Source organism: Streptomyces sp. NPDC007991 (assembly GCF_042958445.1).
Classification (GTDB): Bacteria; Actinomycetota; Actinomycetes; order Streptomycetales; family Streptomycetaceae; genus Streptomyces.
In genome coordinates this window covers 572,718-687,143 of sequence record NZ_JBIBJD010000003.1, presented here as the reverse complement: position 1 = coordinate 687,143, position 114,426 = coordinate 572,718, and the positions used below count along the sequence as shown (strand labels likewise).

Here is a 114,426-nt window from a genome sequence, read left to right as displayed (position 1 = left end):
CCATGAACAGCGACAGCGACCTCCAGATCGCCGGCGACATCCTCGAAGTCCCGCATCTGCTCCAGGCCCCGCGCGAGCACCCGGCGACCGTCGCCGAGTTCGTCGGACTCGCCCGCTCCATCGCCGCCGACCGCTCCCAGTGGGAGCACCTCGTCCGGTACGACGCGACCAGCCGCTGGTACCACCGGCTGCGCACCGGCCCGGGCTACGAGGTGTGGCTGCTGTCCTGGGTGCCCGGGCAGGGCAGCGGGGGGCTGCACGACCACGGCCGCTCCTCCGGTGTGCTGACCGTGCTGGACGGCACCCTGACCGAGCGCACGGAGCGGGGCACGCGCGCGTTGCGGGCAGGCGCGCAGCGCGTTTTCGCGCCGGGGTACGTGCACGAAGTCGTCAACGACGCACTGGAGCCGGCGGTCAGCCTGCACGTCTACTACCCGGGCCTGACGGAGATGCCGATGCACACGGCCCAGCACTGCGAGGCCCGGACCCTGCCGGGTGCCGTGAACGCCTGACGGTTGGTGCGACATAGCTGACCGGTTGCCGCGACATGCCTGACCGGTCGGCGTGAGGGCCTGACCGGTTGCCGCAGCCGCCGACCGGTTGTCACCGGCGCCTGCAAGACTGGCTTCCATGCGCATTGTGGTTCTGGCAGGCGGCATCGGTGGTGCCCGGTTCCTGCGTGGTCTGAAGCGTGCCGTGCCGGACGCGGACATCACGGTCATCGGCAACACCGGGGACGACATCCACCTCTTCGGGCTGAAGGTCTGCCCGGACCTGGACACGGTGATGTACACGCTCGGCGGCGGCATCAACGAGGAGCAGGGCTGGGGGCGCGCCGACGAGACCTTCCACCTCAAGGAGGAACTCGCGGCGTACGGCGTCGGGCCCGAGTGGTTCGGCCTCGGCGACCGGGACTTCGCCACGCACATCGTGCGGACGCAGATGATCGGCGCCGGGTACCCGCTGAGCGCGGTGACCCAGGCGCTGTGCGACCGGTGGCAGCCGGGCGTGCGGCTGATCCCGATGTCCGACGACCGCGTCGAGACCCACGTGGCCGTCGAGGTCGACGGTGAGCGCAAGGCCGTCCACTTCCAGGAGTACTGGGTGCGGCTGCGCGCCTCGGTGCCCGCGGAGGCGATCGTGCCGGTCGGTGCCGACCAGGCGAAGCCCGCGCCGGGTGTGCTGGAGGCGATCGCCGAGGCGGACGTGATCCTCTTCCCGCCGTCCAACCCGGTCGTGTCGATCGGCACGATCCTCGCCGTGCCCGGTATCCGGGAGTCCATCGCCGACGCCGGGGTGCCGGTGGTCGGCCTGTCCCCCATCGTCGGTGACGCGCCCGTGCGGGGCATGGCCGACAAGGTGCTCGCCGCCGTGGGCGTCGAGTCGACCGCGCCGGCGGTGGCCGAGCACTACGGCTCGGGCCTGCTGGACGGCTGGCTGGTCGACACGGTGGACGCCGGCGTGGTGGAGCGGGTCGAGGCCGCCGGGATCCGCTGCCGGGCCGTGCCGCTGATGATGACCGACGCCGAAGCGACCGCGCGGATGGCGCGGGAGGCCCTGGCACTGGCGGAGGAGGTGCGGGGAGCGTGAGCGGCGAGGTCCCGGAGAACCGGCAGGGTGCCGACGGGTACCGGGTGTGGGCCCTGGGCGGGATGCCCGAGGTCACGGCCGGGGACGACCTGGCCAAGCTGATCGCGGCCGCCGAGCCCGGTCTGGCCGACGGGGACGTCCTGCTGGTCACGTCGAAGATCGTGTCCAAGGCGGAGGGCCGGGCGGTCCGGGCGGCCGACCGGGAGGCGGTCATCGACGCCGAGACGGTCCGCGTGGTCGCCCGGCGCGGCAGCCTCCGGATCGTCGAGAACCGGCAGGGCCTCGTCATGGCCGCGGCCGGCGTGGACGCGTCCAACACCCCTGCCGGGACGGTGCTGTTGCTGCCCGAGGATCCGGACGCCTCCGCCCGCGCGATCCGCGACGGGCTGCGGGACATCCTCGGCGTCGACGTCGGTGTCGTCGTCACCGACACGTTCGGGCGGCCCTGGCGCGCGGGGCTCACGGACGTCGCGATCGGCGCCGCCGGGGTGCGCGTACTGGACGATCTGCGCGGGGGCACGGACGCGCACGGCAACCCGCTCAGCGCCACCGTCGTCGCCACCGCCGACGAACTCGCCGCGGCCGGCGACCTGGTCAAGGGCAAGGCGGCCGGGCTGCCCGTCGCCGTGGTGCGCGGCCTGCCGCACGTGCTCGCGCCGGGCGACGGAGAGGGAGCGCGGGCCATGGTCCGCGGCGCGCGCGACGACATGTTCCGGCTCGGCACGTCGGAGGCGGTACGGCTGGCCGTGACCCAGCGGCGCACGGTCCGGGCCTTCACGGACGAGCCCGTCGACCCCGGCGCGGTACGGCGGGCGGTGGCCGCGGCCGTGACGGCGCCGGCGCCGCACCACACCACCCCCTGGCGCTTCGTGCTGCTGGAGTCCGAGGAGTCGCGGACGCGGCTGCTCGACGCCATGCGCGACGCGTGGATCGCCGATCTGCGGCGGGACGGCAAGACGGAGGAGTCCATCGCCAAGCGGGTGCGCCGCGGGGACGTCCTGCGCAACGCGCCGTACCTCGTCGTCCCCTGTCTGGTCATGGACGGCTCGCACACCTACGGCGACGCGCGGCGCGACGGGGCCGAGCGGGAGATGTTCGTGGTCGCCGCCGGTGCCGGCGTGCAGAACTTCCTGGTCGCGCTGGCCGGGGAGCGGCTGGGCTCGGCGTGGGTGTCCTCGACGATGTTCTGCCGGGACGTGGTGCGCGAGGTGCTGGGACTGCCGGACGACTGGGATCCGATGGGCGCGGTGGCGGTCGGGCATCCGGCGCAGGAACCGCGTCCACGGCCGGAGCGGGATGCGGGGGCCTTCATCGAGGTGCGGTGACCGGCGCCGGCCGGCGCCTACGCTCGTAGGGCTCCTCTCGCTTCGCATCGCTTCCCAGGGACTTCACTCATGGCAGGACGGTTCGCTCCCCGGCCCCCTACGCGTACGACGGTGCGCGGCGGGCATGCCGGCGTGGCCGGGGGCGTGCCGCGGCAGACGGCCAGGCCGGCGCAGGCCTCGGGGCCGGGGCGGGTGCGCGACTGGGCGCCGGACGGGCCGCTGGATCTCGGGCTGGTGCTCGGGCCGCTGCGGCGCGGGCCGGGTGATCCGACGTTCCGGGCGATGCCGGACGGGTCCGTGTGGCGGGCCTGCCGTACACCCGCCGGGCCCGGGACGCTACGGGTGTGCGCGTACGGCGGCGGGGTGCGCGGCCAGGCCTGGGGGCCCGGGGCGCAGTGGTTGCTGGACCGGTTGCCGGAGTTGCTCGGGGCCGCCGACGACCCGTCCGTGTTCGTGCCCCGGCACCGGCTGGTGGCGCTGGCCCGGCATCGGCGGCCGGGGCTCAGGCTGACGCGGAGCGGGCTGGTGCTGGAGTCGCTGATCCCGTCGATTCTGGAGCAGAAGGTCACGACCGATGAGGCGTATCGGGCGTGGCGGTTGCTGGTGCGGAAGTTCGGGGAGCCGGCGCCCGGGCCCGCGCCCGGGCGGATGTGTGTGATGCCGGCGCCTCGGGAGTGGGCGTTGATCCCGTCGTGGGAGTGGCATCGGGCCGGGGTCGACAACAAGCGGGCGTCGACGATTCTGCGTGCGGTTCGGGTGGCCGGGCGGCTGGAGGAGGCGGCCGGGATGGAGCCGGGGGCGGCTCGGGCGCGGTTGGAGCTGGTGCCGGGGGTGGGGCCGTGGACGTCGGCGGAGACGGTGCAGCGCAGTCATGGGGCGCCGGACGAGGTGACCGTGGGGGATCTGCATCTGCCCCGGATCGTGGGGTGGGCGCTGGCCGGGGACCGGGATGCGGACGACTCGGTGATGCTGGAGTTGCTTCGGCCGTATGCGGGGCAGCGGCATCGGGCGGCTCGGTTGATTTTGCTGAGCGGGGTGGTGCCGGGGCGGAGGGCGCCGAAGATGCCGCATTGGGATATCGGGGCTTTGTGATGTGCTGCCCGGTTCTGGTGCTGCCCGGTCTCTGGTGCTGCGGCGTGAGGGCCGGGGTCGGGTGGGTCCGCACCCCGGCGGAGCGGGGTGCCGCCGCGCCCACCCGTGCCGCCCCTGGCGGCACGCATGCCCGCAGCCAGGGCCCGCTCGCGCACGTGCCTACTGGTCCGATGAGAAGCGGACCGCTCCTGCGGGGATTTGGGCGTCGCACCAGATGCGGGCGCCGTCGCGGAGTTCGTTGTCGGGGCCGATGACCGCGCCGTCGCCTATGACCGTGCCGGTGAGGACGGAGCGTTCGCCGACGCGGGCCCGGGTGCCTACGAGGGAGTCGGTGATGACCGCACCGGGCTCGATCACGGCGCCCGACAGGATCGTACTGCCGAAGACGCGGGCGCCCTCCGCGACGAACGCGCCCTCGCCGACCACCGTGCCGCCGGACAGCTTCGCGTCGGCCGCGACCGTCGCCGTCGGCAGGACCAGGCGGTCGCCGCAGCGGCCGGGGACCGCCGGGGACGGAGCCCGGCCCAGGACCAGGTCCGCCGAGCCCCGGACGAACGCCGCCGGTGTGCCCAGGTCCAGCCAGTACGTCGAGTCGACCATGCCCTGGAGGTGCGCCCCGGCGCTCAACAGGTCCGGAAACGTCTCGCGTTCCACAGACACCGGCCGGCCCTGCGGGATCGTGTCGATGACCGAGCGGCGGAAGACGTACGCCCCCGCGTTGATCTGGTCGGTGACGATCTCCTCGGGCGTCTGCGGCTTCTCCAGGAACGCCAGGACCCTGCCCGTGTCGTCCGTGGGGACGAGACCGTAGGCGCGCGGGTCCGTGACCTTGGTGAGGTGCAGGGAGATGTCCGCGCCCGTCGACTCGTGGGTGCCGACCAGGGCCCGGATGTCGAGGCCCGTCAGGATGTCGCCGTTGAAGATCAGCACCGGGTCGTCGGGGCCGGAGTGCAGCCGGGAGGCCACGTTGCGGATGGCGCCGCCCGTGCCCAGGGGCTCCTCCTCCGTCACGTACTCCAGGTGCAGCCCCAGCGCGGAACCGTCGCCGAAGTACGGCTCGAAGACCTCGGCCAGATAGGACGTGGCGAGGACGATGTGCTCGACGCCCGCCGCTCTCGCCCTCGCCAGTTGGTGCGTGAGGAAGGGCACCCCGGCCGCCGGCACCATGGGCTTGGGCGTGTGCACCGTGAGCGGGCGCAGCCGGGTGCCCTTGCCGCCGACCAGGAGGATCGCTTCTGTCACGTGTCGTCTCTGCTTCCTGCCGGGACCGGTCGAACTGTCTTTCGGCCGGTCAGTGTATGCAGACCGTTCCGTGGCGCCTTCGCCGGCCGTGCGGCATTTCCGCCCGCTGCCCCCGAGGGCGGTGAACGTGTGTGTCTCAGCGGCCCTGGTACTGAGCCGCCTTCGAGCGGACCGAGCCGAGCTTGCTGTAGAGCTTCCGCCCCGGGCACTCCGTGATGAAGCCGTCCCGGTGCCCGGAGATCACGTTCAGTCGCACCTTCTTGCCTTTTCGGTAGAGATTGCTCCCCCCCGACGTCAGGTAGGTCTTACCCCGCGGGTTGACGCCGTACAGGCCCAGCTTCCACGCGGTGAGCCGGGCGACGGCCCGGATGGAGGCGGACGACGGCTTCTTGGAGCCGTACGACCCGAGGACGGCGATCCCCATGCTGTTGCTGTTGAAACCAAGGGTGTGCGCGCCGAGGACCGGCCTGGCCACGCCACCGGCCCGGCCCTCGTAGATCTTTCCGCACTTGTCGATGAGGAAGTTGTAGCCGATGTCCCGCCAGCCCATGCTCTTGACGTGGTAGCGGTAGATACTGCGGATGAGTGACGGGGACTGCGAGCAGCGGTAGTTGTTGCCGCTGGCCGTGTGGTGCACGAAGGCCGCCTTGACCTTCTTCGTGTACCGGAAACCCCGCTCGCGCAGCCCCTCGTCCGCGCCCCAGCCGCGCCGCGTGACGATGCTCGGGCGCGGGCCGGCGTACGGTTTCGCCCGCTGCTGCTCCGTCAGCTCGCCGGCGTCGAGGGCGAGGGACGCCCGCTCGGTCTCCGTGCGGTTCAGTGCCCGGATCGCGAAAGCCCCGAGGGGCGCCAGGCGGGCGTTGACGGCGGAGGCTTCGGTGGCCACGGAGTTCCCGCCGGCGAGGCCGGCCGCGCGAAGGCCGTCGGCGCGAAGGCCGGCGGCGGAGGCGTCGGGCGGTGGGGCGTCGTCGCCCGGGTCGACGAGTTCGAGGCGGAGGCCGGAGGGGAGCGGGGGCGCGGCGGGCAGGTTGCGGGTGCCCGTGGCGTGGTCCGCGGAGTCGTCTGCCGCGCTCTCGGGTGCGGAGCGGACGCGGAGTTCCACGCCGTCGGAGTCGCCGACCCACAGCGGTGCCGTGGCGCCGCGAACGCCGAAGGCCCTCTCGGGGGTGTCCGGATCGGCCGCGTGGTCGCCGTTGTGCGTCTCGACGTCCTGCCAGCCCGACCAGGTGCCGGTGCCGGCGGCGCGGGTGCGGACCTGGACGCGGCCGTGCAGTTCGGCCGCCGGGTCGTCCCAGACGACGCCGACGAGGGAGAAGTGGCGTACGGCCCGGGGCGTCAGACCCTGCTCGGGGGCGGTGGGGGTGGCGCGGTCGCGGGTGAGGTGTTCGAGGGGGAGGGACTGGGTGCTGCCAGGGGCGTACGGTTCGGCCGCGCGCCGGCTGGTGAGGCTCTTGTCCGGTGTCCCCGCGTGGGGCGCGGGTCTCGCTGCCGTGGCGGCTTCCGTGGTCGGCGCCGGTCTCGCCGTCGCCGCGACGGCGGGCGGAGTGAGCGGAAGGGCCAGAGCGGCCGCACAGGTGACACCGATCGAAGAAGCAAGAAATCCGTGCATGCCCCTGATCTTGGACATAGTCCTATAAGCCTGTCCATTTGGGATTTGACGGGCCGTCGGTCCGGTTCGGCCGAACCGGTGGCGGAATCGCGTCGGGGCGGGGGCCGGAAGCGTTGGGCGGAGGCTGGGGCGCCGCGTACGCTTGCGCGGGTGAACGCCACCGATCGCACCCCTGCCGACCTGCTGAATTCCGCACTCGCCGCGGATCCGGGACGCCCCCTGGTGACCTTCTACGACGACGCCACGGGCGAACGTGTCGAACTGTCCGTGGCCACCTTCTCCAATTGGGTGGCCAAGACCGCCAACCTCCTCCAGGACGAGTTGTCCGTCGAGCCCGGGGACCGGGTGGCGCTGTTGCTGCCCGCGCACTGGCAGACGGCGGTGTGGCTGCTGGCGTGTTCGTCGGTGGGAGTCGTCGCGGACGTGTCGGGGGACGCGCGGGCGGCCGATGTCGTGGTGAGCGGGCCGGACGGGCTTCAGGCGGCGCGGGCGTGTTCCGGGGCGCGGATCGCGATGGCGCTGCGGCCGCTCGGGGGGCGGTTTCCGCAGGCACCCGAGGGGTTTGCCGACTACGCGGTGGAGGTGCCGGGGCAGGGGGACCGGTTCGCGCCGTACGCGCCGGTGGATCCGGACGAGCCCGCGCTGATCGTGGCGGGGCGGGAGTTCAGCGGGGCCGAGGTGGTCGAGCGGGCTCGGGCGGAGGCGGCGGGGCTGGGGCTGACGGGGCCGGGGTCCCGGATTTTGTCGGGGTTGCCGTATGACACGTGGGAGGGGCTGAACGCGGGGTTGTACGCGCCGTTGGCCACGGGGGGTTCTGTGGTGCTGTGCCGGCATCTTGAGCAGGCCGGGGAGGGCGTGCTGGACAAGCGGGTGGAGAGTGAGCGGGTTACGGCTATCGCCCGGTAGGGCCTGTGCCCGAGGCACCGGGGGGGGGAGGCACGACTGCCCGCGGCTGGGCCCGTTGCCCCGTTCAGCCCATCCCCACCCCACCCCCACCCCTCATCCACGCCACAGTCGTAGGAGCAGTGCGCGCGCACGTTCGTACGTCGTGAGGGGTGGTCTCTGTCGTGGGCGACAGCGGGAGGCTTGGGCCGGGGGCGGGAGCCTCCGCCAGTGGGCCGGGGCTGGTGCGGCGGCGTCGGCGGCGGTGGATGCGGATCGGGGCGTTCGGCGTCGCCGGTGTCGTCGTCGCGGCCGCCGGGGCAGGCTGGGCCGTGTACGCGAAGCTCAGCGGGAACATCACGCCCGACGAGGCCGCCGCCGCGGAGCTCGCGCGGTACGAGAAGGAGCGGCCCACCTCGCTGGTCAAGGGCGCGCGGAACATCCTGCTGATCGGATCCGACTCACGCCAAGGGGACAACGCGCGCTACGGGCGTGACTCCGGGACCGAGCGGTCGGACACCACGATCCTGCTGCACCTGTCCGCGGGCCGGGGCAGCGCCACCGCGGTCTCCCTGCCCCGGGACCTGATGGTGAACGTGCCGGGCTGCCGGCGCCCGGACGGGTCGCGCAGCGCGCCCCGGTTCACCATGTTCAACCAGGCGTTCCAGGTGGGCGGCTCGGCCTGCACCATCCGGACCGTCGAGAAGCTCACCGACATCCGCGTCGACAACCACGTCGTCGTCGACTTCCACGGCTTCAAGGAGATGGTCGACGCGGTCGACGGGGTGGAGGTGTGCCTGCGGGAGCCGATCGACGACCGGGCCGCCAAGCTGCGGCTCCCCGCCGGGCGGGTGACCCTCGACGGCGAGCAGGCGCTGGGCTATGTCCGCGCCCGCAAGACGCTCGGTGACGGCAGTGACACGGAGCGGATGGAACGGCAGCAACGATTCCTCGGGGCACTCGTCAACAAAGTACGCAGCAATGACGTCCTGCTGAATCCGGTGAAGCTGTATCCGGTGCTGGACGCCGCCACGTCCTCTCTCACAACCGATCCGGATCTGGCCAGCCTTCGCGGTTTGTACGAACTCGTGCGCGGGCTGCGCGACATCCCCATGAAACGTGTGCAATTCCTGACCGTTCCCCGGGAGTCGTACGCGTACGACGCCAATCGCGACCAACTCGTGGAGCCCGAGGCGGAGAGGTTGTTCGAGCGGTTGCGTACGGACACACCCGTGGTGGTGGCCGGGAAGGTTCCGCGTGGTTCCGCCCCGCTGAGGCCTACCGATGCGCGTGACGGGTCGTACGGGGATTCGCATCCGGGGCCGTTCACCGGGCCTGCCGTCACCGTTTCTCCGCCACCGACGTTCCGGGGGAACACGGCAGCCGAGGACACCTGTGAGTAAAGCGGGCACCAAGGCCACTCCAAAGCAACGGACTCTTCACCCAGGAAATGGGCGAATTGCCCAGGTGTAGGGACGTGCAATGCGTCACCGTCGTCGCTCGGCACTGAACTGGGCCGTTAATGTGAGCGGTCCGGTGCGCCCGGCTCTGAGGACGGTCCTGAGGTCGCGCACTGTGTGACCGAGACCCGGGTGCCTTGGAGGGGGAGGCGCCGCGTGCCCCGACGGAGGAAACAGACGACCGTGGACGCGCAAGGCCGTGGGCGGGCGGACGATATCGATCCCGCAGACCAGTGGGTACTCAATCCGAACACCGGCGATTACGAACTGCGACTGCCCCCTTCCGCACCGCAGTCGGGTGTCCCCAGCCCTCGCAGGCCACCGGCCCCCGCCGGCGCCCCCCCGGCGCGCGGCCGTAGGGATGCCGGCGGCCGTAGGGACGCCGGCAGTCGCACGGACGCACCCGGCCGCCCGCGGCCCGAGACGCCCGGCCGCGGTGCCCCGCCGCGCAGGCGCCGCGGGGCGCCCGAGGAGCCGCTGCCGGGCCGGCGCGGGCGGCGGCCCGCCAAGAAGGCCGCGAAGGGCAAGAAGGTCCTGCTGTGGACCGGCGGCGCGATGGCGTTCGTGCTGGTCGCCGGTGCGGGCGCCGCGTACTTCTACATCGAGCACCTGAACAACAACATCGCGTCCGTCTCCGACGACGGCGCGAGCACCGGTGGCTTCCAGAAGGACAAGGCCATCAACATCCTGCTGATCGGCACGGACAAGCGCACCGGCAAGGGCAACGAGAACTACGGCGACGCGGGCAGTGTCGGGCACGCCGACACCACGATCCTGCTGCACGTCTCCAAGGACCGTTCGAACGCGACCGCGCTCAGCATCCCGCGTGACCTGATCGTCGACGTGCCGGACTGCCCGACCACGCAGGAGGACGGCTCGCAGAAGATCATCCCCGGCACACAGAAGGTCCGCTTCAACACCAGCCTCGGCCAGGACGGCCGTACGCCCAGTTGCACCATGCGGACCGTGACCGAGCTGACCGGGGTCAAGCCGGACAACTTCATGGTGGCCGACTTCAACGCCGTCAAGACGCTGACCAGCGCGGTCGGCGGGGTCGAGGTCTGTCTGGGCAAGGACATCGACGACCCGGACTCACATCTGAAGCTGTCGAAGGGCACGCACACCATCGAGGGCGAGCAGGCACTGGCGTTCGTGCGGACCCGGCATGCCGTCGGCTTCGGCGGCGACCTGAGCCGGATCGGGCTCCAGCAGCAGTTCCTGAGCGCGCTGATGCGCAAGCTGAAGTCCAACGACACGCTCACCAGCCCCTCCAAGATGCTCGACCTGGCCGAGGCGGGCACGAAGGCCCTGACCGTCGACTCGCAGCTGGACAGCATCGGCAAGCTGAAGGACCTCGGTCTGGAGCTGGGCAAGCTCAACACCAAGAACCTGACGTTCACCACGACCCCGGTGATCGACAACCCGGCGGAGAAGGTCAAGAGCACGGTCGTGCTGAACGAGTCGACGGCCCCGCAGGTCTTCGACATGATCAAGAACGACGTCTCCTTCACCGCGGTCAAGGACAAGAAGAAGAAGGAGGCGGCCGCGGTGGCCGCCCGCCTGAAGGGCAGCAAGGCCCCGGCCTCCGAGGTCCGGGTGCGGATCCTCAACGGCGGTGCCGATCCCGGCAGCGCCCAGGAGACGCTCAGCTGGCTCCAGGTCGAGGAGGGCGTGACCAAGTCGGAGAACGCCGGCAACGCGCCCGCCGAACTGGCGAAGACCACGCTGGAGTACGCCCCCGACCAGGCCGACCAGGCACGCCGCCTGGCCGACATCATGGGTCTGTCCGGGTCGGCGATGAAGCCGGGCGAGAGCGTGGAGAACGCCCAGGGGCTGCCGGCGATGACGCTGACCCTGGGCAAGGACTTCAAGGGTGCGGGCGCTTCCCTCACCGCTCCGTCGAAGGCGCCGGAGGGTGTTCAGAAGTCAACGGCGGACAAGGTCGAGTGCGCCGAGTGACCTGACGGGCCTGCCGTACGTCTCACAGGGCGTACGGCAGGCCTTGTCGGGTGACACGGGGGTGGGGAAGAGCAGATGGCACAGAGCAGCAGTGTGTACGGGGAGGGGACGAAGCCTGGGGCCGTCCCGGGCGGTCCGGTCCCGGGCGGCCCTGGTGACCCGGGCGGTCCGGCCGGGCGGGGCGACGGGCATCGCCGGGGAGGCCGGCGGTCCGGCCCCGGTCGCGGGGGCCGCGTCCTGCGCTGGTCGGCGGCGTCCCTCTCCGTGCTGATCCTCGCGACCGCCGGCGCCGGCTACCTCTACTACGAGCACCTCAACGGCAACATCGAGAAGGGCCGGCGCAGCAGCGGCGACTCCAAGGCGACGAAGGCCGCTCCGAACGCGGCCGGGCAGACGCCCCTGAACATCCTGCTGATCGGCTCCGACAGCCGTGCCTCCGACGAGAACGTGAAGCTGGGCGGCGCGCGCAAGGACCGCGGCAATCCGCCGCTGGCCGACGTGCAGATGCTCATCCACCTGGCCGCGGACCGCAAGAGCGCCGCCGTGGTGAGCATTCCACGCGACACCCGGGTCGACATACCCAAGTGCACCGACCCGAAGACCGGACGGACCTACCCGCCGGTCAACACGATCATCAACACCTCGCTGGCCCGGGGCGGAGCGGGCTGCACGCTGGCGACCTGGGAGAACCTCACCGGGGTCTACGTCGACCACTGGATGACGATCGACTTCGCGGGCGTGGTGAAGATGGCCGACGCCATCGGCGGGGTCGAGGTGTGCGTGCGGCAGAACGTGTGGGACCGCCCGCTGCCCGGCGTGCCCGGCGGCTCGGGTCTGAAGCTGACGGCCGGCCGGAAGAAGGTCCAGGGCGAGCAGGCCCTGCAGTGGCTGCGGACCCGGCATGCCTGGGGCAGCGACCCGCTGCGGGCCAGGGCGCAGCACATGTACATGAACTCGATGATCCGCACGCTCAAGGCGCAGAACGTCTTCACCGACACCGGCCGGCTGACGGACCTGGCCGAGGCGGCGACCAAGTCGCTGCACGTGTCCGAGGAGCTCGGCACGGTGAAGAAGCTGTACGACCTGGGGATGCAGCTGAAGACGGTCCCGACGGACCGCATCACCATGACGACACTGCCCACGGTCGAGGACCCGAAGGACCCCAACCACCTGGTCCCGGCCGGCGCCGACGCCGACCGGGTGTGGGACATGATCCGCGACGACGTGCCCTTCGACGGCAAGGGCGGGAAGACGGCCAAGACCGCCAAGACGTCCAAGGCGGCCAAGGCGGCCGAGACGTCCAAGGATCCCGCCGCGGCGGACGACGCGATCGGTGTCCTGGTGCAGAACGCCACGCGTTCGGCCACCCTCGGCCCGGTGACCGGCCGCGCGGGCGCCATCGCGCGGGCACTCGTGGCGAAGGGCTTCACGAAGGCCGCCGCGGACACCTCGGGCGCACTGTCCGAGGAGCGGACCCTGGTGCGCTACCCGAGCGCCGAACTGGCGGGCGACGCCGCGCGGGTCGCCAAGTCGCTGGGGCTCCCGGCGAGTTCGGTACGGCGGTCGACGGACGTCTCCGGCGTCACGGTCGTCGTGGGCGCCGACTGGCGTACGGGTACGGCCTATCCGAAGCAGCCGGCTCCGAAGGCCGGGGACCTGCCCGGCGACGTGGACGCCCTCAACGGCTCGGACACCGGCACGTGCATGGACGTGTACGCGCCCTACCGCTGGTAGCGAAATTGGGCGGGATTGCCCATATGTATGGACGTTGAATTTGTCATTCAGCGCACACGGGCGTTCAACTGGGCGGATAGTGTGAGCGATCCAGTGCTTCTGTGATGACCAGTACCCGTGCGCCTTCCGGGGGGAGAAGGCGCCGCGTGCCCCGACGGAGGAAACAGACAACCGTGGACGCGCAACGCCGTGGCCGGGGGGACCAGATCGACCCCGCAGACCAATGGGTACTCAATCCGAACACCGGCGAATACGAACTGCGACTGAATCCCTCCGGAACGCAGTCGCCGGAGTCCGGAACACGCGGCTCCACTCCCCCGGGGAAAGCGGGCGGATCCGCTCCCCCGGCGAAAGCGAGCGGCACCCGCACCGACGTTCCGCCTCAGCGCCGGCGGCGCGGTGCGCCCGAGGAGCCGCCGCCCGGGCGGCGCGGTGGCCGCCGGCCGGTGCGGCCAAAGCCCAAGAAGGGCAAGAAGGTGCTGATGTGGACCGGCGGCACGATGGCGTTCGTGCTGGTCGGGGCCGGCGGGGCCGGCTACTTGTACCTCCGGCACCTGGAGGGCAACGTCACGACGACCGACATCGGCAGCGCGGGCGCCAGCAACTTCAGCAAGGACGAGGCCTTCAGCATCCTCATCATCGGCACGGACAAACGCACCGGTGAGGGCAACGAGGGCTACGGCGACAAGGGCAGCTCCGGGCACGCCGACACCACGATCCTGCTGCATGTCTCGAAAGACCGCTCCAACGCGACCGCGCTCAGCATCCCCCGGGACCTGATCGTGACCATCCCCGACTGCCCGACGAAACTGGAGGACGGCTCGGAGAAGGTCGTCCCGGGCCAGCGGGGCGTCCGCTTCAACAGGAGCCTCGGGGAGAACGGCCGGGACCCGGGCTGCACCATGCGCACGGTGAAGGAGAACACCGGCATCCAGGTCGACCACTTCATGATGGCCGACTTCAACGCGGTGAAGACACTGACGACGGCGGTGGACGGGGTCGACGTCTGTGTGGAGAAACCGGTCAACGACAAGGACTCCAAACTCGTCCTGCCCGCGGGCGAGTCGAAGGTCGAGGGCGAGCAGGCCCTCGCGTTCGTCCGTACGCGCAAGAGCTTCGGCAACAGCGGTGACCTGGACCGGATCAAGGTGCAGCAGCAGTTCCTGGGCTCGCTCATACGCAAGATGTCCTCCAGTGACACCCTCACCAGCCCCTCGAAGCTGCTGAAGCTGGCCGAGGCCGCGACCAAGGCGCTGACCGTGGACCAGGCCATCGGCAACGTCGGCACGCTCAAGGACATCGCCCTGGAGCTGAAGAAGGTGCCGACGAAGAACATCGCCTTCACGACGGTGCCGGTGGTGGACAACCCGGCGGAAACGGTGAAGGCGACGGTCATCCTCAACCAGTCGAAGGCTCCCCAGCTGTTCGACATGATCAAGAACGATGTCTCGCTCACCGAGGTCAAGCAGCGCAAGAAGAAGGAGAAGGACGCCGAGGCAGCCCGGCTGAAGGGCAGCAAGGCCCCGGCCTCCGAGGTCCGGGTGCGGATCCTCAACGGCGGTGCCGACCCCGGCAGCGCGCAGAAGACCCTCCAGTACCTCCAGGTCGAGGAGGGCGTGACCAAGTCCGAGAACGACGGCAACGCGCCCGCCGAACTGGCGAGGACCACGCTGGAGTACGCCCCCGGCCAGGCCGACCAGGCCCGCCGCCTGGCCGACATCATGGGCCTGTCCGGTTCGGCGATGAAGCCCGGTGAGAGCGTGCGCAACGCCCAGGGGCTGCCCGCCATGACCCTGACCCTCGGCAAGGACTTCAAGGGCGCCGGCGTGAAGCTCGACGCCCCGGTCGAGACGGCGGACGTGGACAAGTCAACCGCCGACAAGGTGAACTGCGCGAGTTGACCCGCTGAGGGCAACTGACAGGCCCGTCATGCGTCTAACAGGAGGCAGGACGGGCCTGTCGCGTGCGCGGGGGGCGGGAAGGACCGGGAAGTGACGCGGAGCGGTGTGCGGGAGAACGAGTCGCGGCAGGGCGTCCGCCGGGAACCGGGCCCGGGTGACACCCCGTCGGCGACGGGCGGCAGGCCCGGCGGCGAGGGGACGCGCCGGCGTCCGAGGCGGCTGCTGAGGTGGTCCGCGGCCGTGCTCGCCGTCCTCATAGCAGGGACGGCCGGCGCCGGATACCTCTACTACCGGCACCTGAACGGCAACATCAAGAAGGACGCCCTGAACCTCGGCGACCACAAGGTCGCCGCGCCGACGCCGAACGCCGCCGGGCAGACCCCGCTGAACATCCTGCTCATCGGCTCGGACGCGCGGGACAGCAAGGAGAACCAGAAACTCGGCGGCGCCCGTGAGACGTTCGGCGCCGCGCCGCTGGCGGACGTGCAGATGCTGCTGCACCTGTCCGCCGACCGCACCAACATGTCGGTCATCAGCATGCCCCGCGACACGCTCGTGAAGATCCCGAAGTGCACCGACCCGGACGACGGGGAGGTGTACCCGGAGTCCCAGGGGCGGAGGATGACCAACCAGAGCCTCGGACACGGCGGCCCGGGCTGCACGGTGGCCACCTGGCAGGAGCTCACCGGCATCCACATCGACCACTTCGTCATGGTGGACTTCGCGGGCGTGGTGGCGATGGCCGACGCCGTCGGCGGGGTCCCCGTGTGCGTCGACGCCAACATCCACTCCCGCACCTCCGACGGCAAGGGCTCGGGCCTGAAGCTGGAGAAGGGCACCTCGTACATCCAGGGCGAGCAGGCCCTGCAGTGGCTGCGCACCCGCTACGGCTTCGAGGACGGCAGCGACCTCGCCCGCGCCAAGGCCCAGCACATGTACATGAACGCGCTGGTCCGCCGGCTGCGCGAGAACGCCACCTTCAGCAGCCCGAACAAGCTCCGCAGACTGGCCGAGGAGGCCACCCGGGCGCTGACGGTCGACCCGGGCCTCGACACCGTCAAGAAGCTCTACGACCTCAGCGACGAGCTGCGCAAGGTCGAGCCGGCGCGCATCACCATGACCACGATGCCCAACCGGTACGTGGGCGCCCGCGTGGAACCCACACAGGACGCCGAGCAGTTGTTCCGGCTGGTGCGGGACGACATCGCGCTGGACGGCAAGGACAAGGACAAGAAGAAGGCGGAGGTGAAGGCCTCCACCGACCCGGCCGCGGCCGACGACGAGATTCCCGTCCAGGTCCGCAACGGCACCCGGACCGACACCCTGGCCGCGGCGCGCGGGCGCGCGAGCACGGTGGCCGGGCTGCTGACGGAGCAGGGCTTCGCCCAGGCCGTCGCCGACACGAACGACTCCTGGAGCGAGGAGCGGACCGTCGTCCGCTACCCGAACGCCGACCTGGAGGGCGACGCGCAGCGCGTCGCCAAGGCCCTGGGAATTCCCCTGAGTTCGGTCAAACGGTCGACCGGCGTCTCAGGTGTCACGCTCGTCGTGGGCGCCGACTGGCGGGAGGGCGCGGACTACAAGGCGCCGAAGCGGGACGACCGGACCCCGAAGTCGGCCGACGCGCTCAACGGCGCGGACGACAAGGCCTGTATGCACGTGAACCCGAACTTCACCTGGTGACGGCAAACGGGCCCCTCCCGCGGAGGAAGGGGCCCGTGAGCGCGCCCGGTCAGCTCGTGGTCGCGTCCGCGTCCGCCCGGACCGCCGGACGCCGGGACGCGATGACCTTCTTCGCCAGAGACCGCGGGCTGGTCAAAAAGCCCCAGCCCCACGACATGTGCATGGTGGCCAGCGCCACGGGGATCTGGAGCCGCGCCTTCAGCGGCAGCCCCCGGCCCGCCGGGACGGAGCCGAGCAGGATCGCCGCGAGATAGCCGCCGGGCACGACGAAGCCCCACGGCGTCAGCAGCGCGCCCACCAGGGTGCCGGCCGCGATCGCGCACACGGCGGTCGGCGGGGCGAGGTAGCGCAGGTTGATCGAGCCCTCGTGGAAGCGGGCGACGACATGCCGCCATCGGCCGTAGTCCTTGTACTGCTTGGCGAGCGCCTTCACGCTCGGCCGCGGCCGGTACGACACCCTCAGCTCCGGCGAGAACCAGATGAGGCCCCCGGCCTCCCTGATCCGGAAGTTCAGCTCCCAGTCCTGGGCGCGGATGAACTCCACGTTGTAGCCGCCCTGCTGTTCCAGCGCCTCGCGCCGGAAGACCCCGAGGTAGACGGTCTCGGCCGGGCCCGCCTCGCCGCCCGTGTGGAAGGAGGCGTTGCCGACACCTATCTTCGAGGTCATCGCGGCGGCGACGGCGCGCTCCCAGTCGTTCTCGCCCTCGGCGTGCATGATGCCGCCGACGTTCTGCGCGCCGGTCTCCTCCAGGAGCCGTACGGCGGTGGCGATGTAGTCGGGCGAGAGCATGCCGTGTCCGTCGACGCGGACGACGATCGGGTGGCGGGAGGCGTTGATCGCCGCGTTCAGCGCCGCGGGCGTACGGCCGGTCGGGTTGGGAACGGTATGCACGCGCGGGTCTTCGGCCACGAGTTCGGCGGCGATCTCGTCCGTGCGGTCCGTGGACGGACCGAGGGCGATCACGACCTCCATCTCGCCGGCGTACTCCTGCGCGAGGATCGCTTGGACTGCTCCCCGCAGATGCCGTTCCTCGTCGAGGACGGGCATGATCACGGAAACGGCGGGGAGCCGCACGTCGGGATTGGCGTTCATAGGGGCCTCACGTTACCGCGAACGGGGGACACCGGTGCGCGCCGCAGGGGCGGTACCGCGGGCCGCAGATCGTATCGGCCTACGGTTTCACGGATCCCACGCACGGCCGTCGTCCGGAGGTGTCCCCTTGCCCACGCCGCGGTCCCCTCGGTCCACCGCCGCCCCGCAGCGCCGCCCGCGGCCCTCCCCCGGGCGCGCCCCGCGCAGGCCCACGCCGCCCGCACGGCGCCGGAAGCCGCGCTGGGGCATGCGGGTGGTCACCACCCTGTCCGTGGTGGTCCTCGCGTCCGCCGGTATCGGGCACGCCGTGATGACCAGCCTCGACGCGGACATCACCCGGGTCGACCCCTTCAAGGACATGAAGAACCGGCCGCGGGCGGGCCACGGCATGAACGTACTGCTGGTCGGCACCGACGGCCGCGAGAAGATCAGCAAGGAGGACCGGCGGAGGTACAGGCTGGGCGGGACACCCTGCCACTGCACCGACACGATCATGATCGTGCACATCTCGGCGGACCGGGAGCGGGCGAGTGTGGTGAGCCTGCCGCGCGACTCGTACGCCGTGACGCCCGCGCACGTCGACCGTACGACGGGCAAGCGGCACCGGGGGCACCCGGTCAAGCTGAACGCGGCGTACGCCGAGGGCGGGCCGCAGCTGACCGTGCGGACGGTCGAGAGCATGACGAAGGTGAAGATCGACCACTATCTGGAGGTCGACTTCACCAGCTTCATGAGGACGGTGGACGTGGTCGGGGGCGTCCGGATCTGCACCCCCGACCCACTGAAGGACAGCTACACCGGCCTGAACCTCCCGGCCGGGCGGCACACACTGGCCGGCGGGCAGGCGCTGCAGTACGTACGCGCCCGGCACGTCGACGGGGCCTCGGACCTGGGCCGGATGAAACGCCAGCAGCACTTCATGGCGGCGCTCGTGGAACGGATCACCTCCTCGGGGATCCTCCTGAACCCGATGAAGTTCCGGGACGTGACGCGGGCCGTGCTCGGCTCGGTGCGGGCCGACAAGGGCTTCGGCACGGACCAGATGCTGGACCTGGGCCGGGCCATGCGGAACTTCTCCCCCTCCTCCTCCGAGTTCACGACCGTCCCGATCGGGCGGATGGGATTCGCCGTGAAGGGCGTCGGCTCGACGCTGAAGTGGGACCCCGTGAAGGCGGAGCGGCTCTTCCGCGCCCTGCGCGAGGACCATCCGCTGTCCGTGCACCGGGCGCGCGACGCGGCCCGGATCGTCTCGGTCGCCCCGCAGCAGATCCGCGTCCAGGTGGAAAACGGCACGCGCACGCCCGGGCTGGGCCGCCGAGTGGACGCGGCCCTGGCCTCCACGGGCTTCAGAACGACCCGGGCCCCGGTGAACGCCGCCGTCCGCGACGTCAGGCGCACGATCGTCGCCCACGACCCGCGCTGGGACCGCTCGGCCAAGTCCCTCGCCATGGCCCTGCCGGGCAGCGAACTCCGCCCGGTCAAGGGCCTGGGCCCGACCCTGAAGGTCATCGCGGGCACGGATTTCGAACGCGTGCGCAAGGTCCGGGCCGAGGACCCGGGGCAGGGCGAGTTCGGGGTGGTACGCGGAGACGAGGTGGCGTGCCGGTAGGGGCCGCGACGCGCACATGGCGGATTGGTTCCTTCCGCCCCGTGGCGGTGGGACCCCGGCAGGCGTAGGACGGAAGAGCACGAGGGCCGATTCCCGGCTCTCGCCGTCCCCCGGGAGGAATCATGACCCAGCAGCCCGCCACCATGACACCGCTGAGCAAGGAGATGCAGGAGTGCGTCCAGGCGTGCATGACCTGCCACAGCGTGTGCGAGGAGACCATGAGCTCCTGCCTGCAGATGGGCGGCCAGGCCCAGATGCAGATCATGCGCGCGGTCATGGACTGCGCCGAGATGACGCGTCTGTGCGCCGACATGATGATGCGCCGCTCGCCGCTGTCGCCCGAGATGTGCGCGATGTGTGCCCGGGCCTGTGACATGTGCGCCGAGGCGTGTATGTCCATGCCGGACGACGCCCAGATGATGCGCTGCGCCGAGGCGTGTCGCCGCTGTGCCGAGACGTGCCGGTCGATGTCGGCCGCCGCGATGTGAGGACCGCCTCACAGCAGTCGGGGGCACCCCCGTGGGTGCCCCCGACGCATGCGGGTGCTCAGTTGCCCGAGACGGTGACCGTCTCGTCGTTCTTCAACTGGCTGACCAGCGTCTTCACCTTCGCGGTGTCCCACTGGAGGTTGCCGTTGGCGGAGTTGCCCGCGATCGGCATGTTCATCGACTTGCCCTCGCCGCCGCTGACGCCCTTCATCGCCCAGAACATCGACGCCAGGTCGAACAGGCCCATGTCCTTGTCGACCACGAGGGAGTCCAGGCCCGCGCCCATGGTGGGGTACAGCTTGAACGGGTTGAGGACCGTGCTCGGGGTGGCGACCTGGTTGGCCAGCGCGGAGAGGAACTTCTGCTGGTTCTTCGTGCGGTCCAGGTCGGAGCCGGCGAGCGCGTACCGGGTGCGGACGAAGGCCAGGGCCTGGTCGCCGTTGAGGGTCTGCTTGCCCTTCTTGAAGTCCGCGCCGGACTTGGTGTCCTTGATGTCCTGCGGGATGTCCATCTCGACGCCGCCGACCGCGTCCACGATGTTCGCGAAGCCGGCGAAGCCGATCTCCACGTAGTGGTCGATGTGCAGGCCCGTGTTGGCCTCGACGGTACGGACCAGCAGCTCGGGGCCGTCCTCCGCGTACGCCGCGTTCAGCTTGGTCTGGCGGCCGGTGGCCGGGTAGAGCTTGCCGGAGTCGGAGCCCTTGTACGACGGGATGGTGACGTTCGAGTCACGCGGCAGCGAGACCAGCGTCGGGCCGTTGCCGCCGGTGTGCAGGATCATCATCGAGTCCGTGCGCTTGCCCTCGGCGGAGCCGGTGTGCAGCTTCTTCTTCTCCTCGGCCGACATGCCCTCACGGCTGTCGGAGCCGACGATCAGGTAGTTCGTGCCCTCGCCCGCCTCCGGCCGGTCGATGACCTTCGACAGGTCGACGTCGCGGTTGAGCTTGGAGTCGGCCCAGAAGTAGGTGCCGACGCTCGTCACGACCAGCAGCGTCACGAGCGTGATGGCCGTCACCTTGATGCGGCGGCGCCAGTTCGGCGCGGGGCGCGGCTCGTACATGCCGTCGCCCGGACCGCCGGGGCCTCTGCCGCCGGGTGAGCCGTAGACCTGGCCGGTGTTGTAGCCGCTGTCGTAGCCGTCGCCGGGGCCGTAGCCGCCGCCGTCGACGTATGACGGCTGCTGCGGCACTCCGCCCTGGTACTGCGGGGCGCCGCCGTAGCCGGCCTGCCCGGGCGATGCCGCCGGACCGCGGCGGACCTGCCGCATGACACGGGCGCTCTCGGGCTGTGCGCTCGAGCTGCCGCGTCCGTAACGGTTGCCGCGGTTGTCACCGGAGAATCCCTCGGGCCAGTCATTCATGCGCCCCAGTGTGCAGGTCCCCGTAGTGAGCCATACAAGAGTCGTCGGAAAATCAGAGCACGGCTGTGGCGAAGCTGACACAAAACCCCCTCATACCGCCTCGGCATAAGGTAGGGGCCATGACAGACCAGGCCCCGGCTGCGGATTCCGGCACTGCGGATATCCCGGGCAAGCCGACTTCGGCGTCCCGCACCACCCTCAGCCACATCATGACCCACAACGACACGAACCTTCTGGGGACGGTGCACGGCGGGGTCATCATGAAGCTGGTGGACGACGCGGCGGGCGCGGTGGCCGGGCGGCACTCCGGCGGGCCGGCGGTGACGGCGTCCATGGACGAGATGGCGTTCCTGGAGCCGGTCCGCGTCGGTGACCTGGTCCACGTCAAGGCACAGGTCAACTGGACCGGCCGCACGTCCATGGAGGTCGGCGTCCGCGTCCTGGCCGAACGCTGGAACGAGTCCACCCCGCCCACGCAGGTCGGCTCCGCCTACCTCGTCTTCGCGGCCGTCGACTCCGACGGCAAGCCGCGCCGGGTCCCCCCGGTCCTCCCGGAGACCGAACGCGACAAGCGCCGCTACCAGGAAGCCCAGATCCGCCGCACCCACCGCCTGGCCCGCCGCCGGGCGATCATGGAGCTGCGGGAGAAGAGGGCGGCGGAGGGGTTCGAGGACTGAGCGAGCCTCCGGCCGGGGCGGGAGGCCCACTCGCTCGTCCCCTGGTCTGTCACGGAAGGTTGCGGGCCATCACGATGCGCTGGACCTGGTTCGTACCTTCGTATATTTGCGTGATCTTGGCGTCGCGCATCATGCGCTCCACCGGGTAGTCGCGGGTGTAGCCGTACCCGCCGAGGAGCTGGACCGCGTCCGTGGTGACCTCCATCGCCGTGTCCGAGGCGAAGCACTTGGCGGCGGCGCCCAGGTAGGTGAGGTCGGCGTCGCCGCGCTCGGAGGCGGCTGCGGCCTGGTAGGTCAGGGCGCGGGCGGCCGAGATCTTCATGGCCATGTCGGCGAGCATGAACTGGATGCCCTGGAAGTCGGCGATCGGCTTGCCGAACTGCTTGCGCTCCTTGACGTAGCCCTTGGCGTAGTCGAGGGCGCCCTGGGCGATGCCGAGGGCCTGGGCGGCGATGGTGATGCGGGTGTGGTCGAGGGTCTTCATCGCCGTGGCGAAGCCGGTGCCCTCCTCGCCGATCATGCGGTCGGCGGGGATGCGGACGTTGTCGAGGTAGACCTCGCGGGTCGGGGAGCCCTTGATGCCGAGCTTCTTCTCCGGGGCGCCGAAGGAGACGCCCTGGTCCGACTTCTCGACGACGAAGGCGGAGATGCCCTTGGAGCGCTTGGCCGGGTCCGTCACCGCCATGACCGTGTAGTACTCGGACTCGCCCGCGTTGGTGATCCAGCGCTTCACGCCGTTGAGGATCCAGTGGTCGCCGTCGCGGACGGCCTTCGTCTTCATGCCGGCGGCATCCGAGCCGGCGTCCGGCTCGGACAGGCAGTACGAGAACATGCCGTCGCCCTTGGCGAGCGGGGCCATGTACTTCTTCTTCAGCTCCTCGGAGCCGGAGAGGATCACCGGGAGCGAGCCCAGCTTGTTCACCGCGGGGATGAGGGAGGAGGAGGCGCAGACACGCGCGACTTCCTCGATCACTATGACGGTCGCCAGGGCGTCGGCGCCCGAGCCGCCGTACTCCTCGGGTACGTGCACGGCGTGCAGGTCGTTCGCGACCAGCGCCTGGAGCGCCTCCTGCGGGAAGCGGGCCTCCTCGTCCACCGCGGCGGCGTACGGCGCGATCTTCGCCTCGGCCAGTGAGCGGACGGCGTCGCGGAGCATGTCGTGCTCCTCGGACGGGCGGTACAGGTCGAAGTCAGCCGATCCGGCCAAGGTCTCTCACGCTCCAAAACGCTGCGATGGTGGCGCTAACTACCGTTAAGTAATCAAAGTTTATGGGGTCACCCACGGGAGGGATACGTGACCTGGACGACAGCGGGAAAGTTGCCCAGTGAAGCGCGCTGCCATGCCCCGGATATGCTCGGGCGCGCACCTGCCGTAGACCCCTGGAGCACCCCATGGCCCTGAAGATCACCGTGATCGGCACCGGTTATCTCGGCGCGACACACGCCGCGGCCATGGCCGAGCTCGGCTTCGAGGTGCTCGCCCTCGACGTCGTGCCCGAGAAGATCGAGAAGCTGGAGCGCGGAGAGGCCCCGATGTACGAGCCGGGGCTCGACGAGTTGCTGCGCAGGCATGTCGCCGGTTTCGAGGGCGCCAGCGGGCGGCTGCGCTTCACTCAGGACTGGGCCGAGGTCGGCGCGTTCGGCGATGTGCACTTCGTCTGCGTGAACACGCCGCAGCGGCACGGCGAGTACGCCTCCGACATGAGTTACGTCGACTCCGCGTTCGCCTCGCTCGCGCCGCATCTGCACGGTCCCGCCCTGGTCGTCGGCAAGTCGACCGTGCCCGTCGGCACCGCCGACCGGCTGGCGGCCTACCTGTCCGCGCACGCGCCGGCCGGCGAGGACGCCGAGCTGGCGTGGAACCCGGAGTTCCTGCGCGAGGGCTTCGCCGTCAACGACACGCTGCACCCCGACCGGATCGTGGTGGGGGTGCGCAGCGAGCGGGCCGAGAAGGTGCTGCGCGAGGTGTACGCCACGCCGATCGCCGAGAGTTCGCCGTTCGTGGTGACGGACTTCCCGACCGCCGAGCTGGTGAAGACCTCCGCGAACTCCTTCCTCGCCACCAAGATCTCCTTCATCAACGCCATGGCCGAGGTGTGCGAGGCCGCGGGCGGTGACGTGGCCAAGCTGGCGGAGGCCATCGGCTACGACGACCGGATCGGCAAGAAGTTCCTGCGGGCCGGGATCGGCTTCGGCGGCGGCTGTCTGCCGAAGGACATCCGGGCGTTCATGGCGCGGGCCGGTGAGCTGGGCGCGGACCAGGCGCTGACCTTCCTGCGGGAGATCGACTCCATCAACATGCGCCAGCGCGGGCAGATGGTCGAGCTGACCCGGCAGGCGCTGGGCGGCGGGCCGTTCCTCGGCAAGCGCGTCGCGGTCCTGGGCGCGACCTTCAAGCCCGACTCGGACGACGTCCGGGACTCCCCCGCGCTGAACGTCGCCGGGCAGATCCACCTCCAGGGCGGCCAGGTCACGGTCTTCGACCCCAAGGGCATGGACAACGCCCGCCGCGTCTTCCCGACCCTCGGCTACGCCGACTCGGCGCTGGAGGCGGTGCGGGGCGCCGACATCGTGCTGCACCTGACGGAGTGGCGGGAGTTCCGCGAGCTGGACGCGGAGGCCCTCGGCGAGGTCGCGGCGGCCCGGGTCATCCTCGACGGCCGCAACGCCCTCGACCCGGAGCTCTGGCGCAAGGCCGGGTGGACGTACCGGGCGATGGGGCGGCCGACCGCCTGAGCCGATGACCCGGGTGCGGTCGGTCTCTCGAATTCGGTCGGGGTTCTGTGAATTCCTGACGGCTTTGCGGGGGATTCGGGAATTCTCGCGGAATCGGTGAAGGACCGCGCCGAGGCTGTGCCCAGGGCGGGCCTCCGGAGGGCCGGAAGTCCCTTCCTGCCTCGGCATACGCCGTCATCCTCCATATCCCCCATATGAGTTCGAATTTTATTCGAGCAGTACGCGGAATCGACCGTTCTCACTGACCGCTCCATCGGGAGAGAGGGGCAGGCAACAATCGATTAACCGACGCGTAGTTGCGCGGAATCCCCCTTCCACTCCACTGGTCGTCATTCGCCACACCTTCCATTTGGTTGACCTGACCATGCCAGGAGTGCCCCATGCCCTTGTTCTCCCGGGCGGAGTGGCCGCGGGATCACCGCGACGAGTTGGTGGCCGGCGCGCTCGTCGGCGCCGTGGTCATCGTGCTGGGTTACGCGTCGGGCATCGGTACCCCCTTCGCCGCCGGCAGCACCCAGACCGCCGCTCCCCCCGCAGCACCGCCCGCGGCCACCGCGCCGGCCGCGCCGGGCGGCCCCGGCGCAGCGGATCCGGGTACCGGTGCGGGCCAAGTCCCCCTTGGTGACGCCCCGATGCCCGGATACGGCGGAATCGGCGCGGGCCCCGGATACGGCACCGGCGGCGCGGGCGGTTTTGGCCACACCGGCCACACGCCCTCCCCGCCCTCCGGCACGAGCCCCGGCACGAGCCCCGGCACCGGTTCCCCCTCCCCCACACCCACGCCCACCCCGTCGGGGTCCGCCCCGGCCGACGGCGACACCTGCGAGGACGGCGAGGTCACCCTCGTCCAACCGCTCCTCGGCGGGCTCACCGAGCCCGCGTTCGGGCTGCTCGACGGCGGAGGCGAGACGCCCGCGCCACAGCCCTCCCCCTGTGTCGGCCTGGCCCCGGCCGGCTCTCTCCTCGGCGGTATCGCGTCCCCCCGGCCGGAGGCGACCCCGTGACCACGACCGTCCGACGCGCCCTGCTGCTGCTCCTGCTCACCCCGCTCCTCTACGTCCTGGCCGGAGCGCCCCAGGCCGCCTTCGCCCACACCGAACTCGTCTCCTCCTCCCCGAAGGACGGGGCGGACCTGAAGAAGAACCCCGGGCACCTCGCCCTCACCTTCGACGAGGCCGTCGACCTCGACGACGTCCGTGTGCTGACGGTGGGCGGCGACCGGCTGCCGGTGTCCCGTACGCCGGGCGGCGGGGCCGCGGCCGTGCGGGTCGCGCTTCCCGCCAAGGAGCACGGTGAACTCGCCGTCATGTGGTCCGTCGTCGACGCGGAGGACGGGCACGCCTCGTCCGGCCGGATCGGCTTCACCGTCGGCACACCGGCCGCCAAGCCGGGCGGCGACGAGGCAGCCGCCCCCACTCCCGCCCCCTCGCTGCGCAAGGCCCTCGTCGCCGCCCGCTGGGCGGGCTATCTCGCGCTGGCCCTGTTCGTCGGCGGTCTCGCCTTCGTCGTGCTGCTGTGGCCGCGCGGCGCGCAGGAGCCGCGGTCCCGGGCGCTGCTCGTGCTCGCCTGGACGGTCGGACTGCTCGCCACCGTCGCGAGCATCGGCCTCCAGGGCGCCTACGGCACGCTCGGCGGACTGCGGGACGCGCTGCGCCCGGCGACCTACGCCGATCTGCTGACCACCGAGCCCGGGGTCGTGCTCGCCGCCCGCGCTCTGGTGTGGGTACTGGCGGCCGTGGTGCTCGGCGCCCTGCTCCAGGGCGGGGCCGGCACCTCCCGCTCCCCGGGCTGGCGGGTGGGCGCCCTCGCGGTGACGTTCGGTCTGCTGCGGACGACCGGCATGACGGGCCACAGCTCCGAGGGCACCGAGCCCGCGTGGGGTGCCGTCGCCGACTTCGTCCACCTGCTCGGCGCCTCGCTGTGGATCGGCGGGCTGGCCGTGCTCGCGCTGGCCGTGCTGCCGCGCCGGCGAGCCCGGGAGCTGGCGGTGGTGGTGCCGGGTTACTCACGGCTCGCGGCGGTGAGTGTCGCCGGGATCGTCGGTGCCGGGCTGGTCCTCGCCTGGCAGGTGGTGGGGTCGTACGACGCCCTGCTGCACACCTCGTACGGGCATCTCCTCCTGCTGAAGACGGGCGTGCTCGCGGCCGTCCTGCTCGCCGCGTTCGCGAGCCGCCAGTGGGTGCGCACCCGCCTCGATCTCGCCGTGCTGCTGCGCGGCGACGCCGCCACCGTGCGGCCCTTCGGTTACTCGGTCGCGGCCGAGACGGGGCTGGTCCTCGTCGTGCTCGCCGTGACGAGTCTGCTGGTCACGGCCGACCCCGGCCGCTGAACTCCCCCAAAAAGCACAAGGAGCAGAAGTGAAACGAAAGAACGAGAGCGACGAGACCGGTCAGGAGCGGCGCAGGCCGCCCGCCGGGAACCGGGGTCTGCTGGTCGCCGGGCTCGGTGCGGCGCTGGCCGCCGTGCTCAGCCTCGGGCTGTTGAGCGCGGTCTCCGGTTCCTCGGCCGACTCGGAGCAGGTCACGGGCGCGGCTCAGGCGCCCGTGGCCGCCGCCGAGGCACGGCCCGCCGCCGCCAAGGCCGACCACCAGGTCGACATCATGGGCAACAAGTTCGGCGACGGGAAGCAGCTCGTCGTCGAGGTCGGCCAGACCGTGCGGTGGACCAACCACGACAGCGTGCCGCACACGGTCACCACCACCAAGGCCCCGGTGAAGTTCGACTCGGGGACGCTGGAGCAGGGCGACTCCTGGTCGTACACCTTCAAAAAGGCCGGGACCTACGAGTACTACTGCGCGGTGCACCCGGACATGACCAGCTCGGTGAAGGTCGTCGAAGCCGGCGGCGGTGGCGGGTCGACGCCCGCCCCGACGACGGCTCCCACGGGCACGCCCACGGCCGGTCCCGCCCCCACGCACGCACCGACCACCGCACCCACCGCCGGCCCGGCCCCCACGGGCGGCACCGGCTCGGGCGGCTCAGGTGGCTCGGGCGGCGGCGACAAGCAGTGCGCCAGCGTGCAGAACGAGCTGCTTCCGATCCTCCAGCACCTCTACACGGCGCACCTGGAGCGGTCGCCGGGGCAGCAGGTGCAGGATGCGCTGGCGCTCGACTCGTACCTCAAGACGCACACGGTGTGGGTCGAGAGCATCCTCAAGCCCGCTGTCGCGGACGGCGGTTCGGTGCTCGACGACACGCTCGGTGTGCTGCTGAACCACATCAACAAGGCGCACCTGGAGGAGTCGCCCGGACAGCAGGTCACCGATCTGCTGAACCCGGACGCTTACGTGAAGACGCACACGGTCTGGGCCGGGCAGCTGCTCAAGCCCACGACGGACTTCCTCACCAGCAACTGCTGACGCCGTCCGCGACAGCAGGAGGACGCCGCTCCGGCCGGGGCTCAGCCGGCCGGAGCGGCGCCCGCTCCATTCTCCACGCCCTCACCATGCTTCGGGAACCGCCTTCCAAGGAGACCGGGATGACGACCGTCACCCTGCCCACCGTCCCTCCCCCGCCACTGTCGCTCGACGGCGCCCGCCGCCGGCTGCCGCTGCCCGGCCGGTACACCGTGTCCCCCGGCCGCTCGCTCACCGAACTCACCGCCTGGTGCGGACCGCTGCCGGTGCTGCGCCGCCGCATCACACTCGGCGAGGCGTCCCTCACCGTGCCGGAGGACGCCGAACACCCCTCGTTCCGCTACGTGTTCGACGACCGCCGGCTCTCCGCCGTGCTCACCTCGGAGCAGGTCGACGAGGTCCACGGCCGTCTCCAGCTCACCGGCGACCTCGACCTGGACGGCGCCGGCTTCCCCGTCCTGATGCGGCTGCGGGTGGTCGAGCGGGCCGACGACCGGCTGCTCGTCGTGGGCCACGCCCGGCTGCCGTACCGGCTGCTGCGCCGCGCCACGGGGTTCCGGCTGCCGTGGCACCGGCCGGCCACCCGGCTGCGGCTGCTGGTCGGGGCGGAGTTCGCGTGAGGGCGGCCCGGCGGACGGCCCGGGGTGCCGCCGTGTCCGCCGTCCTCACGCTCCTCGCACTTTTGCTGCTGCCGGCCGGGCAGGCGTCGGCGGCCTCGTACAGCGTGACGATGAAGGGGTACGCCTTCTCGCCCGCGAGCCTGAGCGTCCCGGCCGGGTCCACCGTGACCTGGACCAACCAGGACACGGCGCCGCACGACGTGAAGACCACCTCGGGCCCGGTCTCGATCCACTCCCCGATGCTCGACAAGGGGCAGAGCTGGAGCTTCACGTTCACCACGGCCGGGTCGTACGGCTACGTCTGCACCGTCCACCCGAACATGACGGCCGGGATCACGGTCCGTGCGGCGGCACCGGCGACCACGGCGGCGGCACCGACGGCGCACGAGCACACCGGCTCCTCCTCGGGACACCGGCCGACCGCGCCGAGCCGCACCACGCCGGGCGGCGGCACGCCGACGACGCGCATGCCGTCCTCGTCGCCGTCTTCCACCACCTCCCCGGCGGCCGCGGGCCAGTCACCGCCGGCACCCCCGTCCCCGGCCGCACAGGCCGCGCAGCAGCCGCAGACCCAGACGGCCGCCTCGTCCACCCGCCCCCTCGACCCGCTGCTCGTACTGACCGGGATCGTGGCCGGTGTGGCGGTGCTGTGCCTGCTCCTGGTCGGCTCCCGGGCGTCGGCGCCCCGGCCGCCTCGGGAGGAGGAAGCGTAATCAGCCCTTCGCCCGGTAGCGGCGCATCTTCGCCCGGGCCCCGCAGACCTGCATCGAGCACCAGCGGCCCCGGCCGGCCGGGCTGCGGTCGTAGTACGCCCAGAGGCAGTCGGCGGCCTCGCAGGCCTTGAGTCTGCTCCAGGTGCCGGCGACGAGCGCCTCGGCGACGGCGGCCGCGACACGGGAGAGCAGGGGGCCCTCGTCGGCCGGGGCGAGGGCCGCCGAGCCGTCCCGCCCGTCGACCTCCACCAGCAGCGGCGCCCCGGCCAGCAGGTCGCCCAGCGGGGTCACCTCGCGGTGCGGCGGGTGGCCCGCGTGGGCGAGCAGGACCACGCGCAGGGACTCACGCAGGGCCCGGGCCTCCTCCACCTCGTCCCGGGTGATCCCGAAGCGGGCCCGGCCCTGCGCCGTGTCCAGCGAGTCGGCGCCCGACTCGATGTCCAGCGTGTTCACCAGGGCCTCGACCAGGGCCAGGCCGCCGGGCGCGGGCGCTCTCTCCGTCATGGCTGGACCGTACCTCTCGCGTTTCCCCTTGCGAGGTTACCGCCAATGCGGGAGCATGCAGTAACGGTTACCGGTTACCCGGTCCATGAAGGTAACAGCCGTGAAGGTACCAGCCGCTTCAAGGAGGAAGTCATGGCTCTGGCCAAGCTGGGTGTCGTCGTCCTGGACTGTCCCGACCCGCGCGCACTGGCCGGTTTCTACGCCGAGGTGCTCGGCGGCACTCCCACGGTGGAGGCCGACGACTCGGGCGAGTGGGTCGACCTGAAGGTGCCGGGCGGAGCGGCCCTGGCCTTCCAGGAGTCCCCCGGGTACGTGCCGCCGACGTGGCCGTCGCCCGACGGCTCGCAGCAGTTCCATCTCGACCTGGTCGTGGAGGACCTGGACACCGCCGAGAAGGGCGTGCTGGCGCTCGGCGCGAAGCCGCTCGACGCCGAGGACCGGACGCGGACGTTCCGGGTTTACGCCGACCCGGCCGGGCACCCGTTCTGCCTCTGCGCCAGCTGACACCGGGAGGCCCCATGCCCGCAGTGGCACGTTTCCGTTCGGTCGTCGTCGACTGCCCCGACCCACGCGCGCTGGCCCGTTTCTACGCGCAGGTCGGGGGCGGCACGCCCGAGGACGACGACCCCGACTGGGTGGTGCTGCGGATCCCCGACGGGCCGCGGCTCGCCTTCCAGCGCTCGCCCGGGTACACCCCGCCGGAGTGGCCCCGGTCCGACCGCAACGCCCAGCAGTTCCACCTGGACTTCGACGGCGGGTCGACCTGGGAGGAGATCGACGCGGCCGAGGAGCGGGTGCTGGCGCTGGGGGCGCGGGTGCTGGACCGGGAGGACTACGAGAAGAAGGAATTCCGGGTGTACGCCGACCCGGTCGGGCATCCCTTCTGCCTGTGCCGGATCGAGCACACCGCCTGAGTCACCCGCCGGGTCACCCGTCCAGCTCGGAGATGGTCGCCCTCGACGGCTCGCGTCGCTGCTGGGCGGCCCGGGCGGTGAAGTCGGCCCCGCGCAGCACCCGCTGGACGTTGCCCCAGGCCAGCAGGGCCACATCGGCCTCGGCCCAGCCGCGTCGCAGCAGCTCGGCGATCAGCCGCGGATAGCAGGAGACGTCCCCGAGCCCCTGCGGGTGGGCGGAGCCCGAGTCGTACGTTCCGGACAGCCCGACGCACTGCGCCCCGGCCACGCCCCGGATGTGGTCGAGGTGGTCGGCGACGTCGCGGACGCTCGGGCCGGTCTGCTCGGCGGTCAGCGGCACCATGCACAGCCCCTTGGCCGCGCCCAGCTCCGCCAGCAGGTCGTCGGGGAGGTTGACCGGGTGGGGGCGCAGCGCCCGGGCGGCGGAGCGGCTGAACAGCACGGGTGCCCGGGAGAGGCTCAGCACCCGGCGGACGGTCGGCTCGGAGGCACCGGAGAGGTCCGCGATCACGCCGATCCGGTTCATCTCGCGCACGACCTCCTCGCCGAACCGCGTCAGCCCCGCGTCGCTCGCCCAGGACACCCCGGTCAGGGTCAGCACGCGCAGGCCGAGGAGGTGCAGCTGGCGCAGGATGCCCAGCGAGTCGCCCACGGCCGGGGCCCCGGCGGGACCGAGGAGCACGGCGACGCGACCGCAGTTGCGGGCGTCCGCGACCTGCCCCGCCGAACAGGCCGGCCGCAGTCCCTCCTCGCAGCTCCGGGCGATGGTCCTGGCCAGGTCCAGCTGCTCCAGGGTGGCGCCGACGGCCCGATCGCCGTCCAGGCCCTCGGGCAGGTGCAGCGACCAGAACAGCGCGCCCACATGCCCGCGGCGCAGGCGCGGCACGTCCGTGCCGACAGTGCTCTCGCCCTCCTCCAGGTCGTAGTAGGGCAGGCGCTTGAGCTCCCAGGGCAGTCCGTTGAAGCCATCGGCGACGGGGTAGGCGGCGAGGATGGCGTGGGCCCGGGTCATCGGCGCGTCGTCCGGGTCGGAGACGGGCTCATAGGGCTCCGCAGGGTCCGCCCTGATGACGGCCTCGTCGGGGTACGGCTCGGACAGGTCGTCGAACTCACCGGCCGCGGCGGTGGGGCGCAGGTCGTCCTGGAGGTCTGCCATAGCGGCTCCGTACGGTCGTTCGTGAGGTACGGTCACCGTCGCACGGAGCGCCGGGGCGTTCCTGGTGGGCGGGGCGTTCGGAGTACGGGCCCCGGCTCGTATCGGCGCTCCCCCTCAGGGCAGCCGGGCCGCCTCGATCACCTGGTCCAGGGTGTCCCGGGAGCGGATCAGGTCGGCGATCATCCGGTCGATGCGGGCGCGCTCGGCCGTGAGCTCGGCGACCAGGCGGGGCGTGGCGCGGAGGGAGGGCCCGCCGTCCGAGTCCCGCATGCACGGCAGCAGCTGGACGATCTTCTCGCTGCACAGCCCCGCCGCGAACAGCTCCTGGATCCGGATGACCCGGTCCACGGCCGCCTCCGGGTACTCCCGGTGCCCGCCGGGCGTCCGCTCGGCCGTGAGCATCCCCTGCTTCTCGTAGTAGCGCAGCGACCGCTCGCTGACATGGGTGCGCCGCGCCAGTTCACCGATCCGCACGTGCCACTCCCGGGCTTGATTCTGACATGGGTGTCAGGTTTTAGCGTACGGGCATGACGCAGCACACGACAGCACTCTTCGCCCCGGCTCGTCTCCCCGGGCTGGACCTGCCCAACCGCCTCGTGATGGCACCCCTGACCCGCAACCGGGCCGAGACCGACGGAACCCCGACCCCGCTCATGGCCACGTACTACGCCCAGCGCGCCTCCGCCGGGCTGATCATCGCCGAGGCCGCGACACCGAACGCGGTCGGGCAGACGTACCCGAACATCACCGCCGCCCACAGCCCGGCGCACGTGGCCGGCTGGCGGCGGGTCACGGACGCCGTGCGGGAGGCGGGCGGACGGATGTTCCTCCAGCTCCAGCACGGCGGCCGGGTCGGCCACCCGGCGACCAGCGGGCTCACCCCGGTCGCCCCCTCGCCCGTCCCGCTCCCCGAGACGATCTTCACGCCGGAGGGGCACCGGCCGGCCCCGGTGCCGCGGGAGATGACCGCCGAGGACATCCGCACCACCGTCGCGGACTTCGCGAAGGCCGCCCGCAACGCGCTGGACGCCGGGTTCGAGGGCGTGGAGGTGCACTCCGCCAACGGCCATCTGCTGCACCAGTTCCTCGCCCGCAACACCAACCTCCGCACCGACGGCTACGGCGGACCGGTCGCCGCCCGGATCCGGTTCACCGCCGAGGTGACCGAGGCCGTGGCCGCCGAGATCGGCGCGCAGCGGGTGGGTCTGAGGGTCTCCCCCGGCAACACCGTCAACGGCATCGAGGAGGGCGAGACGGAGGAGATCTACCCGGCGCTCGCCGAGCGGCTCGGCGGGCTGGGGCTCGCCTATCTGCACCTGGGGTACGCCGACCCGGACACGGCGGTGTACCGCGCGGTCCGCGCCGGCTGGCCCGGGGTGATCGTGGCCAACCCGGTGCTGAAGGAGATCTCCACGGACGGTGTGCTCCGGGCGTCCGAGGAGCTGCTGGCCGCCGGTGCCGATCTGATCGCCCTCGGCCGGCCCTTCCTCGCCAACCCGGACCTGGTGACGCGGCTGCGGCTCGGGGCGCCCCTGAACGCGATGCGCGACCGGTACTTCATGTACGTGGGCGGGGCGACCGGCTACACCGACTACCCCGCCCTCGACGCTCAGCCGTCGAGCGACTCGATCGTCGCGTTGGACGGCGACCGCGTGGCCTGAAGCCCGCGTGCCACCTCCTCCGCCGCGTCCAGCACCCGGACCGCGTTCTTCCAGGTCAGCTTCGCCAGGTCGGCCTTGGACCAGCCGCGGTCCAGGAGCTCCGCGATCAGGTTCGGGTAGCCGGAGACGTCGTCCAGGCCGTCGGGGGTGAAGGCCGTGCCGTCGTAGTCGCCGCCGATGCCGAGGTGGTCGATGCCGGCCGCCTCGCGCATGTGGTCCAGGTGGTCGGCGACCGTGGAGACGGTGGCGACCGGGCGCGGGTGCCGCTCCTCGAAGGCGCGGTGGACCTTCATGGCCTGTGCCGTGGTGTCGAGGTGGTGGAAGCCGTGGGCGCGCATGTTGTCGTCGGCTGCGGCCGTCCAGTCGACGGCGGCCTGGAGCACGAACTTCGGCACGAACGTCACCATGGCCATGCCGCCGTTTCCGGGCAGCCGCTCCAGGACGTCGTCCGGGACGTTGCGCGGGTGGTCGCACACGGCCCGCGCCGAGGAGTGGGAGAAGATCACCGGGGCGGAGCTGGTGTCGAGCGCGTCACGCATGGTCGTCGCGGCCACGTGCGAGAGGTCGACGAGCATGCCGAGCCGGTTCATCTCCCGCACGACCTCCCGGCCGAACGCGGTGAGGCCGCCGGCCCTGGGCTCGTCGGTCGCGGAGTCCGCCCAGTCCACGTTGTCGTTGTGGGTGAGCGTCAGATAGCGCACGCCCAGCCCGTACAGACCCCGCAGGGTGCCCAGGGAGTTGGCGATGGAGTGGCCGCCCTCCGCGCCCATGAGGGAGGCGATCCGGCCCTCCCGGCGCGCGGCCTCCATGTCGGCGGCCGTCAGCGCGGGCCGCAGGTCCTCCGGGTGGCGGTCGATCAACTGCCGTACACAGTCGATCTGTTCGAGCGTGGCGGCGACCGGGTCGGGCAGGTCCGTGCGGACGTACACCGACCAGTACTGCGCGCCGACCCCGCCCGCGCGCAGCCGCGGGATGTCGGTGTGCAGGTGGGCGCTCTGGTCGGCGGCGACATCGCGGGCGTCGAGGTCGTAGCGGACCTGCTCGCGCAGCGCCCAGGGCAGGTCGTTGTGCCCGTCGACGACCGGGAACTCGCCGAGGAGTTCCCGGACCGCCGCCACGGAGGTCATCGGCGTCACTTCCCCGCGCCGAAGCCGAAACCGCCCGAGCCCTCGACCTTGGAGCGCAGGCGCTTGCCCTTCTCGGTGGCCTGGTCGTTGAGCTCCTGCTGGAACTCGCGCATGCGGGCGCGCAGCTCGTCGTCGTGCGCGGCGAGGATGCGGGCCGCGAGCAGACCGGCGTTGCGGGCGCCGGCGACGGAGACCGTGGCGACCGGGACACCGGCCGGCATCTGCACGATCGACAGCAGGGAGTCCATGCCGTCGAGGTACTTCAGCGGCACGGGCACGCCGATGACCGGCAGCGGTGTCACGGAGGCGAGCATGCCGGGCAGGTGGGCGGCGCCGCCGGCCCCGGCGATGATCACCTTGAGCCCGCGCTCGTCGGCCTGCTCGCCGTACGCGACCATCTCGCGCGGCATGCGGTGCGCGGAGACGACGTCGACCTCGTAGGCGATCTCGAACTCGTCGAGGGCCTTGGCGGCGGCCTCCATGACGGGCCAGTCGCTGTCCGACCCCATGACGATGCCAACAACAGGGCTCATTCGGTGATGGTGCCTCTCAGGTAGCCGGCTGCGTGACGGGCGCGCTCCAGCACGTCGTCCAGGTCGTCGCCGTAGGTGTTGACGTGACCGACCTTGCGGCCGGGCTTCACGTCCTTGCCGTACATGTGGATCTTGAGCTGGGGGTCGCGGGCCATGCAGTGCAGGTACGCGGAGTACATGTCCGGGTAGTCGCCGCCGAGGACGTTGACCATGACCGTCCACTTCGCGCGCGGGCGCGGGTCGCCCAGGGGCAGGTCCAGGACCGCCCGGACGTGGTTGGCGAACTGGCTGGTGACGGCGCCGTCCATCGACCAGTGGCCGGAGTTGTGCGGGCGCATCGCCAGCTCGTTGACGAGGATGCGGCCGTCGCGGGTCTGGAACAGCTCGACGGCGAGGTGCCCGACGACGCCGAGCTCCTTGGCGATGTTCAGCGCCATCTCCTCGGCCCGCAGGGCCAGGCCCTCGTCGAGGTCCGGGGCCGGGGCGATGACGGTGTCGCAGACGCCGTTGACCTGGCGGGACTCCACGACCGGGTAGGCGACGGCCTGGCCGTGCGGGGAGCGTACGACGTTGGCGGCGAGCTCGCGGACGAAGTCGACCTTCTCCTCGGCGAGCACCGGGACACCGGCCTTGAACGGGTCGGCGGCCTCCTCGACGGAGTCGACGACCCACACGCCTTTGCCGTCGTAACCGCCGCGGACGGTCTTGAGGACGACGGGGAAGCCTTCGCCCTCCGCCGCGAAGGCGGCCACGTCCTGCGGATCGGAAACGATTCTGTGTCTGGGGCAGGGCACGCCGATCGCGTCGAGCCTCGCGCGCATCACGCCCTTGTCCTGGGCGTGCTGAAGCGCGTCGGGGCCGGGGCGCACGGGGATGCCGTCCGCCTCCAGGGCCCTGAGGTGCTCGGTGGGTACGTGTTCGTGATCGAAGGTGATCACATCGCACCCGCGTGCGAAGGCTCGCAGCGTCTCCAGGTCGCGATAGTCGCCGACGACGACATCGCTCACGACCTGCGCAGCTGAGTCCTGCGGGGTGTCACTGAGGAGCTTGAACCTGATGCCCAGCGGGATGCCTGCCTCGTGTGTCATACGAGCGAGCTGGCCCCCGCCGACCATGCCGACTACCGGAAACGTCACGCCCCCAGGGTATCGGCCGCGCCAAGGTGGCCGGTTTCCTGCCCCACCCCCGCCCGGACCGGACCATCTCCGGCCGTCCACCGCCGCCCACAGGAAGATCGCGCTGGAGGGTGGTTAGCATGGCTGGGTTGACGCCAACCACGGACGGGGGCCTGCACGACCATGGGACATGGTGCCTCGCGGCTCCGACGGGTCGTCCACGAAGTCGCCAAGTTCGGCGCGGTGGGCGGTGCCGGGGTGCTCGTCAACCTCCTCGTGTTCAACCTGGTACGGCATGTCACCGACCTCCAGGTGGTGCGCGCGAGCGTCATCGCGACCGTCGTGGCGATCGTCTTCAACTACGTCGGCTTCCGCTACTTCACCTACCGCGACCGCGACAAGAGCCGCCGTACGCGGGAGATGACGCTGTTCCTGCTGTTCAGCGCGATCGGGCTGGTCATCGAGAACGGCATCCTGTACGCGGCCACCTACGGCTTCGGCTGGGACACCCCGCTGCAGAACAACATCTTCAAGTTCGTCGGCATCGGCGTCGCCACGCTGTTCCGCTTCTGGTCGTACCGCAGCTGGGTGTTCCGCGCCCTTCCGGCCCGTGAGGCGGTGGCGGACGCCGAATCGATCCTGACGGGCGAACCGGCCGGGGAGCGGCGGGCGGCGGGGCAGCGGGTGCCGTAGGCCCCTTCCGCGCTTTCCGGCCGCGCGCGTCAGCGGATCATCGGCTCGTCCTCGTCGCCGAGGGACTTGCGGACGGGCGTGCGGGACAGGAACAGGCCGAACACCGGGGGCTTGGTCTGGAGCATCTCCAGACGCCCGCCGTCCGCTTCCGCCAGGTCGCGGGCCACGGCCAGGCCGATGCCCGTGGAGTTGCGGCCGCTGATGGCCCGCTCGAAGATCCGGGCGCCGAGATCGGCGGGGACCCCGGGGCCCTCGTCCGTGACCTCGATGACGGCCTGGTTGCCGGTGACGCGGGTGCGCAGCGCCACCGTGCCGCCGCCGTGCATCAGGGAGTTCTCGATCAGCGCGGCCAGCACCTGCGCGACCGCTCCCGGTGTGCCGACGGCCTCCAGGTGCCGCTTGCCGGAGCTGACGATCGCCCGGCCCGCGCTGCGGTAGGCGGGGCGCCACTCGGCCAGCTGCTGCTGGATGACCTCGTCGAGGTCGAAGGTGACGGCGGAACCGGTGCGCGGGTCGCGGGAGTTCGTCAGCAGCCGCTCGACGACGTCCGTGAGCCGCTCGACCTGGGTCAGCGCGATCGTCGCCTCTTCCTTCACCGTGTCCGGGTCGTCGGTGAGGGTGATCTCCTCCAGCCGCATGGACAGCGCGGTGAGCGGCGTCCGCAGCTGGTGGGAGGCGTCCGCGGCCAGCCGCCGCTCGGCGGTGAGCATGCGCGCGATGCGCTCGGCCGAACCGTCCAGCACGTCCGCGACCCGGTCCAGCTCGGGCACGCCGTACCGCTTGTGGCGCGGGCGCGGATCGCCCGAGCCGAGCCGCTCGGCCGTCTCCGCGAGGTCGGTCAGCGGCGACGCCAGCCGGTTCGCCTGGCGGACGGCCAGCAGCACCGCGGCCACCACCGCGAGCAGCGCCACGAGCGCGATGATCAGCAGGGTGCGGCCGACCTCGCGGGTCACCGAGGAGCGCGGCTCCTGGACGGTGACCGTCTCGCCCTCCTCGCCGGGCGCGCTCGCGCTGATCACCTCACCGGACGGCTGGGAGCCGACCTCGATGGGCGCCTCCCCGGGGATCCGGATCACCGCGTAGTAGCGGTTCTGCGTGATCTGGTCGCGCAGCACCTCCGCGTCGACCTGCTGCGCCCCGAAGAGCCGGCTGTCGACGATGCTGGCCAGCCGGACCGCCTCGGACTCCACCCGCTCCTGGGCGCTGTTGCTGATCGTCCTGGTCTCGACGATGACGAGGGAGACGCCGAAGACGGCGATCACGACGAGCACCACGGCGAGCGTGGACTGGATCAGTCGACGGCGCATGTCCCGTTACCCGTACCTACCCGTGCCTGTCCCGCGGCTCAGCTCTTCTCGAAACGGAAGCCCACACCGCGCACCGTGGCGATGTACCGGGGGTTGGCCGCGTCGTCGCCGAGCTTCTTGCGCAGCCAGGAGATGTGCATGTCGAGGGTCTTGGTCGAGGACCACCAGGTGGTGTCCCAGACCTCGCGCATCAGCTGGTCGCGGGTGACGACCCGGCCCGCGTCGCGCACCAGCACCCGCAGCAGGTCGAACTCCTTGGCGGTGAGCTGGAGCTCCTCCTCGCCCATCCAGGCGCGGTGCGACTCGACGTCGATCCGCACGCCGTGGGTGGCGGGCGGCTGCTGCGGCTCGGCTGCGCCGCGGCGCAGCAGCGCGCGGACGCGGGCGAGCAGCTCGGCGAGCCGGAAGGGCTTGGTGACGTAGTCGTCGGCGCCCGCGTCGAGCCCGACGACGGTGTCCACCTCGTCGGCGCGCGCGGTCAGGATGAGGATCGGGATGCTGTGGCCTTCGCCACGCAGGCGGCGGGCCACCTCCAGACCGTCCATGCCGGGCAGGCCCAGGTCGAGCACGACCAGGTCGACGCCACCCTGCATTCCGGCGTCGAGCGCGGTGGGTCCGTCCTCACGCACCTCGACCTCGTAGCCCTCCCGGCGCAGAGCACGGGCGAGAGGCTCCGAGATGGACGCGTCGTCCTCGGCGAGCAGTACACGGGTCATGAGGTGATGGTAGACCTGCGGGCCCCTGAGCTGGGGTGTGACCGGAAGCCTTGATTCTTACCCGTGGCACATCCGGTTCTTACGGTGTGCGGGTAGACGCCCAGACCTCTGCCTGTGGGGTGTGATCCTGGTAAAGACCTTGGAAATAGTGCTTACAGTTCCCCCGACACCTGTGATCCGTGTCTCAAGTCCTTCCATATACGGCGGTGTCCTGCCGTATGGTGAATCAACGCCTGTAGCACCATGGCGACCTTCGGAGGCTGTTTGCCCCTGGAGGTCTCTTTTGTGTGCGGGGTCGTGCGCGGGCCGCCTCAGCGGCCCCCCGACCCCAAACGACCTGTGGCCGGGCCTCGTCGTGCGGATACGCGCGTAGAGGCGTGGATCCCGGTGGCGACCGCCCACCGCTCCGTCACCCGGAGCGGACCCCCGTAGGCGTCGGGCGGACGGCCGTACGAACCGGTGCCGGCAGCTCCCCCCGGGCGCACCGACCGCTGTCAGCGGAGCGCGTCCCGACCAGCAAGGAACGACCATGGCGTCCAGCCTGACGAAGGACCCGGCCCGCCCGGGCATCCCCGGCTCCGAGAGGACCTTCTTCGGCCACCCCCGCGGACTGGCCACTTTGTTCATGACCGAGATGTGGGAGCGGTTCAGCTTCTACGGCATGCGAGCCCTGCTCGTCGTGTACCTGCTCTCCGGCGGGCCCGACGCCAAGAAGGGCAGCATGGGCGGCGGTCTCGGCATGGACCTCGCCACGACGACGGCGATCTACTCGGTCTACCTGTCGATGGTGTACCTGCTCGCCATGCCCGGCGGCTGGCTCGGCGACCGGGTCTGGGGTCCGCGCAAGACCGTGGCGATCGCGGCCGTCACGATCATGGCCGGTCACCTGGTGCTGGCCCTGCCCGGCGGCCAGGCGCCCTTCTTCGCCGGCCTGGCCCTGGTGGCACTGGGCTCCGGCCTGCTCAAGGCCAACATCTCCACCATGGTCGGCCACCTCTACGACGGCCCGGACGACCCGCGCCGTGACGGCGGCTTCACGATCTTCTACATGGGCATCAACATGGGTGCCTTCTTCGCGCCGCTGATCATCGGCACGGTCGGCCAGCAGGTGAGCTGGCACCTCGGCTTCGGTCTGGCCGCGGTCGGTATGGGCATCGGCCTCGTCGCCTTCCTCGTCGGCACCCGGAACCTGAGCCCGCGAAGCAACGTCGTGCCCAAGCCGCTGGCGGCCGAGGAGCGCTCGTCCTGGCTGCGCAAGGGCCTGCTCTGGCTGGCCGTCGCGGTCGTCTTCTACGGCGTCGTCGGCCTCACCGGCCACTTCACGCTCAACTGGGCGATGATCCCGCTCACGGTGATCGGCCTGGTCATCCCGGCCGGCGTGCTGATCCGGATCAAGCGGGACAAGGAGCTCAGCGGGGTCGAGCAGTCGAAGATGACCGGCTACATCTGGTTCTTCGTCGCGGCGGCCGCCTTCTGGATGATCTACGACCAGGGTGGCTCCACGGTCCAGGCGTTCGGTGAGACGAAGGCCTCCGGCTCGCTGCTCGGCTTCGACTTCCCGTCGTCCTGGTACCAGTCGCTGAACCCGGTGTTCATCATGGCCCTGGCCCCGGTCTTCGCCTGGTTCTGGCTGTGGCTGAACCGCAAGGGCAAGGAGCCGAGCACGGTCGCCAAGTTCGCCGCGGCGCTGTTCTTCATCGGGGTCTCGTTCTTCTTCTTCCTGCTGCCGCTGGGCACGGCCGGCGGTGACACGCTGGTCAGCCCGATGTGGCTGGTGGGCATCTACCTGATCCAGACGGTCGGTGAGCTGTGCCTTTCGCCGGTCGGCCTGTCGGTGACGACGAAGATGGCCCCGGCCAAGTACGCCAGCCAGATGATGGGCGTCTGGTTCCTCGCGGTCACGGCGGGCGACTCGGTGACGGGTCTGCTGTCCAACCCGGCCGTCGGCGGCGTCGACCTGAGCGGCACGGGCGCGGTCGCGGCGGAGGCGGTCCTCGCCGCGCTGGCGGGCGGCGCGGTGTACATGTACCGCAGGAAGGTCAAGGCGCTGATGGGCGACGTCCACTGAGCCGTCGCACCGGACCCTGACGAACGGGCCGCCGCACCTTTCGGGGTGCGGCGGCCCTTCTTGTCCCAGGTCGTCGCCTCACGTCCTCGTCGAACTCGGCGGTTCGGCGTCCGGGGAGACCCACGGCAGGGCCGGGGACCGGCGTGCGGCGGGCAGGCGCGGGCGCCTGCGCGGGCGGCGGCGGGGCGGGCGGGCCGCGTGGACGGGGTGGCGGGGGCGGACGTGGTCCACGACGGCCAGGCCGGCGCGGAACACCGCCGCCGGGACGACCAGGCAGACCAGGACCCAGAACAGGGTCACGCCCCACGGGCGGCCCACGCCCCAGGGCTGTTCCGCGAGGACCTTGCCGCCGTACTTCAGGGACACCGTGTAGTCGCCGTGCGCCCCGCCCGCGAGCTCCACCGGGAGTTCGACGCGCGCCTTGCCACCGGGCCGGATCGTGCCGCGCCAGCGCTGGTCCTGCCACTGCGGGGCGAACACGCCGTGGGAGGTGCCGACCTGGAAGACGGGGTCCTTCACGGGGGACGTCCCGACGTTCCCGACGGTGACCACGAGGGTCCGGGCGGGCGGGGAGCCGAACCAGGTCAGCAGCCCGCTGGAGCCCCGCAGGCGGGTGTCCGCGAGCAGGGACAGCCGTCCGCCGGCCCGGTCGGCGGGCAGCGGCTCGACCGCGTGCCCGGCGACCCGGAGGGCCGCGTCGGCCTCGGCCCCGGCCCCCGTCACCGTCGCCACGTGCACCACGCAGGGGCACGGCACGGGCGGTTCCACGACGGGCAGTTCGCGGCGGAAGCGCCCGTCGGCGCCGGTGGTGACGGCCCGGCCGTCTGCGTTGGCGCAGGAGTTGGTGCCGCCCCTCACGCCCCGGGACGGCTCCGCCTGCCCGCAGACCAGCAGCGTCAGCAGGGCACGCGGACGCCAGCCGCTGCCGGTGACGGTGACCGAGCCGCCCGTCCCGGCCTGGGCCCTGGACAGCTCGACGACCGGCCGCTCCGCCGCCCCGGCGGGCCCGGCGCCCGCCACGCCCGGCAGGAGAACCAGCAGGAGGGGCAGCAGGAGACGCAGTGGCAGGTACGGAACACGGGCGACGTACGGCATCGGCGGCTCCAGCGGTCGTACGTGCGGGCGGGCCTGGGGGCGTGCGGGCGGGCGCTCAGTGGCTCAGTGGGTCCGTGAAGCCCGTACACCCGCCCCCTGGTGGCGTCGTGTCAGCCACAGCGCGCCCGCCGCACCGGCGAGCAGGACGGTTCCGCCGAGGGTGCCGAGGGCGACGGCCGAGTCCTCCGGGCCGGTCTGCGGGAGCTCGTCGCCGGAGCCGGAGCCCGCGCCCGAGCCGCCGCCCTGGGTGGAGCCGGTGGCGCCGCCGCCGCTCGCAGCCGTGACGTCGAGGGTCAGGGACGGGCCCGGGTCGTTCGTCGGCGTGCAGGTGGTCGTCGTGCCGAGCGCCTTGATGGTGAGCACACCGGCCGTGAAGGTGACCTCGCCGCTCTTCTTCGGCGTGTACGTGCCGCTCAGGTCGTTGATCTTGATCGGCGTGTTGGCGGGGATCGCGGCGTCGTTGGCGGGGCCCGTCACCGTCAGGGTGCCGCTGTCCGCGCCGCCCAGGGCGATGGTGGCGCTCGGGGTCATCGCGCCCTTGCCCAGTTCGACCGGGCTGGAGGAGACGCCCTTCTGCCACGACATGGTGATCCGGTAGCCGGTGCCGCTCTTGACGCCCTTGATGTCGATGGGCGAGACGGCGCTCTTGTCGCCGATCGGCGTCTTGCACTGGTAGTTGACGTCGACGACCTCGGCCCGGGCCATGGGGGCGGCCATCAACACCGCCGAGCCGGCCAGGGCCGCGGCGGACGCGAGTGCGGCGGTTCGATTCCGGTACGACACGGAGCCGCTCCCCTTCCTGTTTCCTGACGGCGCATCAGATCGGGCCGTCAAGGTACGCCCGGGGCGTTGAGGAAGGAAGAGACAGTGCGGGCCGGATCTGTGGCGATCCGGGGTGTGGTGGGTGAGGGGCGGGGGGATGTGCGGCGGGGGTTGCGTGGGGATCGGGGGGCGGGGAGTTCCGTGGGGACCAGGGGCGGTCGGGCGGTGGGCCTGCGAGCGGGGCAGCCGGACAGGGGGGCGGCTGGGCGATTGGGCGGCCGGGCATGGGCCAGCGGGGCGGCCGGGCGGGCGGCCAGCGAGCGGGGCAGCCGGTCACGGGGCCAGCGAGGCGGTCGGGCGCTTGGGCGCTTGGGCGGTCGGGCAGCCGACGAGCGGGGCGGCCGGGCGGCCGGGCAGCGGGGCCAGCGAGGCGGCCGGGCAACGAGGCAGCGGGCAGCGGGGTAACGGGCAGCGGGGTAACGGGGCGGTCGGGCAGCCGATGAGCGGAGCGGCCGGGCGGAGGCCAGCGGGCAGCGGGGCAACGGGGCGGCCGGGCGGAGGCCAGCGCGGCGGCCGGGCAACGAGGCAGCGGGCCACGGGGCAGCCGGGCAGCCGGGCAGCCGGGCAGCCGACGAGCGGAGCGGCCGGGCAGCGCGGCCAGCCGGGCAACGGGCAGTCAGGCAACCGAGCAAGCCGCGCAGTCGCCCCGCGAACTGCCCGATCACGCCCCTTCACCCGAACGGCCGTGCGGAAAGGGTCCGGAGTCCGCCCCCGCACGATCACCCGGGAAACAGCCGAAGTCACGCCCGGCCGATCGCCCTCGGGGAGCGCGCGGAGCCCGCGCCCGGCCAATCGTCCGAGAAGTAGCCGCAGCCGCACGGCCACCCGCGAAACAGCCGAAGCCCCACGTGGACAGGCACCCGAAAACCGCCGAAACCCACCACCCGCACGAGCACCCAAGAAACAGCCCGAGCCCGCCCCCGGACGGGCACCCAAGAAACAGCCCGAGCCCGCCCCCGGACGGGCACTCAGGAAACAGCCGAAGCCGCCACCGGGCGCGCTCTCAGCGCCCCGGATCAGGCAGGAGCCCCCAGTTCGGCCCACACCGTCTTGCCGGCGACTCCCGGTGAGCGGACGACGCCCCAGTCCAGGCACAGCCGCTGGACGATGAACATGCCGTGACCGCCCGGGCGGCCGGCCCGGTGCGGGGTGCGGGGCGACGGCTGGCCGGTGCCCCGGTCGGCGACCTCGATGCGGATCACCTTGTTGTCGCAGGTGATCCACAGCTGGTCCGGCCCCTCGGCGTGCAGACAGGCATTGGTGACCAGCTCGGAGACGACGAGCAGGACGTCCTCGGCGGCGGCCCGCCGGTCCGCGGACGCGGCCGGCAGCCAGCCCCACGCGTACAGCGCCTGGCGGGCGAAGTCGCGGGCGAGCGGGACGACACCGCTCGCCCCGTCGAAGCTCAGCCGGCGCACCTGCCGGCCCCCCGGCGGTGCCGCGGCTCCGGACGGCGCGGCCACGCCCTCGCCGGACGCACCGCCCGCCGGCACGCCACCCTCGGACGCCCCGGAAGCGCCGCTGGGCTCCGGCCCGCGGTCGCCCGGCGAGTAGGGCCGGGTGGTGCTCATCAGCGCTTCACCTCACCGATTCACCAGTTCACGATTCAAAAAATTCATTCCACAGTCAGTCACGCAGTGCGCGGCACGACGGTTTCGCGACGCCCCAGCCGCCCTGGCGGCCGACCGTTCCAGGATGTCTCCTGCCCGGGCGGACCGGGGGAACACCCCCGTATTCGGCGCGAAAGGCATGACGGGGACAGGACACCGGTCACAGGAGGAGTCACAAGAGGATGACCGAGGCTCGGCGCGCCCACGCAACGCCGGTCAGCCCGACTCGTCGGCCAAGGCCGCCTCAAGGGTGTCATGGACGCTGAAGACCGCATCCGCACCAGTAATCTCGAACACGCGTGCCACTACCGGCTGCATCCCGGCGAGTGTCACGCCACCGCCCGCGGCCTCGGCCTTCAGCCGGGCGCCCAGGAGCACGTTGAGCCCCGTGGAGTCGCAGAACTCGAGCCGCGCGCAGTCGATGACCAGGCGCTTGAATCCCTTGGCGAGGCAGTCCTCGAGTGGCTCACGCAACAGATCGGCGGTGTGGTGATCCAGCTCACCCGCCGGGGTCACGACGGCACTAGAGCCCTCTTCCCGCACCTCCACCAGAAGCCGGCCAGACTGTGCGCTGCCGACTGTCCCGCGGTCCATGCCGTCTCTCTCTCCCGACGTCGTGACTGCTGCTGACGCCCTCGAACACTACGCCTTCCCGCCACGCTTCGACACCCGAACAACTACACACAAACGGACATATGCCCACAGAACGCACTTGCGGTGGGCTCGGGAAAGCGGGTAGGCCTAGTAAGGACACGTACCCGACACGGCCGGCTTTGGAGGCGCCGCACACCGCAGTGCACCTTACGGCTCCGGCAGCCTTATGCCGAGAACGATGGAGGACATCATGTCACCCCGGCTCGACGCATCGCGTACCCAGAAAGCGACGTCGACACCCCCTCCGGAACATCTGGATCCCATCGAGCAGGACGAGATGCTCGTCACACAGGACGACCTTCTCGCCGGACTTCCGGACATCCCCCCGTACGAGGAAGTCGACGCGGTCGACGCACGGGCCCTGTCCAAGACCCTCTTCGAGCGCCTCGAGTCGCTGGAGGAAGGCACCCACGAGTACTCGTACGTCCGCAACACGCTCGTCGAACTGAACCTCGCACTGGTCAAGTTCGCCGCCTCCCGGTTCCGCTCCCGCAGCGAGCCGATGGAGGACATCATCCAGGTCGGCACCATCGGCCTGATCAAGGCGATCGACCGCTTCGAGCTGTCTCGGGGTGTCGAGTTCCCCACATTCGCGATGCCGACCATCGTCGGCGAGATCAAGCGCTTCTTCCGCGACACCTCGTGGTCGGTGCGCGTTCCGCGGCGGCTCCAGGAGCTGCGGCTCGACCTGGCCAAGGCCGGTGACGAGCTGGCCCAGAAGCTGGACCGCGCCCCGACGGTGACCGAACTGGCCGAGCGCCTCGGCATCTCCAACGACGAGGTCGTCGAGGGCATGGCCGCGTCGAACGCCTACACCGCCTCCTCGCTGGACGCCCAGCCGGAGGAGGACGACTCCGAGGGCGCGCTCGCGGACCGCATCGGCTACGAGGACCACGGGCTCGAAGGCATCGAGTACGTCGAGTCCTTGAAGCCGCTGATAGCCGAACTTCCGCCGCGTGACCGGAAGATCCTTTCGCTGCGCTTCGTCGCGGGCATGACCCAGTCGGAGATCGGCGAGGAACTGGGCATCTCCCAGATGCACGTCTCGCGGCTGCTCTCGCGCACGCTGGTACGGCTGCGCAAGGGGCTGACCGTCGAGGAGTGATCCCGAGGAGATCCTCCGCGGAGTGATCCTCGCCGCACGACGCTGTGCCCGGTGACGCTGTCTTTCGGGGGCGGACCGAACGGTCCGCCCCCGAGTGCGTTTCCTGCGGGCCTCAGTGCGTCCGCTGCTCCCTCACCAGCCGCTTCGCGCGGTCGCGCCGGGATGTCATGTGCGAAGCAGGTTGATGTGGCGGATCGTCAACTTCGCTTTGGTGCGCCTTCCTCGGTCAGAGCACCCGCTCGCCGCGCCGCCAGACTCCGGTGACCAGCGGGACGCCGGGCCGGTAGGCCAGGTGGACGTGGCTCGGGGCGTCGAGAAGCGTCAGGTCGGCGTACGCGCCCGGGGTGAGGCGGCCGATGTCGGTGCGCCGCAGGGCCGCGGCGCCGCCCGCGGTGGCCGACCAGACGGCCTCGTCCGGGGTCATGCCCATGTCCCGTACGGCGAGCGCGACGCAGAACGGGACGGACGAGGTGAAGGACGAGCCCGGGTTGCAGTCGGTGGACAGGGCCACGGTGACACCCGCGTCGAGGAGACGGCGGGCATCCGGCCACGCGGCGCGGGTGGAGAACTCGGCGCCGGGCAGGAGGGTGGCGACCGTGCTGCTGTTCGCCAGGGCGTCGACGTCATCGTCCGTCAGGTGCGTGCAGTGGTCGGCGCTGGCCGCGTCGAGTTCGACCGCCAGCCGCACGCCCGGGCCGTAGGAGAGCTGGTTGGCGTGGATACGGGGGTGCAGGCCGCGGGCCTGGCCGGCGGTGAGGATCGCGCGGGCCTGGTCGCCGTCGAAGGCGCCCTGCTCGCAGAAGACGTCGATCCAGCGGGCGTGCGGCGCGCAGGCGTCGAGCATCTCGCCCGTGACCAGGGCGACGTAGGCGGCCGGGTCCTCGGCGAACTCGGGGGCGACGATGTGGGCGCCGAGGTAGGTGACCTCGTCGGTGTGGGCGGCGGCGACGCGCAGGGCCCGGGCCTCGTCCTCGACCGTGAGGCCGTAGCCGGACTTCGTCTCGAAGGTGGTCGTGCCCTGGCGGAGGGCCTCGGCGAGGTAACGGGTGACGTTGGCTTCCAGTTCCCCGTCCGTCGCGGCTCGGGTGGCCGCGACGGTCGTGCGGATGCCGCCCGCGCTGTACGGCCGCCCCGACATGCGGGCGTTGAACTCCTGCGTCCGGTCGCCCGCGAAGACGAGGTGGGAGTGGGAGTCGACGAAGCCGGGGAGGACCGCCCGGCCGCCGGCGTCGACCCGATTGTCAGTGGCGGGTGCTTTGCTTTGATCACCGGTCCACGCGATGCGGTCGCCTTCGATGACGACGGCCGCGTCCTGGACCAGTCCGAGGGGGGAATTGTCACCGAGGGAGGGGTCGTTGGTGACCAGGGCTGCGATGTTGGTGATGAGTGTGCTCGCGGTGCTCGCGGAGTGGGCGGGGCTGACGGTCGTCGCGTTGCTCATGGCGTCCTCGGTGGCCTGGTCGGCGGTGGGGTCGGGTGCGGGGGCCGACCGCTCGAAGGGGCGGCTCGGGGTCATCCGCGCAGGGCTTCGACGGCGTCCGCGAGGGCTCGCGGCACATCCGGTACGAGCGAGTGCACCCCGTCCCGTACGACGTGCCGGCCTCCCACGACCGTATGCGACACGTCCGCTGCCGACGCGGCGAATACGGCCGTCTCGGCCCCGAGCCGCGGAAGCGGCCCTGCCGTCCTGACCGAGTCGAGCGCGATCGTCGTGAAGTCGGCGAGCGCGCCGGGCTCCAGGGCGCCCGCGTCCTCCCAGCCGAGCGCCGCGTGCCCGTCCGGCGAGGCGGCCCGCAGGAGGGCTGCCGCCGTCCAGTGGCCTCGGGTTCGGGTGCGCAGGCGCTCGTTCAGCTCCATGGCGCGCGCCTCTTCGAGCAGGTCGATCACGGCGTGGCTGTCGGAGCCGAGCGAGAGCGGCGAGCCCGCCTGCTGAAGGGCGGCGGCGGGTCCGATGCCGTCGGCGAGGTCCCGCTCGGTGGTGGGGCACATGCAGGTGCCGGTGCCGCTGCCGCCGATGAGGCAGATGTCGTCGGCGGTCAGGTGGGTGTTGTGGACGCCGGTGGTGCGCGGGCCGAGGACGCCGTGGTCCGCCAGGAGCCGGGTGGGGGTGCGACCGTGGGCCTCCCGGCAGGCGTCGTTCTCGGCCGTCTGTTCCGACAGGTGCACATGGAGCGGGGCCCGCCGCTCCTCGGCCCACCGCGCGACGGTCGCCAGCTGGTCGGCGGGCACGGCCCGCACGGAGTGGATGGCCGCTCCGATCCGCGCGTGATCTCGTTCCTTGAGAACTGAACAGCGTTCGGCCCAGGCGTCCGCCGTGCCGTCGGAGAAGCGGAGCTGGGGGGTGGTGGGCGGCTGTCCGAAGCCGGAGGAGAGGTAGGCGGTGTCGAGGAGGGTGATGCGGATCCCGGCTTCGGCGGCGGCCGCGATGAGGGCCTCGCCCATCGCGTTGGGGTCGGCGTAGGGGGTGCCGCCGACGGCGTGGTGGACGTAGTGGAACTCGCCGACGGCCGTGATGCCGGCCAGGGCCATCTCGGCGTACACGGCGCGGGCGAGGGCGTGGTAGCTGTCCGGGGTGAGCCCGGCGGCCGTGGCGTACATGACCTCGCGCCAGGTCCAGAAGGTGCCGGAGCCGACCTGGGCGGTGCCGCGCAGGGCGCGGTGGAAGGCGTGGCTGTGGGCGTTGGCGAGGCCGGGGAGGGTGAGGCCGCGCAGGACCTCGGCGCCGGGGGGCGGGGCGGGGGTGCCCGGGCGGACGGCGGCGATGCGGCCGTCCCGGACGTCCAGGGTCACGCCCGGCTCGACGTGGGTGCCGAGCCAGGCGTGCTCCAGCCAGTACGTGCGCGTGGCTGCGGTGGTCACCTGCACGCCAGTCCTTCCAGTACGTCGGCGAGGGCGAGTACCCCGGCCACGCAGTCGTCCTCGGTGGCGGATTCGGCCGGTGAGTGGGAGACACCGGTGGGGTTGCGCACGAACAGCATGGCGGTCGGGATGCTCCCGGACAGGATCCCGGCGTCGTGTCCGGCGCCGGTGCCGAGGACGGGGACGGTGAGGCCGGTGTCCTTGCCGAGGATGCTGGCGAGTTCGTCGCGCAGGGCGTGGTCGAACTCGACGACGGGGGTGAACGACTCGCGCACGACGGCGAGGTCGACACCGTGGGCGGCGGCGTACTCCGCGGCCGCCTTCTCGACGCCGGCGACCACGGCGTCCAGGCTGTCCTGGTCGGCGGCGCGCGAGTCGAGCCAGCCGCGCACCAGGGAGGGGATGGCGTTGACGCCGTTCGGCTCGACGGCGATCTTGCCGAAGGTGGCGACGGCTCCGGCGAGTTCGGCCTCGCGGCGGGCCGCGATGACGGTCTGGGCGTAGGACAGCATGGGGTCGCGCCGGTCGGCGAGCCGGGTGGTGCCGGCGTGGTTGGCCTCGCCGGCGAAGTCGAACCGCCAGCGGCCGTGCGGCCAGATCGCGCTGGCGATGCCGACCCGGTCGCCGGACAGGTCGAGGGCCCGGCCCTGCTCGACGTGCAGTTCGACGAAGGCACCGATGCGGGCGAGCCGCTCGGGGTCGGGTCCGATGGCGTCCGGGTCGTGTCCGGCGGCCTCCATGGCCCGGGGCAGCGTCACGCCCTCGCCGTCGGTGAGCCGGTGCGCCTGCTCGCGGGTGAGCTGCCCGGCGGTGAGCCGGGACCCGACACAGGCGAGCCCGAACCGGGCGCCTTCCTCGTCACCGAAGTTCACGATGCCGAGGGGCCGGGTGAACCGCGCGTCCCGGCCGCGCAGTTCGTCCAGCGCGGCGAAGGCGGACACGACGCCGAGGGGCCCGTCGAAGGCGCCGCCGTCCGGCACGGAGTCCAGATGCGACCCGGTGACGACGGCGTCCCCGGCGGCGGGGTCACCGAGCCAGGCCCACTGGTTCCCGTTGCGGTCGGCCTCGTAGCGCAGTCCTCGGGCAGCGGCTTGCTCTTCGAACCAGGCCCGGCAGTCGCCGTCGGCACCGGTCCAGGCGAATCGGCGGTAGCCGTTGGAGGCGGGGTGGCGGCCGATGGGCAGCAGCTCGCGCCACATCTGGTGGAAGGAGGCGCCGGCAGCACCAGGCTGCGAGCCGCCAGGCGGTACAGGCTGTGGGCCGTCGTTCCGCGGGGCGATGGGGGTCCCCCCTGTTCGAGCGGAGCCGAGAGCTTGGGGGAGGGTGGGCACAGCCGAATCCGCGGACGGCGACGATGCACCAGCCCCTACCGGAGGGTTGCCGTCACGAGTCACGCCGAGTCACCTTCACGCATCGGAACACGGACGCCCTTCTCCTCAGCCACCGTCTCCGCGATGTCGTACCCGGCGTCCACATGCCGGATGACCCCCATGCCCGGGTCGTTCGTCAGCACCCGCCGGATCTTCTCGCCGGCAAGCTTCGTACCGTCGGCCACCGTGACCTGTCCCGCGTGGATCGAGCGCCCCATACCGACCCCGCCCCCGTGGTGCAGGGACACCCAGGACGCCCCGGACGCCACGTTCACCATCGCGTTCAGCAGCGGCCAGTCGGCGATCGCGTCGGACCCGTCGAGCATGGCCTCGGTCTCCCGGTAGGGGGAGGCGACGGAGCCGCAGTCGAGATGGTCGCGGCCGATGACGACCGGCGCGGCCAGCTCCCCGCTCGCGACCATCTCGTTGAACCGCTCACCGGCCTTGTCCCGCTCGCCGTAGCCGAGCCAGCAGATGCGGGCGGGCAGGCCCTGGAAGTGGACGCGTTCACCGGCCATGCGGATCCAGCGGGCCAGGGACTCGTTCTCCGGGAAGAGGTCGAGGATCGCCTTGTCGGTCTTGGCGATGTCGGAGGCCTCGCCGGACAGGGCGGCCCAGCGGAAGGGTCCCTTGCCTTCGCAGAACAGCGGGCGGATGTAGGCGGGGACGAAGCCGGGGAAGGCGAAGGCCCGCTCGTATCCGGCGAGTTGCGCCTCGCCGCGGATGGAGTTGCCGTAGTCGAAGACCTCCGCGCCCGCGTCCATGAAGCCGACCATGGACTCGACGTGCCGGGCCATGGACTCGCGGGCCCGGGCGGTGAAGCCGGCCGGGTCCTTGGCGGCGGCGTCGGCCATGTCCTCGAAGGCGGTGCCGAGGGGCAGATAGGCCAGCGGGTCGTGGGCCGAGGTCTGGTCGGTGACGATGTCGACCGGAGCGCCCATGGCGAGCAGTTGCGGCACCAGCTCGGCGGCGTTGCCGAGGACGCCGATGGACAGCGGGCGGCGGGCGTCACGAGCCTCCACGGCGAGCCGCAGCGCGTGGTCCAGGGAGTCGGCTCGCACATCCAGATAGCGGTGTTCGATGCGCCGTTCGATCGCACGCGGGTCGCAGTCGACACAGATCGCCACACCGTCGTTCATCGTCACGGCGAGCGGCTGGGCGCCGCCCATCCCGCCGAGGCCGGCGGTCAGTGTGATCGTCCCGGCCAGGCTGCCGCCGAACTTCTTCGCGGCGACGGCGGAGAAGGTCTCGTAGGTGCCCTGGAGGATGCCCTGGGTGCCGATGTAGATCCAGGAGCCGGCCGTCATCTGCCCGTACATGGTCAGGCCGAGGGCCTCCAGGCGGCGGAACTCCTCCCAGTTCGCCCAGTCGCCGACGAGGTTGGAGTTGGCGATGAGGACGCGCGGGGCCCACTCGTGGGTCTGCATGACGCCGACGGGCCGGCCGGACTGGACCAGCATGGTCTCGTCCTGCTTCAGCCCCTTGAGCGTGCGCACCATCGCGTCGAAGGAGCGCCAGTCGCGGGCCGCCTTGCCGGTGCCGCCGTAGACGACGAGCTTGTCGGGGTGCTCGGCGACCTCCGGGTCGAGGTTGTTCTGGAGCATGCGCAGGGCGGCTTCCTGCTGCCATCCCAGGGCGCTTCGTTCCGTGCCGCGCGGTGCTCGGACGGGGCGGGGTCCTGACATGGTCGGCCTCCTGGTGGGTGCGTGGTGCTCCCGGCGGGTGTTGCCGCGGGTCATTGTTGCTGCGACTATTCACATCCTGGCCATCTGAATAGAGCTAGTCAATACGTCGAGGCGTCGGCGCGGCGCTGTCGTGGATGTTTGGCTGGATGCATGGGCGCACACATCGAGGCGGAAGAGACGGACCACACCGGGGCCAGGCGCGCGGCGCGGCGGCACGAGGCGGTGCGGGCCGCCGTGGAGCAGGGGCTGCTCGGGCCCGGCAGCCCCCTCGTCGGGCTGCTGGACGTCACCGGCATCCGGGAGTCGGCGGCGGAGCTGCGGGCCGCGTTCGACGCGGTCGTCGCGCCGGGCACGCCCGTGCTGCACGCCTTCGCGGTGAAGGCGACCCCGCTGGTGCCGGTGCTGCGGCTGCTGCGCGAGGAGGGCGTCGGCGCGGAGGTGGCGAGCCCGGGCGAGCTGGCACTGGCGCGGGCGGCGGGGCTGGGCCCGGAGATGACGGTGCTGGACTCGCCGGCCAAGACGCCCGCGGAGCTGCGCGAGGCGCTGGCGCTGGGCATCGCCGTCAACGCGGACAATCCGCAGGAGCTGGAGCGCATCGACGCCCTGATGAGGTCCGCCGCCAGCCGCTCCCCGCTCGGGATCCGGGTGAACCCGCAGATCGGCGGCGGTTCCATCGAGGCGACGTCGACGGCCACGGCGACGTCGAAGTTCGGGGTGGCGCTGCGCGACGAGGGTGCCCGGGAGTGGGTCGTAGGGGCGTATCTGGACCGGCCGTGGCTGACCCGGCTGCACGCGCACACGGGGTCCCAGGGGGTCCCGCTGTCCCTGATGGCGCGGGGCGTGGCGGAGACGTACGAGCTGGCGGAGGAGATCAACCGGCGGGCCGGGCGGCGGCAGATCGACACGCTCGACATCGGCGGCGGGCTGCCGGTGAACTTCGCGTCGGACGCGACGACGCCGACGTACGCGCAGTACGCGCGGATGCTGGCCGAGGAGGTGCCCGGTCTGTTCGACGGGCGGTACGGACTGGTGACGGAGTTCGGGCGGTCACTGCTGGCGAAGCACGGGACGGTCGTGGCGCGGGTCGAATACACCAAGCGCGCGGGCGGCAGGCCGGTGGCGGTCACGCACGCGGGCGTGCAGGTGGCGACGCGGACGGTGTACGCGCCGGGGGCCTGGCCGCTGAGGATCGCCGGGTACGACGCCGAGGGGCGTCCGAAGGAGGGTCCGGCCGTGGTGCAGGACGTGGCCGGACCGGCGTGCTTCTCGGGCGACCTGCTGGCCGAGGGGTGCGCGCTGCCGCTGCTGGAGCAGGGGGACTTCGCGGCGGCGCTGGACACGGGGGCGTACTACTTCGCGCACCACTACGCCTACAACTCGCTTGTACGGCCCGCCGTTTACGGATTCGCGCCGGGTGGGCGGGGACGGGTCTCCTTCGCGGTGGTACGCCGGGCGCAGACGGTCGAGGAGGTGGTGGCGGAGTCCGGTGGGGCGCAGGTCGACGCGCTGGTGGGCGGCCGGGTGCCGTGGGGGCTTCCGTAGCACCCGGCCGCGGGTTCGTCGTGGCGGGTCGCGCCCACGCGGCGGCAGCCGCACCTCGCATGCGGCACCGCGCCCCTGGACCCGGCCTCCCCCGGTCCGGTCAGACGAGCGCCGGCGTCTTCTTCCTCGCCCCGCCCGGTGCCGCGTCACCGGCCGCGATGCCCGTGCTGCGGTAGCTCTTGACCCGCTCGCCCGCGGGGCCGCCCGCACCGCCGCGCAGCCAGTCCACCCGCACCCACAGCAGCACCTCGTCCGCGCGCTCGCGTCGGCCGAGCCATGCGGCCTTCAGCCACAGGCCCGCGCCGCAGCCGGCCAGGAGCAGACCCGCCGCGGCGGGCACGGCGAAGGCGCTGCCCAGGGCGGCGAGGAAGGTGAGCAGGAGCCACCAGCGGTGGGCGCGGCGCCAGTTGCGGGCCGTGACCGCGCGGTCCTGGAGCACGTCGTGCTTGCCGGCGCGGGCCGCGGAGGCGGCCAGGGCGACGTAGCGCTTGCGGCGCCCGTAGGCCACCGCGGCCGTCGCCAGGACGAACAGTGCCGCACCGGCCAGGACGCCGACGCGGCGGCCCGTCACTCCCGTGGGCAACAGGCCGATGCCCGCCGCGAACACACCCAGCCACCACAGCGGGGCCGCCCCCGCCCGTACCACGACGGCCACCCGAGCCAGCCCTTGTCCTCCGCGCGTCACGTTCAGCCTCCGTTCGGTCTCCGAAGCGTCTGAAGGGCGTTTCAGGAGACGCACATTAGCGACACAACGTGAGACGAGTCTGAGAATGACGAGTCCGAGTCCGACGACTCCGGGAACGCGGTGCCCGTGCCGTCAGTCGACGAACAGTCCCCGCGCCGCCGCCTTCACGTCGAACTCCTCCAGGCGGGACTGGGCCTCCGGCAGGTCGTCGCACATCGCCTCCAGCAGCACCCGGCCGAGCAGCATGGGGGCGCAGGCCGTGTCGAAGGCGAGGCCGGTGCCGACGGCGGCGGGCAGCAGCAGGTCGGACACCTTGGCCACCGGTGCGAAGGCGGAGTCGGCGACCGTGACGACGGTCAGCCCGGCCTGTCTCGCGTAGTCGAGGGCGGCCACGACCTCGCGGGGGTGCCGGGGCAGCGCGAAGCACAACAGTGTGGTCGCGCCGGCCCGGACGGCGGCGTCGACGCGGTCGTGGAGCATGGTGCCGCCCTCGTTGAGGAGCCGCACGTCGGGATGGACCTTGGCGGCGAAGTAGGCGAAGCCGTGCGCCTGGGCTGCCGCCGCCCGCAGTCCGAGGACGGGCAGCGGCCGGGAGGCCGCGAGGAGACGCCCCGCGCGCTGCACGGGCCGGGGGTCGGCCAGGACCTCCGCCAGGTGCCGCAGGTTCTCGATCTCGGCCTCGACGGCCTGCTGGTACGCATTGGCGGACCCGGTGTCCGCGGCGGGTTCGGCGGGGGCGACCTCGCGCAGGTGGCGGCGCAGGGCCGGGTAGCCGTCGAATCCGAGGGCGACGGCGAAGCGGGTCACGGACGGCTGGCTGACCCCGGCCAGCTCGGCGAGCTCCACACTCGACAGGAAGGGCACGTCGGCGGCGCGCCGCACCATGCTGTGCGCGATGCGCCGTTGGGTCGGTGTCAGCCGGTGGCCCTCGAAGAGCGCCTGCAACCGCGCGGCAGGGCTGTCGGTCGCGCTCATGTCGTGCTCCCCCTCGCCCATTCAGTAGCTGAGGATTCTGCATGAGCATATGCAGAGCGGCAAGCGGGGCCCGGGCTCCTCGGCGGGTGCCTCGGAGCCCTGGGCGGTCAGCGGGTGATGCGGATCAGAGCCGGTCGAGGATCTTCTCGAACTTGTCGACCTCGGCGGACTGGCTCTTCACGACGTCGGCGGCGAGCTTCTTGGCCTCCGCGTTACGGCCGTTCTTCTGCTCGTCCTGCGCCATGGTGATCGCGCCCTTGTGGTGATCGATCATCATCTCCGCGAACATCCGGTCGAAGTCGGTGCCCTTGGCGGCTTCGAGCTTCTTCATGTCCTCGTCGGACATCATTCCGGGCATCCCGGACCCGTGGTCCATGCCGCCGGATCCGTGGTCCATGCCGGGCATGCCCTCCCCGGCGGACTCCGGCTCGCCCCAGGCCTTCAGCCAGGACTTCATGGTCCGGATCTCGGGGTCCTGGGCCTTCTCGATGTCCGCGACCAGGGACTTGATCTCCGCGTCGGAGGCCCGGCCGTCCGCGAGCCCGGCCATCTCCAGGGCCTGCTCGTGGTGCGGGATCATCATCTGCGCGAACGTCACGTCCGCGTCGTTGAACGAACCGGACGCCGACGTCTCACCCGTCGCCCGGGTTGGCGAGGCGGAGGCGGAGGCGGAGCTGCCGCTCCCGTGGTCCATGCCCTCCGTGTCGTTCCCGCCGCAGGCGGCGAGCAGCAGCCCGCCCGCCGTGATGGCGCCCACCACGGCGAGACGGCGGCTCAGGCGACGGTCGAGACGGTTGAGAGCGTGCTTGTGGGCAGTCATGTGCGAGATACCTCTTGTCGTCAGTTTCTGGCTGTGCGGAGCAGGCGTCTGCGCGGGCAGCACTGTGTGGGCCGCGCCACGGTCCGGCCTATATCCGCAGAACTGACAACTGGGAGAGGAGCGGTCTCGGGGGCGGAGTGCAGGGGCGGGCCAGCGCCATCGACCGGGCGAGAAGGGCGGTCAGCCGCTCAGGCCGGCGGACCACCAGCTCGCGGAGGAACAGCACGACCAGCCACACGGTGAGAACCGCCAGGCACACGGACATCGGGTCCATGCCACCCGGAATCCCGTGCACCGGCGACTTCTCAGCCGACACCGCCCTCCCGTGCTCGGCCGCCGTCATCTCGGGCCCGGCCGGGGCCGCGGCGTTCCGGCCCGTGGCGTCCTGGGCCATGGCGTCGTGGGGCACACCCGCGGCAGCGGGAACAGCACCGCTCATGCCGTGCCCGGACGACTCCTGCGGGTGGCCCATCGTGTGCATGGCGAACACGCCCAGCGCGAGCATGACGACCAGCAGGAGGTACCCGAAGGCCCCGCCTGCCCGCAGCCGCCCGCTCATGCCGACCCGCCTTCCGTACTCGACCCACCGCGATACTACTAAGTCAGTTGGTACACCGTCGCCGCCGCTCAGGGCAGGTGCGACACGTCACAGTGACCGGCGAAAGGGGTGCCCTACGATGCGAGGCACCCCGGTGACGGGGAAGAAGAGGGGGCAGGGTGCGACGGCTGGGTGACCTCGAGGCCGAAATCATGGACCGGCTCTGGCGCTGGGGCCGGCCTGCCACGGTCCGGGAGATCGTCGACGACATCAACCACACCCGTCCCGTCGCCTACACGACGGTGATGACGGTCGCGGACATCCTCCACCGAAAGGGCCTGCTCCGCCGCGAGAAGGCCGGGCGCGCCTGGCTGTACAAACCCGAGCGCAGCCGTGAGGAATACACCGCCGCCCTCATGCAGGACGCGCTCGGCAGCACCGAGGACCGCCGGGCCGCTCTGCAGCGATTCGTGGAGCACATGTCACCGGAGGACGTGTCCGCGCTGGCCGCCGCACTGCGCGCGACGGGCCGCGCTCCCGGCGGCGCCGAGGAACCCGGGGCACCCGCGTGAGGGGACTCCTCGGTCACGCGGGCCCGTTACTCGTCCCCGGCCCTCATGTGCTGCCGCCGCTGACCGTCATCGTGGTGGCCGGGGTGCTGCTGCCGAAGGCGCTCGCCCGCGGCGGCTGGGCGCACCGGACACCCCGGCTGGCTCTCACGGTGTGGACCCTGCTCGGGGTGTCCCTCATCGCCTCCGTGTCCCTGGCGGCCCTGCACCTCCTGCTTCCGGCGGCGAGCAGCCACCACCTGTCCCGCTTCCTCGACTGCTGGGCCGGCCTCCCGAACGGCCTGGCAGGCGGGGACGCCCGCGTGGGTGCGGCCCTCTGGGCGGCGGCCTGCGCGCCCGCCGTCTTCGCGGTCGTCCTCGTACGCGAACTGCTGAGCGCGAGGCGCGTGCGGGCACGTCACGCCGCACTGCTGCGCCTCGTCGGGAGCAGGCGACCGGGGCTGTGTGCCACCGTGCTGGAGCATGACACCCCGGCGGTGTACTGCCTGCCGGGCCGGGCACCTGACATCGTGGTCAGTTCCGGGGCGCTGAAGGTCCTGACCGGGCAGCAGGTGACAGCGGTGCTGGAACACGAGCGGGCGCACATCGCCGGCCGCCACCATCTGCTGGTGGCCGCGGCCAGGGCCTTCGGTGCCGTATTCCGTCCACTGCCCTTGGCGCGGCTCGCTCGCACCGAGGTACCGCTGCTGCTCGAGATGACAGCCGACGACCGGGCGTTGCGCCGGTGTTCGCGGGACGCACTGGCCACCGCTCTGTACGCGGTGGCGTCCGGTCAGACACCCCCCATGGCCTTCGCGGCGGGCGGACCGTCGGCGGTGGTGCGGATGCGCCGCATCCTCACACCGCACGCCCCGTGCTCTCCGGCACCGCGGACCGCGTTCGCGGCACTCGCCGCGGCGGCCGTCCTGACTCCGCTCGTCCTGGCCTGCTGTTCCGTTCCGGGTCTCGCCGGCTGACGGGGGCATCCCCAGCCCGGACAGGGGGGCTAACCCCAGTGCGGCCGGTGCCCCGGCTTTCTACCGTGAGGGGCATGACCGGAATGGACGCGCGGGACACCGACCTGAAGAAGGAACTCGACGCCACCCTGCACGCGCGCAGGGAGCTGGGCGATGAGTACGAGTCCGCCCTGGTCGACTCGTTCCTGGAGAAGGTCGACCAGCGGATCGACGGTGCGGTGGAGCGCCGGGTGCGCCGACAGCTCGCCGAGCAGCAGATGCAGACGGCCCGGGATTCCCGGTCGCCGGGGTCCACGGACTCCTGGGGCGAGCGCTTCGGCTTCGGGATCGTCTCCCTGGTCCTCGCGGTGCCGCTGTCCGCGATCGGCGGGGGCGTGGCCCATCTGCCCGGCCTGCTCACCGCCTGGGCGGGCATCGTCGGCGTCAACGTCGTACAGGCCGCCCGCACCAACCCGGGCCTGTTCGGCGGCCGCCGCACGTCCTCCCAGGACAGCGGCTGGGAGGACTGAGCGGGCGCACGCCGTTCAGACCTGCCGGGTCGGCAGCGCGACGATCTGCCGCAGGTTGACCCGGCGCGGGCGGCTCGTCACGTAGGCGACCAGGTCGGCGAGTTCCCCGGCGGACAGCGCGCCCACCTCGTCCAGCATGCCCTCCACCTGCCGGGAGAGTTCCGCGTCGGCGATGTGCGTGCGCAGCTCGCTCTCGACGAACCCGGGCTCGATGTTGGTGACCCGGACGTCCCGCGGTCCGAACTCGCCGCGCAGGGACTCCGACAGATAGGTGACGGCGGCCTTGGTCGCGCCGTACACCGCGTAGTTCGGGAAGCTGACGTGCGCGGCGATGGACGAGATGTTCACGATGTCGGCGGTACGGCCGTCCGCGGCGGCGCCCACCAGGTCGCCGGTGAAGGCGCCGATCATCCGCAGCACGCCGGCGACGTTGGTGTCGAGCATCCGCTGCCACTCGTCGGCGCGCCGGGCGTCGACGGGGTGCGGCAGCATGACGCCGGCGGCGTTCACGACCAGGTCGACCGTCCCGTACTCGGCGTGGATCCGGTCGGCGGCGTCGGCCACGGACGTCTCGTCGGTGACGTCCGCGGCGACGACCAGGGCCTGCCCGCCGTCGGCACGGATCTTCCCGGCGATCGCCGCGAGCCGTTCCTCACGCCGGGCCAGCAGCGCCACCCGCGCACCCTGGGCGGCCAGCAGCACGGCGACGGCCTCGCCGATCCCGCTCGCGGCTCCGGTGACGACGGCGGTACGGCCGGCCAGGTTCTCGTACGGCATGGGGTGTCCCCTCGGTGGTGGCCGGGGCGTCTCCCCGGCGTCGTCCACCACCCTCGGCCTCTTCGGCGGCCGTACCCAGGGCGGCGCTTTTCCTGGGTCTGGCAGTACCAGGTTCGCCGGCCCCGGGCCGCATAGGCTCAGGGCCATGGACGGAGAACTGGGAGACTTCCTGCGCTCGCGCCGCGCCCGCATCCAGCCGGAGGAGGTGGGGCTGGCCTCGTACGGCCGCCGCCGGGTCCCGGGGCTGCGTCGTGAGGAGGTGGCGCAGCTGGCCGGGGTGAGCGTCGACTACTACATCCGTCTCGAGCAGGGCCGGGGGCCGAGCGTCTCCGACGCCGTGCTGGACGCCGTCGCGCGGGTCCTGCGGCTGGACGAGGCGGAGCACGAGTACCTGCGGGCGGTCGCCCGGCCCCGCCGGCGGGCCGAGGGCCGTCAGGCCGCGGCCCGGGGATCCACGCACCGGGAGGCCGCGGCCGCGTCCCTGGTGCGCCCGGGTGTCCAGCTGATCCTGGACGGCCTGGACCGCAACCCGGCGTACGTCCTGGACCACCGCATGGACGTCCTCGCCTGGAACGCCCTCGGTGACGCCGTGGTCGGTCTCAGCGACCAGGCTCCGGGCGAGCGCAACATGCCCCGCCGCGTCTTCCTCGACCCGAGCGCCCGGGACCTCTACCCGGACTGGGCTGCGATCGCCTCCCAGACGGTCGCCCACCTCCGTCTGCAGGCGGGCCACCACCCGGACGACGCGGCGACGGCCCGGCTCGTCGGTGAACTCTCCCGCGCCAGCGACGACTTCCGCCGCCTGTGGGCCGACCACCTGGTCAAGCCCTGCGACCACGGGGTGAAGCAGCTGCGGCACCCGGTCGCCGGCCTGCTGACCCTCCCGTACGAGACCCTCACGATCCCGGCCGCCCCGGACCAGACGATCGTGGTGTACACGCCCGAACCGGGCTCGGAGACGGCGGAGCGGCTCGCGCTGCTGGGGAGCTGGATGACGAGCCGGGCGGGCTGACCCCGCACAAGGAAAAACGGCAAAGAAAAGCGCGGGGACCGCCGCACCCCCGTGACCGGGGGGCGGGACGACGGCGGTCCCCGCGTACGACGCGGGCCTGGTCAGGCCGGGCCCTCGCGTCTGTGACGTCGGTGGAGGTCCGGGAGCCGCTCCGGAGGTCCTTGACGCCAACGGCGCCGGCCGGGGCGAGGAGCCGCTCCCGCCCTGCCGACACCCCTAATGTGCAGGACTCGTGTTAAGCGGGTGCTGCGCGAACGTGACGCGCTCGTACCACTTCCGCGAAGTCCGCGAAGATCGCGGACGAACGGCAAGTGCACCCGGTTCACGGGTGGTTCACCTGCCGTTCGCCGTCACTTCGCGGAGCGGGCGAGGAAGGACAGCAGGTCCTGCCGGCTGACCACACCGGTCGGCTTGCCCTCGACGAGGACGATCGCCGCGTCCGCCTTGCCGAGGACGGCCATCAGATCGGCGACGGGCTCGCCGGAGCCGACCTGGGGCAGCGGGCCGGACATGTGCTTCTCCAGCGGGTCGTCGAGCGAGGCGCTCTTGCTGAACAGGGCGTCCAGCAGCTCGCGTTCCACGACCGAGCCGACGACCTCGGCGGCCATCACGTCGGGGTGGCCCGCGCCCGGCTTGACGACCGGCATCTGCGAGACGCCGTACTCGCGCAGCACGTCGATGGCCTGACCGACCGTCTCCTCCGGGTGCATGTGGACGAGGGAGGGCATGCGGTCACCCTCCTTGTCGGCGAGCACATCGCCGACGCGGGCGCTCGGGCCCGCGTCCTCCAGGAAGCCGTAGTCGGCCATCCACTCGTCGTTGAAGATCTTGCTGAGGTAGCCGCGGCCGCTGTCCGGCAGCAGCACCACCACGACGTCGTCCGGGCCGAGCCGCTCGGCGACCTCCAGCGCGGCGACGACCGCCATGCCGCAGGAGCCGCCCACCAGCAGGCCCTCCTCCTTGGCCAGGCGGCGGGTCATCTGGAAGGAGTCCTTGTCGGACACGGCGACGATCTCGTCCGCGACGGTCCGGTCGTAGGCGGTCGGCCAGAAGTCCTCGCCGACGCCCTCGACGAGGTACGGCCGCCCGGACCCGCCGGAGTAGACGGACCCCTCGGGGTCGGCGCCGACGACCTGCACCCTGCCGTCACTGACCTCCTTCAGATAACGGCCGGTCCCGGAGATGGTGCCGCCGGTGCCCACGCCCGCCACGAAGTGGGTGATCTTCCCCTCCGTCTGCTCCCACAGCTCGGGGCCGGTGGAGTGGTAGTGGGAGAGGGGGTTGTTCGGGTTGGAGTACTGGTCGGGCTTCCAGGCGCCGGGCGTCTCACGGACCAGCCGGTCGGAGACGTTGTAGTAGGAGTCCGGGTGCTCGGGGTCCACGGCGGTCGGGCACACGACGACCTCGGCGCCGTAGGCGCGCAGCACGTTGATCTTGTCGGTGCTCACCTTGTCGGGGCACACGAAGATGCACTTGTACCCCTTCTGCTGCGCCACGATGGCGAGGCCCACGCCGGTGTTCCCGCTGGTCGGCTCGACGATCGTGCCCCCCGGCTTGAGCGCGCCGCTCTCCTCGGCCGCCTCGATCATGCGCAGCGCGATGCGGTCCTTCACGGACCCGCCGGGGTTGAAGTACTCGACCTTGGCCAGGACGGTCGCCCTGATGCCCTTGGTCACGCTGTTGAGCCTCACCAGCGGGGTGTTGCCGACGAGACTGATCATCGAGTCGTGGAACTGCACCGTTGTCTCCGGTTGCCGCAGAAGTGGTCGTAATTGGTGCCGCCAGCCTATGGCCTGCCAGTCATCCGTGACGGTCGTTCACTCCCCGTTGAGATTGGGCGACGGTCGGTACGGGGCAAGCACTGGGTGTACGGGTTCGAGGAGGTGGCGGCGACGCATGACGAGCATGTCGAGGGCGCGGGTGGCCCGGCGGATCGCGGCGGGCGCGGCGTACGGCGGCGGCGGGATCGGTCTGGCCGGGGCGGCGGCCGCCGGGCTGGTGCTGGCGGAGGTCCAGCTGGCGCGGCGCCGGGTGGGCAACGGCACGTCGCCGCATGTGCCGCACGCGGACGGGACGTACGGCCATACGTACGCCGGTCCCGGTCAGGAGCCGCTGCGGCTGACGATGCTGGGCGACTCCACGGCCGCGGGCCAGGGCGTGCACCGGGCCGGGCAGACGCCGGGCGCGCTGCTGGCCTCGGGCCTGGCGGCCCTGGCGGAACGCCCGGTGGAGCTGCGTACGGTGGCGACGCCCGGGGCCCGCTCGGACGACCTGGACCGTCAGGTGGCCCTGGTGCTGGCCGCTCCCGACCCGGTGCCGGACATCTGCGTGATCATGGTCGGCGCGAACGACGTCACCCACCGCATGTCCCCGACCCGCTCGGTCCGCCACCTGTCCTCGGCGGTACGGCGACTGCGCACGGCCGGCGCGGAGGTCGTGGTCGGCACCTGCCCCGATCTGGGCACGATCGAGCCGGTCCGGCAGCCCTTGCGCTGGCTGGCCCGACGGGCCTCCCGCCAGCTGGCGGCCGCCCAGACGATCGGAGTCGTCGAACAGGGCGGCCGCACCGTGTCCCTGGGTGATCTGCTCGGCCCCGAGTTCGCCGCGAACCCGCGTGAGCTGTTCGGCCCGGACAGCTACCACCCCTCCGCCGAGGGCTACGCGACGGCGGCGATGGCGGTCCTGCCGACCGTCTGCGCCTCGCTCGGCCTGTGGCCGGCCGAGGAGGAGCGCCCGGACGCCTCCCGCCGCGAGGGGTTCCTGCCGGTGGCCCGGGCGGCGGCGGAGGCCGCGTCGGAGGCGGGTACGGAGGTCACGGCCGCGATGCCGAGCGGTCCGAGGGGTCCGTGGGCGCTGCTGAAGCGCCGGCGGCGCCGGCGGGTACCCGAGCAGGAGCCGGCTCCCGCCTCGCCGTCGAACTGACGAAAGCCCCGGGAGGCCGAAAAAGCAAGCGCTTAGAAAACTGCGGCCAGGGTCACACCGCCCCACCCGTGACCCAGCCCATACGTACGGGTAACTTCCCAGACAGCCCAGCCAGACCACCCGGTACGTCAATGGAGCCGTGATGCCCGAAGCCGTGATCGTCTCAGCCGCCCGCTCCCCCATCGGCCGCGCCGTCAAGGGCTCCCTCAAGGACCTCCGCCCCGACGACCTGACCGCCACGATCGTCCAGGCCGCCCTGGCCAAGGTCCCCGAGCTGGACCCGAAGGACATCGACGACCTGATGCTCGGCTGCGGCCTGCCCGGCGGCGAGCAGGGCCACAACCTCGGCCGCATCGTCGCCGTACAGATGGGGATGGACCACCTGCCGGGCTGCACCATCACCCGGTACTGCTCGTCCTCCCTGCAGACCTCCCGCATGGCCCTGCACGCCATCAAGGCGGGCGAGGGCGACGTCTTCATCTCGGCCGGCGTCGAGATGGTCTCCCGGTACGCCAACGGCAGCTCGGACATGCCCGGTACGCACAACCCGCTCTTCGCCGAGGCCGAGGCCCGCACCGAGGCGACCGCCCAGTCCGAGGGCTCCACCTGGCACGACCCGCGCGAGGACGGCCTGCTGCCCGACCCGTACATCGCGATGGGCCAGACCGCCGAGAACCTGGCCCGCGCCAAGGGCGTCACCCGCCAGGACATGGACGAGTTCGGCGTCCGCTCGCAGAACCTCGCCGAAGAGGCCATCAAGAACGGCTTCTGGGAGCGCGAGATCACCCCGGTGACCCTCCCGGACGGCACGGTCGTCTCCAAGGACGACGGCCCCCGCGCCGGCGTCACCCTGGAGGGCGTGCAGGGCCTCAAGCCGGTCTTCCGCCCCGACGGTCTGGTCACGGCCGGCAACTGCTGCCCGCTCAACGACGGCGCCGCCGCGCTCGTGATCATGTCCGACACCAAGGCCCGCGAGCTGGGCCTCACCCCGCTCGCCCGCATCGTGTCCACCGGCGTCTCCGGCCTGTCGCCCGAGATCATGGGCCTCGGCCCGGTCGAGGCGAGCAACCAGGCCCTGAAGCGGGCCGGGCTGACCATCGACGACATCGACCTGGTGGAGATCAACGAGGCGTTCGCCGCCCAGGTGATCCCCTCCTACCGCGACCTGGGCATCCCGCTGGAGAAGCTGAACGTCAACGGCGGTGCCATCGCCGTCGGCCACCCCTTCGGCATGACCGGCGCCCGCATCACCACCACGCTCATCAACTCCCTCCAGTTCCACGACAAGCAGTTCGGCCTGGAGACGATGTGCGTCGGCGGCGGCCAGGGCATGGCGATGGTCATCGAGCGCCTCAGCTGAGCGCCTGACCGTAGCCGCCATAGCACCGACCGTGAGGTCCTGGCCCAGAACCCCGGAAACTCCGGGGTTCTGGGCTGTTTTGTGATCCAATCTCCCTCAGGATGTGACCTATCTCCCTCTGCACGCAGAGAAGCCCAGGTCACAACAGCCCCACCCCCTCCCCCGACACCGAAGCCCTGTCCGTTTCGTGACGTTACGCACTGACAGCTGGTTAGTCCGCCCTTCAAGCTGATGTAGGAAGTCGGGGGTCGACTTTGAACCGGGAGTACGTCAGTGAGCGCCATGCCGATCGCGTTGCTGGTCACCACGGCCGCCACGGGCGCCGTGGGCGTCGCCGTCCTGCGCACCGTCCTCCAGTTGCGCCGACAGGTCGCGGCCCTGCACACCGCGCTGGCCGAGAGCCGCGCCGCCACCACCCGTGCCCTGCTGCCCGCCGCCCGCACGTCCGCCGACACGGACGAGATACGGGCCGCCGTGGCGGCTGCGCTCGCGGAGGAACGCGAGCGGGAGCTCGCCGAGGCGCGGGCGTTCTGGGCCGCCCAGGAGGCCCGTGACGCCTCCGACGCGCCGCCCCTGCTGGGCCTGCCCGACACCGACCTGTTCCTGCCCCGGCAGGCCGATTTCGCGGGTCTGGAGCCGGTGTCCGAGCCGGGCGCGGACGCCGAGGAGCCGGCCGCGGAGTCCCCGGAGCTGGCCGCTGCCCGCCGCCGCCACCCCTCCCACCCGGACTTCGTGCCGGCGCAGTCGCCGGTGGTGAACGACCACGAGCGCACGGTCGCCACGCTGGAGGAGCTGGCCGCCTCACGCGTGGAACTGACGGACGTCCGCCCGGGCCCGCTGGGCACCCTGGACGTCTACGTCTTCGCCGACGGCACGACGCTGTGCATGACCCCGGGCCACCGGGAGACGGCGGAACACCTGTCCGCGGCTCTGCGCGCAGGCCAGACCCCGATCCTCCTCGGCGGCTCCGGCATCTCGGGCGCGTACACCCTGACGTTCGAATGCGGCGAGGAGAACGTCTACATCCTGGCCGACAGGGTCATAGCGTCCTTTTAGGGGCGCCACCCGCGCCCGCCGACGAAACGGGTCACACCCCCGCCCGCTTCTGCGCCTCCTCGACCAACCTCACCGCGTCGTCGACATCCGCATCACTGGGAATCATCACCGCCAGATCATGCGCGGCAACGGTGATCTGATCTGCGGCCGCAAACATCCCCGCATCCGGCATCTCCCGAGGCTCCAGCCCCTCGAGCACCTGCGCCCTCCGGGCCAACTCCCGGGCCAGCCCGAGAGCCTCAGCGGCAGCGCCCCGCTGCAACCGGCTCTGGGGCGCAGCCCTCAAACGATCGGCGAAGTGATCCACCGCACGGGTCAGAGGCGTCGTATCAACCACGCCGCGAGCGTACGCGTCGCACCGGGACTGTTGCCAACGGGCGAACACTCAGGCACGGTGACCTGAAGGACCGGCTTACATCCCAGCGTCCGGAGGCGCCGATGTCCCAAGTCTTCTCCGAAGAGACCCATCGCAACATGCTCGCCCGCATCCCCCACTGCACCGGTCGTGAGATCTCCGACTGGTTGCGCACCGTCGAGGAAGGCCCGGCACTCTTCCGTTTCGAGGAAAAGGTCAGCTGGCTCCGGCACGAACACAACCTCGCGTACGGCCACGCCAAGGCGATCGTCCACGAGTACGACCTGAGGAGGGCCGCGCGCAAACTGCTCTAGGCGCGCACCACGACGAAGGGCCCCGGCACAGCCGGGGCCCTTCGCGCTGCGACCGCAGGAAATCAGTCGCTGCTGTTGAGGATCGAGATGAGCCTCAGGAACTCCATGTAGATCCACACCAGCGTCAGCGTCAGGCCGAAGGCCGCGAGCCACGCCTCCTCACGCGGGGCGCCGTAGGCGACGCCGTCCTCGACCTGCTTGAAGTCCAGGGCGAGGAAGCACGCGCCGAGGATGATGCCGATGACGCCGAAGACGACACCGAGGGCACCGCTGCGGAAGCCGAGGCCGTCACCGCCGCCGAACACCGCGAACAGCAGGTTCACGGTCATCAGCAGGATGAAGCCGAGCGCGGCCGCCATCACGAAGCCGTAGAAACGGCGGTTGACGCGGATCCAGCCGGCCTTGTAGGCGATCAGCACACCGGCGAAGACCGCCATCGTGCCGATCACGGCCTGCATGGCCGCGCCGTCGGCGATGCGGTTGTCGACGATGTTGGACACGACGCCGAGGAAGACACCCTCGAACGCGGCGTACGTCAGGATCAGCGCGGGCGAGGCCTTGCGCTTGAAGGACTGCACGAACGCCAGGACCATGCCGATCAGCGCGGCGCCGATACCGATGCCGTAGCTACGGCTGATGTTGGCGTCGTCGACCGGCAGCAGCGCCCAGGAGAGCGCCGCGGTGAGGATGAGCACACCGAGCGTGCTCGCCGTGCGCAGGACGACGTCGTCGATGGTCATCCGGCCGCTGGTGGCCGGGGCCTGCGGCGGCGCGCCGTACTGCAGGTCCTGCTGGGCGTAGGGGTTCTGAGCGTACGGGTTCTGCGCGTAGGGGTTGCCCGTCGGCTGTGCGTACGGGTTGCCCTGGGTGGCGACAGCGGGACCCCCGGCCTGCGGCGCGGTGTTGAAGCCCGCGTAGCCGTTGTCGCGGCTGAACCCCCGTCGCGAGAAGACCGGGTTTCTGCTCCTCATTTCACTCCTCCATGGCCAACGCTGCGTGGCCTTGGCTCAAGAGTAATAGGTAGGCAAAGGAATGACCCTAGTGCTTGGGGAGGATCTTTCCCTCGTCGTGGTGCGCAACACGCTACGCTGCATCGTGATTCCCCTCACCGGAGGGGGTCACTCATCAGACCTCACCCGAACGGGAAGCCCGTGTACGCCTCGGCCAGATCGGTGTCGGCGGCGCGGGAGGAGGCGATGCGCTCCAGCCGGGCGAGTTGGAGCCGGTCCTCGAAACCGGTCGCGCCGGGGGCGCGGTGCAGCAGGGTCGTCATGTCGTAGGAGAAGCGCTCGGCCTGCCAGACCCGGCGCAGGCAGGTCTGCGAGTAGGCGTCGAGCAGCTCCGGTGAGCCGGTCTCCTGCCGGTGGGTCAGGGCCCGGGCGAACGTCACGACGTCACCGACGGCGAGGTTCAGCCCCTTGGCGCCGGTGGGCGGCACGATGTGCGCCGCGTCACCCGCGAGGAAGAGGCGGCCGTGGCGCATGGGCTCGTGGACGTAGGAGCGCATGGGCGTGACGGACTTCTGGGTGATCGGGCCGCGCTCCAAGTGCCAGTCGTCGGCGGTCTCGAAGCGGCGCTCCAGCTCGTCCCAGATCTCCTGCTCGCTCCAGGCCTCGGCATCGGTGCCGTCGGGCACCTGGAGGTAGAGGCGGGAGACCGACGGGGAGCGCATGGAGAGGAGGGCGAAGCCGCGGTCGTGGCGGGCGTAGACCAGCTCGTCGTGTGAGGGCGGCACGTCGGCGAGGATGCCGAGCCAGCCGAAGGGGTACGTGCGTTCGAAGACTTGGGTGAGTCCGGCCGGGATCGCCTTGCGGGCCACGCCCCAGAAGCCGTCGCAGCCGAGGACGTACTCGCACTCCAGGACGTCCTCGCGGCCCTCGTGCCGGAAGCGGACGCGCGGGGCGTCGGTGCCGGCGTCCTCCACGGCCAGCGCCTCCGCCTCGAACAGCAGGGGTCCGCCCTCGGCGAGCTGGAGGGCGATGAGGTCCTTGCAGACCTCGGTCTGGGCGTAGACCATCACGGAGCGTCCGCCGGTGAGGGCGGGGAAGTCGACGCGGTGGCGCCTGCGGTCAAACCGCAGTTCGATGCCGTCGTGGCGCAGGCCCTCGCGGTCCATGCGCTGCCCGGCACCGGCCGCGCGCAGCACGTCCGCGGTGCCCTGCTCCAGGATTCCGGCGCGCTGGCGCCGTTCGACGTAGGCGCGATCGCGGCTCTCCAGGACGACCGAGTCGATGCCGGCGTTGTGGAGCAGCCGGGCGAGGAGGAGGCCGGCGGGGCCGGCTCCGATGATGCCGACGGTGGTGCGCATCGGGCGACCCCTTCCCATCCGTTCGCGAATCCGTTCGTGAATGCGTTCGCCTGGTGAAAATTCCTTCACCGTTGTCGGATGTGAGTGTCTGACGGCATGCGACCGCTGTCAACGGGCGTGCCGCGAACTTCTCAATGAACCACACAGCGATCGGAAGGTGCCCGGAGCCGGACTCGAACCGGCACGCCCGCGAAGGGGCAGCGAGGTTTAAGCTCGCCGTGTCTGCATTCCACCATCCGGGCAGGCCATGGGCTCCGCATCGAGGTTCCGAGACTATCGGGACGTGTCCCCCGAACAGCGGAAGGGCGGACCGATGTTGTCTTATTTTATTGACGTCTGAGGGTGCATCAGCACACGGAACGCGCCATCCGCACTTGCCAATAGCCTTGCGTGCGACTGTCGGCGGCGCAGCCGGAATGACGGAATTTCACCGCTCGAACGAGGGCACTCCACCTGTTCTTGACACTTGACCGCTCAGTTCCCCGACATCCGGAACACTCGGTTCCCGACACCCGGCCCCCTCAGGGGCATTCGTCATCCCCAGGTATGACACCGCCCCTCGCGGTCAGACCGCAGTCGGCCCCCGGAACCGGAACAACGGGTGACTACACGGCGGCGTGGGACCCGGACGATGGAACGAGTCCTAGAACACCGTCGTCCGACAGGAGTGCCATCCCGTGACCACCGCACCGCTCACCGACCGGGCCACCACCGTGGCCGCGCGCGCCACGGATCTGTCGAAGATCTACGGACAGGGTGAGACCCAGGTGGTCGCCCTGGACCGGGTCTCCGTCGACTTCCGGCAGGCCGAGTTCACCGCGATCATGGGGCCCTCCGGCTCCGGCAAGTCGACCCTGATGCACTGTGTGGCCGGTCTCGACACCTTCTCCTCCGGGTCGGTGCGCATCGGCGACACCGAGCTCGGCTCCCTGAAGGACAAGCAGTTGACCAAGCTGCGCCGGGACAAGATCGGCTTCATCTTCCAGGCGTTCAACCTGCTGCCGACCCTGACGGCCCTGGAGAACATCACCCTTCCGATGGACATCGCGGGCCGCAAGCCGGACCAGCGGTGGCTGGACTCCGTCATCCGGATGGTCGGCCTGGCGGACCGTCTCGGCCACCGGCCCTCCCAGTTGTCGGGCGGTCAGCAGCAACGCGTCGCCGTGGCGCGGGCGCTGGCCTCCCGGCCCGAGATCATCTTCGGTGACGAGCCCACCGGGAACCTCGACTCGCGCTCGGGCGCCGAGGTGCTGGGCTTCCTGCGCAACTCCGTGCGCGAACTCGGCCAGACGGTGGTGATGGTGACCCACGACCCGGTGGCCGCGGCCTACGCGGACCGGGTGCTCTTCCTCGCGGACGGCAGGGTCGTCGACGAGATGTACGGGCCGACGGCCGAGTCCGTCCTGGACCGCATGCGTGTCCTTCCCGGGGGAAACCCCCAGACCCCCGCGTTCGACGCCAAGGGCCGCACCAGCTGATCCCCCGTCAGGACCGACAGGACTGAGAAGAAGAAACCCATGTTCCGTACCGCCTTGCGCAATGTGCTCGCGCACAAGGCCCGGCTCCTGATGACCGTCCTCGCCGTGATGCTCGGCGTGGCCTTCGTGTCGGGGACCCTGGTCTTCACCAACACCATCTCCGACGCCTTCCAGAAGAGTTCCGCCAAGGGCTTCGACCAGGTCGACGTCGCCATGACGGCGGACTACCAGGAGGCCGAGGGCGACCGGGTGGGCAAGCCCCACGACCTGACCCGGGCCACCCTCGACAAGAGCGAGCGGGTCCCCGGGGCCGCGTCCGCCATCGGGGTCGTGCAGGGCTTCACGGCCATAGCCGACAAGGACGGCGAGCTCATCGGCGAGGGCTTCCAGTCGCAGGGCGGCAACTACTGGGGCGCCAAGGACCCGCGCTATCCCCTGGTGAGCGGGCACGCCCCCAAGGGCCCGGGCGAGATCCTCATCGACTCCGATACGGCGAAGCGCGCCGGTTACCAGGTCGGCGACACCGTACGGATGTCGGTCGACGGGCCGGTCCTGACCCCGAAGATCACCGGCATCTTCACCACCGACGACGGCAACGTCGCGGCCGGCGGCAGCCTCACCCTCTTCGACACGGCGACCGCCCAGAAGCTGTTCGGCAAGGCGGGCGTGTACGACCAGATCGACGTCAAGGCGAAGCCGGGTGTCACGCAGGCCGCGCTGAAGGCGGAGCTGGACAAGGCGCTGCCCGAGGGCACCGTCTCGACCACCACCGGCAAGCAGCTCGCCGACGACCAGGCGGAGAGCATCTCCCGGTCGATGGACGGCATGCGGACGGCCCTGCTGGTCTTCGCCGGCATCGCCCTGTTCGTCGGCACGTTCATCATCGCCAACACCTTCACCATGCTGGTCGCCCAGCGCACCAGGGAGCTGGCGCTGATGCGGGCGGTGGGCGCCTCCCGCCGGCAGGTGACGCGGTCGGTGCTCGTCGAGGCGTTCGTCGTCGGCGCGGTCGCCGCCGTGACCGGGCTCGTCGCGGGCATCGGCATCGGAGCCGGACTGCGCTCCCTGATGGGGACGTTCGGCGGGACCGTGCCCGACGGGCCGCTGGTCGTCAAGCCCACCACGATCGTCGCCGCGCTCGCGGTCGGCACCCTGGTGACGATGCTGGCGGCGTGGCTGCCGGGCCGCCGGGCCGCGAAGATCCCGCCGGTGGCGGCCATGAACAGCGTGCACGCCAAGGCCACGACCAAGTCGCTGGTGCTGCGCAACACGCTGGGCGCCCTGGTCTCGGCCGCCGGCGTCGCGGTGGTCCTCGTGGCCACGGGCATGGACGGTTCGGACGGCCAGGTGCCGATGGGCCTCGGCGCGGTGCTGCTGATCATCGGCGTGTTCATCCTGACCCCGCTGCTGTCCCGCCCGCTGATCGCCGCCGCCGCACCGGTGCTGCGCGTCTTCGGGGTCTCCGGCAAGCTGGCCCGGCAGAACTCGGTGCGCAATCCGCGCCGTACGGCCGCCACCGCCTCCGCTCTGATGATCGGCCTGACCCTGATCACCGGCATGACGGTGATGGCGGGCAGCCTCCAGCAGGCCATCGAGAAGATGGCGTCGGCGTCGATCAAGGCGGACTACGTGGTGTCCATGGCGAACGGCAACGCGCTGTCGCCGGACGTCGAGAAGAAGCTGGAACGGACCGACGGCGTCACCGCCACCAGCCCGATGCTCAACGCCGCCTCCCGGATCGACGGCCGCACCGAGTACCTGACCGGTGTCGACGGCGCCGCGATCGGCGAGCTGGCCGGCCCGGAGGTCGACACCGGTTCCTTCAAGGTCGGCGGCAGCGACGTCGTCGTGGACAGCGAGACCGCCAAGACCTACGGCTGGAAGGCCGGTTCCGCCTTCACCGCCGCCTTCGAGGACGGCAAGAAGCAGAAACTGACGGTCGCCGGGACCTACGAGAGCAACGACTTCCTGAGCGGCATCCTGCTCGACGAGAAGGTCCTCGCCCCGCACGAGTCGGACCCGTACAACATGAAAGTCATGGTGAAGACCGCCGGCGGCACGTCGGGCGCGACCCAGGACAAGCTGGAGAAGGCCCTCGGCACCAACCCGGCCGTCAAGGTGCAGGACAAGCAGGACATCTCCAACGAGATCGCGCAGATGTTCACGCTGATGCTGAACATGGTCTACGGCCTGCTCGCCATGGCGGTGATCGTGGCGGTCCTCGGTGTCGTCAACACCCTGGCCATGTCGGTCTTCGAACGCTCCCAGGAGATCGGCATGCTCCGGGCGATCGGCCTGGACCGCAAGGGCATCAAGCGGATGGTCCGTCTGGAGTCCCTGGTGATCTCCCTGTTCGGCGCGGTGCTGGGCATCGGCCTGGGCGTGTTCTTCGGCTGGGCGGCCGGTGAACTGCTGGCCACGAAGCTGGCGACCTACGAACTGATCCTGCCCTGGGCCCGGATGGGGATCTTCCTGCTGCTGGCCGCGACGGTGGGCGTCCTCGCCGCGCTGTGGCCGGCCCGGCGCGCGGCCCGGCTGAACATGCTGGAGGCGATCAAGGCGGAGTAGCACCGGACACACGAGGGCCCCTTTCCCACGGCGGAAAAGGGGCCCTCGGCGTCTCGGCTCCGGGTGCGGGCGGGACTCCGACGCACGCGGCCACGCTGGCCGGTCGCCGGGCGGCACGGCCCGGACTCCCCTCTCCCCGGCCACCAGGCCGAACGGCCCCGGTCCCCGCAGGGGAGAACCGGGGCCCCGCGCGTTCAGTTCCAGGTGCGGGCGCGCAGTGGCATGCCCGACGTCCCGGACTCGGGGGTGCGGACGGCCAGGACCTGGTTGACGCCGATGCGGTTGCGTTCGAAGGCGAGCGCGGAGGCGGCCATGTACAGGCGCCAGACGCGGGCCCGGCCCGGGCTGGTGAGCTGGACGGCACGCTGCCAGCCGGCCTCCAGGCGGGCGACCCACTGACGCAGGGTGAGGGCGTAGTGCTCGCGGATCGACTCGACGTCGCGCACCTCGAACCCGGCGCGCTCCAGCATGGCGACGGTCATGCCGACGGGCTGGAGCTCACCGTCGGGGAAGACATAGGAGTCGATGAAGGCGTCGATGTTGTACGCCGTCTCGTCGCGCTGCGGGCGGCGGGCGATCTGGTGGTTGAGGAGCCGCCCGCCGGGCTTGAGCAGCGCGTGCAGGTCGCCGGCGTACTCCAGGTACCGCTCGGCGCCGACGTGTTCGGCCATGCCGATGGAGGAGATCGCGTCATAGGGCCCGTCGCGCACGTCGCGGTAGTCCTGGACGCGGATCTCGACCTTGTCGGTGAGACCCTCGTCGGCGACGCGCTTGCGGGCGTACGCGGCCTGCTCCTGGGAGAGGGTCACGCCGACGACTCTCACGCCGTACTCCCGGGCGGCGTGGACGGCCATGGAGCCCCAGCCGCAGCCGACGTCCAGCAGCCGCTGACCGGCGCTCAGGCCGAGCTTGCGGCAGACCAGTTCGAGCTTGTCGTGCTGCGCCTGTTCGAGGGTGCTGCCGGGGCTCGGCCAGTAGGCGCACGAGTACACCATGGACGGGCCGAGGACGATCTCGTAGAAGTCGTTGCCGACGTCGTAGTGGTGGCTGATGGCGCGTCTGTCGCTGCGCTTGGTGTGCAGGTGACGGCGCGGCCTGCGGGTCTCCTCGCGGGGCGGGGCGGGCGGCAGCGGGGGCCCGGCGAGCTTGACGAGCCCGCGTACGGCGGTGCGGACCTCGGGGTCGCGCAGGGCCTGGGCGAGGGTGCGGGCGTCCTCGCCGCGCTCCCAGATGTGACCGGCCAGCAGGTCGAGGGTCGTGTAGAGGTCGCCCTCGATGTCGAGATCGCCCGCCACCCAGGCCCGGGCCAGGCCGAGTTCGCCCGGCTTCCACAGCAGGCGGCGCAGAGCGCGGCGGTTGCGTACGACCAGGATCGGCGCGTCCGGCGGACCCGCCTGCGAACCGTCCCAGGCGCGGATGCGCACGGGGAGCGGTGCTCCCAGCAACTGTGAGAAGAGGCCCTGGAGCCGCGGCGCGGCGTCTGCCATGGTGTACACCTCCGTGACGGGGAATCCCGGAATGCCCGACACCACGTAAACACCTGCGGGGCCTTCGCGCCTTCCCCGGCGCGTCACGTCTGCGCAAAACCACCACGCCGAAGGAACGGGAACGCCGAAGGACCTCCCGCACCACGGATGGCGGGAGGTCCTTCGGCGGAGGTCTTTCGGCGGAGTCCCTCGTCAGGCGGGCGGCCGACCGGAGGTCAGGAGGCCTTGGCCTTCTCCTCGGTCTTCTGCTTGGCCTTGGCCTCGGACTTCTCCTTCGGCGCGGCGGCGACCGGGGCCGGCTTGGCGGCCTCGTAGAACTCCTCGCGCGGCGTCTCGATCGCGCCGAGCGAGACGACCTCGCGCTTGAGGAACATGCCGAGCGTCCAGTCGGCGAAGACGCGGATCTTGCGGTTCCAGGTCGGCATCGCCATGCCGTGGTAGCCACGGTGCATGTACCAGGCGAGACGGCCCTTGAGCTTGATCTTCATCTTGCCCATGACGATCATCGCCACGCCCTTGTGGAGGCCGAGACCGGCCACCGCGCCCTTGTTGGCGTGGGAGTAGTCCTTCTGCGGGAAGCCCCGCATGCCGGACAGCACGTTGTCGCCGAGGACGCGGGCCTGCCGCAGCGCGTGCTGCGCGTTCGGCGGGCACCAGGCGTTCTCGTTGCCCGCCTTGCGGCCGACGAGGTCCGGGACCTGGGCGTTGTCGCCCGCGGCCCAGATGTAGTCGGTGCCCTTGACCTGGAGGGTGGTCTCGCAGTCGACGTGGCCGCGGGGCCCGAGGGGCAGGCCGTAGCGGGACAGGACCGGGTTCGGCTTGACGCCGGCGGTCCAGACGATCGTGTTGGAGTCGACCTCGAGGCCGTTCTTCAGCACCACGTGGCCGTCGACGCAGGAGTCCATGGAGGTGGACAGGTAGACCTCGACACCGCGGCTCTCGAGGTGCTCCTTGCCGTACGTGCCGAGCTTGGGACCGACCTCGGGGAGGATCTTGTCGGCGGCGTCGACCAGGATGAAGCGCATGTCCTCACGGGACACGTTCTTGTAGTACTTCGCCGCGTCCCGGGCCAGGTCCTCGACCTCGCCGATGGTCTCCGCACCGGCGAATCCGCCGCCCACGAAGACGAAGGTGAGCGCCTTGCGGCGGATCTCCTCGTCGGTGGTGGAGTCGGCCTTGTCGAGCTGCTCGAGGACGTGGTTGCGCAGGCCGATGGCCTCCTCGATGCCCTTCATGCCGATGCCCTGCTCGGCGAGGCCGGGGATCGGGAAGGTGCGGGAGACCGCGCCGAGCGCGACGACCAGGTAGTCGAAGGGCAGCTCGTACGCCTCGCCCACGAGCGGGGCGATGGTGGCGACCTTGCGGTCCTGGTCGATGGTGGTGACCCGGCCGGTGAGGACCTCCGCCTTCGGCAGCACGCGTCGCAGCGGGACGACGACGTGGCGCGGGGAGATGTTGCCGGCGGCGGCTTCGGGGAGGAAGGGCTGGTAGGTCATGTACGACCGGGGGTCGACGACCGTGACGGTCGCCTCTCCGTAACGCATCTTCTTGAGGATGCGCCGAGCTGCGTACAGGCCTACGTACCCACCGCCTACTACGAGGATCCTGGGACGCTCCGTGGTGCTCATGCCATCGAGTATCCACCCGCCTCAGGGGGGTGGCTCGTGCGCCCCTTCACAAGCTCCTTCAGGGGGTGTGTTATCCTCCGCGACCCCCGTGATCCATGTCATGGTGACAACCCGGATCGATTGTGCAGTGCGGATCGTTGTCAATGCCGCGTGAGCTGCCTCTCTGGCCCGCCGACCCCCCTGTGAGCCCTCCGCCGGACCCTCTTCCGCGCACCTGCCCCGGGGCACCCATACCATGCTTCTGAACACGTTCAAAGGCCCCTTGGGCCCCCAGAAGGGTCAACGTGACCCTTCTCGTCGCCCTGGAGTGCCGAATTCCTTGTGAAGAACTTCACGAACTTTTCCGGAGGGCTGCTCCCGGGGGCCTCGCGCGAGCCCCCGGGAGGCGCTCAAACGTGATCCATGCCTGCTCAGAAGCGGCCTGCTGCCTGTCCGAGGCGACCTAGGCGACGGACCACGCGATGCCGTCGAGGATGTCGTGCTCGCTGACGACGACCTCCTGCGCGCCGGTCCGCTCCATGATCGACAGCAGGACGAGGGACCCCGCCCCGATCACGTCGACCCGGCCGGGGTGCATCGAGGGCACGGCCGCGCGCTCGGCGTGGGTGGAGCGCAGCAGCCACTCGGTGATCTCGCGGACCCGGTCGTGGGAGACACGGGAGTGGTGGATGGCGGCCGAGTCGTACGCGGGCAGTTCCTGGGCGATCGCCGACACGGTCGTCACGGACCCGGCCAGGCCCACCAGCGTGCGGGCCTCGCGCAGCGGGACCGTCTCCTCGGCGAGGTCGAGGGCGGCCTCGATGTCCGCCCGCATGGCCGCGATCTGCTCCGTCGAGGGCGGCTCGGTCACCACCCCGTCCCGGACCAGGTGCCGCTCGGTCATGCGGACACAGCCGATGTCCACCGAGCGTGCCGCGCGGACCCGGTCGTCGCCGACGACGAACTCGGTCGAGCCGCCGCCGATGTCCACGACGAGGTAGGGCTTCGGCAGGTGGTCGCGCCCGGCGAGCTCCTTGGTGGCGCCGGTGAAGGAGAACTCGGCCTCCTGGTCCCCGGAGATCACCTCGGGCTCGACGCCCAGGATGTCCAGCACGCCGCGCACGAACTCGTCCCTGTTCTCGGCGTCCCGGGAGGCGGAGGTCGCCACGAACCGCAGCCGCTCCGCCCCGTGCTCCTTGATGATCCCGGCGTACTCGCGGCAGGCCGCGAAGGTCCGCTGGAGCGCCTCGGGGGCGAGCCGGCCGGTGCGGTCGACGCCCTGCCCCAGCCGCACGATCGTCATCCGGCGGTCCAGATCGACCAGCTCGCCGGTGCCCGGGTCGGCGTCGGCGACCAGGAGCCGGATGGAGTTCGTACCGCAGTCCACGGCGGCGACACGGGTCACTGGGCGTCCTCCTCGACGGTCGTCACACAGGCGCCCTTGCGCCACCACTCGGGCAGCATGGCCAGCGCCTCGTCGCCCAGCGGGTTCACGCCCGGCCCCGCGGCCAGCGCGTGCGCCACCAGCACGTGCAGGCACTTCACCCGGTCCGGCATGCCGCCCGCGCTGGGGAAGTTCTTCAGCTCCTCGATCTCGTCACGGCGCCGGATGTAGTCCTCGTGCGCCGCCCGGTACGCCGCCGCCAGCTCCGGGTCCGCGGCCAGCCGCTCGGTCATCTCCTTCATCACGCCGTTCGCCTCCAGCGTGCCGATCGCCGAGTTCGCCTTCGGGCACGTCAGGTAGTACAGCGTGGGGAACGGAGTCCCGTCCGGCAGCCGCGGGGCCGTCTCGACGACGTCGGGCTGTCCGCACGGGCACCGGTGCGCGATCGCGCGCAGGCCGCGCGGGGGCCGGCCGAGCTGCTGCTTGAAGGCCTCGACGTCCGTGTCGGTGGGCTCGGTGCGCGGGGTGGTCGGCGGGGGCGTTTCCATGACTGTGTTCAGGCTGTCTTTCTGGGTTCAGGTCACTGGCTGGGTGTCGGGTCACTGGTCGGAGGCGTCGGCCTTGTCGACCCCGTCCCAGACGTTCGAGTACCAGGGGCGGTCGGCCGCCCCGAGGTCGGCGTGCGACTGCTTCGCCGCGTGCGGGTCGACGACGATGAACCCCGTCTCCCCCGGCATGACGTAGTGCAACCGCTTCCGGATCTGCTGCTCCGCGTACGCGTCGTCCTGCCAGCGCGCCTTCTGGTCGCGCAGCCGTTCGACACGCTGGCGGGCCTGCTGCTGTTCGCGCTGGAGGTCGTCGATCTCGGCGCGCTGCGAGACGTACTCCCGCATCGGGTAGGCCAGGGCCACGATCAGCGAGCACATCACCAGGGCGAGCAGCGCGGCCCGGCCGGTCAGCCGGGAGCGGCGGGCCTGGCGCTTGGTCTGGGAGCGGTAGACCCGGGCCGCGGTCTGCTCGCCGAGCAGCCGGATCCTGGTCGCGGTGGAGAACCGGTCCCGGTCCTTCACGGCCATCTGTCCGCCTCCCGCTCCGCCGTCATACGCGCGTACGTCCCCGGACACGGTACGGGACCGAGTACGGGGACGTACGTACGACGCTGCTACTTACGGGCCGGGTCAGCCCTTGAAGCGCGGGAAGGCGCTGCGGCCGGCGTACACCGCCGCGTCGTCGAGGATCTCCTCGATGCGCAGCAGCTGGTTGTACTTGGCGACGCGCTCGGAGCGGGCCGGGGCGCCGGTCTTGATCTGACCGCAGTTGGTGGCGACGGCCAGGTCCGCGATGGTGACGTCCTCGGTCTCGCCGGAGCGGTGGGACATCATGCACTTGAAGCCGTTGCGCTGGGCCAGCTCGACGGCGTCGAGGGTCTCGGTCAGCGAGCCGATCTGGTTGACCTTGACCAGGAGCGCGTTGGCCGCGCCCTCCTCGATGCCGCGGGCCAGGCGCTCGGGGTTGGTGACGAACAGGTCGTCGCCGACGAGCTGGACCTTGTCACCGAGCTTGGCGGTGATGGTCTTCCAGCCCTCCCAGTCGTCCTCGAACAGCGGGTCCTCGATGGAGACGAGCGGGTACGCGTCGACGAGCTCCGCGTAGTACTCGGTCATCTCGGCGGCCGAGCGCTCCTTGCCCTCGAAGGTGTAGACGCCGTCCTTGTAGAACTCGGACGCGGCGACGTCGAGCGCCAGGGCGATCTGCTCGCCGGGGGTGTAGCCGGCCTCGTTGATCGCCTCCAGGATGAGGTCGAGGGCCTCGCGGTTGGAGCCGAGGTTCGGGGCGAAGCCGCCCTCGTCGCCGAGGCCGGTGGCCAGGCCCTTCGACTTCAGGACCTTCTTCAGCGTGTGGTAGACCTCGGCGCCCCAGCGCAGGGCCTCGGAGAAGGACTCCGCGCCGATCGGCGCGATCATGAACTCCTGGATGTCCACGTTGGAGTCGGCGTGCGAGCCGCCGTTCAGGATGTTCATCATCGGCACCGGCAGCAGGTGCGCGTTCGGACCGCCCAGGTAGCGGAAGAGCGGCAGGTCGCTGGCCTCGGAGGCGGCGTGGGCGACGGCGAGGGAGACGCCGAGGATGGCGTTGGCGCCGAGGGAGCCCTTGTTGTCGGTGGCGTCCAGGTCGAACATGGCCTGGTCGATCAGGCGCTGCTCGGTGGCGTCGTAGCCGACGAGCTCCGGGCCGATCTGCTCGATGACCGCGAGGACGGCCTTCTCCACACCCTTGCCGAGGTAGCGGTTCGAGTCGCCGTCGCGCAGCTCGATGGCCTCGAAGGCGCCCGTGGAGGCGCCGGACGGGACGGCGGCACGGCCGGTGCTGCCGTCGTCGAGGCCGACCTCGACCTCGACCGTGGGGTTGCCTCGGGAGTCCAGGATTTCCCGGGCTACGACGACGTCGATGGACGGCACGAGCATCTCCTTCTTCATGTGACGCGGGTACGCGGGCCGCGGGGACCCGGCGAGGCGCGGGCCGCGGTGGCTCGCGACATGAGCCTAACCGGCTCCGGGCGATCGGCCACCGGGTCGCCCACCCCATGGACAGAACCGAGAGTAAATTGTTTCCGAACGGAACAAAGCCGGTTCGCAAAGACCGGCAGAAAAAACCCCGCCCCGGTGCGCACGGGGGATGACGCACCGGGGCGGGGAGCCCGTGGGGACGGGGGTGGGCCGCTGCTTACTTCAGGTGCAGCTGCTGGCCCGGGTAGATCAGGTTGGCGTCCGTGATGATGTCCTTGTTCAGCTCGAACAGCTTCTCCCAGCCGCCCTCGACCTTCTGCTCGGTCGCGATGGAGCTGAGGGTGTCACCCTTGACGACCTTGTACTCGCCGTCGCCCTTCTTGACCTTCTTGCCGGTCGGGGTGGTGACGGTCTTCTGGGTCTGGGCCGGGCGCTCATCGGAGCGGGAGGCCGGCTGCTGCTCGCTCTGGCGGGTCTCGGTGGAGCCGCCGCCCTGCGCGGAGCCGCCGCTGTAGCCGGCGCTCGACAGGCCCTTGCCGCAGACCGGCCAGGCACCCTTGCCCTGGCTCGCGAGGACCTTCTCGGCGACCTGGATCTGCTGGTCCTTGCTCGCCTGGTCGGCGGTGGAGGCGTACTGGGTGCCGCCGTACGCGGCCCAGGTGGAGGCGGAGAACTGCAGACCGCCGTAGTAGCCGTTGCCGGTGTTGATGGACCAGTTGCCGCCGGACTCGCACTGGGCGACGGCGTCCCACTCGGAGGCGGTGGCGGCGGAGGCGCTGCCGGACGCCATCAGCGGGGCGGCGACGGCGGCACCGGTGACACCGGCGATGGCGATGACCCGAGAGGCCTTGGACGGACGGCGGTGCGTGCCCTTGCCGGAAAACAGCATGGAGAGATCCCCTCACCGACGCCTGCGAGGTGAGCTGTCGGGTTCGGGCCGGTTGAGTTGCCCGGCCGCGTCCCTCCCGGGACACGGCTTCACCCCAAGCCCTTCCGGCACAACCGGCCGGTCGGGCACTTACCTTGGGTCCCCCGCTCCTGCCTGCGGCGCTTGACGCGACGACTGTTCCCGTGCGGCCGCTGGCAGGATTCGGCGTTGCGGCAGCCGGGGCTCGCGGTGGCGAGCGGTCATGACCGTAGACACGCGATCCGCGGAATTCCAAAGACGATCAGGGCTTCTGAGATCTATCTCTCACCGCACCGATAAGGGACATCAGACGCAAACGGTGACATGAACTCGCGCGGTTTCGGGGTGACTTCCGCCGCCGTTTCCGGACTGCCCCACCGGCTACTTCTCGTCCGCTTCGACCCCTACGGTGAGCTTCTGACCGGGGCGGATGAGGTCCGGGTCGGTGCCGACGGCCGTCTCGTTCCCGGCGTAGAGGGCGTGCCATCCGCCGCTGAGGTCAAGAGAGTTCGCGATGGACCAGAGGCTGTCGCCGGGGCGAACGGTGTAGGAGCCGTCCGTCGCCTCCCGGGAGGCCCCGCCGTCGCGCGAGGCGTGCCGTCCGGCGGACCCGGACGTACGGCCGTCCTCGGCCGCGGTGCCCTCATCGGCGCTGGGGCCGCGGTGACGGCCGGCGGTGGTGTCGGGTTCGGGTCCGGCTTCGGGTTCGGCGGGTGCCGAAGAGTCGTCGCCCTGACGGGAGTTGTCGGGCTGGTCACTCTCGGGGGCAGGCGACTGGTCCCGCGTCGAGGCATCGGCGGAATCGGATGAATTGTCGGACTTGGCGGTTTCGTCCTCCGAGGTCGACTGCCTGTCGGAGGACGACTCGGAGGAGTCGAGCAGTCCGGGCGAGTCCGTCGGATCGGAGGAGTCGGAGGAGTCGGAGGAGTCGGAGGAACCGGACGAGTCGGACGTGTCCGAGTCCTTGTCCTGCTCCAGGCCGGAGAGCAGCCCGCAGGTGCGCCAGGCGCCGACACCCTGGTCGGCGAGGATTCTCTCGGCCACGGCGATCTGCTGGGAGCGGCTGGCCAGGTCGGCACTCGGGGCGTAGTCGAGACCGCCGTGGTTCTCCCAGTCCTCCTGGGACAACTGGAGGCCGCCGAAGTATCCGTTGCCGCTGTTCTGGCTCCACGCGCCGCCGGTCTCGCAGTCCGCGACCCGGTCCCAGGTCGTACCGTCGGCCGCGCTGGCACCGGAGGCCCCGAGGAGCGGGATCGCGATGGCGGAGCCGGTTACCCCGGCCGCGACGAGGAGAGCCGGAGCCTGGCGGGGGCGACGGTGCCGACCGTTCCCGGAGAGCATACGGAGACCTTTCGCGAGACAGCAGTGACCGGCGCGGCGGAGGGTGCCTGGGCCGCGCTGATGATGGGTGAACGTATCGGCAGTCGATCACTTGTCACAAGTTCATGCCGCGCAGATCACGTGAAGATCACAGTCATGACGGCGTGTCATGTTTAGGCCGGTGAGAACTCCACCGGCAGCGTGCGCAGCCCGCGCATGATGAGACCGCCGCGCCATCTCAGCTCGGCCGGGTCCGCCGCGAGCCGCAGGTCCGGGAGGCGGGTGAGGAGCGCGGCGAGCGCGGTCTGGCCCTCCAGGCGGGCGAGCGGGGCGCCGAGACAGTAGTGGATGCCGTGGCCATAGCCGAGGTGCTGGTTGTCACGGCGGGCGAGATCGAGCGCGTCCGGATCGGCGAACCGCTCCGGATCCCGGTCCGCGGCGGCCAGGACGACGAGGACCGGGTCGCCGGGCGCGATGTGCTGCCCGCCGAGCGTCAGCGGCTGGGTGGCGAACCGCCAAGTGGCGAGTTCGACGGGGCCGTCGTAACGCAGCAGCTCCTCGACGCCGGTCTCCAGCAGGCCGCTCTCCCCGGCGGCGAGGGACGCCTGGAGGCGCGCGCGCTGCCCGGGGTGGGTGAGCAGGGCGTAGGTGCCGTTGCCGATCAGGTTCACGGTCGTTTCGAACCCGGCGAACAGCAGGATGAAGGCCATGGCCGCGGCCTCGTTCTCGGTGAGGTGCTCACCGTGGTCGGAGGCGCGGATCAGCCCGGAGATGAGGTCCTCGCCGGGGGCGGGCTCGGTGGGCAGCGCCTCCCGCTTGCGGTGGATGAGGTCGGCGAGATAGCCGCGCATCTTCTTCACGGACCGCGCCACGCCGCCCCGGGGCCCGCCCTGGTGACGGATCATCATCCCCGCCCAGTCGCGGAAGTCGTCCTGGTCCTCGCGGGGGACACCGAGCAGGTCGCAGATGGCGTAGATGGGGAGCGGGAACGCGAACTCGTGGATGAGGTCGGCGGACCCCTTCCGCGCGAAGCCGTCGATCAGGGTGTCGGTGAGCTCCCGCACCCGCGGCGCGAACTCGGCGACCCGGCGGGGCGTGAACGCCTTGGACACGAGCCGCCGCAGCCGGGTGTGGTCCGGCGGGTCGATGTTGAGCAGATGCGTCATCAGCTCGGCCTTGCGCTCCCCGGGGATCCCGGTCTTGCCCTTGGCGTGCGCGGGCTCGTCGTGATGCGCCGGGTTCTTGGAGAGCCGGGGGTCGGCGAGCGTCTGCTTGGCATCGGCGTACCGCGTGACCAGCCAGGCCTCCACGCCGCTGGGCAGCTTGGTGCGGTGCACCGGGGCGTGCTCGCGCAGCCAGGCGTAGGCGGGGTAGGGGTTGCTCGCGAACTCCCAGGTGAAGAGGTCGGGAGCGGCGGGCGGGGTGCTGGGCTGGGGCTGGTCGGTCACTCCCCGACGGTATCGGGCTCCGCCTCCCCCCTGCCCTCGGCCGGTCTCAGCCCTGCTCCGCCTCCCTGATCGCGTCCCGGTACGCGCGGGCCGCCGCTCTCAGGGCCGCTTCCGGGTCCACGCCCTCCGACTCCGCGCGGACCGCCAGGGCCAGCAGGTCGTAGCCGATGCCCTCGACCGGCGGGAGCGGTATGTCCAGGCCGGCTGTGCGGGCGCGGGACGCCAGCTTGGCCGCGAGGGCCAGGCCGGGCTGGCCGAGGGGAATGCCCTCGGTGACCGAGCTGCGCTGCTTCTCGACCGCCTTGGTGCGCAGCCAGTGCGCCTTGACCTCCTCGGGCGTGGTGGCCGTCGCGTCGCCGAAGACATGCGGGTGGCGGTGGATCAGCTTGGCGACGATGCCGGCGGCGACGTCGTCGACGGAGAAGGGGGCCTCCGGGTCCTCCTCGGCGATCCGGGCGTGGAAGACGACCTGGAGGAGGACGTCACCGAGCTCCTCGCGCAGTTCGTCGCGGTCGCCCTCCTCGATCGCCTCGACGAGTTCGTACGCCTCCTCGATGCCGTACTTGGCCAGGCCCTGGTGCGTCTGCCGGGACGACCACGGGCATTCGGCGCGGATGCGGTCCATGACCTGGACGAGATCGAGCAGGCGGGCGCCGGGCAGGTCGTAGGAGGCGGGGAGCAGCTCCAGCTCGGGCATGGCGACGCGGCCGGTGCCGGCTAGGCGGGCCAGGCCGTCCGTCAGGGCCGGCTCGCCCTCGCCCGTGGCCACGACCACCACCGTGCGCCCGCCGGCGCAGGCGTCGACCAGCTCCTCGGCCGTCGGGGACGCCTCCTCGACGGAGATGCCCGCCTCGCGCAGATACGGCAGCTGCGGGTGCGCGCCGTCCGCGCACAGCACCCGGCCGGCCGCGTGCAGCGCCCGCCAGGCGGGCCAGGACAGCAGGCCGGGGGCGACACGGTGGCTGGTGGTGAGCAGGACGATGCGGCCGGGGGCGGCGGTGGCTTCGGGGCTGTTGGCGTTCACGATTCGAAGCTATCCCACGCCGCCGACAGCCCCGGAAGTTATCCACAGGCCTCCTGGACACCTGGCCCTGGGCCCTGGGCCCGGGCCCTTGATCCCGGGGCCCTACATGTTCTGCTGCGCCTGCGCCGCCGACACGTCCCGCACCCACGGCGTCTTCGCGTCGGCGCGGCTGCTCTTCTGCACGTCCCAGGTGCCGTAGCGCGGGTTGAGGTCGACGTTCAGGTCCTTGGAGGCCTCGGACAGGGCCTTCCAGAACTCGGGGCGGTTGGTGTCGGTGCCGAGTTTCCGGGCGAGCTTCTGGGCCTCCAGCTGGAGGCGGAGGTTCTCCTCCAGGCGCTGCGGCGGGATGCCGTACTGCTGGAGCCAGGTGGTCTCCAGCGCCTTGGCGCCGCCGGCCTGCTGCTCAAGGCCGGACCGCATCTCCTGGATCTCCCTGCGGGTGACGGTCACACCGGCGTCCTGGGCGGCGCGGTGCAGCACCCGGTCGAGGACCATGGTGTGCAGGGTGTCGCGGGTGAGCGTGCCGGTGCCGGCGATGGCCTGCTGGTACTGGGCGTCGTCCCGCACGGCCGCGCGCTGGGCCGCGCGTACCTCCCCGACGCGGTCCTCCAGCTGGGAGACGGTGATCCGCCGGCCGCCCACCACGGCCGCCGCGCCGGGGTGCGCGTCGTTGCCGCAGGCGGTGAGCAGGGGCGCCGCGGCGGCGATCACGGCGGTGAGGACGAGCGCGGTGCGACAGCGGCGGTGCAAGGAGACCTCCCGAGGAGATTGTGCGACGGTGCACAAGGTCTTGCGGTGATCGATGGTAGGCAGTGGCCACGCTCTGGCCAACCCATTCGACCAACGATTCACCGGGACTTCCGGCACCGCCGCGCGGACCGGTCCGTGAGGCCCCCTGCGAAATGCGCCCGCGGCATGGTCACAGGGGATGCCGCATCCACACGTTCGGCTCGACGTACACCGCGTACCCGCGCTCCGGCTCGCAGCGCACCGGTACCAGGGCGCCGGGCACCTCGATGTCGCCCCGGGTGTCGAACGGCAGGCCCGTCCAGCGGCGCCAGTCCGCCAGTGGGGCGGCCACCGTCATGGAGGCCGGTGCCACGGAGTCGATGGTGGCACCGGCCCGGGCGTGGACCCGCAGCCACGGGTCCTGGGGCAGGCCGTCGGGGCGGACCCGGTGGGCGTACTCCTCGATGGGCGTGTGCGGTTCCAGGTGCTTGGCGTTGGGGCGGACCGGGGCGACGACCTCCGAAAAGCCGTGCGCCCGGGCGTTGTCGCGCATGGCCGAGAGCATCAGCGCGGACAGGCCGCGGCCCTGGGCGTGCGGGGCGACGGAGATCGAGATCGCGCTGACGGTGTCGGGGCGCACCCCGCGGCGCAGGTCGGAGAATGCCCACACGAGGACCGTGTCCCAGCCGTTCCCGGGCAGCAGGCCGCGGCCCTCGGCGCGGAGGGCGAAGGGCACGCTGAAGCCGTTCGCGACGACCTCGCCCTCCTCGTCCTCGGCGAACAGGACGTACTGCGGGAGTTCGGCGGCGATCCGCGGGAAGTGCGCGGCGCCCACGAGGTCCTGGGTCGTGAACTCCGCCCAGCTGTCCGCCATCCCGACGACCCGCTCCCTCATGTCCGGGCGGTCGGCGAGGCTCGATATCTTCGGCTGCATGCGGTCACGGTAGGTGTGCGGACGCACGGCCCGCACCGGATTACCCTGTGGGGACACGGTCCGCCACCTGGCCGGATCTGGCCTTCCGGGCGGCGATGACCATGATGACCGTGGACAGCAGGGCGATGCCGGCGCCGACATAGAGCGGTGAGGTGTAGCCCAGGCCCGCGGTGATGGCCAGGCCGCCGAGCCAGGCGCCGAGGGCGTTGCCTACGTTGGAGGCGGACACGTTGGCGCTGGCTGCCAGGGCGGCCCCGTGCGCGAAGTCGGTGACCCGCGTGATCATCCCGGGCACGCCGGCGAACCCCGTCACCCCCATCACGAACACCAAGGCGACCGAGGCGGTCGCGCTGCCGGCGAGCAGCCCGAACAGCACCAGGGTGAGGGTGAGTCCGAGCAGGGCGAGGACCAGGGCACGGTCACGGTCGCGGTCGGCCGCGCGCCCGCCGACCAGGTTCCCGACGACCAGTCCGACGCCGTAGACCATCAGCAGCCAGGCGACATCGCCCGAGGCGAAGCCGCTGACCTCGGTGAAGGTGTAGGCGATGTAGGTGAAGGCACCGAACATCCCGCCGTAGCCGAGCGCGGTGGCCGCCAGTGTCAGCCAGACCTGCCAGGAGCGGAAGGCCCGCAGCTGCGCCCGCAGGCCGCCGGGCGGCACCGGGTCCGGCTCGCCTGTCTCTGTGGCCGACGGGGGCGGAATCGGGTCCGGCTCGCCGGTACCCGTGGCCGGCCGGGGCGGAATCGGGCCCGGCTCGCCTGTCCCTGTGGCCGGCGGCACCCGGCCCGCCCACGCCGGTACCAGCGCGGCGATTCCCGCCAGGGCGAGGACGCCGATCGCGGTGACCGCCCAGAACGCCGCCCGCCAGCCCCAGCGCTCACCGACCAGCGCGCCGAACGGCACGCCCAGCACGTTCGCGACCGTCAGCCCCGCGAACATGACCGCCACCGCCTGGGACTTCTTCTCCGGCGCGACCAGACTGCGCGCGACCAGCGAGCCGATGCCGAAGAAGGAACCGTGGCACAACGCCGCGACGATCCGCCCGAGCAGCATCACCCGGTAGTCCGGTGCGACGGCGGACAGCAGGTTGCCGACGACGAACAAGGCCACCAGGCCGACCAGGACCTGCTTGCGGGGCAGTCGTGCCGTCGCCGCGGTCAGCGCGATCGCTCCCACCGCGACACTCAGCGCGTACCCGGATATCAGCCGGCCGGCGGCCGCCTCGGACACCGTGAAGCTCGCCGCCACCTGCGGCAGCAGCCCGGCGATGAGGAACTCGGTCAGACCGATGCCGAACCCGCCGAGCGCCAGTGCGACCAGTCCGCCCGGCATCCGAGGCGCTCCGCTCGGGCTCACCTCACCCGGCTTCAGCCTCCGCACTGCTTCAGCATCATCCGCTTGTCCGCCGCCGTGACGGGAAGCTCGTACTTCAGCGACACCTGGGCGAAGCGCACCGCGTAGGCGCAGCGGATCCGCTTGTTCGGGGGCAGCCAGGACGCCGGGCCGGAGTCGCCCTTGGAGCCGTTGGCCGGTCCGTCGACCGGGACGAGGTTGAGCGGGTCGTTCGCGATGGCCTCCCGCTTGTCCTTCGTCCAGCGCGAGGCGCCCATCTGCCAGTCGTAGGACAGCGGCAAGACGTGGTCTATCTGGACCTTCGTCGCACGGGACTTGGTCCACTCGATGACCTTGCCGGTGTACGGGTCGTGCAGCGTCAGCGACATGACGACGCAGTCCGAGCCCGACCGGAAGCGGAGGTCTTCCCCGTCGCGTTTGAGGAGGTCGTTGCGCGAGTCGCACCCGTTGCGGGCGAAGGGGACGTCGGCCGGTGCCGAGTCCATCCAGGCGTAGCCGAACTTGTCCCGTTCGTAGCCCGTCCTGGGGCCGCGTCCCTTCGTCACGACCTTCTCGATGAGGGCACGGGCCCTCGCCTTGTCCTCGGTGGACGTGATCGCCGCCAGGCCCGGCTTCGTGCCGTCCGGGTTGTCCAGCGGGTTCACGGCCCGTCCGTCACCGGCCGTCGGGACGCCGGAGCCCGAGGGGCCGCCGCTGTCCGCGGGCGGGGTCAGGCCTTCACAGCCGGCCAGTGCCGAACCGGCGAACATCATCGCGACGGCGAGTGCCGCCCCGCGCCTCAGACGCCTCACCGTGCGTCCCTCCCCTGCTTGCCTGTTCCGCCTCCGCACGGGCGGCGTGTGCCAGGCCCCCACCGTAGCGAGGAAGAGGTCCAGACCACATCAGGCCCAAACGGGCATATATCGCATGCCGCGCGTATCGTCGGTTCTGAGTCGCCTCTGGAGGGAGTTTTCTGAATGGGCATCTTCGACAAGTTCAAGAGCCAGGCGCGGAACAAGGGCAAGCAGGGCTCCGACTCCGCGGAACAGAAGATGAACGAGAGGACCGGCGGCAGGTACGAGGACCAGATCGACGCCGGGCAGCAGCGGGTCGAGGGACAGCTCGGCATGGACCGCGACCGCGAACGGCCCGACCAGCAGTAGGCCTCCGCCCTCGAAAGGCCGTCCGCGGAGAGAGTTCCTGCGGGCGGCTTCACTTGACCTTGACACTGACGTCAGGGTCCGACGATCCCCGCATGGCATCCCCGGATACGAAGACCCCGCGCACCGTGCTCGTCACCGGCGCCGGTACCGGCATCGGCCGGGCCACCGCCCACGCGTTCGCCGACGCGGGCGCACACGTCGTGGCGGTGGGCCGCCGCGCTGCGCCCCTCGCCGAGACCGCCGCCCACGACCCGGCCCGCATCAGCCCGCTCGTCGCCGACATCACGGCCGACGGCGCTCCCGAACGCATCGTCCGTACGGCACTCGACCGGCACGGCCGCATCGACGTGCTCGTCAACAACGCGGGCATCGTCAACACCCAGTCCCTGCGCACCTACACACGGGCCGCCGTCGAGCCCCAGCTCGCGACGAACCTCCTCGCCCCCGTCCTGCTCGTGCAGGCCGCCCTCCCGGCCCTGGAGGACGGCCGGGGCGTGATCGTGAACGTGACGACGGCCGTCGGGCAGCGCGGCTGGCCGGGCAACTCCCTTTACGCGGCCGGGAAGGCGGCCCTGGAAGTGCTCACGCGCAGCTGGGCCATCGAGCTCGCCCCGCTCGGGATCCGGGTCGCCGCCGTGGCGCCGGGCGCGATCGACACGCCGATCGCCGACCACACGGGCCACACCCCCGAGCAGCGGGCCGCGATCCGCGCCTGGCAGCTCGCGCACACACCGCTCGGCCGGGTCGGACGCCCCGAGGAGGTGGCGTGGGCGATCACGCGACTGGCCTCGCCGCAGGCCTCGTTCGTCACCGGCGTGGTCCTCCCGGTGGACGGCGGCGCGGTCGTCACATGAGACTGACGCGCATGGCGGAACCACCTGTGCGGATCGGCGAACTCGCCGAGGCGACCGGCACGACACCGCGCGCCCTGCGCCACTACGAACAGGCGGGGCTCATCACCTCCGAACGCGCCGCGAACGGCTACCGCCTGTACGACGCCGGTACGGCCGTCCGCGTCCGCAACGTCCGCCGGCTGCTGGACGTGGGCCTGACGCTCGACGACGTACGGGTGTTCCTGCCGTGCCTGGACGGCGACGTCACGGCCGGGCCCGCCTCCGAGGAGGCGCTGCGGGTCGCCGCCGGCCGGCTCGCGGTGCTGGACGCGCGCATCGCCGCGCAGGCGGCGGTCCGCGACCGGCTGGCGGCGGCCCTGCGCGAGGCCACCGGCGCACGCGTGCGGCCGGTGGCCTGACAGGGCGCCGGCGTCAGGAGCCCAGCACCGACGTCAGGAACTCCCCGACCCACGCCAGCAGATCGCGCCCGACCAGCGGCTTCCCGCCGACCTTCGCGGTCTTCGGGCGCGGCACCAGCACCTGGTGCGTCGCCGGCTTGATGACGACGCCGGGGTACAGCCGCTTGACCCGCAGCTCCTGCGACTCGCGCAACTCCACGGGCGCGAACCGGATGTTGGTGCCCTGGAGCACGATCTCGCCGACGCCGCACGCCCGCGCGAGCATCCGCAGCCCGGCCACGAGCAGCAGGTTCTCCACCGGCTCGGGCAACTTGCCGTAGCGGTCGACGAGTTCCTCGCGTACGGCCTTGACGTCCTCCTCGGTGTTGGCGGAGGCGATGGCGCGGTACGCCTGGAGCCGGAGGCGCTCGCCGGGCGCGTAGTCGTGCGGGACGTGCGCGTCGACGGGCAGCTCGATCTTGACCTCGAGCGGCGGCTCCTCCTCGATCTCGCCGGTCTCCAGCTGGCGGCGGTAGTCGGCGACGGCCTCGCCGACCATCCGGACGTACAGGTCGAAGCCGACGCCCGCGATGTGCCCGGACTGCTCGCCGCCGAGCAGGTTGCCGGCGCCGCGGATCTCCAGGTCCTTCATCGCCACGTACATGCCGGCGCCCATCTCCGTGTGCTGGGCGATGGTCGCGAGCCGCTCGTGGGCGGTCTCGGTGAGCGGCTTCTCCGGCGGGTAGAGGAAGTAGGCGTACCCGCGCTCCCGGCCCCGGCCCACCCGGCCGCGCAGCTGGTGCAGCTGGGACAGGCCGAAGGTGTCGCCGCGCTCCACGATCAGGGTGTTGGCGTTGGAGATGTCGATGCCGGACTCCACGATCGTCGTGGACACCAGCACGTCGAACTTCTTCTCCCAGAAGTCGACGACGACCTGCTCCAGGGCCTGCTCCGACATCTGGCCGTGGGCGGTGGCGATGCGCGCCTCGGGGACGATCTCGCGCAGCCGGGCCGCGGCCCGGTCGATGGACTCGACGCGGTTGTGGATGTAGAAGACCTGGCCCTCGCGCAGCAGCTCGCGGCGGAGGGCGGCGCCGATCTGCTTCTCCTCGTAGGGGCCGACGAAGGTCAGCACCGGGTGCCGTTCCTCCGGCGGCGTCGTGATCGTGGACATCTCGCGGATGCCGGTCACCGCCATCTCCAGTGTCCTGGGGATCGGAGTGGCGGACATGGTCAGCACGTCGACGTTGGCGCGGAGCTTCTTCAGCTGCTCCTTGTGCTCGACGCCGAAGCGCTGCTCCTCGTCGACGATGACCAGGCCCAGATCCTTGAACTTGGTCTCCGACGAGAACAGCCGGTGGGTGCCGATGACGATGTCCACCGAGCCCTCGCGCAGGCCTTCCAGGACCGCCTTGGCCTCCGTGTCGGTCTGGAAGCGGGACAGCGCCTTCACGTTCACCGGGAACTGCGCGTACCGCTCGCTGAACGTCCCGAAGTGCTGCTGCACCAGCAGCGTCGTGGGCACCAGGACGGCGACCTGCTTGCCGTCCTGGACGGCCTTGAAGGCGGCCCGGACGGCGATCTCGGTCTTGCCGTAGCCGACGTCGCCGCAGATCAGCCGGTCCATCGGGACCGACTTCTCCATGTCCTCCTTGACCTCGGCGATGGTGGTGAGCTGGTCGGGCGTCTCCGCGTAGGGGAAGGCGTCCTCCAGTTCGCGCTGCCAGGGGGTGTCCGTGCCGAAGGAGTGGCCGGGGGCGGCCATGCGGGCGCTGTAGAGCTTGATGAGGTCGGCCGCGATCTCCTTGACGGCCTTCTTGGCGCGGGCCTTCGTCTTCGTCCAGTCGGCGCCGCCGAGGCGGTGCAGGGTGGGGGCCTCGCCGCCGACGTACTTGGTGATCTGCTCCAGCTGGTCGGTGGGGATGTAGAGGCGGTCGCCGGGCTGGCCGCGCTTGGCGGGCGCGTACTCGACGACCAGGTACTCGCGGGTCGCGCCCTGCACGGTGCGCTGCACCATCTCGATGTAGCGGCCGACGCCGTGCTGCTCGTGGACGATGTAGTCGCCCGGCTCCAGGGTGAGCGGGTCGATGGTCTTGCGGCGGCGGGCCGGCATCCGGGCGCCGTCGCGGCCGGCCGCCTTCTGGCCCGTCAGGTCCGTCTCGGTCAGGACGGCGAGCCTGAGGGCCGGGTCGACGAAGCCGTGCTCGATGGAGCCGCACGCCACGTGCACGACCGACGGGGAGATCGCGGCGAGATCTGTGTCCAAACGGGCCGCGATGCCCTCGCCGCCCAGCACCTCGACCGTCCGGGCCGCCGGGCCGTGCGCCTCGGTGACGAACACCGCGCGCCAGCCGTCGGCGAGCCAGCCCTTGGTGTCGGCGAGGGCCTTGGCGGTGTCCCCGCGGTAGGTCTCCGGGGCGTGCATCCCCAGCTTCAGGTTGCCGGCGTCGAGTTCCTCGTCCGCGGCGAACGGCGACACCGACCACCACATCATGTCCAGCTCGCGGGCCCGGTCCCGGACGTCCGCGATGGACCGCAGGGAGGCCGCGCCGACGTCGATGGGCGCCTCGCCGCCGCCGGCGGTGGCCGCCCAGGACGCCTGGAGGAACTCCTGCGACGTGGCCACCAGGTCCGACGCACGCGTGCGGACCCGCTCCGGGTCGCATACGACGGCCATGGACCCCTTGGGCAGCACGTCCAGCAGCAGCTCCATCTCGTCGACGAGGACCGGCGCGAGGGACTCCATGCCCTCCACCGCGATCCCCTCGGCGATCTTGCCGAGCAGTTCGCCGAGCTCGGGGTGCTCCTCGGCCAGGGCACGCGCCCGCGCGCGGACGTCCTCGGTGAGCAGCAGCTCGCGGCACGGCGGCGCCCACAGGCCGTGCTCGGCGACTTCGAGGGAGCGCTGGTCGGCGACCTTGAAGTAGCGGATCTCCTCGACGTCGTCGCCCCAGAACTCGACGCGCAGGGGGTGTTCCTCGGTGGGCGGGAACACATCGAGGATGCCGCCGCGCACGGCGAACTCGCCGCGCTTCTCCACGAGCTCCACGCGCGCGTAGGCGGCGGCCGCGAGGGCCTCGACGATCTCGTTCAGATCGGCGCTCTGGCCCGTCCGCAGGGCGACCGGCTCCAGGTCGCCGAGGCCCTTGACCTGCGGCTGGAGCACCGACCGCACGGGCGCCACGACGACGGAGACCGGGCCGGTCTCGGGGTCGTCGGGGCGGGGGTGGGCCAGGCGGCGCAGCACGGCCAGGCGGCGGCCGACGGTGTCGCTGCGGGGGCTGAGCCGCTCGTGCGGGAGCGTCTCCCAGGAGGGGTATTCCACGATCCCCTCCGGCGGGAGGAGGGAGCGCAGGGCCGCGGCCAGGTCCTCCGCCTCGCGGCCCGTCGCCGTCACCGCCAGCACGGGGCGGCCCGAGTCGCGGGCCAGGGCGGCGATGGCGAAGGGGCGGGCCGCGGGGGGGCCGACCAGGTCGACATGCATGCGGTTGCCGTCCGCGGCCGCGTTGATCGCTTCCGCGAGGGCGGCGTCCTTGGTTACGGCGTCGAGCAGACCGTGCAGGCTCATGCGGGGATTTTTCCGTCCAGGGGGTGGGCAACACGACTGGCCCGACGCGCGCCGCGGGCCGGGGGTCTCCAGCGTACGACGATGCGCGTCCGCGCGGCGGGGCTGTGGACAACGCCTCTTCCGGTCGAGCGCGCCGGGTCAAGAGGGAATCAGCCGCCCAACCTTCACAACATCACCCCCACCCGTTGATTTCGCCACGGCATGATCGGTCCGGTCCCCCGAGCGGTACCCCCACCCGTAAGGCACGGCATGCCCGCCCCCACCCTCCAGGTCTCAGAGCCCCACATACCGACGCCGGTCGCCCTGCCCGGCGACGACCCGCCCCCGGACCGCGCGCGGTGGGACCCGTGGATCCTCGCCGCCGCCCTGTGCGCCGCCTACGCGGCCGTGTCCGTCGGCCGGTACCGGCACATGACGACCCTCTCCTGGGACCTGGGCATCTTCGAGCAGGTCGTGCGGGCGTACGCACATCTGCGGGCGCCGGTGGCCGACCTCAAGGGGCCGGGGTTCGACATCCTGGGTGACCACTTCAGCCCGGTGACGGCCCTGCTCGCGCCGGTGTACCGGCTGTTTCCCTCGCCGGCCACGCTGCTGGTCGCGCAGGCCGCGCTCTTCGCCCTGTCCGCCGTACCGGTCACCCGCGCCGCCGCCCGGCTGCTCGGCCGCCGCCGCGGTCTCGCGCTCGGCCTCGCCTACGGGCTGTCCTGGGGCGTCCAGCGCGCCGTCGACTTCGACTTCCACGAGATCTGCTTCGCCGTCCCGCTGATCGCCTTCTCCCTGGAGGCCCTGCTCGCGGACCGCCGGCGCGCGGCCCTGTGCTGGGCGCTTCCCCTGGTGCTGGTGAAGGAGGACCTGGGGCTGACCCTGGCCGCGATCGCACTGGTCGTCGCGTGGCGGGCACGCGGCTCGTCGCCCCGGACGGCTGCGTACGCCCTCGCCGCCGCGGTGTTCGGCCTGGTGGCGACGCTGCTCGTCCTCACCGTGGTCATCCCGTCGTTCAACACCTCCGGGACGTACGACTACTGGAACAAGGTCAGCGAGTCGGGCAGCCCCCTCGACGGCCTCGGCACCAAGGCGCGCACCCTGGCCTGGCTGCTGATCCCCACCACCGGGCTGCTCGCCCTGCGTTCCCCGCTGCTGCTGGTGGCCGTGCCGACGCTCGGCTGGCGCTTCCTGTCCGGGGACGAGCACTACTGGGGCACCGACTGGCACTACAGCGCGGTCCTGATGCCGGTCGTCTTCCTCGCCCTGGCCGACGCCCTGGCGCCCGCGCGCACGAGCCGGCGCCCGTGGCTGCGCTCGTACGCCGCCCAGTTGCCGGCCGCCGTCGCCGCGGCGGCCCTGGCGCTGACCACCTCGCTGCCGCTGGCGCAGCTCGCGCAGGCCGACACCTACCGCAAGCCGGCCGCGGTGTCCGGCGTCGAGCGGCTCCTGGCGCGGATCCCCGACGGCGCCACCGTCGAGGCCAACATCGGCCCGATCAGCCGCCTGACCTCACGCTGCCGGGTCCTCTGGCTCGGCGGCACCCAGGGCGTCACCCCCGGGTACATCGCCCTGGAGAACATCGACGGCAGGTACCGCGACCCGGTGGGCTACGCCCGGCGGCTGCACCCCGGCGCCGAGTACGCCCTGGCGGGGAAGGCCAACGGGTACGTCCTCCTGGAGCGGGTGGCGGCGGGCTGACACCGGGTGGCTCCGGCCCTGGCGAGCAACGGGCCGCCCCGGAAGCCCTGGCGAGCAACGGGCCGCCCCGGAGGCCCTCGCGAGCGACGGGCCGCGCCGGAGGCCCTCGAACACCGGGCCCGCCCCGGAGGCCGAAACCTCCGGGGCGGGCCCGTCCTCCGCAACCCCCGTATGCGGTGGCCTCGGCCGGCTACTCGGTCGCGATGGCGTTCAGGACGTTCATCCGGCCCGCCCGGAACGCCGGGACGAGTGCCGCGAACAGCCCCACGAACGCCGAGCTGACGAAGACGCCGATGATCGTCGGCCAGGGGATCTCCAGGACTCCCAGGCCCTCCAGGGCGAGGAGCTGCTGTGCGGTGGCGCCCCAGCCCATGCCCAGTCCGAGGCCCAGCAGGGCGCCGAAGAGGGCGATGACGACCGACTCCATGCGGATCATGCGGCGCAGCTGGCGGCGGGAGAGGCCGATCGCCCGCATCAGGCCGATCTCCCGGGTGCGCTCCACCACCGACAGGGCCAGGGTGTTCACCACGCCCAGGATGGCGACGACGATCGCCAGGGCCAGCAGGCCGTAGATCATGTTGAGCAGCTGGCCGATCTGGTCCTTCAGGGCTTCCTTGTAGTCGGTCTGGTCGCGCACGGTGTACTGCGGGTAGTCGTGCAGCGCCGACTTCAGGGACTTGTAGGCGGCGTCCTGCCGCCCGTCCTCGGCGCTGACGAAGAGCAGCGAGTCCAGCGGCATCTTGTCGGCGGGGACGTACCTGGCCAGCGTCGAGATGGACGTGTACATCGCGCCCGCGTCGATCACGACGTCGCTGCTGGTGATCGCCCGGACCGTCAGGTCGGCCCTGGAGCCGTCCTTGAAGGCGACCTTGATCTTCGAGCCGAGGCTGATGCCGTGGTCCTCGGCGAACTTCTCGTGGACGGACATCGAGTCGGGCTTGTAGGCGTCGGGCAGCTTGCCGGCGACCGTCTCGGTGCGCAGGTCGGTCGCGTAGGACGGGTCGGCCGCCGTGATCGCCGTGTCCTTGAGCGTCTTGCCGTCGGGGGTGGTGAAGTCGGCCTTGGTCCACTTGTACTCGGTGACCCGCTCCAGGTCCGGTGCCGACTTCGCGGCCTTGACGGCCTGCGGGGTGATCAGCTGGCCGCTGTCGGACTGGATGATGAAGTCCGTGCCGACGGTCTTGTCGAGCTGGTCGGTGGCGGAGGCCACCATGGAGGAGCCGACCACGGACAGGCACGCCACCAGCGCGAGGCCGATCATCAGCGCGGCGCCCGTCGCGCCGGTGCGGCGCGGGTTGCGCAGGGCGTTGCGCTCGGCCATGCGGCCGACGGGGCCGAACACCCGCAGCAGGACGGCGCCGAGGACCCGGACCACGCCGCCGGCGAGCAGCGGGCCGATGACGACGAAGCCGATCAGCGACAGCACCACGCCGAGGCCGAGCCACAGCGAGCCCTCGGTGGCCTTGTCGGCCTGGGCCGTGAGGTACAGGGCGGCACCGCCGGCGCCGGTGAGGACGGTGCCGATCACGCCGCGGATCCAGCCGGCCCGGGCGTCCGCGGGGGCTCCCGCGTCACGCAGTGCGGCCATCGGGGAGATCTTGCCGGCGCGCCGGGCGGGCAGGTAGGCGGCCAGGACGGTGACGACCACGCCGAGGACCAGGCCGGCCACCGGGGTCGTCCAGGCCACCGTCAGGTCGTCGGTGGACAGGTCCATGCCCATCTGGCCCATGAGCTTCATCAGGCCGACCGCGAGGCCGACGCCCGCGCCCACGCCCAGCACGGATCCGACGACGCCGAGCAGCAGCGCCTCGGCCAGCACGGAGCGGTTGACCTGTTTGCGGGAGGAGCCGATCGCCCGCATCAGGCCGATCTCGCGGGTGCGCTGGGCGACCAGCATCGAGAAGGTGTTGATGATCAGGAAGATGCCGACGAGGAAGGCGATCCCGGCGAAGCCGAGCATCGCGTACTTCATGACGTTCATGAAGCCCTCGACGTCCTTCTGGTTGGCGTCGGCGGTCTCCTTGGCGGTCTGCACCTGGAAGCCGGAGCCCAGTTCGGCCGAGACGTTCTTCTTCAGCTGCGCGTCGCTGACGCCGGCGGCCGCGGTGACGTTGACGTTGGTGTAGACGCCGCTCTCGCCGACCAGGGCCCGCTGGGCGGTTTTGGTGTCGAGGTAGAAGATCGCCGCGCCGGGGTTGGTGACGGTGAAGTCGGCGATGCCGGAGATCTTCGCGGTGTGCGTGCCGACGGCGCTGATCACGCCGATCTCGTCGCCGAGCTTCAGGTCGTGCTTGTCGGCGGTGTCGGCGTCGACCATGATCTGGTCGGCGCTCCTGGGTGCCGCACCCGAGGTGATCTTCATGGTGCGGGCTTCGTTGCTGTTCCAGCCGCCGACGATCGTCGGGGCGCCGCTGGAGGGCGACAGGTTGTCCTTGTCGGCGTCCACGACGGTCACGGAGGTGGAGAACACCGCGCCCTCGGCGGACTTCACGCCCTGTGCCTTGCGGACCTCGGCCAGCACGGAGGCCGGCATGACCGGCGGCTTGCCGTTGTCGGCGGTCGTCTCACCGGTGTCGGAGGCGCCCTTGGCGCTCACCGTCACGTCGGAGGACGTGGCCGCGAAGAGCTTGTCGAAGGTCGTGGACATGGTGTCCGTGAAGACGAGCGTGCCGCAGACGAAGGCCACCGACAGCAGGACGGCGATCGCGGAGAGCGCCATACGGCCCTTGTGCGCCAGGAAGTTGCGCATCGAGGTCTTCATGACGGTCATGACGTGCGCCCCCGGGCGTCGAAGTCCTTCATGCGGTCGAGGACGGCCTCGGCGGTCGGCTTGTGCATCTCGTCGACGATGCGGCCGTCGGCGAGGTACAGCACCCGGTCCGCGTAACTGGCGGCGACCGGGTCGTGCGTGACCATGACGATGGTCTGGCCCAGCTCGTCCACGGACCGCCGCAGGAAGCCGAGCACCTCGGCGCCGGCACGCGAGTCGAGGTTTCCGGTCGGCTCGTCCCCGAAGATGATCTCGGGCCGGGCCGCCAGCGCCCGCGCCACGGCGACGCGCTGCTGCTGGCCGCCGGACAGCTGGGTGGGCCGGTGCTTGAGCCGGTCGGCGAGTCCGACGGTCTCCACGACCCGCGCCAGCCACTGCTTGTCGGGCTTGCGGCCCGCGATGTCCATGGGCAGCGTGATGTTCTCTATCGCGTTCAGCGTCGGCAGCAGGTTGAACGCCTGGAAGATGAACCCGATCCGGTCCCGGCGCAGCCGCGTGAGCTTCTTGTCCTTCAGCCCGGTGATCTCGGTCTCGTCGAGGTAGATCTGCCCGCCGGTCACGGTGTCGAGCCCGGCCAGGCAGTGCATGAGCGTGGACTTGCCGGACCCCGAGGGGCCCATGATCGCGGTGAACTGGCCGCGTGCGATGTCCACATCGACGTGGTCGAGGGCGACGACACGGGTCTCACCGGTCCCGTACGCCTTCACGACCTGCCGGGCCCGTGCGGCAACGGCCGTACGCCCTCCAGTACCCCCGTGCCTGGGAATGGTCACAGCCGAAGTCACGGTATGTCTCCTATATCGGTCAGCAGATGGTGAAGGCGGTCGCCTGGTTCGACAGCCGCTGGTACGCGAGGCCGGACGACGAATCCGTCCGACGCGTTTCAGTCTCGCGGCGGGGAGGGGTCCCGCGCCCTGGTGCAGGGCGCAGTCTTTCCCTGTGGAAAACCCCACCCCCGACGGTGTGCGAAGCCGCCCCCCGACGGCGTAAAGCCAGGTTAAGGACCGGCCCCCGCGCCTCTCGTCCTCCGTCGGTACGAACCCTCCCCAGGTCGTAGTACGGAGGTACCCCTAGGGGCAGTCCACCGATGGGTGGAGTCCGACTCAGGGTTCGCTCCACCCGACGGCTCACTCAGGCTCCACCCTCCCGTAGCGTCAGGGTCAAGTGCGAAGCTGTCGGGCGGCAGGTAGGTGCAAGGGGCAGGCAGACACGAGGGGGAGGAACCCGGGGTGGGCAGCACCAGTTCCGCGGCGCGTGAGGCCGCACGTCCCGCCGCGACGGGCCGGCGCGGTGCGGTCGTCGCCGCCCTGATGCTCTCCATGGCGCTGGCGGCGCTCGACGCCACCATCGTCTCGACCGCCGTCCCGCAGATCGTCGGGGACCTCGGCGGTTTCTCCGTCTTCTCCTGGCTGTTCTCCGGCTACCTGCTGGCCGTGACCGTCACCCTGCCCGTCTACGGCAAGCTCTCCGACACCTTCGGCCGCAAACCGGTCCTCGTCGCGGGCTCGGTGGTCTTCCTCGCCGGCTCCCTGCTGTGCGCGCTGGCCTGGAACATGGGGGCGCTCATCGCGTTCCGCGTCGTGCAGGGCCTGGGCGGCGGCGCCCTCCAGGGCACCGTCCAGACGATCGCCGCCGACCTGTACCCCCTGAAGGACCGCCCGAAGATCCAGTCGAAACTGTCCACGGTGTGGGCGGTCTCGGCGGTCGCCGGCCCGGGTCTGGGCGGTGTGCTCGCCGCCTACGCGGACTGGCGCTGGATCTTCCTGGTCAACCTGCCGATCGGCGCGGTCGCACTGTGGCTGATCGTCCGTCACCTCCACGAGCCGCAGCGGGAGAGCGGCGCGCACACGCGCGTGGACTGGGCGGGCGCCCTCGCGGTGTTCGCCTGCGGCGGTGTGCTGCTGACGGCCCTGGTACAGGGCGGGGTGGCGTGGCCGTGGCTGTCGGCGCCCTCCCTCGCCCTGTTCGGTACGGGACTCGCCCTGGTCGTGGTCGTGGTGCTGGTGGAGCGCCGGGCGGGGGAGCCGATCATCCCGGGCTGGGTGTGGCGGCGCCGTACGATCGCCGCGGTCAATCTGGCCCTGGGCGCGCTGGGTCTGCTGATGGTGGCGCCGGCGGTGTTCCTGCCCACCTACGCCCAGTCGGTGCTGGGCCTGGCGCCCGTGGCCGCCGGATTCGTGCTCTCTGTATGGACGTTGAGCTGGCCCGTGTCGGCGGCCCTGAGCCAGCACGTGTACCGCAGGATCGGCTTCCGCAACACCGCGATGCTGGGCATCGCGGCGGCCGCGCTGATCCTGTTCGCGTTCCCGTTCCTGCCGTATCCCGGTCAGGCCTGGCAGCCGGCCCTGCTGATGCTGCTGCTCGGCGCCGCGCTGGGCCTGTTCCAGTTGCCGCTGATCGTCGGTGTGCAGTCGACGGTGGGCTGGGCCGAGCGCGGTACGACCACCGCGTCCGTGCTGTTCTGCCGTCAGACGGGCCAGACAGTCGGCGCGGCGGTCTTCGGCGCGGTCGCCAACGGCGTGCTGGCCGCCCGGCTCGGCGGTGCGGGCGACCTCGACTCGGTGACCCGGGCCCTGGACGCGGGCACCGCGCCGGAGGCGACCCGGCGGGCGATCGCCGACGCGGTGCACGCCGTCTACCTGGGCGCCTCCTGCGCGGCGGCCCTGGCGTTCCTGGTGCTGCTGTTCCTCGCGCCCCGGAAATTCCCGGTGCTGGGGGACTGACCGTACGTATCCTCCCGCCCATGCTGACTCTGGAACCGCTCCGGCCCGATCACGCGGACGCCGTGCTGGCCTTCGAGCGGGAGAACCGGGCGTACTTCGCCCGCACGGTGCCGGACCGCGGGGACGCCTACTTCACGGCGGAGGGGTTCGCCGAACGCCACCGGGCGCTCCTCGCGGAGCAGGACGCGGGCGTGTGCCGCTTCCATGTCATCCGGGACGAGGAGGGGAACCTGGTCGGCCGGATCAACCTGCTCGACCTGGCGGACGGTTGCGCCGAACTCGGCTACCGGGTGGGCGAACGGGCCGCGGGCCGGGGTGTGGCGACGGCGGCCGTCGCGCAGTTGTGCCGCCTGGCCGCCGCCGACTACGGGCTGACGTCCCTCACCGCGGTCACCACCCTGGACAACCCGGCCTCCATGACGGTCCTGGCCCGCAACGGCTTCACACCCGTCGAGGACACCACCGTGGGCGGGCGGCCCGGACGCCGTTTCCTGCGGCGGAACTTGGCCTCCACGCCACCGGCACCTGAGGCCAACACGGTTTGACGCGAGTAACACCCGAGGTCACAAAGGTAAGCGCATACCGACCAATCAGTTTGCCGAAACCCTCGCGCAGCCCGGGTACTCCGAAGTAACGTGCGTGGCCGCCCGCCCCCCACCTCCTGCGGTCCGCCGAACCGGATCCGACCCGCGCAAGGAGCACCGGGATGTCCTACGACCCGCCGCCACCCTCCTACCCCTACCGACCGCCGGATTCTCCGCCCTCCCACGACAACTACCCCTGGGCGCCGCAGCGGGAGCCCGAACCGGCCGGCAGGCGTCCCCAGCGCCACGCCGCGCTCGGGCACCACAGCGACCTGCGGATGCTGCGCGGCGCCTACCGGCGGCAGCGGCGCGTGGCCACGCTCACCGCCCTCGGCTACTTCGTCCTGTTCCTGATCCTGTCGGCGTTCGCCCCGTCGTTCATGACGAGCACCGTCACCGACGGCCTGCCCACCGGTCTGCTGCTCGCCCTCGTCCAGGTCCCCGTGACCTGGCTGGCGATCGTCCTGTACGAGCGGACGGCCCGCCGCCGCGTCGACCCGATCGCGGACCGGATACGCAAGCAGGCCGAACTGGACGCCAGGCGGGAGGGAAGCCGGTGACCACCGAGTTCAGCGGAAACGCCCAGTCGATGTCGCTCGTGGGCTTCACGGCGGTGGCCACGATCACGCTCCTGCTGTGCGTGATGACGGGCCCGGACCGGGACGACCTCGACGAGTTCTACACCGGCTACAGCTCCCTGTCCCCCCTGCGCAACGGCTTGGCGATCGCCGGCGACTACATCTCCGCGGCGACCGTCCTCGGCACGGGCGGCGTGATCGCCCTGTTCGGCTACGACGGGACCGTACTGGCGCTCAGTACGGCGCTGTCCCTGATGCTGCTGATGTTCCTGCTGGCCGAACCGCTGTGCAACGCGGGCCGGTTCACCATGGGCGACGCGCTGACCCGCCGTATGCCGGGACGCGGCGTGCGGATCGCGGCCTGCGCGGTGACCCTGGCGGCGCTGCTGCCGCTGATGGTGGTGCAGCTCGCGGGGACCGGGCAGCTGCTGGCGTTCGTCCTCGGCTTCTCCGGCGAGTCGCTGCAGACGGGCTGCATCATCGGCGTGGGCGCGCTGATGATCAGTTACGCGGCGATCGGCGGGATGAAGGGCACCGCCCTCATCCAGATCCTGAAGATCGTGATGCTGCTCGGCTCCGGCACGGTGGTCGCCGTGCTGATCCTCCACCGGTTCGACTGGGATCCGGGGGCCCTGTTCGACGCGGCCGCCGCGCACAGCGGCGTGGGCTCGGCGTTCCTCTCCTCGGGCCTGCAGTTCGCCGGCGGTCCCAGCCCCGGCCTGGACATGATCACCGCGCAGCTGACGGTCGTCCTCGGGGGCGGCGTGCTGCCGCACGTCACCATGCGCATGTACACCGCCTCCAGCGCCCGGCAGGTGCGGCGTTCGATGTCCTGGGCGGTGTCGGGCGTGGCCCTGTTCGTGCTGATCATCACGGTCGTCGGCTTCGGCGCGACCGCGCTGGTCGGCCGGGCGGTGATCGCGCAGGTCGACCCGCAGGGCAACACGGCGTATCTGCTGGGCTCGCAGGCGGCGTTCGGCAAGGACGTGTCGTCGGCGGAGACGTTCCTGTTCACGACCGTCACCACGGCGGTCTTCCTCACGCTGCTCGCCTCGGTCGCCGGGATGATCCTCGCCTGCGCCAACTCCCTCGCGCACGACGTGTTCGCGGCCCGGGTGCGGGAGATGCCACCCCGCCGCGAGATGACACTGGCCCGCCTCTCCGCACTGGCGGTGGGCATCCCGGCGATCCTCCTGGCCACGCTCGTCCAGCATCGCAGCCTGCAGCCCCTGGTGACGCTGTCGTTCTGCCTGGGCGCCTCGGCCATCGCGCCCGCGCTGGTCTACAGCCTCTTCTGGCGCCGCTTCACACGAACGGGCCTGCTGAGCACCCTCATCGGCGGCTCCCTGGCGGTCCTGCTGCTGATGCCGGGCACCAACCTGGTCTCCGGCTCGCCCGTCTCCGCCTTCCCCGACGCCGACTTCAACTGGTTCCCGTTCACCACCACGGGCCTGCTCTCCATCCCCCTAGGCTTCACCTGCGGCTGGCTGGGCACACTGGCCTCCGGCCGCCGCAAGTCGGAGGAACAACGCCACGAGTACGAGGCGATCGAGTCCTGGATCCTGGCGGGCGCGACACGCAGGGACCACTGACAGCACCCACGGGCCGGCCGGCGACTGCGCCGCCACGCAGCCGCCGGCCGGGGGTCGACGATGCCGCACCGGGGTCACGCGGAAGCGACGGGCGACAGACGGCGACGCACGCCGGTCGGCCGGGTACCGAGGGCGGCACCACCCCGCAGCCACCGGCCGGCCCTCGGCGACGCCCCGCCGGCGTCACACAGAAACGGCGGGCGGCAGACGCCAGCGTCGGCAAGCGCGCCGGCCAGCCGGTGGCCAGCGGCGCCACCAACACCCAGCCGCCGACCGGTGATCGGCGACGCCCCGCCGACGTCACACAGAAACGCCGGCCCGCAGGCGCCAGCGGACGCGTCGGCAACGCGCGCCGGGCGGGCTGGTGCCGAGGGCGGCACCACCTCGCAGCCACCGGCCGGCGCGCGACGACGGCTCACCGGCGTCACACAGAAACGGCGGGCGGCAGACGGCAGCGTCGGCAGAGCGGCCGGTCGGCCGAGGGCCGGGGCCGGCGACAGCACCAACGCGTAGCCGCGGCCTGGGGGTCGACGACGGCTCGTCGGCGTCGCGCAGAAGCGACGACCGGCGGCCGGCGGCCGGCAGACGGCCGACTCGGCAACGCGCGCTGGCCGGCGGCGGCCGATGGCGGCCTCAACAGCCTGCCGTCACCCGGCGGTCGGCAGCGCGCCGCAGGCGTCGCGCAGAAGCGACGGCCGGCGAACGGCAGGCGAGAGCGCCGGCAACGCGCGCTGATCGGCCGGGGGCCAGCGACGGCACCACCCCGCAGCCGACGGCGGGGTCGACGATGCCGCGCCGACGTCACGCGGAGCAGAAACGGCGGCCCGCACGCGACAGCGTCGGCAACGCGGCACCGGGCGGCCGGCGACCGGCGCTCGGCAACGCCCCGCCGGCGTCACGCAGAAACGGCGGCAGGCGACAGCGTCGGCAACGTGTGCTCGTGGGCGGGGGCTGTGGACGGGCGGTGTGTCCATGCGTGGCGCCGGCGGGGGCAATCGGTCGCCGCCCCGGCCCGCGGCCGCCGCGCGCCTCGTCTCACTCCGCGTCCGCCTCCACCCTCCCCGCCCACGCCGTCAGGCTCGTGTGTACGCGGTCGATGTGTGCCCGCACCTCGTCTCCACGCTGGGCGTGCTCGCGCAGCACCCGTCGCGTCTCCTGTTCGACGGACTCCGCGTGGCGCCGGGCCTCGGCGAGCAGCTCCGCGGCGCGCGCGGCGGCCTCGTCCTGCTGGTGCAGGGCGGAGTCATCGGCGTCGGAAAAGACCTGCTCGGCCTCGGTCAGTTCGCCCTCCGCGCGCGTCACCGCTGCCGCGTGGCGGGCGTCCAGCGCGGCTGCCCGGGCGGCATCCTCCTCGTCCCGCTCCGCCCACCGCTCGGCGTGTTCCCTGGCCTGGTCGGCCAGCATCCCGGAGGTGCGCTGCCGCATCTCCCGCAACGCGGCCAGCGCCTCGCCCCGCAGCTCCTCCGCCTCACGACCGGCCGCGGCCCGGATCTCGTCGGCCTCGGCGCGCGCCGCGAGCAGCCGCTGCCGGGCGCGTTCGTCGGCGTCGGCGCGTACCGCATCGGCCTGCGCCTGCGCGGACTCGCGCACGCCGGCCGCGGACGCGCACGCCCCGTCCACAAGTTCCCGCGCCTCCCGTCGCGCCCCTTCCCGAACGGCCGCCGCTTCCTCCCGGCCGAGGTCGAAGAGCCGCCGCGCCCGCTCCCCGAGCGACTCGTAGGTCTGCGGAACCAGCCGCGCGACGGCCTCCCGCAGCCGCTCCAGCTCCGCGTCCATCTGCCGGGCGAGCACCGTCAGCCGGGCGGCCCGCTCCCAGGCCGCGTCACGCTCGTCGGAGAGGTCTCGGCGTACTCGTCGACCTGCTCGGGACGGTAACCACGCCCCCGCACGGCCGGGAAGCCGTGCGGGGACGCCGATGGGCTGCTCATGCTGGGGCCCCTCTCCACCACGCCGACGCGCGATCGAGCACGAAATGGGATGATTTCGCGCACATCTTGGTGGATCAGACGGAAGTGTTCAGCCCGCGACACTCCGCACAGAGGTCACTCCAGGGACGCCTCAGCGGCGACGCGTCACAGCAACCCGTCCCACATCTGCTCCAGCAGCACCGACCACCAGCTCTCCGGCGACCCGAGCGCCGCCGGGTCGAGCGCGGCCAACTGCGCCTGGAAGTCGACGGTCCAACGGCCCGCCTGCTCCTGGTTCAGCCCGAACCTGAGCCGCCACATCCGCCCGAGCAGCGCCAGACAGCGCGCGAACTCCGGCAGCCCGGTGTTCACGAACTGCGGCGGTACGGGCGCCCCGCCCGGCCCCGCCTCCACCGGCACGGCGACGATGTTCGCCGTGCCGTACTGCACGCAGATCGCCTTGCCGAAGTCGCTGCCCATCACCAGGTAGGAACCCGCGTCCGGGGCCGGCTGCACACCCCGCTCGGCCGCCAGCTCCGCCAGCGTCGGCACGGGCCGCCCCGGCTGCGCCTGCGCCCAGAAGAAGGGGCCCATGTCCATCGGCAGGCCCGCCGCCACCAGCGTGTGCGCCACGACCGGCGGCACACCCTGCCGGGACACGGCGGCCTGCTCGAACCGGAACACCCCCGGCCCGAACGCGGCACCCAGCTCCTGCGCGATGGCCTCCGGCGGAATCGGCGGCACCGCCTGCACCGGCGGCAACGGCGCCCGCACCGGAGCCGGCCGCGCCGGACCGTCCGCCACCTGGTGCAACTCGCCCTGGTGAGCCAGCAGTTGCCGCATCCCCTGCTGCCGGCTCGCGTGGTCCGTACCGTACGGCGCGATACTCGTGATCCGCGCCTGCGGCCACTGCTCCCGGATCATCCGCGCGCAGTACGCACCCGGCAGCTCGCACGACTCCAGCTCGGTGTGCAGCTCCAGCACCTGGTCCGGCGGCACGTTCATGGCCCGCAGCTCGTGGAAGATCTGCCACTCCGGGTGCGGCGTACCCGGCGCGGAACGCCGGATCAGCTGCTGCTCGGAGCCGTCCTGCGCGCGGTAGCGCAACACGGCCTGGTAGCCGGGCCCGACCGTCGGCTGCCCGGTGGGCTGCGGCGGGTAGCCGTACGCCGGAGGCTGCCCGGGAGCGGGCTGACCGGGCGGCGGCATCGCGCCGGGCGGCATCCCACCCGGCGGCATCCCGCCCGGGGGCATCGGGCCGGGCGGCATCCCACCCTGCGGCATCCCACCGGGCGGTGGCATCGGCGGCACGCCGGGAGCGCCCGGGGCGGCAGGTGGTGCGCCCGGGGCCTGCGGCGGCGGAGGCACGCCGGGCCCGCCCGCCGGAGGCGTGGCCAGCATGGTCTCCGCGTGGTGCACGGGGCCCGGGCCGCCGCCGGGAGCACCCGGGGCGCCAGGAGGCTGAGGGGCTCCAGGCCCACCGGCCGCACCAGGCGCACCAGGCGCTCCGGGCGCACCCGGAGGAGCAGGAGGACCGGGAGGACCGGGAGGCTGCGGTGCCCCCGGGGCGCCCCGGCCGGGGTCGGCCAGCATCGTCGCGGCATGGTGGACTCCGCCCGGGGGCGTCCCACCGGGAGCACCGGGCGGGTTGGGCGCGCCCGGAGGCTGCGGCGCACCCGGCGGGGTCGGCGTGCCCGGAGGCCCCGGCGGCTGGGGCGGCAGCGGCGCACCGGCGCCCTCGCTGCCCGGCCCCCCAGGCGCCGCAGGCCCCGCAGGTCCCCCGGGCCCCGCAGGCCCCTCCGGCCCGAGCGCCGACACAAGCTGCGTGGGCACGTACCCACCCGCGGGCGTACCCGGTGCCCCGGGCCCCGACGGCGCAGGCGTACCGCCCGGCCGCCCGCCCGGCGTCCCGGGGGCGCCCGGCGGAGGCGGCGGCGTCGGGCCCGTGCCCCGGGCACGCCCCGGCGGCGGAGTCGCCTTGCTGGTCGCGGCGTCGGCGATGTCCCCGGCGTTCGGCGCGAGCGGCCGCGCAGGCGCACCCGGCCCGGCCGGCGGCTGCGGCCCACCGGCGGAACCGGCAAGGCCGGCAGGACCGGCAGGACCCGCAGGACCCGCAGGATCGTCGACCGCCGGTGAGACCGCCGTCGGCGGAAGCTGGCTGCCGCCCGACATCAGCGCCGTCTTGGCGTCGGGCGTCGCCGGCGGCGGCGTGTCACCGTCGGTCTCGCTCAGCGGCGGCGCGAAGACCGTCGCGGGCAGCGGTACGGAACGGTCGTCACCGGCATCGCCGTTGGTGTCCGTACCGGCCCAGGGCGTCGCCCCCGCAGGCGCACCCGGCGCCCCCGCCCCGGAGCCACTCCCCGTCTCGCTCCCCACGGCAGCAGGCCAGGACGCACCGGAAGCGGAATCACCAGCACCAGCAGAAGCCGAAGCAGAAGCAGAAGCCGACGCGGCACCCGCACCCGCCTGCGTACCCGCCCCCCGCCGATCCGGAATCCCCAGCTTGTCCGCCGCGTCCTGCAACCACTCCGGCGGAGTCAGCAGGAAGGACGTCTGGTTCAGATCCACCCGGGCCGCCGGAGCCGGCACCGGCTCCTCCGCCGCGTCCGGACGGCCGTACTCCTCCTCGTACCGGCGGATCACCTCACCCACCGGCAGCCCGGGCCACAGCGTCGCCTCCCCGCTGTCCCGCGCGATCACCAGCCGCTGCGCGCCACCGTCGGAACGCGGCCCGTCCGCCCGGTCCTCGGCCCACACCACGAACCCGAGATCGAACTCCCGCACCCGCACCTCACGATGCTGGTACGAGGGCACGTCCCCGTTGATCCACTCTTCCGCGCGCTCCTGCGCCTGCGCGAACGTCACCATCGCTGAAGTCACTCCCCCACGGCCGAGGACGACACCGCACCCACCGGCACCACACGCGCGAACCCGCCGTCCACCATCAGATTCGCCACCGTCTCCAACTCCGGCGGATTACCGGCCAGCCGCGACAGGAAGACGTCGAAGTCGTCCCCGCACGGCAGCAGCAGCCGCTCCACCCGCTCCGCCGGCGGCAACGCGGGATCCACGTCCCGGGCGTCGTCGTACGCACAGAACCACACCGAACCGATCCGCTCGCCCTTCACCTTCACGGCCAGCAGCCCGCCCTGGACGAACCCCACACACAGGTAGTCCTTGGTCAGATGGTCACGCAGACACTTGTTGACGTACACCAGGTCGTTCACGGCCGCCTCGTCCCGCACCGTGAAGAACGGCTGGTCGATCAGCAGCCCCAGCTCCGCGTCCAGCGCGGCACCCACCGGCGCACACCCCCCCGCCGCCTTCAGGAACGACCGGTACGGACCCGGCAGCCGGTAACCGAGATCCTCCTCGGCCCCCTGCACCTGCGCCTCCGTCACCGCCACGCCCGACTTCGGCAGCCCGAAATGCGCCGGACGCGTCTCCTGCAACGGCCGCGTGCCCCGCTTGGACTGGTCGACACCCGACGTCGCCACACCGCCGTGATGCCGCAGCAACGCCTTCACCTCGACCGGGACCAGCTCCAGCCGCCGCGTGCCCACCACGTGGTGCCACGTCCAGCCGTGCGGCGTCGCCACCGCCGGCACCGTGTCCCACAGCTCGTGCCCCGACGCCGACAGCGCCATGTTCGCCGACACGTAGTCCGTCAGCCGCAACTCGTCGACACCGAAACCCTCCGGCGGCTCCGCGATCTCCGCGGCCGCACGCGCATAGGGCGAGAAGTCGGGGTAACCACCCTCGTCGACCCGTACCCCTCTCGGGTGACGCGCCGCCCGGACCGGATCCGGGAAATGCACGACCTGCCCGGCGTAGGCCGCGTTCGGCGGCGCGGCTTGCTGCCCGAGCCGACCTGTCGTCATGGCGGTTGCCCCCTGCGGCACTCTGTACGACCCGTATTGACCACCTTTGGCGCACTACGGCCCGTATCGACTGTCACGTCTTCTGTCTCAACTTCTGACTCAACTGCCGTGCACCTCGATGCACGTCACCGCACGCGCCCACCTCACGGATCACCTTCCGGTTCACCACATCGCTCTCCGAACGGATCACCGCACGGCCCGCGGTGCCGACAGCCTATGCGGTACGACGACACCGGTCACCGGCACCGGCCGCCCACCCCCCACGCATCCGTGACCAGCCGTCACCCCACCGTGACAGCACGCCCCGGAACGGGCGTGTCGCCGCGCCCCAGCTTCCCCACCAGCCACGCCATTTGGCAGTCTGTGACCCCGGGGGGATGCACGGAGGGGAAGGCGATCATGAACGCGACACAGACGGGACCACACACCGGCAGGTCCGCCGACCCGCGAGGCGGCGACCCCCGCATCGGCTGGAGCACCACCGAAACAGCCCACGCCCCCCTCCTCCACCACCGCCGCGACGGCATCCTCCCCACCGTCGCCGCCGCCCTCTCCGTCCGCGGCGCCACCCTCACCGGCACCGCCGCCCGCGGCGACACACCCCCCGCCCTGCACCCCCTCGTCCAGGACTTCCTGGACACCCTCACCAGCTCCCAGCGCGACCGCTTCACCGGCCGCTGCGCCGAAACCATCCTCATCTCCCGGCACATCGCCGCCGCCGACGCCGCCCGCAGCAAACGCGCCGCCCGCAAACCCATGACCAACGGCGAAGCCCGCAAAGCCCTCAAACAGGCCAAGCTCACCGCCCGCCGCATCCGCGAGGACGGCGACCCCCTCCACGGCAGCTTCGCCACCCCCTGCCGCGCCTGCACCGCGCTCAGCGCCCACTTCGGCGTCCGCATAGTCGACCCCGCGGCCACCACCGGCTGACACACCCCCACGCACACCGAAAACACCACCGGCACCACTGCGCCCACCACCCCTGACCTCGACGAGACGAAGGGCAGATGCACACCGACCGCACGTCCACCACACGCTTCGCCGTACAAGTCGACGCCGCCCTGCGCGCCGCCGGCTGGCAACCCGGACGCTGGGACATCAAACAAGCCGAGATCTGGGCGGACACCCTCCGCGACCACGTCTCACCCGCCGGCCACCGCCACACCGTCTTCCCCGCGGCCGTCGAAGCCTGGGCCGAATTCGGCGGACTCCACATCACCCCCACCGGCCCCGGCCGGCAAGTCGCCCCCGCCACCCTCCACCTCGACCCACTGCACGGCCTCCACCTGGCCCGCACCCTCGGCGACCTCGGCCGCGCCCTCGGCACCGAGGTCTGCCCCCTCGGCGCCGAAACCGACAGCCAGGCCCTCCTCGCCATCGACACCGAAGGCCGCGTCTACACCCTCGACCACACCGGCGACTGGTACCTCGGCCCCGACATCGACCAGGCCCTGACCACCCTCATCGCCGGCACGGAACCCACCCGCCTGACAACAGGATGACCCCCCACACCGCGGGCTTACGACGCCGGAATCACCGCGGACACCCGAAAACCCCCCGCATCCGTCGGCCCGGACACGAACACCCCGCCCAGCGCGGCAACCCGCTCCTTCATCCCCACCAGCCCGTTCCCCCCGGACGGCAACCGCGCCGACGACGCCGCCGCCTCGGGCGGCTCGTTCTCCACCTGCATCGCGATCTCCGACACCCGATGCGCCAGCCGCACATACGTCTTCGCCCCGGCCGCATGCTTGTGGACGTTCGTCAACGCCTCCTGCACCACCCGGTACGCCGTCTGCTCCACCTCCGGCGCATACGAGCGGGCCTCCCCCTCCACCGTCAGATCGACCACCATCCCCGCCGCGGCCGACTGCCCCACCAACTCCTCGATCTCCGCCAGACACGGCCCCTCGTCATCCGCCGCCCGCGAAGCCGCCGCCGCGGCAGCCACCCCCACCGCCGCCAACGGCACCGACGCCGCACGCTCACGCCGCGGCTCCCCGCCACTGCGCAGCACCCCCAGCATCTCCCGCAACTCGGTCAGCGCCTGCCGCCCCATGTCCCCCACCAGCGCGGCGTTCCTGACGGCCTTCTCGGGATCCTTCCGCGCCACGGCCTGCAACGCGGCGGCATGCACGACCATCAGACTCACCCGGTGCGCCACCACGTCGTGCATCTCCCGGGCGATCCGCGTCCGCTCCTCGTTCCGCGCCCACTCGGCCCGCTCCTCGGCCCGCTCCGCGAGCAGCTGAAGCTCCCGCTCCAGACTGTCCGCCCGCTCCCGCAGGCTCTCCATCAGCCGCCGCCGGGCCCCCACATACAGACCGAGCAGCACCGGGGGCGCCGTGAACCCCAGCGACATCGTGACGGCGGCGAACGGCACGAACCAGTCCCCGAGGTCCAGATCCCCCCGCGACATGTCCTGCCGCGTCTTCACGAACGTCACGATCAACGTCCCCACCAGCGACATCCCCGCCAGCGAGGCGACGATCCGCCGGGGCATCTCGGCCGCGGCCAGCGTGTACAGGCCGACCACGCCCATCAGGAAACCCATCTCGGCCGGCGTGATGGCGATCGACACCAGCACGACGGCGATCGGCCAGCGCCGCCGCACGACCAGCACCGACCCGGCCAGCAGGCCGAAAACGACCCCCGCGGCAACCGGGACCCCCGCGTCCCTGGCGAACGGAATTCCCTCCAGCCCGCACTCCAGCGCGGACACCACGGCCAGACTCACATCGAACACGGCACTACGCCGTCTGGCCCACCACCACGGCCCTCCCCGGGCCGTCACATGGTCTTCCCCCGTCGCGGTCATGGCTCCAGCCTACGGGCGGCCCCCGCCGGTTTTCCGGAGAGTTTCCCGCACTGACCTACACCACACTCCGTGACCGTTCGGCTGCGATACGGCCCGATATCCCTCGAACTGCTGAATCGCTCACCGTTCGATCCCGGAACCTTCCATTCCGCCCGGACGGTATGCGTATGACACATGCACCCGGCAAATACGCGGACTTCGAAGGGCTGCGGGAACGGGCAGTGGCCTTGCGACGCTCGGGCTGCAGCCTCCGCCAGATCCGCGACGAGCTGAAGATCTACAACAACGACATCCTCAACCAACTGGTGAAGGGCGAGCCCCCGCCGGCCTGGACGAAGCGCCCCCGGGCGAAGGACGACCTGAGGGAGAAGGCGAGGGAGCTCCGCCTCCAGGGCTGGACGTACGACCAGATCGAGGTCGAGCTGGGGTGCTCGAAGAGTTCGATCTCGCTGTGGGTACGGGACCTGCCGAAGCCGGAGCGCCGACAACGGACCCGGGAGGAAGCCTCGGCGATCGCGAAGCGGGGTTGGGAAGCAAAGCTGCGGCTACGCGAGGAGGAACGCCGGCGAACCAGAGAAGTGGCAACGCGCGAGATCGAGCACCTGACCGATCGTGAACTGTTCCTGGTCGGCGTGGGCCTTTATTGGGCCGAGGGCGCGAAAAGCAAGCCGTACCGTCGGCAAGAGCGCGTGATCTTCGTGAACAGCGACCCTGGCATGATCACGGTCTTCCTGGCCTGGCTCGACATGCTCGGCGTCGAACGGGAACGCCTGAAGTTCGCCGTGCATGTCCACGAGAGCGCAGACGTAGCGGGCGCCGAGCAGTTCTGGGCCGATCACGTGGGGATCAACCGAGCCTCGCTCCTGAAGACCACGCTCAAGAAGCACAACCCCAGCACGAACCGGAAGAACACCAATGAGGGGTACTACGGCTGCGTCCGTGTCGATGTACGCGGCGGAGCAGACCTATACCGTCGCATCGAAGGCTGGTGGTGGGGCATAGTAGGGGAGGCTCAGTCGCGCACTCCGCGAACGGCTGTCTGACTGGGCTTGCCATCCGCCGTGGTGTAAGTGGCAGCACTGGGTCTTTTGGTGTCCTCAGTCCGGGTTCGAGTCCTGGCGGCGGAGCAAAGCTCGGTTCGGGTCCTGACTGGCAAACCCTTAGTCAGGACCCGCACCCATCTCTCCCACAAAACCCCCCGGTATCCTGCGGATGTCACCCACCCCATCCACAGCCGAAGGGCATCCCGTGAGCGCCAACCGCCCGGCAGCCGTCGTCGTTCTCGCAGCGGGTGAGGGCACCCGTATGAAGTCGGCCACACCCAAGGTCCTGCACGAGCTCTGCGGCCGCAGTCTCGTGGGACACGTGCTCGCCGCCGCGGGCGAGCTGCACCCCGAGAACCTGGTCGTCGTGGTCGGCCACGCCCGTGAGCAGGTCACCGCCCATCTCGGCGAGATCGCCCCGGACGTCCGCACGGCGGTACAGGCGGAGCAGAACGGTACGGGGCATGCCGTGCGGATGGGGCTGGAGGCGCTCGGCGGGTCCGTCGACGGGACGGTCGTCGTCGTGTGCGGGGACACTCCCCTGCTGGCCGGCGAGACGCTGCGGGCCCTGGCCGCCACCCACACGGAGGACGGCAACGCGGTCACCGTGCTGACCGCCGAGGTGCCGGACGCGACCGGCTACGGCCGGATCGTGCGGGACGACTCGGGTGCCGTGACGGCGATCGTGGAGCACAAGGACGCCTCCGACGTCCAGCGGTCGATCCGGGAGATCAACTCGGGGGTGTTCGCGTTCGACGGGCAGTTGCTCGCCGAGGCGCTGAAGAAGGTGCGGACGGACAACAGCCAGGGCGAGGAGTACCTGACCGATGTCCTGGGCATTCTGCGTGCGGCCGGGCACCGGGTCGGGGCGTCCGTCGCGGGCGACCACCGTGAGATCGCCGGTATCAACAACCGCGTGCAGTTGTCCGAGGCGCGTCGCATTCTCAACGACCGGCTGCTCACCGAGGCCATGCTGTCCGGTGTGACGGTGATCGATCCGGCGACGACCTGGGTCGACGTGACGGTGACGTTCGAGCAGGACTCTGTCGTGCATCCGGGTACGCAGCTGCACGGGTCGACCCATCTCGGGGAGGGTGCGGAGGTCGGGCCCAACTGCCGGCTGACGGACACCCGGGTGGGGGCCGGTGCGCGGGTCGACAACACGGTGGCCGTGGGTGCGGAGGTGGGGCCCGGGGCGTCCGTGGGGCCGTACGCGTATCTGCGTCCGGGGACGCGGCTGGGCGCCAAGGGCAAGATCGGGACGTACGTCGAGACGAAGAACGCGTCGATCGGGGAGGGGACGAAGGTGCCTCATCTCTCCTATGTCGGTGACGCGAC

98 protein-coding genes, 2 tRNA genes, 1 pseudogene and 1 riboswitch (1 of these 102 cut by a window edge) are annotated in these 114,426 nt (G+C 71.7%); of the genes and pseudogenes, 49 read left to right on the top strand and 52 right to left on the bottom strand.

The window, feature by feature from the left end; translation table 11 throughout:
- The first annotated feature begins 2 nt into the window (after positions 1-2).
- The 4 genes from ACFZDA_RS11635 (at position 3) to ACFZDA_RS11620 (ending at position 4,007) form a co-directional block, all read left to right on the top strand.
- Complete coding sequence (locus tag ACFZDA_RS11635) at positions 3-512, top strand: cupin domain-containing protein (RefSeq protein ID WP_391078488.1); 510 nt, start codon at positions 3-5, stop codon at positions 510-512.
- 118 nt (positions 513-630) lie between these two features.
- Positions 631-1,590, top strand: a complete 960-nt coding sequence (gene cofD / locus ACFZDA_RS11630) for a 2-phospho-L-lactate transferase (RefSeq protein ID WP_391078485.1) — start codon at positions 631-633, stop codon at positions 1,588-1,590.
- A 62-nt stretch (positions 1,591-1,652) separates the two neighbouring features.
- Positions 1,653-2,915, top strand: a complete 1,263-nt coding sequence (locus ACFZDA_RS11625; RefSeq protein WP_391078585.1) for a coenzyme F420-0:L-glutamate ligase — start codon at positions 1,653-1,655, stop codon at positions 2,913-2,915.
- Between the two features lie 69 nt (positions 2,916-2,984).
- Complete coding sequence (locus ACFZDA_RS11620) at positions 2,985-4,007, top strand: DNA-3-methyladenine glycosylase family protein (RefSeq protein WP_391078482.1); 1,023 nt, start codon at positions 2,985-2,987, stop codon at positions 4,005-4,007.
- Between the two features lie 159 nt (positions 4,008-4,166).
- Here ACFZDA_RS11620 and ACFZDA_RS11615 read toward each other — a convergent pair whose 3' ends face one another.
- Entirely contained in the window at positions 4,167-5,249 is a 1,083-nt protein-coding gene (locus ACFZDA_RS11615) for a sugar phosphate nucleotidyltransferase (RefSeq protein ID WP_391078480.1), read from the bottom strand.
- A 136-nt stretch (positions 5,250-5,385) separates the two neighbouring features.
- Positions 5,386-6,858, bottom strand: a complete 1,473-nt coding sequence (locus tag ACFZDA_RS11610; RefSeq protein ID WP_391078478.1) for an N-acetylmuramoyl-L-alanine amidase — start codon at positions 6,856-6,858, stop codon at positions 5,386-5,388.
- Between the two features lie 150 nt (positions 6,859-7,008).
- Between ACFZDA_RS11610 and ACFZDA_RS11605 the strand changes: the two genes are divergently transcribed.
- The 6 genes from ACFZDA_RS11605 to ACFZDA_RS11580 all read left to right on the top strand — a co-directional run bounded on the left by ACFZDA_RS11605 (position 7,009) and on the right by ACFZDA_RS11580 (position 16,477).
- Positions 7,009-7,764 (top strand): TIGR03089 family protein, encoded by a 756-nt coding sequence (locus ACFZDA_RS11605; protein WP_391078475.1) that lies wholly within the window; start codon positions 7,009-7,011, stop codon positions 7,762-7,764.
- 245 nt (positions 7,765-8,009) lie between these two features.
- Positions 8,010-9,143, top strand: coding sequence for an LCP family protein (locus tag ACFZDA_RS11600; protein ID WP_391078472.1), 1,134 nt, complete (start codon positions 8,010-8,012; stop codon positions 9,141-9,143).
- 240 nt (positions 9,144-9,383) lie between these two features.
- Positions 9,384-11,159 (top strand): LCP family protein, encoded by a 1,776-nt coding sequence (locus tag ACFZDA_RS11595; RefSeq protein ID WP_391078469.1) that lies wholly within the window; start codon positions 9,384-9,386, stop codon positions 11,157-11,159.
- A 75-nt stretch (positions 11,160-11,234) separates the two neighbouring features.
- Entirely contained in the window at positions 11,235-12,893 is a 1,659-nt protein-coding gene (locus tag ACFZDA_RS11590; RefSeq protein WP_391078466.1) for an LCP family protein, read from the top strand.
- A gap of 173 nt (positions 12,894-13,066) precedes the next feature.
- Positions 13,067-14,794: an LCP family protein gene (locus ACFZDA_RS11585; protein ID WP_391078463.1), complete on the top strand. Its 1,728-nt coding sequence runs from the start codon at positions 13,067-13,069 to the stop codon at positions 14,792-14,794.
- A 90-nt stretch (positions 14,795-14,884) separates the two neighbouring features.
- Positions 14,885-16,477 (top strand): LCP family protein, encoded by a 1,593-nt coding sequence (locus tag ACFZDA_RS11580; RefSeq protein WP_391078460.1) that lies wholly within the window; start codon positions 14,885-14,887, stop codon positions 16,475-16,477.
- Between the two features lie 49 nt (positions 16,478-16,526).
- Here the strand turns inward: ACFZDA_RS11580 and ACFZDA_RS11575 are convergent, their stop codons facing one another.
- Complete coding sequence (locus tag ACFZDA_RS11575; RefSeq protein WP_391078457.1) at positions 16,527-17,570, bottom strand: glycosyltransferase; 1,044 nt, start codon at positions 17,568-17,570, stop codon at positions 16,527-16,529.
- Between the two features lie 247 nt (positions 17,571-17,817).
- On the opposite strand from ACFZDA_RS11575, the gene ACFZDA_RS11570 reads away from it, so the two are divergent.
- Positions 17,818-19,179 carry an LCP family protein gene (locus tag ACFZDA_RS11570; RefSeq protein WP_391078582.1) on the top strand — a complete coding sequence of 454 codons (1,362 nt, stop codon included), beginning with the start codon at positions 17,818-17,820 and terminating at the stop codon, positions 19,177-19,179.
- Positions 19,180-19,301: 122 nt separating this feature from the next.
- Complete coding sequence (locus tag ACFZDA_RS11565; protein WP_391078454.1) at positions 19,302-19,667, top strand: four-helix bundle copper-binding protein; 366 nt, start codon at positions 19,302-19,304, stop codon at positions 19,665-19,667.
- A 58-nt stretch (positions 19,668-19,725) separates the two neighbouring features.
- Here ACFZDA_RS11565 and ACFZDA_RS11560 read toward each other — a convergent pair whose 3' ends face one another.
- Positions 19,726-21,027, bottom strand: a complete 1,302-nt coding sequence (locus ACFZDA_RS11560; protein WP_391078451.1) for an LCP family protein — start codon at positions 21,025-21,027, stop codon at positions 19,726-19,728.
- 119 nt (positions 21,028-21,146) lie between these two features.
- Between ACFZDA_RS11560 and ACFZDA_RS11555 the strand changes: the two genes are divergently transcribed.
- Positions 21,147-21,704, top strand: a complete 558-nt coding sequence (locus tag ACFZDA_RS11555; RefSeq protein ID WP_391078448.1) for a hotdog domain-containing protein — start codon at positions 21,147-21,149, stop codon at positions 21,702-21,704.
- A gap of 49 nt (positions 21,705-21,753) precedes the next feature.
- Here ACFZDA_RS11555 and ACFZDA_RS11550 read toward each other — a convergent pair whose 3' ends face one another.
- Entirely contained in the window at positions 21,754-22,911 is a 1,158-nt protein-coding gene (locus tag ACFZDA_RS11550; RefSeq protein WP_391078445.1) for an acyl-CoA dehydrogenase family protein, read from the bottom strand.
- A 185-nt stretch (positions 22,912-23,096) separates the two neighbouring features.
- Between ACFZDA_RS11550 and ACFZDA_RS11545 the strand changes: the two genes are divergently transcribed.
- The 6 genes from ACFZDA_RS11545 to ACFZDA_RS11520 all read left to right on the top strand — a co-directional run bounded on the left by ACFZDA_RS11545 (position 23,097) and on the right by ACFZDA_RS11520 (position 29,129).
- Positions 23,097-24,440, top strand: coding sequence for a nucleotide sugar dehydrogenase (locus tag ACFZDA_RS11545; RefSeq protein WP_391078441.1), 1,344 nt, complete (start codon positions 23,097-23,099; stop codon positions 24,438-24,440).
- Positions 24,441-24,820: 380 nt separating this feature from the next.
- Positions 24,821-25,444: a hypothetical protein gene (locus tag ACFZDA_RS11540; RefSeq protein ID WP_391078438.1), complete on the top strand. Its 624-nt coding sequence runs from the start codon at positions 24,821-24,823 to the stop codon at positions 25,442-25,444.
- Positions 25,441-26,769 carry a copper resistance protein CopC gene (locus ACFZDA_RS11535; protein WP_391078435.1) on the top strand — a complete coding sequence of 443 codons (1,329 nt, stop codon included), beginning with the start codon at positions 25,441-25,443 and terminating at the stop codon, positions 26,767-26,769. The genes ACFZDA_RS11540 and ACFZDA_RS11535 overlap by 4 nt, the downstream gene beginning before the upstream one ends.
- Before the next feature lie 28 nt (positions 26,770-26,797).
- Positions 26,798-27,799 (top strand): plastocyanin/azurin family copper-binding protein, encoded by a 1,002-nt coding sequence (locus ACFZDA_RS11530; protein WP_391078432.1) that lies wholly within the window; start codon positions 26,798-26,800, stop codon positions 27,797-27,799.
- 119 nt (positions 27,800-27,918) lie between these two features.
- On the top strand, positions 27,919-28,416 hold the full coding sequence (locus tag ACFZDA_RS11525) for a hypothetical protein (RefSeq protein ID WP_391078430.1): 498 nt from the start codon (positions 27,919-27,921) through the stop codon (positions 28,414-28,416).
- Positions 28,417-28,448: 32 nt separating this feature from the next.
- A complete protein-coding gene (locus tag ACFZDA_RS11520; RefSeq protein ID WP_391078427.1) occupies positions 28,449-29,129 on the top strand; it encodes a plastocyanin/azurin family copper-binding protein in 681 nt (226 codons plus the stop codon).
- On the opposite strand, the gene ACFZDA_RS11515 is transcribed toward ACFZDA_RS11520, so the two are convergent.
- A complete protein-coding gene (locus tag ACFZDA_RS11515; RefSeq protein WP_391078425.1) occupies positions 29,130-29,633 on the bottom strand; it encodes a CGNR zinc finger domain-containing protein in 504 nt (167 codons plus the stop codon).
- Positions 29,634-29,765: 132 nt separating this feature from the next.
- Here ACFZDA_RS11515 and ACFZDA_RS11510 point away from each other — a divergent pair, with 132 nt between their 5' ends.
- Complete coding sequence (locus ACFZDA_RS11510; protein WP_391078423.1) at positions 29,766-30,137, top strand: VOC family protein; 372 nt, start codon at positions 29,766-29,768, stop codon at positions 30,135-30,137.
- Between the two features lie 14 nt (positions 30,138-30,151).
- A complete protein-coding gene (locus tag ACFZDA_RS11505; protein ID WP_391078420.1) occupies positions 30,152-30,547 on the top strand; it encodes a VOC family protein in 396 nt (131 codons plus the stop codon).
- A gap of 13 nt (positions 30,548-30,560) precedes the next feature.
- Here ACFZDA_RS11505 and ACFZDA_RS11500 read toward each other — a convergent pair whose 3' ends face one another.
- Together ACFZDA_RS11500 and ACFZDA_RS11495 are read right to left on the bottom strand one after the other, a co-directional pair.
- Positions 30,561-31,703 carry a membrane dipeptidase gene (locus ACFZDA_RS11500; protein ID WP_391078417.1) on the bottom strand — a complete coding sequence of 381 codons (1,143 nt, stop codon included), beginning with the start codon at positions 31,701-31,703 and terminating at the stop codon, positions 30,561-30,563.
- Between the two features lie 114 nt (positions 31,704-31,817).
- On the bottom strand, positions 31,818-32,177 hold the full coding sequence (locus tag ACFZDA_RS11495; RefSeq protein ID WP_391078414.1) for a MerR family transcriptional regulator: 360 nt from the start codon (positions 32,175-32,177) through the stop codon (positions 31,818-31,820).
- Positions 32,178-32,230: 53 nt separating this feature from the next.
- Here ACFZDA_RS11495 and ACFZDA_RS11490 point away from each other — a divergent pair, with 53 nt between their 5' ends.
- Positions 32,231-33,364, top strand: a complete 1,134-nt coding sequence (locus tag ACFZDA_RS11490; RefSeq protein ID WP_391078413.1) for an alkene reductase — start codon at positions 32,231-32,233, stop codon at positions 33,362-33,364.
- Here the strand turns inward: ACFZDA_RS11490 and ACFZDA_RS11485 are convergent.
- From ACFZDA_RS11485 to ACFZDA_RS11475, 3 genes are read right to left on the bottom strand one after another with little or no spacing between them, the layout of a single operon-like run.
- Positions 33,313-34,491, bottom strand: coding sequence for a membrane dipeptidase (locus ACFZDA_RS11485; protein WP_391078410.1), 1,179 nt, complete (start codon positions 34,489-34,491; stop codon positions 33,313-33,315). The two genes, ACFZDA_RS11490 and ACFZDA_RS11485, sit on opposite strands and share 52 nt — an antisense overlap.
- Before the next feature lie 5 nt (positions 34,492-34,496).
- The gene (gene purE, locus ACFZDA_RS11480; RefSeq protein ID WP_307175588.1) at positions 34,497-35,024 is read right to left on the bottom strand and encodes a 5-(carboxyamino)imidazole ribonucleotide mutase; all 528 of its coding nucleotides are present in this window, start codon (positions 35,022-35,024) and stop codon (positions 34,497-34,499) included.
- Entirely contained in the window at positions 35,021-36,160 is a 1,140-nt protein-coding gene (locus ACFZDA_RS11475) for a 5-(carboxyamino)imidazole ribonucleotide synthase (protein ID WP_391078406.1), read from the bottom strand. The genes purE and ACFZDA_RS11475 overlap by 4 nt, the downstream gene beginning before the upstream one ends.
- A gap of 162 nt (positions 36,161-36,322) precedes the next feature.
- On the opposite strand from ACFZDA_RS11475, the gene ACFZDA_RS11470 reads away from it, so the two are divergent.
- On the top strand, positions 36,323-36,832 hold the full coding sequence (locus tag ACFZDA_RS11470; RefSeq protein ID WP_391078405.1) for a GtrA family protein: 510 nt from the start codon (positions 36,323-36,325) through the stop codon (positions 36,830-36,832).
- Positions 36,833-36,861: 29 nt separating this feature from the next.
- Here ACFZDA_RS11470 and ACFZDA_RS11465 read toward each other — a convergent pair whose 3' ends face one another.
- Positions 36,862-38,139, bottom strand: coding sequence for an ATP-binding protein (locus ACFZDA_RS11465; RefSeq protein ID WP_391078403.1), 1,278 nt, complete (start codon positions 38,137-38,139; stop codon positions 36,862-36,864).
- A 38-nt stretch (positions 38,140-38,177) separates the two neighbouring features.
- A complete protein-coding gene (locus tag ACFZDA_RS11460) occupies positions 38,178-38,855 on the bottom strand; it encodes a response regulator transcription factor (protein ID WP_010034575.1) in 678 nt (225 codons plus the stop codon).
- Positions 38,856-39,384: 529 nt separating this feature from the next.
- Between ACFZDA_RS11460 and ACFZDA_RS11455 the strand changes: the two genes are divergently transcribed.
- Positions 39,385-40,923, top strand: a complete 1,539-nt coding sequence (locus ACFZDA_RS11455; RefSeq protein ID WP_391078400.1) for an oligopeptide:H+ symporter — start codon at positions 39,385-39,387, stop codon at positions 40,921-40,923.
- Between the two features lie 78 nt (positions 40,924-41,001).
- Here ACFZDA_RS11455 and ACFZDA_RS11450 read toward each other — a convergent pair whose 3' ends face one another.
- The 4 genes from ACFZDA_RS11450 to ACFZDA_RS11435 all read right to left on the bottom strand — a co-directional run bounded on the left by ACFZDA_RS11450 (position 41,002) and on the right by ACFZDA_RS11435 (position 45,044).
- Positions 41,002-42,018: a hypothetical protein gene (locus ACFZDA_RS11450; RefSeq protein WP_391078397.1), complete on the bottom strand. Its 1,017-nt coding sequence runs from the start codon at positions 42,016-42,018 to the stop codon at positions 41,002-41,004.
- A 63-nt stretch (positions 42,019-42,081) separates the two neighbouring features.
- Positions 42,082-42,801 (bottom strand): LPXTG cell wall anchor domain-containing protein, encoded by a 720-nt coding sequence (locus ACFZDA_RS11445; RefSeq protein ID WP_391078394.1) that lies wholly within the window; start codon positions 42,799-42,801, stop codon positions 42,082-42,084.
- A 1,055-nt stretch (positions 42,802-43,856) separates the two neighbouring features.
- A complete protein-coding gene (locus ACFZDA_RS11440) occupies positions 43,857-44,411 on the bottom strand; it encodes an ATP-binding protein (protein ID WP_391078391.1) in 555 nt (184 codons plus the stop codon).
- Between the two features lie 255 nt (positions 44,412-44,666).
- Positions 44,667-45,044 carry an STAS domain-containing protein gene (locus ACFZDA_RS11435; protein WP_030242586.1) on the bottom strand — a complete coding sequence of 126 codons (378 nt, stop codon included), beginning with the start codon at positions 45,042-45,044 and terminating at the stop codon, positions 44,667-44,669.
- 238 nt (positions 45,045-45,282) lie between these two features.
- Between ACFZDA_RS11435 and ACFZDA_RS11430 the strand changes: the two genes are divergently transcribed.
- On the top strand, positions 45,283-46,209 hold the full coding sequence (locus ACFZDA_RS11430) for an RNA polymerase sigma factor SigF (protein ID WP_274816783.1): 927 nt from the start codon (positions 45,283-45,285) through the stop codon (positions 46,207-46,209).
- A 226-nt stretch (positions 46,210-46,435) separates the two neighbouring features.
- Here ACFZDA_RS11430 and hutI read toward each other — a convergent pair whose 3' ends face one another.
- The 4 genes from hutI to hutU form a co-directional block, all read right to left on the bottom strand.
- Positions 46,436-47,725 (bottom strand): imidazolonepropionase, encoded by a 1,290-nt coding sequence (gene hutI / locus ACFZDA_RS11425; RefSeq protein ID WP_391078387.1) that lies wholly within the window; start codon positions 47,723-47,725, stop codon positions 46,436-46,438.
- Positions 47,722-49,074, bottom strand: coding sequence for a formimidoylglutamate deiminase (locus ACFZDA_RS11420; protein WP_391078385.1), 1,353 nt, complete (start codon positions 49,072-49,074; stop codon positions 47,722-47,724). Before ACFZDA_RS11420 ends, hutI begins: the two co-directional genes overlap by 4 nt.
- Entirely contained in the window at positions 49,065-50,267 is a 1,203-nt protein-coding gene (locus tag ACFZDA_RS11415; protein ID WP_391078384.1) for an allantoate amidohydrolase, read from the bottom strand. The genes ACFZDA_RS11420 and ACFZDA_RS11415 overlap by 10 nt, the downstream gene beginning before the upstream one ends.
- 191 nt (positions 50,268-50,458) lie before the next feature.
- Positions 50,459-52,123, bottom strand: a complete 1,665-nt coding sequence (gene hutU / locus ACFZDA_RS11410; RefSeq protein WP_391078381.1) for a urocanate hydratase — start codon at positions 52,121-52,123, stop codon at positions 50,459-50,461.
- Positions 52,124-52,273: 150 nt separating this feature from the next.
- On the opposite strand from hutU, the gene ACFZDA_RS11405 reads away from it, so the two are divergent.
- On the top strand, positions 52,274-53,665 hold the full coding sequence (locus tag ACFZDA_RS11405) for a diaminopimelate decarboxylase (RefSeq protein WP_391078378.1): 1,392 nt from the start codon (positions 52,274-52,276) through the stop codon (positions 53,663-53,665).
- A gap of 100 nt (positions 53,666-53,765) precedes the next feature.
- On the opposite strand, the gene ACFZDA_RS11400 is transcribed toward ACFZDA_RS11405, so the two are convergent.
- The 4 genes from ACFZDA_RS11400 to ACFZDA_RS11385 all read right to left on the bottom strand — a co-directional run bounded on the left by ACFZDA_RS11400 (position 53,766) and on the right by ACFZDA_RS11385 (position 56,704).
- Positions 53,766-54,350, bottom strand: a complete 585-nt coding sequence (locus ACFZDA_RS11400; protein WP_391078375.1) for a hypothetical protein — start codon at positions 54,348-54,350, stop codon at positions 53,766-53,768.
- Positions 54,351-54,482: 132 nt separating this feature from the next.
- Positions 54,483-55,325: a MurR/RpiR family transcriptional regulator gene (locus tag ACFZDA_RS11395; protein ID WP_391078372.1), complete on the bottom strand. Its 843-nt coding sequence runs from the start codon at positions 55,323-55,325 to the stop codon at positions 54,483-54,485.
- Between the two features lie 124 nt (positions 55,326-55,449).
- Positions 55,450-56,145 carry a DUF305 domain-containing protein gene (locus ACFZDA_RS11390; protein ID WP_391078370.1) on the bottom strand — a complete coding sequence of 232 codons (696 nt, stop codon included), beginning with the start codon at positions 56,143-56,145 and terminating at the stop codon, positions 55,450-55,452.
- A gap of 88 nt (positions 56,146-56,233) precedes the next feature.
- The gene (locus tag ACFZDA_RS11385; protein WP_391078368.1) at positions 56,234-56,704 is read right to left on the bottom strand and encodes a hypothetical protein; all 471 of its coding nucleotides are present in this window, start codon (positions 56,702-56,704) and stop codon (positions 56,234-56,236) included.
- A 158-nt stretch (positions 56,705-56,862) separates the two neighbouring features.
- Between ACFZDA_RS11385 and ACFZDA_RS11380 the strand changes: the two genes are divergently transcribed.
- The 3 genes from ACFZDA_RS11380 to ACFZDA_RS11370 all read left to right on the top strand — a co-directional run bounded on the left by ACFZDA_RS11380 (position 56,863) and on the right by ACFZDA_RS11370 (position 58,717).
- A complete protein-coding gene (locus ACFZDA_RS11380; RefSeq protein ID WP_391078365.1) occupies positions 56,863-57,255 on the top strand; it encodes a BlaI/MecI/CopY family transcriptional regulator in 393 nt (130 codons plus the stop codon).
- Positions 57,252-58,208 carry a M48 family metalloprotease gene (locus tag ACFZDA_RS11375; RefSeq protein WP_391078362.1) on the top strand — a complete coding sequence of 319 codons (957 nt, stop codon included), beginning with the start codon at positions 57,252-57,254 and terminating at the stop codon, positions 58,206-58,208. The genes ACFZDA_RS11380 and ACFZDA_RS11375 overlap by 4 nt, the downstream gene beginning before the upstream one ends.
- Positions 58,209-58,291: 83 nt before the next feature.
- On the top strand, positions 58,292-58,717 hold the full coding sequence (locus tag ACFZDA_RS11370) for a hypothetical protein (RefSeq protein WP_391078579.1): 426 nt from the start codon (positions 58,292-58,294) through the stop codon (positions 58,715-58,717).
- A gap of 15 nt (positions 58,718-58,732) precedes the next feature.
- Here the strand turns inward: ACFZDA_RS11370 and ACFZDA_RS11365 are convergent, their stop codons facing one another.
- On the bottom strand, positions 58,733-59,494 hold the full coding sequence (locus ACFZDA_RS11365; protein WP_391078360.1) for an SDR family NAD(P)-dependent oxidoreductase: 762 nt from the start codon (positions 59,492-59,494) through the stop codon (positions 58,733-58,735).
- A 145-nt stretch (positions 59,495-59,639) separates the two neighbouring features.
- Here ACFZDA_RS11365 and ACFZDA_RS11360 point away from each other — a divergent pair, with 145 nt between their 5' ends.
- Complete coding sequence (locus tag ACFZDA_RS11360; RefSeq protein ID WP_391078357.1) at positions 59,640-60,506, top strand: helix-turn-helix domain-containing protein; 867 nt, start codon at positions 59,640-59,642, stop codon at positions 60,504-60,506.
- A 350-nt stretch (positions 60,507-60,856) separates the two neighbouring features.
- Here ACFZDA_RS11360 and ACFZDA_RS11355 read toward each other — a convergent pair whose 3' ends face one another.
- Positions 60,857-62,245, bottom strand: a complete 1,389-nt coding sequence (locus ACFZDA_RS11355) for a cystathionine beta-synthase (RefSeq protein ID WP_391078354.1) — start codon at positions 62,243-62,245, stop codon at positions 60,857-60,859.
- Positions 62,246-62,402: 157 nt separating this feature from the next.
- Here ACFZDA_RS11355 and ACFZDA_RS11350 point away from each other — a divergent pair, with 157 nt between their 5' ends.
- The 3 genes from ACFZDA_RS11350 to ACFZDA_RS11340 all read left to right on the top strand — a co-directional run bounded on the left by ACFZDA_RS11350 (position 62,403) and on the right by ACFZDA_RS11340 (position 65,844).
- Complete coding sequence (locus tag ACFZDA_RS11350) at positions 62,403-63,428, top strand: GDSL-type esterase/lipase family protein (protein ID WP_391078351.1); 1,026 nt, start codon at positions 62,403-62,405, stop codon at positions 63,426-63,428.
- 142 nt (positions 63,429-63,570) lie between these two features.
- Complete coding sequence (locus ACFZDA_RS11345) at positions 63,571-64,788, top strand: acetyl-CoA C-acetyltransferase (protein ID WP_391078349.1); 1,218 nt, start codon at positions 63,571-63,573, stop codon at positions 64,786-64,788.
- 273 nt (positions 64,789-65,061) lie between these two features.
- On the top strand, positions 65,062-65,844 hold the full coding sequence (locus tag ACFZDA_RS11340; protein WP_391078346.1) for a hypothetical protein: 783 nt from the start codon (positions 65,062-65,064) through the stop codon (positions 65,842-65,844).
- A gap of 31 nt (positions 65,845-65,875) precedes the next feature.
- On the opposite strand, the gene ACFZDA_RS11335 is transcribed toward ACFZDA_RS11340, so the two are convergent.
- Positions 65,876-66,181 carry a hypothetical protein gene (locus tag ACFZDA_RS11335; protein ID WP_391078342.1) on the bottom strand — a complete coding sequence of 102 codons (306 nt, stop codon included), beginning with the start codon at positions 66,179-66,181 and terminating at the stop codon, positions 65,876-65,878.
- Between the two features lie 101 nt (positions 66,182-66,282).
- On the opposite strand from ACFZDA_RS11335, the gene ACFZDA_RS11330 reads away from it, so the two are divergent.
- A complete protein-coding gene (locus ACFZDA_RS11330; protein ID WP_010034472.1) occupies positions 66,283-66,513 on the top strand; it encodes a DUF4287 domain-containing protein in 231 nt (76 codons plus the stop codon).
- Between the two features lie 62 nt (positions 66,514-66,575).
- Here ACFZDA_RS11330 and ACFZDA_RS11325 read toward each other — a convergent pair whose 3' ends face one another.
- From ACFZDA_RS11325 to ACFZDA_RS11315, 3 genes are all read right to left on the bottom strand, one after another.
- Positions 66,576-67,484 carry a Bax inhibitor-1/YccA family protein gene (locus tag ACFZDA_RS11325; RefSeq protein WP_391078337.1) on the bottom strand — a complete coding sequence of 303 codons (909 nt, stop codon included), beginning with the start codon at positions 67,482-67,484 and terminating at the stop codon, positions 66,576-66,578.
- A 161-nt stretch (positions 67,485-67,645) separates the two neighbouring features.
- Positions 67,646-68,821: a 4-hydroxybenzoate 3-monooxygenase gene (locus tag ACFZDA_RS11320; RefSeq protein ID WP_391078334.1), complete on the bottom strand. Its 1,176-nt coding sequence runs from the start codon at positions 68,819-68,821 to the stop codon at positions 67,646-67,648.
- 158 nt (positions 68,822-68,979) lie between these two features.
- Positions 68,980-69,063 (bottom strand) — tRNA-Leu (locus tag ACFZDA_RS11315).
- Between the two features lie 435 nt (positions 69,064-69,498).
- Between ACFZDA_RS11315 and ACFZDA_RS11310 the strand changes: the two genes are divergently transcribed.
- Positions 69,499-70,299: an ATP-binding cassette domain-containing protein gene (locus tag ACFZDA_RS11310; protein WP_391078331.1), complete on the top strand. Its 801-nt coding sequence runs from the start codon at positions 69,499-69,501 to the stop codon at positions 70,297-70,299.
- Positions 70,300-70,338: 39 nt separating this feature from the next.
- The gene (locus ACFZDA_RS11305) at positions 70,339-72,867 is read left to right on the top strand and encodes an FtsX-like permease family protein (protein ID WP_391078328.1); all 2,529 of its coding nucleotides are present in this window, start codon (positions 70,339-70,341) and stop codon (positions 72,865-72,867) included.
- Positions 72,868-73,061: 194 nt separating this feature from the next.
- Here ACFZDA_RS11305 and ACFZDA_RS11300 read toward each other — a convergent pair whose 3' ends face one another.
- The 14 genes from ACFZDA_RS11300 to ACFZDA_RS11235 all read right to left on the bottom strand — a co-directional run bounded on the left by ACFZDA_RS11300 (position 73,062) and on the right by ACFZDA_RS11235 (position 88,359).
- Positions 73,062-74,354 carry a class I SAM-dependent methyltransferase gene (locus ACFZDA_RS11300; protein ID WP_391078325.1) on the bottom strand — a complete coding sequence of 431 codons (1,293 nt, stop codon included), beginning with the start codon at positions 74,352-74,354 and terminating at the stop codon, positions 73,062-73,064.
- A gap of 215 nt (positions 74,355-74,569) precedes the next feature.
- Positions 74,570-75,982 (bottom strand): FAD-dependent oxidoreductase, encoded by a 1,413-nt coding sequence (locus ACFZDA_RS11295; protein ID WP_391078322.1) that lies wholly within the window; start codon positions 75,980-75,982, stop codon positions 74,570-74,572.
- A gap of 442 nt (positions 75,983-76,424) precedes the next feature.
- Positions 76,425-77,366, bottom strand: coding sequence for an exopolyphosphatase (locus ACFZDA_RS11290; RefSeq protein ID WP_391078320.1), 942 nt, complete (start codon positions 77,364-77,366; stop codon positions 76,425-76,427).
- A complete protein-coding gene (locus ACFZDA_RS11285; RefSeq protein WP_391078318.1) occupies positions 77,363-77,893 on the bottom strand; it encodes a DUF501 domain-containing protein in 531 nt (176 codons plus the stop codon). The genes ACFZDA_RS11290 and ACFZDA_RS11285 overlap by 4 nt, the downstream gene beginning before the upstream one ends.
- Positions 77,894-77,944: 51 nt before the next feature.
- The gene (locus ACFZDA_RS11280) at positions 77,945-78,421 is read right to left on the bottom strand and encodes a septum formation initiator family protein (protein ID WP_391078315.1); all 477 of its coding nucleotides are present in this window, start codon (positions 78,419-78,421) and stop codon (positions 77,945-77,947) included.
- A 102-nt stretch (positions 78,422-78,523) separates the two neighbouring features.
- Positions 78,524-79,804: a phosphopyruvate hydratase gene (gene eno / locus ACFZDA_RS11275; RefSeq protein ID WP_128092713.1), complete on the bottom strand. Its 1,281-nt coding sequence runs from the start codon at positions 79,802-79,804 to the stop codon at positions 78,524-78,526.
- Between the two features lie 265 nt (positions 79,805-80,069).
- Entirely contained in the window at positions 80,070-80,741 is a 672-nt protein-coding gene (locus ACFZDA_RS11270) for a transglycosylase family protein (protein WP_391078312.1), read from the bottom strand.
- Between the two features lie 4 nt (positions 80,742-80,745).
- Positions 80,746-80,912: riboswitch (cyclic di-AMP (ydaO/yuaA leader) on the bottom strand.
- Positions 80,913-81,140: 228 nt separating this feature from the next.
- Positions 81,141-82,100 carry a transglycosylase family protein gene (locus ACFZDA_RS11265; protein ID WP_391078309.1) on the bottom strand — a complete coding sequence of 320 codons (960 nt, stop codon included), beginning with the start codon at positions 82,098-82,100 and terminating at the stop codon, positions 81,141-81,143.
- A gap of 152 nt (positions 82,101-82,252) precedes the next feature.
- Positions 82,253-83,527, bottom strand: a complete 1,275-nt coding sequence (locus ACFZDA_RS11260; protein ID WP_391078307.1) for a cytochrome P450 — start codon at positions 83,525-83,527, stop codon at positions 82,253-82,255.
- 46 nt (positions 83,528-83,573) lie between these two features.
- The gene (locus ACFZDA_RS11255) at positions 83,574-84,551 is read right to left on the bottom strand and encodes a nucleoside triphosphate pyrophosphohydrolase (RefSeq protein ID WP_391078304.1); all 978 of its coding nucleotides are present in this window, start codon (positions 84,549-84,551) and stop codon (positions 83,574-83,576) included.
- A 102-nt stretch (positions 84,552-84,653) separates the two neighbouring features.
- On the bottom strand, positions 84,654-85,301 hold the full coding sequence (locus tag ACFZDA_RS11250) for a SurA N-terminal domain-containing protein (protein WP_391078302.1): 648 nt from the start codon (positions 85,299-85,301) through the stop codon (positions 84,654-84,656).
- 169 nt (positions 85,302-85,470) lie between these two features.
- Complete coding sequence (locus ACFZDA_RS11245) at positions 85,471-86,214, bottom strand: N-acetyltransferase (protein WP_391078299.1); 744 nt, start codon at positions 86,212-86,214, stop codon at positions 85,471-85,473.
- A gap of 40 nt (positions 86,215-86,254) precedes the next feature.
- Positions 86,255-87,547 (bottom strand): MFS transporter, encoded by a 1,293-nt coding sequence (locus ACFZDA_RS11240; protein WP_391078297.1) that lies wholly within the window; start codon positions 87,545-87,547, stop codon positions 86,255-86,257.
- Positions 87,548-87,582: 35 nt separating this feature from the next.
- Positions 87,583-88,359 (bottom strand): DUF1524 domain-containing protein, encoded by a 777-nt coding sequence (locus tag ACFZDA_RS11235; protein WP_391078293.1) that lies wholly within the window; start codon positions 88,357-88,359, stop codon positions 87,583-87,585.
- Positions 88,360-88,524: 165 nt separating this feature from the next.
- Between ACFZDA_RS11235 and ACFZDA_RS11230 the strand changes: the two genes are divergently transcribed.
- The 3 genes from ACFZDA_RS11230 (at position 88,525) to ACFZDA_RS11220 (ending at position 89,962) form a co-directional block, all read left to right on the top strand.
- The gene (locus ACFZDA_RS11230; RefSeq protein WP_391078290.1) at positions 88,525-88,710 is read left to right on the top strand and encodes an Rv0909 family putative TA system antitoxin; all 186 of its coding nucleotides are present in this window, start codon (positions 88,525-88,527) and stop codon (positions 88,708-88,710) included.
- A 92-nt stretch (positions 88,711-88,802) separates the two neighbouring features.
- Positions 88,803-89,564, top strand: coding sequence for an SDR family oxidoreductase (locus ACFZDA_RS11225; RefSeq protein WP_391078287.1), 762 nt, complete (start codon positions 88,803-88,805; stop codon positions 89,562-89,564).
- Between the two features lie 26 nt (positions 89,565-89,590).
- A complete protein-coding gene (locus tag ACFZDA_RS11220; RefSeq protein ID WP_391078576.1) occupies positions 89,591-89,962 on the top strand; it encodes a MerR family transcriptional regulator in 372 nt (123 codons plus the stop codon).
- A gap of 13 nt (positions 89,963-89,975) precedes the next feature.
- On the opposite strand, the gene mfd is transcribed toward ACFZDA_RS11220, so the two are convergent.
- Entirely contained in the window at positions 89,976-93,509 is a 3,534-nt protein-coding gene (mfd, locus tag ACFZDA_RS11215) for a transcription-repair coupling factor (protein ID WP_391078285.1), read from the bottom strand.
- Positions 93,510-93,758: 249 nt separating this feature from the next.
- Between mfd and ACFZDA_RS11210 the strand changes: the two genes are divergently transcribed.
- Positions 93,759-95,192, top strand: a complete 1,434-nt coding sequence (locus ACFZDA_RS11210; protein WP_391078283.1) for a DUF2079 domain-containing protein — start codon at positions 93,759-93,761, stop codon at positions 95,190-95,192.
- 190 nt (positions 95,193-95,382) lie between these two features.
- On the opposite strand, the gene ACFZDA_RS11205 is transcribed toward ACFZDA_RS11210, so the two are convergent.
- On the bottom strand, positions 95,383-97,962 hold the full coding sequence (locus ACFZDA_RS11205; protein WP_391078280.1) for an FtsX-like permease family protein: 2,580 nt from the start codon (positions 97,960-97,962) through the stop codon (positions 95,383-95,385).
- On the bottom strand, positions 97,959-98,747 hold the full coding sequence (locus ACFZDA_RS11200) for an ATP-binding cassette domain-containing protein (protein ID WP_391078278.1): 789 nt from the start codon (positions 98,745-98,747) through the stop codon (positions 97,959-97,961). Before ACFZDA_RS11200 ends, ACFZDA_RS11205 begins: the two co-directional genes overlap by 4 nt.
- A gap of 444 nt (positions 98,748-99,191) precedes the next feature.
- Here ACFZDA_RS11200 and ACFZDA_RS11195 point away from each other — a divergent pair, with 444 nt between their 5' ends.
- The 4 genes from ACFZDA_RS11195 to ACFZDA_RS11180 all read left to right on the top strand — a co-directional run bounded on the left by ACFZDA_RS11195 (position 99,192) and on the right by ACFZDA_RS11180 (position 103,439).
- Positions 99,192-100,685: an MFS transporter gene (locus ACFZDA_RS11195; protein WP_391078275.1), complete on the top strand. Its 1,494-nt coding sequence runs from the start codon at positions 99,192-99,194 to the stop codon at positions 100,683-100,685.
- Between the two features lie 20 nt (positions 100,686-100,705).
- On the top strand, positions 100,706-101,230 hold the full coding sequence (locus ACFZDA_RS11190; protein ID WP_391078272.1) for a GNAT family N-acetyltransferase: 525 nt from the start codon (positions 100,706-100,708) through the stop codon (positions 101,228-101,230).
- Between the two features lie 161 nt (positions 101,231-101,391).
- A complete protein-coding gene (locus tag ACFZDA_RS11185; protein WP_391078270.1) occupies positions 101,392-101,829 on the top strand; it encodes a DUF485 domain-containing protein in 438 nt (145 codons plus the stop codon).
- Complete coding sequence (locus ACFZDA_RS11180; protein WP_391078267.1) at positions 101,826-103,439, top strand: cation acetate symporter; 1,614 nt, start codon at positions 101,826-101,828, stop codon at positions 103,437-103,439. Before ACFZDA_RS11185 ends, ACFZDA_RS11180 begins: the two co-directional genes overlap by 4 nt.
- 1,035 nt (positions 103,440-104,474) lie before the next feature.
- On the opposite strand, the pseudogene ACFZDA_RS11175 reads toward ACFZDA_RS11180, so the two are convergent.
- From ACFZDA_RS11175 to ACFZDA_RS11165, 3 genes and pseudogenes are all read right to left on the bottom strand, one after another.
- Positions 104,475-105,367 (bottom strand): annotated as a pseudogene (locus tag ACFZDA_RS11175) (cellulose-binding protein).
- Between the two features lie 144 nt (positions 105,368-105,511).
- Positions 105,512-108,214, bottom strand: a complete 2,703-nt coding sequence (locus tag ACFZDA_RS11170) for an SUKH-4 family immunity protein (RefSeq protein ID WP_391078264.1) — start codon at positions 108,212-108,214, stop codon at positions 105,512-105,514.
- 8 nt (positions 108,215-108,222) lie between these two features.
- Positions 108,223-109,227, bottom strand: a complete 1,005-nt coding sequence (locus ACFZDA_RS11165; RefSeq protein WP_391078262.1) for an HNH endonuclease — start codon at positions 109,225-109,227, stop codon at positions 108,223-108,225.
- A 399-nt stretch (positions 109,228-109,626) separates the two neighbouring features.
- Between ACFZDA_RS11165 and ACFZDA_RS11160 the strand changes: the two genes are divergently transcribed.
- A complete protein-coding gene (locus ACFZDA_RS11160; protein WP_391078258.1) occupies positions 109,627-110,157 on the top strand; it encodes a YwqJ-related putative deaminase in 531 nt (176 codons plus the stop codon).
- A gap of 77 nt (positions 110,158-110,234) precedes the next feature.
- Positions 110,235-110,729, top strand: coding sequence for an SUKH-3 domain-containing protein (locus tag ACFZDA_RS11155; RefSeq protein ID WP_391078255.1), 495 nt, complete (start codon positions 110,235-110,237; stop codon positions 110,727-110,729).
- 17 nt (positions 110,730-110,746) lie between these two features.
- On the opposite strand, the gene ACFZDA_RS11150 is transcribed toward ACFZDA_RS11155, so the two are convergent.
- Entirely contained in the window at positions 110,747-112,045 is a 1,299-nt protein-coding gene (locus ACFZDA_RS11150; protein WP_391078253.1) for a histidine kinase, read from the bottom strand.
- A gap of 167 nt (positions 112,046-112,212) precedes the next feature.
- Between ACFZDA_RS11150 and ACFZDA_RS11145 the strand changes: the two genes are divergently transcribed.
- From ACFZDA_RS11145 to glmU, 3 genes are all read left to right on the top strand, one after another.
- Positions 112,213-113,088 carry a hypothetical protein gene (locus tag ACFZDA_RS11145; RefSeq protein WP_391078251.1) on the top strand — a complete coding sequence of 292 codons (876 nt, stop codon included), beginning with the start codon at positions 112,213-112,215 and terminating at the stop codon, positions 113,086-113,088.
- 12 nt (positions 113,089-113,100) lie between these two features.
- Positions 113,101-113,172 (top strand) — tRNA-Gln (locus ACFZDA_RS11140).
- Positions 113,173-113,293: 121 nt separating this feature from the next.
- Positions 113,294-114,426: the 5' portion of a bifunctional UDP-N-acetylglucosamine diphosphorylase/glucosamine-1-phosphate N-acetyltransferase GlmU gene (gene glmU / locus ACFZDA_RS11135; protein ID WP_391078248.1), read on the top strand. Its footprint extends 313 nt past the window's final position; the window shows 1,133 of its 1,446 coding nt (coding positions 1-1,133); its start codon is at positions 113,294-113,296; its stop codon lies beyond the right edge, outside the window.

Bases quoted from the DNA above. Each gene is read 5' to 3' on its own strand.
- ACFZDA_RS11160 (WP_391078258.1), top strand. From the start codon at position 109,627: ATGAACGCGACACAGACGGGACCACACACCGGCAGGTCCGCCGACCCG.
- ACFZDA_RS11555 (WP_391078448.1), top strand. From the start codon at position 21,147: ATGACAGACCAGGCCCCGGCTGCGGATTCCGGCACTGCGGATATCCCG.
- ACFZDA_RS11625 (WP_391078585.1), top strand. From the start codon at position 1,653: ATGCCCGAGGTCACGGCCGGGGACGACCTGGCCAAGCTGATCGCGGCC.
- ACFZDA_RS11545 (WP_391078441.1), top strand. From the start codon at position 23,097: ATGGCCCTGAAGATCACCGTGATCGGCACCGGTTATCTCGGCGCGACA.
- ACFZDA_RS11575 (WP_391078457.1), bottom strand. From the start codon at position 17,570: ATGAACGCCAATCCCGACGTGCGGCTCCCCGCCGTTTCCGTGATCATG.
- ACFZDA_RS11225 (WP_391078287.1), top strand. From the start codon at position 88,803: ATGGCATCCCCGGATACGAAGACCCCGCGCACCGTGCTCGTCACCGGC.
- purE (WP_307175588.1), bottom strand. From the start codon at position 35,024: ATGAGCCCTGTTGTTGGCATCGTCATGGGGTCGGACAGCGACTGGCCC.
- ACFZDA_RS11565 (WP_391078454.1), top strand. From the start codon at position 19,302: ATGACCCAGCAGCCCGCCACCATGACACCGCTGAGCAAGGAGATGCAG.
- ACFZDA_RS11205 (WP_391078280.1), bottom strand. From the start codon at position 97,962: ATGACCGTCATGAAGACCTCGATGCGCAACTTCCTGGCGCACAAGGGC.
- hutU (WP_391078381.1), bottom strand. From the start codon at position 52,123: ATGTCAGGACCCCGCCCCGTCCGAGCACCGCGCGGCACGGAACGAAGC.
- ACFZDA_RS11570 (WP_391078582.1), top strand. From the start codon at position 17,818: ATGCGGGTGGTCACCACCCTGTCCGTGGTGGTCCTCGCGTCCGCCGGT.
- hutI (WP_391078387.1), bottom strand. From the start codon at position 47,725: ATGACCCCGAGCCGCCCCTTCGAGCGGTCGGCCCCCGCACCCGACCCC.
- ACFZDA_RS11385 (WP_391078368.1), bottom strand. From the start codon at position 56,704: ATGAGCGGGCGGCTGCGGGCAGGCGGGGCCTTCGGGTACCTCCTGCTG.
- ACFZDA_RS11245 (WP_391078299.1), bottom strand. From the start codon at position 86,214: ATGCAGCCGAAGATATCGAGCCTCGCCGACCGCCCGGACATGAGGGAG.
- ACFZDA_RS11325 (WP_391078337.1), bottom strand. From the start codon at position 67,484: ATGAGGAGCAGAAACCCGGTCTTCTCGCGACGGGGGTTCAGCCGCGAC.
- ACFZDA_RS11285 (WP_391078318.1), bottom strand. From the start codon at position 77,893: ATGGAAACGCCCCCGCCGACCACCCCGCGCACCGAGCCCACCGACACG.
- ACFZDA_RS11165 (WP_391078262.1), bottom strand. From the start codon at position 109,227: ATGACGACAGGTCGGCTCGGGCAGCAAGCCGCGCCGCCGAACGCGGCC.
- ACFZDA_RS11405 (WP_391078378.1), top strand. From the start codon at position 52,274: ATGGGCGCACACATCGAGGCGGAAGAGACGGACCACACCGGGGCCAGG.
- ACFZDA_RS11485 (WP_391078410.1), bottom strand. From the start codon at position 34,491: ATGACCTCCGTGGCGGCGGTCCGGGAACTCCTCGGCGAGTTCCCGGTC.
- ACFZDA_RS11505 (WP_391078420.1), top strand. From the start codon at position 30,152: ATGCCCGCAGTGGCACGTTTCCGTTCGGTCGTCGTCGACTGCCCCGAC.
- ACFZDA_RS11295 (WP_391078322.1), bottom strand. From the start codon at position 75,982: ATGAGCACCACGGAGCGTCCCAGGATCCTCGTAGTAGGCGGTGGGTAC.
- ACFZDA_RS11185 (WP_391078270.1), top strand. From the start codon at position 101,392: ATGTCCTACGACCCGCCGCCACCCTCCTACCCCTACCGACCGCCGGAT.
- ACFZDA_RS11360 (WP_391078357.1), top strand. From the start codon at position 59,640: ATGGACGGAGAACTGGGAGACTTCCTGCGCTCGCGCCGCGCCCGCATC.
- ACFZDA_RS11560 (WP_391078451.1), bottom strand. From the start codon at position 21,027: ATGAATGACTGGCCCGAGGGATTCTCCGGTGACAACCGCGGCAACCGT.
- ACFZDA_RS11460 (WP_010034575.1), bottom strand. From the start codon at position 38,855: ATGACCCGTGTACTGCTCGCCGAGGACGACGCGTCCATCTCGGAGCCT.
- ACFZDA_RS11395 (WP_391078372.1), bottom strand. From the start codon at position 55,325: ATGAGCGCGACCGACAGCCCTGCCGCGCGGTTGCAGGCGCTCTTCGAG.
- ACFZDA_RS11345 (WP_391078349.1), top strand. From the start codon at position 63,571: ATGCCCGAAGCCGTGATCGTCTCAGCCGCCCGCTCCCCCATCGGCCGC.
- cofD (WP_391078485.1), top strand. From the start codon at position 631: ATGCGCATTGTGGTTCTGGCAGGCGGCATCGGTGGTGCCCGGTTCCTG.
- ACFZDA_RS11155 (WP_391078255.1), top strand. From the start codon at position 110,235: ATGCACACCGACCGCACGTCCACCACACGCTTCGCCGTACAAGTCGAC.
- ACFZDA_RS11305 (WP_391078328.1), top strand. From the start codon at position 70,339: ATGTTCCGTACCGCCTTGCGCAATGTGCTCGCGCACAAGGCCCGGCTC.
- ACFZDA_RS11350 (WP_391078351.1), top strand. From the start codon at position 62,403: ATGACGAGCATGTCGAGGGCGCGGGTGGCCCGGCGGATCGCGGCGGGC.
- ACFZDA_RS11230 (WP_391078290.1), top strand. From the start codon at position 88,525: ATGGGCATCTTCGACAAGTTCAAGAGCCAGGCGCGGAACAAGGGCAAG.
- ACFZDA_RS11150 (WP_391078253.1), bottom strand. From the start codon at position 112,045: ATGACCGCGACGGGGGAAGACCATGTGACGGCCCGGGGAGGGCCGTGG.
- ACFZDA_RS11145 (WP_391078251.1), top strand. From the start codon at position 112,213: ATGACACATGCACCCGGCAAATACGCGGACTTCGAAGGGCTGCGGGAA.
- mfd (WP_391078285.1), bottom strand. From the start codon at position 93,509: ATGAGCCTGCACGGTCTGCTCGACGCCGTAACCAAGGACGCCGCCCTC.
- ACFZDA_RS11265 (WP_391078309.1), bottom strand. From the start codon at position 82,100: ATGCTCTCCGGGAACGGTCGGCACCGTCGCCCCCGCCAGGCTCCGGCT.
- ACFZDA_RS11610 (WP_391078478.1), bottom strand. From the start codon at position 6,858: ATGCACGGATTTCTTGCTTCTTCGATCGGTGTCACCTGTGCGGCCGCT.
- ACFZDA_RS11470 (WP_391078405.1), top strand. From the start codon at position 36,323: ATGGGACATGGTGCCTCGCGGCTCCGACGGGTCGTCCACGAAGTCGCC.
- ACFZDA_RS11435 (WP_030242586.1), bottom strand. From the start codon at position 45,044: ATGGACCGCGGGACAGTCGGCAGCGCACAGTCTGGCCGGCTTCTGGTG.
- ACFZDA_RS11430 (WP_274816783.1), top strand. From the start codon at position 45,283: ATGGAGGACATCATGTCACCCCGGCTCGACGCATCGCGTACCCAGAAA.
- ACFZDA_RS11500 (WP_391078417.1), bottom strand. From the start codon at position 31,703: ATGGCAGACCTCCAGGACGACCTGCGCCCCACCGCCGCGGCCGGTGAG.
- ACFZDA_RS11440 (WP_391078391.1), bottom strand. From the start codon at position 44,411: ATGAGCACCACCCGGCCCTACTCGCCGGGCGACCGCGGGCCGGAGCCC.
- ACFZDA_RS11330 (WP_010034472.1), top strand. From the start codon at position 66,283: ATGTCCCAAGTCTTCTCCGAAGAGACCCATCGCAACATGCTCGCCCGC.
- ACFZDA_RS11415 (WP_391078384.1), bottom strand. From the start codon at position 50,267: ATGTGGCGCGAGCTGCTGCCCATCGGCCGCCACCCCGCCTCCAACGGC.
- ACFZDA_RS11590 (WP_391078466.1), top strand. From the start codon at position 11,235: ATGGCACAGAGCAGCAGTGTGTACGGGGAGGGGACGAAGCCTGGGGCC.
- ACFZDA_RS11270 (WP_391078312.1), bottom strand. From the start codon at position 80,741: ATGCTGTTTTCCGGCAAGGGCACGCACCGCCGTCCGTCCAAGGCCTCT.
- ACFZDA_RS11370 (WP_391078579.1), top strand. From the start codon at position 58,292: ATGGACGCGCGGGACACCGACCTGAAGAAGGAACTCGACGCCACCCTG.
- ACFZDA_RS11170 (WP_391078264.1), bottom strand. From the start codon at position 108,214: ATGGTGACGTTCGCGCAGGCGCAGGAGCGCGCGGAAGAGTGGATCAAC.
- ACFZDA_RS11280 (WP_391078315.1), bottom strand. From the start codon at position 78,421: ATGGCCGTGAAGGACCGGGACCGGTTCTCCACCGCGACCAGGATCCGG.
- ACFZDA_RS11635 (WP_391078488.1), top strand. From the start codon at position 3: ATGAACAGCGACAGCGACCTCCAGATCGCCGGCGACATCCTCGAAGTC.
- ACFZDA_RS11390 (WP_391078370.1), bottom strand. From the start codon at position 56,145: ATGACTGCCCACAAGCACGCTCTCAACCGTCTCGACCGTCGCCTGAGC.
- ACFZDA_RS11450 (WP_391078397.1), bottom strand. From the start codon at position 42,018: ATGCCGTACGTCGCCCGTGTTCCGTACCTGCCACTGCGTCTCCTGCTG.
- ACFZDA_RS11240 (WP_391078297.1), bottom strand. From the start codon at position 87,547: ATGCCGGGCGGACTGGTCGCACTGGCGCTCGGCGGGTTCGGCATCGGT.
- ACFZDA_RS11540 (WP_391078438.1), top strand. From the start codon at position 24,821: ATGCCCTTGTTCTCCCGGGCGGAGTGGCCGCGGGATCACCGCGACGAG.
- ACFZDA_RS11600 (WP_391078472.1), top strand. From the start codon at position 8,010: ATGCGGATCGGGGCGTTCGGCGTCGCCGGTGTCGTCGTCGCGGCCGCC.
- ACFZDA_RS11365 (WP_391078360.1), bottom strand. From the start codon at position 59,494: ATGCCGTACGAGAACCTGGCCGGCCGTACCGCCGTCGTCACCGGAGCC.
- ACFZDA_RS11525 (WP_391078430.1), top strand. From the start codon at position 27,919: ATGACGACCGTCACCCTGCCCACCGTCCCTCCCCCGCCACTGTCGCTC.
- ACFZDA_RS11210 (WP_391078283.1), top strand. From the start codon at position 93,759: ATGCCCGCCCCCACCCTCCAGGTCTCAGAGCCCCACATACCGACGCCG.
- ACFZDA_RS11455 (WP_391078400.1), top strand. From the start codon at position 39,385: ATGGCGTCCAGCCTGACGAAGGACCCGGCCCGCCCGGGCATCCCCGGC.
- ACFZDA_RS11320 (WP_391078334.1), bottom strand. From the start codon at position 68,821: ATGCGCACCACCGTCGGCATCATCGGAGCCGGCCCCGCCGGCCTCCTC.
- ACFZDA_RS11490 (WP_391078413.1), top strand. From the start codon at position 32,231: ATGACGCAGCACACGACAGCACTCTTCGCCCCGGCTCGTCTCCCCGGG.
- ACFZDA_RS11620 (WP_391078482.1), top strand. From the start codon at position 2,985: ATGGCAGGACGGTTCGCTCCCCGGCCCCCTACGCGTACGACGGTGCGC.
- ACFZDA_RS11510 (WP_391078423.1), top strand. From the start codon at position 29,766: ATGGCTCTGGCCAAGCTGGGTGTCGTCGTCCTGGACTGTCCCGACCCG.
- ACFZDA_RS11515 (WP_391078425.1), bottom strand. From the start codon at position 29,633: ATGACGGAGAGAGCGCCCGCGCCCGGCGGCCTGGCCCTGGTCGAGGCC.
- ACFZDA_RS11300 (WP_391078325.1), bottom strand. From the start codon at position 74,354: ATGGCAGACGCCGCGCCGCGGCTCCAGGGCCTCTTCTCACAGTTGCTG.
- ACFZDA_RS11465 (WP_391078403.1), bottom strand. From the start codon at position 38,139: ATGCGCCGTCGACTGATCCAGTCCACGCTCGCCGTGGTGCTCGTCGTG.
- ACFZDA_RS11190 (WP_391078272.1), top strand. From the start codon at position 100,706: ATGCTGACTCTGGAACCGCTCCGGCCCGATCACGCGGACGCCGTGCTG.